This is a genomic window from Streptomyces sp. JH14, from assembly GCF_029428675.1.
In the GTDB taxonomy this organism is placed as follows: domain Bacteria; phylum Actinomycetota; class Actinomycetes; order Streptomycetales; family Streptomycetaceae; genus Streptomyces.
This window is the reverse complement of sequence record NZ_JAJNEL010000001.1, coordinates 2,526,353-2,641,695: the sequence shown is the minus strand read 5'-3', so window position 1 is coordinate 2,641,695 and position 115,343 is coordinate 2,526,353. Positions and strand designations below refer to the sequence as shown.

Here is a 115,343-nt window from a genome sequence, read left to right as displayed (position 1 = left end):
TGCGCGGGCTGTTCCCGCCGCCCGGCGCGACCGTCCGCGCCACCTTCGAACAGGTTGCCGGGAACTTCGGCAGCGGATCCGATGCCGACTCGGGCGGTTCGCGGCACGGCGCCGTCGAGTCCGGACCGGGCGGTGACGATGCCGACTTCCTGGAGATCGAACAGTTCGCACGGCTGAAACGGATCGGCCGCAAGCCGGGCCCGGTGCTCTTCGCCGTCCTGCTCCTCGTCTCGCTCGTCGCCTGCCGCGGCCTCCTCGGCGGCGGTGCGCTGGCGGGCGGCGCCCTGCTGCCCGCGCCGGCGGACGTCTCCGACCTGTGGGGGCGGTACGCGGACGGCTGGCACCCGATCGGCACCGGCGGCACCCAGACCGCACCGCCCTATCTCGCCGTGCTCTCCGCCCTGTCCGCGCTGTTCCTCGGCTCGACCGGCTTCGCCCTCACGCTGCTGCTGGTCTGCTCGGTCCCGCTCGCCGGACTCACCGCGTACTTCGTCTCCCGCCCGCTGCTCGAATCGCGGCTGCTGCGGGCCTGGGCGAGCATCGCGTACGCCTTCCTGCCCGCCGCGACCGGTGCCCTCGCGACCGGCCGCCTCGGCACCGCCGTACTGGCGATCCTGCTTCCGCTGATCGCCCGCGCCGCCGTCGCCGCGTACGGGATGCGCCACGGCGGGTACGCCCGTGGCAGCTGGCGCGCCACCTGGGCGTACACCCTGCTGCTGACCCTCGCGATGGCCTTCACACCCGTCGTCTGGCCGCTCGCCGTGGTCCTCGGCATCGGCGCCCTCGCACTGCGCCGCGACGACATCACCGCGTACGGGCTCCGCTTCCTCACCACGATCGGCACACCGCTGCTCGTCCTCGCGCCGTGGTCGGTGTCGCTGCTCGGCAGCCCCTCGTCGTTCCTGAAGGAGGCGGGCCTGGACTTCGGTACGGGCACGGCCTCCGCGCTCGATCTGCTCGGCATCAGCCCCGGTGGCCCGAAGGCCGTGGGCGGTGTGCTGCTGCTCGGCATCGTGCTCGCCGCACTCGCCGCGCTGATGCGTGGAGAGCGCCAGTTCGCGGTCCGCACCGCGTGGGTCGTCGCGCTCGTTGCCCTGGTCTTCGCCGGGCTCACCAACGGCTCCGGCTGGGCCGGACCCGCCACCCTCGTCTACGGCATCGCGCTGATCACCGCCGCACTCGTCGGCGCGGACGGCGCCCGGGTGCGCGTCGCGGAGCTCAGCTTCGGCTGGCGCCAGCCCGTCGCCGCGCTGATCGCCCTTGCCGCGGTGCTGGCCCCCGCGCTGGCCGCGGCCGGCTGGATGATCGGCGGCGCCACCGGCCCGCTGGAGCGCCGGGATCCGGTGCAGGTGCCCGCGTTCGTCGCGGAGGAGAGCAGCACCCGCGACCAGCCCCGGACCCTGGTGCTCGGCGGCAGCTCGCCCGCCTCCGTCTCGTACGCCCTGGTCCGCGGTTCCGGCGCGCGCCTCGGCGACGCCGAGCTGGCCGGGTCGGGCGGCTCCAACAGCCACCTGGACAAGGTCGTCGCCAATCTGGTCGCGGGCTCCGGCGCCGACCAGGGCAGCCAGCTCAGCGGGTTCGCGATCCGTTACGTACTCGTACGGGACGGCGCACCGCGCGAGATGAGCCGGGTGCTCGACGCGACCCCGGGGCTGAGCCGGCTCAGCCAGCTGGACGGCAGCGCGCTGTGGCGGGTGGACCGCCAGATCGCCCGGATCATGATCGTCCCGCCCGGCGACGGCAGCGAGCAGCTGCCCGTCGGCTCCCAGACGGTCGAGGCACACACCAAGATCCCTGCGGGCGGTTCCGGCCGGGTGCTGCGGATCGCCGACGCGGCCGACTCCGGCTGGCAGGCCACGCTCGACGGCCGGGCGCTGACCCGTAAGACGGTCGACGGCTGGGCGCAGGGCTTCGAGCTGCCCGCCGAGGGCGGCAGGCTGGACCTCACGTACGAGACGCCGATCACGCACACCGCGTGGATCTGGGCCCAGGCGGCGCTCGGTGTGGTCCTGCTGGTCCTGGCCCTGCCGGGCCGTCGCCGGGAGATCGACGACGACCTGCCCGAGGAGTCCGTGACGGTTCCGGCGGAGCCGGTCGCGGGAGAGGGACGCCGGGCCCGCAGGCTGCGCGCGGCCGCGCAGGCGGAAGCGGCGGCCGAGGGTGACGACGGGGAGCAGCTTCCGGAGGAAGAGGGGGAGTACGACCCCGCCCGGCAGACGACCGATCCGTATGCGCAGCAGCCGGACGAGGGGGACCCGTACGCGCCTCAGGGCGAGACACAGGATCCCTACGCGCCGCAGGGTGACGACGGCCGGTACGCGTCCGTACCGCAGCAACAGCAGTACGGCGAATGGGACGCGCAGCAGTACCAGGGCGCCGACTACGCGCAGTACCAGGGCGAGCAGCAGCCCACCGCGGCCGACCCGTACCCGCAGGGCGCAGCCCCGGTGTACGACCCGTACGGCTACCCGCAGCAGCAGTACGACCAGGGCCAGGGTCAGTACGACCAGGGCCAGGGCCAGTACGACCAGAATCAGGGCCAGTACGAACAGGGCCTGTACGACCCGTACGAGCAGGGCGCCTACGACCCGCAGGCGCAGTACGACCAGCAGGCCCCGTACGACCCGCAGCACCCCGACGAGAACCCCGCCCCGGCCCAGAGCCCGTGGCCGAACGGCAACGCATCGCGAGGCGAGTCCGAGTGAAGTCCACCAACCTGTCCCTCATCGCGGGCACCGTAGCCCTCGCCGCCGTCACCGGATTCGCCGCGCTCACCGCACCGGGTGACGCGGACGCCACGGGGGCGACGGCCGCCGCGCGGCTGCCCGTGGAGCGGTCCAGCCTGCTCTGCCCGGCGCCCGGCCTCTCGGAGCTCGCCGAGACGACGTACACGTCCTTCACCCCGGCGAGTGAGGGCGGCGGAGAGGCGGGCACCGCGGAACTGAAGCCGTCCGTTCCCACCACGGGGGGCGCGGGCGACGACACCACCGCCAAGAAGGACACGAAGGAAGAGAAGAAGGTGGACTCCGGCAAGCCGGTCGTCTCCCTCAAGGAGCCCGGCAAACCGGTCACCGCCGACGCCTCCGGCGGGGACGCCCCCGCCCTGGTCGGGACCGCCACCGGCAGGCTGGCCCCCGGCTGGACCACCCAGCAGACCACCACGGTCGTCGCGGGCGCATCCCGCGGCCTGCTCGGGCTGAGCTGCACCGGCCCCGACACGGACTTCTGGTTCCCGGCAGCCAGCACCGCGAAGTCCCGTGAGGACTACGTGCACCTGACCAATCCGGACGACACCGCCGCCGTCGCGGACATCGAGCTGTACGGGCCGGACGGCTCGCTCAAATCCGATGTGGGCGAGGGCATCACGGTTCCGGCCAGGTCCAGCGTCCCGGTTCTGATCTCCACCCTGACCAACGTGGCCGCCGACGACGTGACGGTCCACGTCACCACCCGTACCGGACGGGTCGGCGCGGTCGTCAGGGCGGCGGGCGACGACATGGGCGGCGACTGGCTCACCGCCTCCGTCGACCCGACGGGCACCCTGGTCCTCCCCGGCATCCCGGCGGACGCCACCTCCGTGCGGCTGGTCGCCTTCGCCCCCGGTGAGGACGACGCCGACCTGAAGGTGAAGCTCCTGGGCAAGACCGGCGCGATCTCGCCGGCCGGGCACGAGGACCTCCACGTCAAGTCCAACATGACCGCGGGCGTCGACCTGAAGGACATCACCAGGGGTGAAGCGGGCTCCCTGCTGCTGACTCCGGCACAGAGCGGAAAGGCCACCCCGGTGGTGGCCGCGCTGCGTGTGGTCCGCGGCACCGGCGACAAGCAGGAGGTCGCGTACATCCCGGCGACCGGGCCGGTGGGCGCGCAGGCCACCGTGGCCGACAACCGGGCCAAGGGCTCGACCCTCTTGCTCACCGCGCCGGGCGCCACCGGCACGGTGAAGGTCACGGCGTCCGCAGGCAGCGGCGGCGGGGAGCGGACCGTCAAGTCGTACACCGTCAAGGGCGGCACGACGCTCGCGGTCATCCCGCAGGTACCGGCCGGGCTCAAGGGAAGCTACGCGCTGACCGTCGAGACGGAGTCGGGCGGCCCGGTGCACGCCGCCCGCACGCTCGCTCTTCCGGAGGACGGCATCCCGATGTTCACGGTGCAGACCCTGCCGGACGACGGCGGAACGGTCGAGGTGCCCGCTGCCGAGCAGGACCTCTCGGTCCTGGACGACTGAGCGATCGGTACGGGGCGGCGCCGGACGAGGCGCCGCCCCGTATCCCGCTCACGGACAGCCCTTGTCAGTCCTGTCCGTACCGCGGATCCACCGACTCCGGCGACAGCCCGAGCAGCTCCGCGACCTGCTCCACCACGACTTCGTGCACCAGCAGCGCACGCTCGTCGCGGTTCTTGGTCCGGATCTCGACGGGGCGCCGGTAGACGACGATCTGCGCGGGCCGGTCCTTCTCCGCGGACTTCGCGCGTCCCAGCGGCACGGTCTCCTCCTGCGTCCCCGGCACATCGAGGACCATGAAGTCGACATCGGCCAGCTGCGGCCAGCGCCGCTCCAGCCGCTCCACCGAATCCTGTACGAGATCGCGGAAGGTTTCCGCCCTGCTGACCGAGAGCGGCACCTGGGGCGGGGCCACGGGTCCGCGCATGCCGCGGCCATGGCGGTCCCGGCGCCGCGGACGCGGCTCGGGTCGCGGCTCGGACGGGTGGGGCGGCGGTACAGGACTGTCCATCACCGACGCAGCGTAACTCCCGGCGGGGCAGGCGGATCGCCGCTCACCGTCAGGGCAGTCGCATGTCTGCTGTTGAACATTCCAGCCAAGCTTGAGCCCGTTTCAGGCCCTGCCTGTGACCACTGATCTCTTGCGTAATGACAGCTTATGTACCAAGTGGTGACCGAAATCGTTGCCGTTGCGACCTGCGCTTCTCTCCTCCGGCGCAGGTCAGGATAGTTACCCGAAAGGCGGTTGTGCCGGACGTCACAGTACGACACGGTGGGGTGACCTGAGGGAGAGTCGTCGCAGCCCGCTCAAGAGTGCGGTACCGTCCAACATCGTGAGCCCTGTACGTCGCTGTTCGCGCACCGCGTGCGGCCGCCCTGCCGTCGCGACACTGACGTACGTCTATGCCGACTCGACTGCGGTCCTCGGCCCGCTCGCCACCTACGCAGAACCCCACTGCTACGACCTCTGTGCCGAGCACGGTGAGCGGCTGACCGCGCCGCGAGGCTGGGAAGTGGTCCGACTCTCGGACCCCTCCGTGCCCGCGCGTCCCAGTGGTGACGATCTCGAAGCGCTCGCCAATGCCGTACGGGAAGCGGCGCGTCCGCACGACCGGGCGGCCGAGGCCCGGGGTGGCGGCCCGCACGCCGCGGACCCGATGGAGGTCGCGCGCCGTGGCCATCTTCGGGTGCTGCGCTCGCCGGATTCCTGACCGCGGAGTACCGCTCGGCGTCCCCCGCCCATGATTTCCCGTTACAAGTTTTCGCGTACGGGCCATTGACCGGAACTTGTCGTGGACACGACTATTCCCTCACTCGTGAGAAACAACTTTCCGCATCGCGGAATCGGGGGAGGTTCGTGTGTTCATCCAGCAACTCCAACCCATGGCCGATTCGCTCGCCCTGTCCGCTCTGGTCGCAGCGCTTCCCCTGGTCACCGTGCTGGTCCTGCTCGGAGCGGTCCGGATGCAGGCGCATCGCGCCGGACTCATCGGCCTCGCCGTCGCGGTGGCCGTCGCCTCGCTCGCCTACGGCATGCCTCTCGGGCAGACCCTCTCCGCAGGCGCTCAGGGCGTGCTCTTCGGCCTCTTCCCCATCATGTGGATCGTCGTCAACGCCCTCTGGGTGTACCGGATGACCGTGCGTACTCAGCACTTCGACATCCTCCGCCGCTCCTTCGGGCGGCTCTCGGACGACCCTCGCATCCAGGCGCTGGTCATCGCCTTCTGCTTCGGCGCGCTCCTCGAAGCCCTCGCCGGATTCGGCGCGCCCGTCGCGATCTCCTCCGTGATGCTGGTGGCGCTCGGCTTCGACCCGGTGAAGGCCGCCGTCGTCTCGCTCGTGGCCAACACCGCACCGGTGGCGTTCGGCGCCATGGGCACCCCCGTGGTGACGCTCGCCCAGATCACCGGGCTGCCGCTGGACGACGTGGCCTCCGTCGTGGGCCGCCAGACCCCGCTGCTGGCCCTACTCGTCCCCCTGATCCTGGTCTTCCTGGTGGACGGAAGGCGCGGGCTGCGCGAGACCTGGCTGCCCGCACTCGTCTGCGGAATCGCCTTCGCAGGGGCGCAGTTCGCCGCATCCAACTACGTCTCCGCCCAGCTCGCGGACATCGCCGCCGCGCTCGTGGGCGCGGCAGCGCTGATGGCCGTCCCCGGGGCACGCAGGCCGGCCGAGGAACCGGTGCGTGCGGCAGTCCTGACGGGCGTACGGAGCGGAGACCTCGATCACGAGGACCCGCACCGCGAAGTGCTGCGCGCCTACGTCCCGTACGGCCTGATCGTCGCCGTCTTCTCCGTCGCCCAGATACCGCCGGTCAAGGAGGTGCTGGCCGAGGCGACCCGGATCTTCGACTGGCCCTTCCTCGACGTCGCGAACCCGGCGGGCAAGCCGGTCGGCGCCAACCTCTTCACGCTCCCGGTCATCGCCACGGGCGGCACCCTCGTCCTGCTGGCCGGCCTGGTCGCCACCGTCGTGCTCGGCGTACGGCCCGGGGCCGCGGCGCGCGAATGGGCGGCCACGGTGTACGAACTGCGGTACGCGATCCTCACCGTGACCTCCGTACTGGCACTTGCGTACGTCATGAACCTCTCCGGGCAGGCGGCCACGATCGGCCAGTTCGTGGCCGCGGCGGGCGCCGGGCTGGCCTTCTTCTCGCCGGTGCTCGGCTGGTTCGGCGTCGCGGTCTCTGGCTCCGACACCTCCGCGAACGCACTCTTCGGCGCACTCCAGGTCTCGGCGGCACGCGAATCGGGTCTCTCACCGGAGTTGCTTGCCGCGGCGAACAGCTCCGGCGGGGTGCTCGGCAAGATGATCTCCCCGCAGAATCTGACGATCGCGTGCGCGGCGGTCGGTCTGGCCGGGCGCGAGGGAGACCTGCTGCGCAAGGTGCTGCCGTGGAGCCTGGGCCTGCTGTTGGTGATGTGCCTGATCGTGCTGGCGCAGAGCACGACGGTGCTGGGCTGGATGCTGCCCTGAGCCCAGGATCAGGACCGACCTCCGATTGACGGCTGTGCGACTGCCCGGCCGTGCCCCGGTCACCGTGGGCACGGCCGGGCAGTCGCACAGCCGCGCCTCTGCACCATCGCTCAGCCGGAAGACCCCACGGCCTGCCCGAACGGCCGCCGGGTAGTTTGGGCGGTCCGCAGAGATCTCAGGAGGACCGGCCCGTGGCTGCTGATCTGTCGCAGATCGTCAAGGCGTACGACGTGCGCGGAGTCGTGCCCGACCAGTGGGACCAATCGCTGGCCGAGCAGTTCGGCGCGGCGTTCGTCGAGGTGACGGACGCCGCAGCGATCGTGATCGGCCACGACATGCGGCCTTCGTCGCCCGGCCTCTCGGCGGCGTTTGCGCGCGGCGCGGCGGCGCGCGGCGCGGACGTCACCCTCATCGGCCTCTGCTCGACCGACCAGCTGTACTTCGCCTCCGGCAGCCTCGGCCTGCCCGGCGCGATGTTCACCGCCTCGCACAATCCGGCGCAGTACAACGGCATCAAGCTGTGCCGGGCGGGCGCCGCACCGGTCGGACAGGACACCGGGCTCTCCGAGATCCGCGCCCTGATCGAGAAGTGGGCCGAGGAGGGCGTACCGCAGCCGGTCTCCGCCCCCGGCACCGTCGCCGAGCGCGACACGCTCGCCGACTACGCGGCCCACCTGCTGTCCCTGGTCGACCTGACGTCCATCCGGCCGCTGAAGGTCGTGGTCGACGCGGGCAATGGCATGGGCGGCCACACCGTCCCCACGGTCTTCGCGGGCCTCCCGGTCGAGCTCGTACCGATGTACTTCGAACTCGACGGAACGTTCCCCAACCACGAGGCCAACCCCCTCGACCCGAAGAACCTCGTCGATCTCCAGGCCCGCGTGCTGGCCGAGGGCGCCGACCTGGGCCTCGCGTTCGACGGTGACGCGGACCGCTGCTTCGTCGTCGACGAACGGGGCGCGGGTGTCTCCCCGTCCGCGATCACCGCCCTGGTCGCGGCCCGCGAACTGGAGCGGAACGGCGGCAAGGGCACCGTCATCCACAACCTGATCACGTCCTGGTCGGTCCCCGAGGTCGTCCGCGAACACGGCGGCACCCCGGTCCGTACCCGTGTCGGCCACTCCTTCATCAAGGCGGAGATGGCCGCGCACGGCGCGATCTTCGGTGGCGAACACTCCGCGCACTACTACTTCCGCGACTTCTGGAACGCCGACACGGGCATGCTCGCCGCCCTCCACGTCCTGGCCGCCCTCGGCGGCCAGCCGGGCACGCTGTCGGAGCTGGTCGCCCAGTACGACCGTTACAGGGGCTCCGGCGAGATCAACTCCACGGTCGACGACCAGCCGGCCCGCACGGCGGCGGTACGCGCCTCGTTCGCGACCCGCGACGACGTCACGTTCGACGAACTGGACGGCCTGACGGTGACGGCACCGGACTGGTGGTTCAACCTCCGCGCCTCCAACACGGAACCGCTGCTGCGCCTGAACGTGGAAGCCCGCGACGAGGCCACGATGACGTCGGTACGGGACGAGGTCCTGACCTTGATCCGACGTACCGGCCAGGGCGCCGGGACGTCCGGGAACCCGAGCTAGAAGATTGGTGAAAATCTTGGGTTCTGGCCCGGCCGCGTATGCGGCCGGGCCAGACTCGTTGGTGTGGTGATGGGGGAATGGGTCGGGGAGACGGTCGGGCCGGATGTGTGGGAGACCTGCCGGGAGTTGATCCCGTCGGGGAGTGTGTTCGCGTTTTTGGCCGAGCATCGTGGTGCGTTGTTCCCGGCGGGGATGTTCGCGGACATGTACCCCTCGGCGAACGGGCGGCCGAGCATGCCGCCGCAGATCCTGGCCGCTGCGATCACGCTGCAGGCCCTGCACGGGCTGTCCGACTTCGAGACGGTCCAGGAATTGCGGTGTGACCTGCGGTGGAAGGCCGCGTGCGGGCTGGGCTTGCACGACATGGCGTTCGATCCGTCGCTGCCGGCCTACTTCCGCCGCCGGCTGGCCCGGTCTGTCCAGCCGAACCGGGTGTTCGAGGCGGTGCGCGAGGTCGTCAAGGCCACCGGCGTGCTCAAGGGCAAGCATCGGCGGGCGCTGGATTCGACCGTGCTGGACGACGCGGTCGCCACGCAGGACACCGTCACCCAGCTGATCGCCGCCGTCCGCGTGGTGATCCGCGAGGTCCCCGGCGCCGCCCATGTCGCGGCCAGGCAGTGCACCGCCCACGACTACACCGATCCTGGCAAACCCCGCATCGCCTGGAACGACGAACAGGCCCGCGCCGACCTCGTCGACGCGCTCGTCACCGACGCCCTCAGGCTGCTCGGGCACCTGCCCGACCAGCAACTCGGGGAGAAGGCCACGAACGCGGTCGGCCTGCTGGCCCTGGTCGCCGGCCAGGACGTCGAACCGGCCGAGGACTCCGACGGCCGCGACGGACGCTGGCGCATCACCCGCGGCACCGCGCAGGACCGGATGATCTCCACCGTCGATCCAGAATCCCGCCATGTGCACAAGACCCGCACCCACCAGCAGGACGGATACAAGGCCCACCTCGCCATCGAGCCGGAGACCGGGTTATACACCGCCCTCGCCCTCACGCCCGGCGCCGGAGCCGAGCACCACGAAGCAGCCGTCGGCCTCGAACTGCTTGCCGACGAGCACGAACCCGTGGACGCTTTCGGCGACACCGCCTACTCCACCGGCGACGCCCGCCACAGCCTTCAGCGGCAGGGCCACCGGCTGTTCCTCAAACCCGCCCCACTGCGGGCGGCCGTCCCCGGCGGCTTCACCCTCGACGACTTCGCCATCGACACCACCGCCGCCACCGTGACCTGCCCGGCCAAACACACCGTCCCTCTCTCCGACCCCGGCGGACAGCACCACCAGCGCAAGGCCGCCTTCAAGGACTTGTGCACCGGATGCCCTCTGCGTGAGCGGTGCACCAAGGCAAAGGCCGGACGCATCCCGACCATCCGCCCCCACCACGATCTCCTCACCGCCGCCCGCCGCCAGGCCGCCAACGACCCCGCATGGCAGGCCGACTACCGACGCTGGAGACCACCGGTCGAACGCGCCGTCGCCTGGCTCGTCCACCACGGCAACCGCAAACTCCGCTACCGCGGCACCATCGCCAACGACACCTGGCTCCACACCCGAGCCGCCGCCCTCAACCTCCGCCGACTGATCAACCTCGGACTCACCCGCACAAGCGGCAGCTGGACGATCAACCCAGCCACCACATAGGCCGAGGGGCTACCCGGCCTACGGCCGGACAACCCCTCACCAAGATCTTCACCAGTCTTCTAGGGCCTGTCCGGCGGATCATGTCGGAGACGCGGGTCTGGCGCGCCCATCTGCGGCGTTGTCGTCGGTTGCCGACGCTCCGCGTCGACGCCCTCCTCTGCCTTGCAGCTGAGCGCGCCAGACCCGCTCACCTGCGCTTTGCAGATGCCGCGCCTGCCCTCCGACCTGATCCGCCGGACAGGCCTTAGTCCAGCAGTCCCGGCCTGTCCGCAGGGTTCGAGCCCGTCCGCAGTCCCGGCCCGGCCGCGCGTCCCACCCCTGCCCGCAGCCCCGTACCGGGCGGAAGCACGGCCCTTCCGGCGTTCGACCGTGGTCCGGGGAAGGGGCCCCGGCTCGGGAAGGACGGGCAGGGGAACAGGCACGCCGCAGGCCCCGGACCCGTACTCCACCCGAACCACCGCACCCGAACCGTTCCGCAACCACCGCACCCCCCGGCCGGGCCGCGCCCCCGCCACCCCGGCGGTAGGCTGACGTCGCCCGATCCGCGAGAACCCGAACCCCCTGTTCACATGCTTGAAGGGACTCACCTCATGCCGCTCGAAGCCGGCCTCCTGGAGATCCTCGCCTGCCCGGCCTGCCACTCCCCGCTCGACGACCGGTCGGCAGCCGAAAGCCCCGAGCTGGTCTGCACCGGCACGGACTGCGGCCTGGCCTACCCGGTACGGGACGGTATCCCCGTCCTCCTCGTCGACGAGGCCCGCCGCCCCGCGTGACGCGAGGCGCGGGAACGCCGGCGCACACCGGCACAGCGCCCCACCCCCGTACACCCGCAGCACTGCCGCCCCGCACCCCGCACGGTGATCCGCACGTGATCGGAGGCCCGTCCCCATGCTCGACGAGTCGTTGCTCGACGCCCCGGAAGCCCTGGCCCGAGCCGACCGCCGCGGTCTGCTCCGTGGCGCCGCCGAGGCCGGGGCCCGCGTCCGTACCGCCGCCCGGCACGCGGCGGAGGCCGGGATCGCGGAGCTGACCCCGGAAGGCCGCCCCCGCGCCGTCCTGGTCGCTGGCTCCGGCACCGCCGCATCCGGCGTCGCCGACCTGATCACCGCGCTGGCAGGCGCCTCCGCGCCCGTCGCCCGTATCCAGCCCACGGGTGTCGCACCCGCCGCGGGTGCGATGCGCTGGACGCTCCCCGGCTGGGCCGGCTCCGTCGACCTGCTGCTCATTGTCACGGCCGACGGCTCCGAACCGGGGCTCGCCCTGCTCGCCGAGCAGGCCTACCGGCGCGGCTGCACGGTCGTCGCCGTCGCCCCCCGGCAGTCCCCGCTGCGCGAGGCGGTCGACGGGGCACACGGTCTCGTCGTGCCGATGGCGTCCGCCCCGCACGGCGAGTACGACGCCGAGACGTCGGCCGCGGGCCCCGGAACGCTCTGGGCCCTGTTCACACCGCTGCTCGCACTGCTCGACCGGGTCGGCCTGATCACCGCATCCGCCGAGGCGCTGCAGAGCGTCGCCGACCGCCTCGATCGCACCGCGGAACGCTGTGGTCCGGCCATTGCCACGTACAGCAACCCGGCCAAGACACTTGCCGCCGAGCTGGCCGGCAGCCTGCCCCTGGTGTGGACGGAAGGCGACGCGGCGGGACCGGTCGGGCGCCGGTTCGCCGCCGTACTGGCCGAGCTGTCGGGCCGCCCCGCTCTCGCCGCCGAGCTCCCCGAGGCCCTCCCCGCCCATGGGGCGCTGCTGGCGGGCAGCTTCGCCGCCGGGGCCGACCCCGACGACTTCTTCCGCGACCGGGTCGACGAGTCGGAGCCCCTGCACGCCCGCGTCGTCCTGCTCCGCGACCGGCCCACGGGCGGACTGAGCGCGGCCCCCGCCGCCCGCGAACTCGCCCTCGGCCACGACACGGCGATCAGCGAACTCGAACCGGAAGAGGGCAGCGAACTCGAAACCCTCGCGGAACTCCTCGCGGTCACCGACTTTGCCGCGGTCTACCTGGCCCTGGCCTCGACGGCCCACGCCTGACCGCACCTGCCCGCCCGCCGCCCCCGCCCCCGCACGGCCACCGCGCCGCGCCACCCCACCACCGCATTTCACGAGGACGAACTCGCCATGGACCGGCTCTCCAACACCGTGCGCCCTTACGCCTGGGGCTCCACCACCGCCATTCCCGAGCTGCTCGGCATCGACCCCACCGGTGAGCCCCAGGCCGAGATGTGGATGGGCGCCCACCCCGGCGCCCCCTCCCGACTCACCCGCATAGCCGCCGAGCAGCCCCTCACCGACATCATCGCCGCCGACCCGGAGCGCGAACTGGGCCCGGCCACCGTCGCGAAATTCGGCCCCCGCCTCCCCTTCCTCCTCAAGCTGCTCGCCGCCGGCGCCCCTCTCTCGCTGCAGGTCCATCCCGACCTCGCGCAGGCCAAGCGGGGTTACGAGGACGAGGAGCGCCGGTCCGTCCCCATCGACGCGCCCCACCGCACGTACAAGGACGCCAACCACAAGCCCGAACTGATCTGCGCACTCACCCCCTTCGACGGCCTCTGCGGCTTTCGCAGGCCCTCCGAGGCGGCAGAGGCGATGGCGGCACTCGGGGTCGACTCCCTCAAGCCGTACGTCGATCTGCTCGGCGCCCACCCCGAAGAGGCGGCCCTGCGCGAGGTACTCACGGCGATCCTCACCGCGGACCCCGCCGAGATGGCCGAGACGGTGACCGCCGCGGCCACCGCCGCCGAACGCCTCGGTGGCGCCCACGCCCCGTACGCCCGGATCGCACACCACTTCCCGGGCGACCCCGGCGTCATCGCGGCGATGCTGCTGAACTACGTACAACTCCAGCCCGGCGAAGCCCTGTTCCTCGGTGCCGGCGTACCGCACGCCTACCTCGGCGGCCTCGGCGTCGAAATCATGGCGAACTCGGACAACGTGCTGCGCTGCGGACTGACGCCCAAGCACATCGACGTCCCCGAACTGCTGAGCATCGTCCGCTTCGAGGCGACCGACCCCGGCATCCTGCGTCCCGAGGCGTCCCCTTCCGGCGAGGAGCTGTACGAGACCCCGGTCGACGAGTTCCGGCTGTCGCGCTTCGACCTGTCACCCGGCGCCGCCCCCGTCGACCTGACCAGGTCCACCCCTCAGATCCTGCTCTGCACCGCGGGCGCACCCCGCGTCGGCACCCTCGATCTCGCCCCCGGTGCCTCTGTCTTCGTGCCGTCGGGCGAAACGGTCGAAGCGTCCGGTACCGGGACACTGTTCCGGGCCACAGTGGTGGCCTGACGTACCGTCCGCAACAGCGGCTGCAACAATGTCCGGCCGTACCGCGGCGCCAGGGCCGCAGCACCGAAGAAGGGACACCAGGCACCCATGAGTGCGTCAGGCGGAACCAAGGCGATCGTGGCGGCACTCGCCGCGAACCTCGCAATCGCAGTGGCCAAATTCGTGGCGTTCCTGTTCAGTGGCTCGTCGTCGATGCTCGCGGAGAGCGTCCACTCGGTCGCCGACTCGGGCAACCAGGGGCTGCTGCTGCTCGGCGGCAAGAAGGCCCAGCGCGAAGCCACCCCCCAGCACCCCTTCGGCTACGGCCGTGAGCGGTACATCTACGCCTTCCTCGTCTCCATCGTCCTGTTCTCGGTCGGTGGCATGTTCGCGGTCTACGAGGGATACGAGAAGATCCTGCACCCGCACCCGCTCGAGGCCTGGTACTGGCCGGTCGGCGTCCTGGTCTTCGCGATCATCGCCGAGGGCTTCTCCTTCCGGACGGCCATCAAGGAGTCCAACGAGAGCCGCGGCAAGCTCACCTGGACCCAGTTCGTCCGCCGGGCCAAGGCCCCTGAGCTGCCGGTCGTCCTGCTGGAGGACCTCGGCGCGCTGATCGGTCTGGTGCTCGCCCTGTTCGGTGTGGGCCTGACCCTCGCGACCGGCGACGGCGTCTGGGACGGCATCGGCACCCTCTGCATCGGCATCCTGCTGATCACCATCGCGATCGTCCTCGCTGCAGAGACGAAGTCCCTGCTGCTCGGCGAGGCCGCCGACACCGACCAGGTCGACAAGATCAAGGCTGCGGTCGTCGACGGCGAAACCGTCACCCGCATCATCCACATGCGTACGCTCCACCTCGGCCCGGAAGAACTGTTGGTTGCCGCCAAGATCGCGGTCCAGCACGACGACACGGCCGCCGAGGTCGCCCGCGCCATCGACGCCGCCGAGTCGCGCATCCGCGAAGCCGTCCCGATCGCCCGGGTCATCTACCTGGAGCCGGACATCTTCAACGAGGCGGCCGCCGCGGCGGGCACCAACCCGGCCAGGACCCCGGACGCCCCCGGCCCCGCGCCGACACAACCCGAGCACTGACCCTACGGACCCGAACCCCCTCCGATCGCTTCTCCGACCGCTCCCGGCCCCGGGTGGGCTGGGAGCGGTCGGGCCGTTCGGTGTAGATTCGGTGACAGTGCCAGACGTCGCTGCTGATGGCGGTCGGCCGCTCCGCGCATGCGGACCGGGCGAGGGAGAGAGGGCCTCCGACGGATGCGCTGCGAGCGCCCGGGCATTCGTATGCCCGCCGCCGCAGAGCCAACCGTGCCCACCCCTCGACCCCATTACGAGGAGCAGCCCGTTATGACGACGGTCGCCAATCGACAGGACTTCAAGGTCGCCGACCTCTCCCTCGCGGAGTTCGGACGCAAGGAGATCACGCTCGCCGAGCACGAGATGCCCGGCCTGATGTCGATCCGCAAGGAGTACGCCGCCACGCAGCCGCTGGCCGGCGCCCGCATCACCGGCTCGCTGCACATGACCGTGCAGACCGCCGTGCTCATCGAGACCCTGGTCGCCCTCGGCGCCGAGGTCCGCTGGGCCTCCTGCAACATCTTCTCCACGCAGGACCACGCCGCCGCGGCCATCGCCGTCGGCCCGAACGGTACCCCGGACGCCCCCGCCGGCGTCCCGGTCTTCGCCTGGAAGGGCGAGACGCTCGAAGAGTACTGGTGGTGCACGGAGCAGGCGCTGACCTGGCCGAACACCCCCACCGGCGGCCCGAACATGATCCTCGACGACGGTGGTGACGCCACCCTCCTCGTCCACAAGGGCGTCGAGTTCGAGAAGGCCGGTGCGGCCCCGGACCCGTCGACCGCGGACAGCGAGGAGTACGGCCACATCCTCACCCTGCTGAACCGCACCCTCGGCGAGTCCCCGCAGAAGTGGACCCAGCTGGCGTCCGAGATCCGCGGCGTCACCGAGGAGACCACGACCGGTGTGCACCGGCTGTACGAGATGCACCGCGACGGCACCCTCCTCTTCCCGGCGATCAACGTCAATGACGCCGTCACCAAGTCCAAGTTCGACAACAAGTACGGCTGCCGCCACTCCCTGATCGACGGCATCAACCGCGCCACCGACGTCCTCATCGGCGGCAAGACCGCCGTCGTCTGCGGCTACGGCGACGTGGGCAAGGGCTGCGCGGAGTCCCTGCGCGGCCAGGGCGCCCGCGTGATCATCACCGAGATCGACCCGATCTGCGCCCTGCAGGCGGCGATGGACGGCTACCAGGTCGCCACGCTCGACGACGTCGTCGAGCAGGCCGACATCTTCGTCACCACGACGGGCAACAAGGACATCATCATGGCCGCGGACATGGCCAAGATGAAGCACCAGGCGATCGTCGGGAACATCGGCCACTTCGACAACGAGATCGACATGGCCGGCCTCGCCAAGATCGAGGGCATCGTCAAGGACGAGGTCAAGCCGCAGGTCCACACCTGGACGTTCCCCGACGGCAAGGTCATCATCGTGCTGTCCGAGGGCCGCCTGCTGAACCTGGGCAACGCCACGGGCCACCCCTCGTTCGTGATGTCCAACTCGTTCGCGGACCAGACCCTGGCCCAGATCGAGCTGTTCACCAAGCCCGAGGACTACCCGACCGACGTCTATGTGCTGCCCAAGCACCTCGACGAGAAGGTCGCCCGCCTGCACCTCGCCGCGCTCGGCGTGAAGCTCACGACGCTCCGTCCCGAGCAGGCCGCGTACATCGGCGTCGAGGTCGAGGGTCCTTACAAGCCCGACCACTACCGTTACTGATCCGGCACCCGTCCCGCCCGTCGGTGACCACACGGCCCACCCCCGGCCGGTGAGCAGCCACTGACGGACGGAACAGCCGCAGTCTCAGCAGCAGATACGCGCGCAGGCCCCCGCACCCCCGTGTCGGGGGCCTGCGCCGTACTGCACCCGCACAGCCCGAGGAACCCGAAGGACCCCATGCCACGCGGCCGTTATTCGCTCCACGATCCCCACGACCACACCCCCCTCGGCGAAGAACACTTCCACTGCGCCCCCGGCCCCTCCGGCTGGCGTTACGTCTCCCAGACCATCGCCCCCTCCGGCGACCACCTCGGCTCCGTTGACCTGGCCCTCGACGAACTCGGCCGCCCCATCCGCCTCGAACTCCACGCCGCGAGCTGGCAGATCCGCGGCGCCGCCCTCGAAGGCGTCACCTGGGTCCGCACCGACCCGACCGGCACTCACGCCACCGAAGGCAACGTTCGCGCCCACGGCTTCACCGGCACATCCCCCGCGTTCCTCATCGCGACCTCACGCCTGCTGCGCCTCACCCCCGGTCCCCCCGCGACCCGCGTCCGCCTCGTCGCTTTCACGGACCCGGTCCTCGCCCCCCGTACCGTCGACCAGTCCTGGGCCCTGGTGAACAGTGAAACGCACGCCACTGACAACGGCCCCCTGACCGTGGACGAATACCAGGTCAACGCCCTGGACACTGGTGAACAGCACACCATCCACATCGCCGGCGACGTAGTCCTCTCGGCCCCCGGCATCGAGCTCGAGGACCTGGAAACCCCGCCCTCGCCGCGCTGAGGGCCGCCCCGTAGTCCCCGGCGGGCGCACGATGACAGCCGAGGCACCTCGCCGCGTCGCCGAACGCCCGAATGCGCCCAGGCTGAGGACGTCCCTGCGTCTGGTGATGCACCGCATCCGACGCCGCGCGCTGATCCGTCAGGGACGGCGGCACAGCTCTCAGGCAGGCGGCGCGAATCCGGTGCCGGGCCGGCTGCCCCCCGACTCCTCCACCCCAAAATCCCCGGGACTCCTGGAGCCGGCAGATTCCACACGGGTCGCGGGCGCATCGCCCACAACACTGACCGCCGGGGCGGCCGAACCGGCCGCCGCCGCAGATGCCACGGCTCCGATCGCCGTTGCCGGCCCCGAACCGGCGCCCACGGGCCCGTGCCCCGTGGCAGCGCCCTGAGCAGTGGCGAACACCCGTCGCGCATCCCGTGCCTGCCGTTCGTTCACCACCCCGGCCAGGTACGCCGCGGCCGGCACCCCCGGCGGCGCAGGAACCCCCGTACGCGCCACCAGCTCACCGGCCAGCCGCTCGGCCATCGACCGCCCCACCTCCGCATCGAGCTGGTGCATCCGCGTCAGGTACTGCCGTATCGCCAGCCACAGCTCGTCCGGCACCGCCGACAGGTCCAGCCCGGCGAACCGCCCCACCAGCCACGGCGGCGGAGGGGGCACGGCAACCCCTCGCCCCGCGGGCACCCGCTCCCGCACGACGAGCGTCCCTGCGAAGACATCCCCGAGCCGCCGCCCCCGGGCCGACACCAGCGACGCGGTACACGCGACCACGCCGAGCGTCATCAGAATCTCGACGACCCCCATCGCCCCGCGCACCAGCGCGTGCCGGAACCGGATCGGCCCGCCGTCGTCCCGCACCACCCGCAGCCCGCACGCGATCTTCCCCAGTGAACGCCCGTGGCTGAGTGTCTCGACCGCGATCGGCGCGCCCACGAGAACCAGCAGAAAGGTCGCGACGGCGATGGCGGCACTCGCCGCCTCGTCCAGTGCCGCCGTCGCAATGGCCAGCCCGATCGACACCAGGATGAACGCGATCCACACCACGACCAGATCGATCGCCAGAGCCAATGCCCGGCTCGGCAGTTTCGCGGGCCGCAGCCCCAGTACGACCGCGTCCCCGGTCACCAGCTCACTCATCGCCCCGCCCACCCTTCGCCGACCTTCCCTGCCCCTCGGGCGCCCAGTCTGCCAAGCTGACCCGCAGCGCGCCGCAGTTGTACGGACCCGTACGCACCCATGCCTGGAGCAGCAGCCGACCATGGACCTCGACGTCTTCGTGAACGCCCACCGCACCGAGTGGGACCGCCTGGACCACCTTCTGCACCGCGGGCGCCGGCTCACGGGCACGGAAGCCGACGAGCTCGTCGCCCTGTACCAGCGCACGGCCACGCACCTCTCGCTGATCCAGTCCAGTGCCCCGGACCCGCTGCTCACCGCGCGCCTCACTCAACTGGTGGCCCGTGCCCGGTCCACCGTGACGGGGACCCGCCGGTCCTCATGGCGCGACGCCACCCGCTTTCTGACAGCGGGTTTCCCCGCCGCCGTCTACCGCTCCCGGCACTGGTGGCTACCCACGGCCGTGCTCTCGACGTTGCTGGCCGCACTCATGGGCTGGTGGATCGGCACGCACCCGGAAGTCCAGTCGGCCATCGCCGCCCCGGACGACCTCCGTCGCCTGACCAGCCCCGGCGGGGAGTACGAGACGTATTACTCCAGCCATCCGGCAGCCTCGTTCGCGGCCCAGGTCTGGACGAACAACGCCCAGGCCGCCGCGATGTGCCTGGTCCTGGGGGCGTTTCTCTGCCTCCCGGTGATCTGGATCTTGTTCGTCAACGTGCTCAACCTCGCGGTCGGCATCGGCCTGATGTCGTCGGCCGGCCGTCTCGACACCTTCCTCGGCCTCGTTCTCCCGCACGGCCTGCTCGAGCTCACCGCGGTATTCGTCGCAGCCGGTGCTGGTCTCCGCCTCGGCTGGACGGTCATCGACCCCGGACCACAGACCCGCCGATCGGCCCTCGCCCAGCAGGGCCGGGCCGCGATCGGCATGGCGATAGGCCTGGCCCTGGTCCTGTTCGTCTCGGGCGTCATCGAAGGCTTCGTCACCCCATCGGGCCTGCCGACCTGGACCCGTATAGCCATCGGCATCGCGGCCGAGCTGGCCTTCCTCACGTACGTCTACGTCCTGGGCGGCCGAGCGGCCCGAGCCGGCGACACGGGAGATCTGGACGCCACCGAGCGAAGCGCCGAGCTCCCCGCTGCAGCCTGATGTGCGTACGACCCCGCTGACCTGCTAGTCTGCTCCTCGCCCCGAAACGCTGTTGACATGGCGGACGGGTGGAGGTAGATTCAAACGGTTGAGTCGGACTGGACAAGTTGGGACTCGGCGATTAGCATCTATCTCGCTCTCACTGGAAATTGAATTCCTGAAGAGCCGTCGATTCCCTTATCTGGACGATGAAGCCGATTAGCTCGGCCGAAATGCTTCTGATAATGTCGAATCCGCCGAAAGGCAAGGCCACTCCAAAGGCCGCCGGAATCAAATTCGAACCGGAAACGGCAGCGAAAAAGAGTCTGGTAACGTTGGAAGCGCCGGAAAGGGAAACGCGAAAGCGGGAACCTGGAAAGCGGAACCCGCTTCGACCGGGAATCGGACACGAAAGAGTCTGATAGAGTCGGAAACGCAAGACCGAAGGGAAAAGCCCGGAGGAAAGCCCGCGAGGGTGAGTACGAAGGAAGCGTCCGTTCCTTGAGAACTCAACAGCGTGCCAAAAGTCAACGCCAGATATGTTGATACCCCGGCCTGTTTCGGCAGGTTGGTGGTTCCTTTGAAAGTCCTGCCGGGCCCTGTGGTTCCGGTGGGCAATTTTACACAGCGAGGACGCTGTGGACGACCGGTCCTATTCCGACCGGTTGTTCCGCTCTCGTGTGTGTCGTCCCGATTACGGGAAAACATTCACGGAGAGTTTGATCCTGGCTCAGGACGAACGCTGGCGGCGTGCTTAACACATGCAAGTCGAACGATGAAGCCCTTCGGGGTGGATTAGTGGCGAACGGGTGAGTAACACGTGGGCAATCTGCCCTTCACTCTGGGACAAGCCCTGGAAACGGGGTCTAATACCGGATAACACTCTGTCCCGCATGGGACGGGGTTGAAAGCTCCGGCGGTGAAGGATGAGCCCGCGGCCTATCAGCTTGTTGGTGGGGTGATGGCCTACCAAGGCGACGACGGGTAGCCGGCCTGAGAGGGCGACCGGCCACACTGGGACTGAGACACGGCCCAGACTCCTACGGGAGGCAGCAGTGGGGAATATTGCACAATGGGCGAAAGCCTGATGCAGCGACGCCGCGTGAGGGATGACGGCCTTCGGGTTGTAAACCTCTTTCAGCAGGGAAGAAGCGAGAGTGACGGTACCTGCAGAAGAAGCGCCGGCTAACTACGTGCCAGCAGCCGCGGTAATACGTAGGGCGCAAGCGTTGTCCGGAATTATTGGGCGTAAAGAGCTCGTAGGCGGCTTGTTGCGTCGGTTGTGAAAGCCCGGGGCTTAACCCCGGGTCTGCAGTCGATACGGGCAGGCTAGAGTGTGGTAGGGGAGATCGGAATTCCTGGTGTAGCGGTGAAATGCGCAGATATCAGGAGGAACACCGGTGGCGAAGGCGGATCTCTGGGCCATTACTGACGCTGAGGAGCGAAAGCGTGGGGAGCGAACAGGATTAGATACCCTGGTAGTCCACGCCGTAAACGTTGGGAACTAGGTGTTGGCGACATTCCACGTCGTCGGTGCCGCAGCTAACGCATTAAGTTCCCCGCCTGGGGAGTACGGCCGCAAGGCTAAAACTCAAAGGAATTGACGGGGGCCCGCACAAGCAGCGGAGCATGTGGCTTAATTCGACGCAACGCGAAGAACCTTACCAAGGCTTGACATATACCGGAAAGCATCAGAGATGGTGCCCCCCTTGTGGTCGGTATACAGGTGGTGCATGGCTGTCGTCAGCTCGTGTCGTGAGATGTTGGGTTAAGTCCCGCAACGAGCGCAACCCTTGTTCTGTGTTGCCAGCATGCCCTTCGGGGTGATGGGGACTCACAGGAGACTGCCGGGGTCAACTCGGAGGAAGGTGGGGACGACGTCAAGTCATCATGCCCCTTATGTCTTGGGCTGCACACGTGCTACAATGGCCGGTACAATGAGCTGCGATGCCGCGAGGCGGAGCGAATCTCAAAAAGCCGGTCTCAGTTCGGATTGGGGTCTGCAACTCGACCCCATGAAGTCGGAGTTGCTAGTAATCGCAGATCAGCATTGCTGCGGTGAATACGTTCCCGGGCCTTGTACACACCGCCCGTCACGTCACGAAAGTCGGTAACACCCGAAGCCGGTGGCCCAACCCCTTGTGGGAGGGAGCTGTCGAAGGTGGGACTGGCGATTGGGACGAAGTCGTAACAAGGTAGCCGTACCGGAAGGTGCGGCTGGATCACCTCCTTTCTAAGGAGCATCTAGATTCCGCAAGGAATCCAGAGCCACTACGTCGGCAAATGTTCGACGGTGGTTAGCTCATGGGTGGAACGTTGACTATTCGGCACGACAGGTTGTTGTTCACCAGTACTGCTTCGGCGTGGAACGTGGAGAATGGTCGGTCGTGTCGGGCACGTTGTTGGGTATCTGAGGGTACGGGCTCGTTTGAGTCTGTCCTTCGGTTGCCGGCCCCAGTGAACTCGCCCTTATGGGTGGGGTGATGGGTGGCTGGTCGTTGTTTGAGAACTGCACAGTGGACGCGAGCATCTGTGGCCAAGTTTTTAAGGGCGCACGGTGGATGCCTTGGCACCAGGAACCGATGAAGGACGTGGGAGGCCACGATAGGCCCCGGGGAGCTGTCAACCGAGCTTTGATCCGGGGGTGTCCGAATGGGGAAACCCGGCAGTCGTCATGGGCTGTCACCCGCTGCTGAACACATAGGCAGTGTGGAGGGAACGAGGGGAAGTGAAACATCTCAGTACCCTCAGGAAGAGAAAACAACCGTGATTCCGGGAGTAGTGGCGAGCGAAACCGGATGAGGCCAAACCGTATGCGTGTGATACCCGGCAGGGGTTGCGCATGCGGGGTTGTGGGATCTCTCTTTTGCGGTCTGCCGGCCGTGAGACGAGTCAGAAACCGTTGATGTAGGCGAAGGACATGCGAAAGGTCCGGCGTAGAGGGTAAGACCCCCGTAGCTGAAACATTGACGGCTCGTTTGAGAGACACCCAAGTAGCACGGGGCCCGAGAAATCCCGTGTGAATCTGGCGGGACCACCCGCTAAGCCTAAATATTCCCTGGTGACCGATAGCGGATAGTACCGTGAGGGAATGGTGAAAAGTACCGCGGGAGCGGAGTGAAATAGTACCTGAAACCGTGTGCCTACAAGCCGTGGGAGCGTCGCTCACATCTTCGGATGTGGGTCGTGACTGCGTGCCTTTTGAAGAATGAGCCTGCGAGTTTGCGGTGTGTTGCGAGGTTAACCCGTGTGGGGAAGCCGTAGCGAAAGCGAGTCCGAATAGGGCGTTTTAGTAGCACGCTCAAGACCCGAAGCGGAGTGATCTAGCCATGGGCAGGTTGAAGCGGAGGTAAGACTTCGTGGAGGACCGAACCCACCAGGGTTGAAAACCTGGGGGATGACCTGTGGTTAGGGGTGAAAGGCCAATCAAACTCCGTGATAGCTGGTTCTCCCCGAAATGCATTTAGGTGCAGCGTCGTGTGTTTCTTGCCGGAGGTAGAGCACTGGATAGGCGATGGGCCCTACCGGGTTACTGACCTTAGCCAAACTCCGAATGCCGGTAAGTGAGAGCACGGCAGTGAGACTGTGGGGGATAAGCTCCATGGTCGAGAGGGAAACAGCCCAGAGCATCGACTAAGGCCCCTAAGCGTACGCTAAGTGGGAAAGGATGTGGAGTCGCAGAGACAACCAGGAGGTTGGCTTAGAAGCAGCCACCCTTGAAAGAGTGCGTAATAGCTCACTGGTCAAGTGATTCCGCGCCGACAATGTAGCGGGGCTCAAGCGTACCGCCGAAGTCGTGTCATTCCAGCATTGAGGGCCAACGCCTGCTGGGATGGGTAGGGGAGCGTCGTGTGCCGGGTGAAGCAGCCGCGGAAGCGAGTTGTGGACGGTTCACGAGTGAGAATGCAGGCATGAGTAGCGATACACACGTGAGAAACGTGTGCGCCGATTGACTAAGGGTTCCTGGGTCAAGCTGATCTGCCCAGGGTAAGTCGGGACCTAAGGCGAGGCCGACAGGCGTAGTCGATGGACAACCGGTTGATATTCCGGTACCCGCTTTGAAACGCCCAATACTGAATCAGGCGATGCTAAGTCCGTGAAGCCGGCCCGATCTCTTCGGAGTTGAGGGTAGTGGTGGAGCCGACGAACCAGACTTGTACTAGGTAAGCGATGGGGTGACGCAGGAAGGTAGTCCAGCCCGGGCGGTGGTTGTCCCGGGGTAAGGGTGTAGGGCGTGTGATAGGCAAATCCGTCACACATTAAGTCTGAGACCTGATGCCGAGCCGATTGTGGCGAAGTGGATGATCCTATGCTGTCGAGAAAAGCCTCTAGCGAGTTTCATGGCGGCCCGTACCCTAAACCGACTCAGGTGGTCAGGTAGAGAATACCGAGGCGTTCGGGTGAACTATGGTTAAGGAACTCGGCAAAATGCCCCCGTAACTTCGGGAGAAGGGGGGCCATCACTGGTGATTGGATTTACTCCATGAGCTGGGGGTGGCCGCAGAGACCAGCGAGAAGCGACTGTTTACTAAAAACACAGGTCCGTGCGAAGCCGTAAGGCGATGTATACGGACTGACGCCTGCCCGGTGCTGGAACGTTAAGGGGACCGGTTAGCTGACTTTCGGGTCGGCGAAGCTGAGAACTTAAGCGCCAGTAAACGGCGGTGGTAACTATAACCATCCTAAGGTAGCGAAATTCCTTGTCGGGTAAGTTCCGACCTGCACGAATGGCGTAACGACTTCTCGACTGTCTCAACCATAGGCCCGGTGAAATTGCACTACGAGTAAAGATGCTCGTTTCGCGCAGCAGGACGGAAAGACCCCGGGACCTTTACTACAGTTTGATATTGGTGTTCGGTTCGGCTTGTGTAGGATAGGTGGGAGACTTTGAAGCAGCCACGCCAGTGGTTGTGGAGTCGCCGTTGAAATACCACTCTGGTCGTGCTGGATGTCTAACCTGGGTCCGTGATCCGGATCAGGGACAGTGTCTGATGGGTAGTTTAACTGGGGCGGTTGCCTCCTAAAGAGTAACGGAGGCGCCCAAAGGTTCCCTCAGCCTGGTTGGCAATCAGGTGTTGAGTGTAAGTGCACAAGGGAGCTTGACTGTGAGACCGACGGGTCGAGCAGGGACGAAAGTCGGGACTAGTGATCCGGCAGTGGCTTGTGGAAGCGCTGTCGCTCAACGGATAAAAGGTACCCCGGGGATAACAGGCTGATCTTCCCCAAGAGTCCATATCGACGGGATGGTTTGGCACCTCGATGTCGGCTCGTCGCATCCTGGGGCTGGAGTCGGTCCCAAGGGTTGGGCTGTTCGCCCATTAAAGCGGTACGCGAGCTGGGTTTAGAACGTCGTGAGACAGTTCGGTCCCTATCCGCTGCGCGCGTAGGAATATTGAGAAGGGCTGTCCCTAGTACGAGAGGACCGGGACGGACGAACCTCTGGTGTGCCAGTTGTTCTGCCAAGGGCATGGCTGGTTGGCTACGTTCGGAAAGGATAACCGCTGAAAGCATCTAAGCGGGAAGCCTGCTTCGAGATGAGTATTCCCACCCCCTTGAGGGGTTAAGGCTCCCAGTAGACGACTGGGTTGATAGGCCAGATGTGGAAGCCCGGTAACGGGTGGAGCTGACTGGTACTAATAGGCCGAGGGCTTGTCCTCAGTTGCTCGCGTCCACTGTGTTAGTTCTGAAATAACGAACGGCCGTGTTGTTGTCCGGTGTTGGTTAATTTCATAGTGTTTCGGTGGTCATTGCGTTAGGGAAACGCCCGGTTACATTCCGAACCCGGAAGCTAAGCCTTTCAGCGCCGATGGTACTGCAGGGGGGACCCTGTGGGAGAGTAGGACGCCGCCGAACAATTATTCCGGGAAAGCCCCGCACCTCTGGTGCGGGGCTTTTCTGCGTTCACGACCCGGCAGATGCGGCTCCTGGCTGTGCGGACCCGCTTGCCGGGGTGGATCAGAGCCGGCCTGCTGCTTTCAGGGCGAGATAGGCATCAGCGAGAGCTGGGGCGAGATTGTCCGGGGTGGCATCGACGACCACCACGCCACGGCGCTGGAGCTGTGCTGCGGTGCGGCGTCGTTGGGCTTGGGCCTGAGTCGCCGCTGCTGCTTCGTAGACCGCGTCCACTGTGCCTCGGGCACCGGCCATCTCCTCCACATGCGGGTCGGCCACCGCAGCGACCAGCACCGTGTGGCGCTGGGTCAGCTGAGGGAGGACGGGGAGCAGGCCCTCTTCGACGGGGGCTGCGTCCAGGCCGGTGAGGAGCACGATCAGAGAGCGACGCGGGGCGCTTGCCAGGGCAGTGGCGCTGAGGCTCCGGGCGTCCGTTTCCACGAGCTCCGGTTCGAGCGGAGCCAGTGCCGTGACCATGACCGACAGGACTTCAGCTGCGGAGCGTCCGTGGACCCGGGCACGGGTGCGGCGATCGTGGGCCAGCAGGTCCACCCGGTCGCCGGCGCGTGTCGCGAGAGCGGTGAGGAGCAGGGCCGCGTCCATAGCCGCATCGAGACGGGGAACATCACCGACTCGGCCTGCCGATGTACGGCCCGTGTCGAGGACGATGAGGATATGACGGTCCCGCTCAGGGCGCCATGTACGGACTGCGACAGCCGAGTGCCGTGCTGTTGCCCGCCAGTCGATGGAGCGGGTGTCGTCACCGGGGACGTAGGCGCGCAGACTGTCGAATTCCGTACCTTCGCCGCGGGTGAGGACGCTGGTCCGGCCGTCGAGTTCGCGGAGTCTGGCGAGACGGGATGGCAGATGTTTGCGGCTGGTGAACGGCGGCAGCACGCGTACCGTCCACGGGACGTGGTGATTCCCTTGTCGAGCAGCCAGCCCCAGCGGTCCGTACGAGCGGACGGTGACGCGTTCGGCACGGCGGTCGCCGCGGCGCGTGGGGCGCAGGAATGTGGTGATGCGGCGGCGTTCGCCGGCCGGGACATCCAGGGTGTGACGTGACGCGGCCTGCTCCGTACCGGCAAGCCAGCTGCTGGGGGGCCAGGCATCGCGGAGGTGTGCGCGCAAGCGACGACGCGACGGATTGGTTACAGTCAGTTGCACTGCAGCACCGTCGCCGAGTCGAACGGTTGTGTCACCGGATCGGGTGAACTGGAGCGTTCGCACTGGCGCTGCCAGGGCGTAGTCGCACAGAATTGCCAGAGAGAGCGGGGCATTGACCGCGAGCATGCCTGTCCAACTCGGGGCCAGGATGCCTACGGGGAGTGACCCCAGGGCGGCGAGCAGCGCGGTTCGTCCGGTGAGAGCCACGGTCACCGCCTCATCGGGGTACGGGGACGTGTGCGAGGACAGCGGTGATGACGGAGTCGGGGGTGACTCCTTCCATCTCCGCTTCGGGCCTCAGTTGGATGCGGTGGCGAAGCGTGGGGAGTGCCAGGGCTTTCACGTCATCCGGAATGACGTAGTCGCGGCCGGTGAGCCAGGCCCATGCGCGTGCCGTGGTGAGCAGCGCGGTTGCGCCTCGGGGGGAGACGCCGAGGGAGAGCGAGGGGGATTCGCGCGTGGCACGACAGATATCGACGACATAGCCGGCGATCTCGGGGGAGACCGTGGTTTTGGCGACCGCGGCGCGGGCGGCCTCCAGGTCGGCGGGGCCTGCGACAGGGCGTACGCCTGCTGACGCCAGGTCACGGGGGTTGAAGCCGTCGGCGTGACGGGTGAGGACGTTGATCTCCTCGTCGCGAGACGGCAGTGGCACCGTCAGTTTGAGGAGGAAGCGGTCCAGTTGGGCCTCGGGGAGCGGGTAGGTGCCCTCGTACTCGACGGGATTCTGGGTGGCGGCGACCAGGAAGGGGTCCGGCAGGAGGCGAGGGGTTCCGTCGACGGTGACCTGACGCTCCTCCATTGCTTCCAGGAGAGAGGACTGCGTTTTCGGAGGGGTGCGGTTGATCTCGTCGGCGAGGAGGAGATTGGTGAAGACCGGGCCGGGCTGGAAGGAGAACTCGGCGGTGCGGGCGTCGTAGACGAGGGATCCGGTGACGTCACTCGGCATCAGGTCGGGGGTGAACTGGACACGTTTGGTGTCGAGTTCGAGTGACGCGGCGAGGGCGCGGACCAGGAGGGTCTTGGCGACGCCGGGGACGCCTTCGAGGAGGACATGGCCTCGGCAGAGCAGCGCGACGACAAGTCCGGTGACGGCCGGGTCCTGGCCGACCACGGCCTTGGCGATCTCGGAGCGCAGAGCTTCCAGGGATGCGCGGGCTGTGTCGTCGTCTCCGACGGTCTCGGTGGTCCCGGCGGGCACTGGGGGCGGGGCGCTCATGAAGTGCGTACCTCTCTTTCGAGGTTGTCGAGTTGGTCTGCCAGACGGACAAGGGCGGCGTCATCGGCCGGAGCCGGGCCGAAGAGCAGGGAGCTGAGGTCGCCTTCGGTCGTGCTGAGGCAGGCGGAGACGGCAGGAAGGAGCACGGCGGCGGAGTGGGCGCCGTGTGGGGGGACCCCGATGAGGGGGGCGATACGAGTGCGGGTGGCGGAGCGCAGTGAGGAGGCGGCCCGGTCGCGGGCGTTCGCCTTGCGGTAGAGGCGGGCGCGGCCCTCGGTGGATTCCGAGGCGCGAATGACAACGGGCAGCAGCTCGGTGACGAGAGGGCCCAGTCGGCGGGCCCGCCAGATGGCGGCGAGCACGGCGGCGATTGCGAGCTGCAGCGTGCCCCACAGCCAGCCCGGCGGAATCAGGTCGAAGAAGCTGCGTTCGGTGTTTGTGCCGTCACTGGTTCCGTCGCCTGTGCCGACGCCGTCGCCGTTGCGGGTCGCGGTGGGATCAGCGAGCGAGGGGAGGTACCAGGCCAGATGCGGACGCGAGCCGAGGAGCTGCAGGGCCAGGGAAGCGTTGCCCTGGTTGTCGAGCCGGTTGTTGTAGAGAAGGTCGGCGGAGCCGAGGAGAACGGTGTCGCCGGCGTCCTTCTCCTGCACGAGGAGCAGCGTGGGGAGACCGGCGCTGGGGTAGCAGCCGGTGGCGAGGCTGCCCGCTGTGTAGTGGAAGCCTCCCGTATCGGCGTTGCCTGCGGTGCGGGCGGCGGGCAGGGAGCATCGCGGTGCGCGGGTGGCTACCGGGCCGGAGGAGTTCGCCCGGACGCCGGGGGCCAGTGTGGACACGGACGGGGGGCCTGCTCCGAGGAGCACGGTGCGGCCGGCCGAGGCGGCAGTCGCGGTGCGGAGTTCGTTCTGTTGGTACGGCGTGAGCAGGTTGGGGGCGGTGACGAGCAGGGTGGTGTCGGGACCGACCGCAGCGATGGCCTCGTCGAGCGCGGTGACCACGTGGACGGAGACGCCGCGGTCCTTGAGGAGTTCGGCGACGGCCCGGCTGCCGTGCTGGTCGGCGGAGCGGGGGTCGAGTCGGCCGTGCTGGTCGCCGGAGCGTGTGGTGGCCAGGACGATTCCGGCTGCCACGAGCAGGAGGACGGCGCACAGCAGACCGCGGGTGCGGGTCCAGACCTGGCGGGGTGTGGGGGAGGCCGATGTCGGGGACGCGGAGACGGGGGCGGCGGTGACGGCGGTCATTCGGCTGCTCCCCGGGCCGCGGTGGTCAGCAGGGGTTTGGCGTTCTCGATGTCGAGGTCGAGGGCCTGCATGGCCAGATACGCGTGCCGGTCGGCGGTCCGGCCGCCGTATGTGACGTCGTCGAAGTCGCGGGCGGCGCCGCGGAGCGGTATCTCGTGCGCGGGCAGCGAGCGGCCTGCTTCGGCGGCGGCCTCGTCGGCCGTGCGTCCGGGGCGGGGGTCGAGGAGGGCGCGTTCTTCGAGGGAGCGGACGATGGCGCGCATCCGTTCCTGGACGGCTTCGTTCCAGCGTTCGGCGACAGCGTGGGCCTCGGCGGCGGTCCGGTGTTCTGCCGCGCTGCATGGGCTGTCGTCGAAGAGAGCCTCGGGGGGACGGGTGGTGCGCTGCGGAGTGCCCAGCCGCCACCAGAGCACGGCGGCCAGGCCAGCGATCACCACTACGAGGACGATCAGCCCGAGTGGTCCACCCGGCGCTGCGTTCGAGGCCGTGGCGAAGAGATCGCCGAGCCACCCCCAGACGCGGTCCAGGCCGCGCTGGAGGAGGTTCGGGTCGTTCTCGTGGTACATCGGCTTGGACAGCTCGTGCTCGGCCGCCTCGCGGGCGGGGACGCGCGGGGTGTCCACCGGTACGTCGCGGCTCGCGTGGATCAGAAGCCGTGCTGCTGCTGTTGTGCCCCCCGCCCCCGACACGGCATCAGCTCCCGGCGTCGTAGCCGGGCAGGCCCGCGGCCCGGGCGAGTTCGAGGTCGAGTGCCTCGCGGCGGATGCGCTGGTCGACGTAGAGCAGAGCCATCACACCGGCGGAGAGCGGGTAGGTGATCGCCGAGACGATGACGTCGCCGATGCCGGAGATGATCAGGAACGGCCAGCCGAATTCGACGGATTCACCGGTGAGGAAGGCGCTCAGCGCGTGGCCGTCCACGACCGTCGCGATGATCGCGAACGGGATCGCGATGATCAGGGTCACGATGAGCGTCAGCAGCCAGGTGAGGAGCAGGATGCCGAAGGTCCGCCACCAGGCGCCCCGGACCAGCTTTGCCGAACGGCGCATCGAGACGGTGATCGACTGACGCTCGAGCATCAGCGCCGGCGATGCGAGGCAGAACCGGACCAGCAGCCAGATGATGACGACGAGGGCGGCCAGGAATCCGATGACGGCCAGGCCGACGCCTGCGACGGATCCCATCAGCGCGCCGGGCAGTACACCCACCGCCATGATGCCGCCGGCCATCAGGGTCAGCAGGAGCGTCAGGCCGAGAAGCCGAAGGAGGCGGGGCCGGGCCTCACCCCATGCTTCGGAGAGCGTCACGGAGCGACCCAGCACCGAGCGGCTGATCACCACGGTGAGCATCGACGTGGTGAAGAGTGTCGCGATCAGGGTGATGAGCGTCGAGGGTGCGGTGTAGATGACGCTGGACCGCATGGAGTCGGCGGCCTGGCGGAGCGCCTCGGAGCCGGTCGCGTTCGGGTCGACCACCGCGGGCTCCGGCAGCAGGTAGCGCTGCACAAGGATGATCGCGATCTGGGCGATCACGGAGACGGTGAGCGTGACGCCGAGGACCGTGCGCCAGTGTGCCCGCATGGTGGACACCGCACCGTCGAGGATCTCGCCGACGCCGAGCGGGCGGAGCGGGATGACACCGGGCTTGGCCGCGGGCGGCTGCTGACCCCAGGCGGATCCCTGCGGCCTGCTGCCCCAGCCGGGGGCGGGCGGCGGTGCGCCGTGGCCGGTGCCGGGGGTGCTCGGTGGGGACCACTGCCCTGGGGGCGGCTGTGTGGGAGACCAGTTCCCGGCGGGGCCGCCGCCGTCGATGCGCGCGGAAGGCCGGGGGGCGCCCGCCTCCTGGCCGTCGGAGGGGGCAGATCCGGGCGAGGCCCAGCCCGGAGTGTCGTTCATTCTCGCTCCTTCACGGTCCTGTCCGCTCATCGGGGCGGCAGGTTGGCAGCCATCGTGCCACGCGTTGCTCCGATCTGGGCGGGGTGCTTCATCTCCTTCGCACCTTCATTTGTGGGCGGCTCACCGGGCAGACTGGGCGGATGGCTGATCAGGACGCGCAATCGCCGGTGGGCACCGAGCCTTCCGCGCCTCCCTCCATCCGTTGGGGCGAGTCTCCGGAAGGCCCTGTGCTGGTGCTCCTCGACCAGACGCGGCTGCCCGCCGAGGAGGTCGGGCTGGTGTGCACGGATGTGCCCGCGCTGGTGCGGGCGATCCGGACGCTGGCCGTGCGCGGAGCGCCGTTGCTGGGTATCGCCGGGGCCTACGGGGTGGCGCTGGCCGCCGTCCGTGGCGACGACGTCGCGGAGGCCGCCGGGCTGCTGGAAGGGGCGCGGCCGACCGCCGTGAACCTCGGGTACGGGGTGCGCCGCGCGGCGGCGGTCTACGGGGCGGCGCTCGACGAGGGCGCGGAGCCGCAGCAGGCGGCCGCCGTGGCGCTGGCGGAGGCCAGGGCGCTGCACCGGGAGGATGCCGAGGCCAGTCGGCGTATGGCGCAGTACGGCCTGGCCCTCCTCGACGAACTACTGCCCGGCGGTGGACACCAGCTCCTGACGCACTGCAACTCGGGGGCGCTCGTTTCGGGCGGTGAGGGTACGGCGTTCGCGGTGGCGCTCGGGGCGCACCGGGCCGGACGGTTGCGAAGGCTCTGGGTGGACGAGACGCGTCCCTTGCTGCAGGGTTCCCGGCTGACCGCTTATGAGGCGGCGCGCAACGGGATGGCGTACAGCTTGCTCACGGACAACGCCGCGGGTTCGCTGTTCGCCGCGGGGGAGGTCGACGCGGTACTCATCGGGGCCGATCGCATCGCGGCGGACGGATCCGTGGCGAACAAGGTCGGGAGTTATCCGCTGGCAGTACTTGCGAAATACCACCATGTGCCGTTCATTGTGGTGGCACCGACCACCACCGTGGATCTGGAGACCGCGGACGGGGCGTCGATCGTTGTGGAGCAGCGCTCCGGCCGGGAAGTGACAGAGCTCACACCTCTGCGGGCCGGGTCTGCCGGGGAGACGGCGCGGCTGCTTGTGGCACCGCCGGGAACCCAGTCCTACAACCCCGCATTCGACATCACCCCGCCGGAACTGATCACGGCGATCGTCACGGAGGAGGGCGTAGTTTCCCCGGTCACAGGGGTCGGACTGGCAGAGCTGTGTGCCAGGTCATCGCAGATAACGATTAGCTAATGGGATGATGTCGATTATGAAGGGACGCGTCCTTGTCGTCGACGACGACACCGCACTGGCCGAGATGCTCGGGATTGTGCTGCGTGGTGAAGGGTTCGAGCCGTCGTTCGTAGCGGACGGCGACAAGGCACTTGCTGCGTTTCGTGAGGCAAAACCGGACCTGGTTCTGCTGGATCTCATGCTGCCCGGACGGGACGGCATCGAGGTCTGCAGGCTGATCAGGGCCGAGTCGGGTGTGCCGATCGTCATGCTCACGGCCAAGAGCGACACGGTGGATGTGGTGGTGGGCCTGGAATCCGGGGCCGACGACTACATCGTCAAGCCGTTCAAACCTAAGGAGTTGGTTGCCCGGATCAGGGCACGTCTGCGCAGGTCCGAGGAGCCGGCGCCGGAGCAGCTGGCCATCGGGGACCTGGTCATCGATGTGGCCGGTCACTCGGTGAAGCGGGACGGGCAGTCGATCGCCCTGACCCCGCTGGAGTTCGATCTGCTGGTTGCGCTCGCCCGCAAGCCGTGGCAGGTCTTCACCCGGGAGGTGCTGCTCGAGCAGGTGTGGGGATATCGCCACGCCGCCGACACCCGCCTGGTGAATGTGCACGTTCAGCGGCTGCGTTCCAAGGTCGAGAAGGACCCGGAGCGCCCGGAGATCGTGGTGACCGTCCGAGGCGTCGGTTACAAGGCCGGACCGAGCTGACATGGCCCTGGGTAGCGCTGCTCCGAAGCCCGGGGAGCCGGGAGTCCGTACGGGGCGGGCTGCCGGTTCGGGACGCGGGCCCTCGTCGTTCGGGATGTTTCTGCAGGGCGCCCGGTTGTTCCACGACCGGGCGCCCGGCGGTCCCGTGCTGCGACTGCTGATGCGCTGGGTGCGGCGTCCGCTGCTGCCCGCCGTGCGGCTGTGGCGGCGCAACCTCCAGTTGAGAGTCGTCGCGGGCACACTGCTCATGTCGCTCGGCGTGGTGCTGCTGCTGGGTCTGGTCGTCATCGGACAGGTCCGCAACGGGCTGCTCGACGCGAAGGGGCAGGCTGCCCAGACCCAGGCCGCCGGTGGTTTCGCGGCGGCCCAGGACAAGGCCAACGCTCCGCTCACCCCCCGTGGCCAGGGCGGCGACGCCGGTGACGGAGCGACCGCCAACAACTCGTGGCGGACCGAGCTCGTCGATCAGCTCGCCAGTGGCGGCAAGAACGCCTTCAACGTCGTGGCGCTCAGCGCCGACGAAGGAACCCGTGCGCCGCGCGGCTCCGGCAGTGTGGAAGCGGCCAGCATCCCGCAGAGTCTGCGGGAGGCGGTGGACAAGGGGCCGGGTGCGTTCCAGACGTACTCCCTGATCCGGTACGCGAACGGCCAGGACTCGCAGCCCGGGCTCGTCGTGGGCAAGCGCCTGTACGACATCGACCACAATCCGTACCAGCTCTACTACCTCTTCCCGCTGACGCAGGAGGAGAAGTCACTGACCCTGGTCAAGGGCACGCTGGCGACCGCGGGGCTGTTCGTGGTCGTGCTGCTCGGGGCCATCGCCTGGTTCGTGGTGAGGCAGGTCGTCACACCCGTCCGGATGGCGGCGGGGATCGCCGAGCGGCTGTCCGCCGGCCGCCTCCAGGAGCGGATGAAGGTCACCGGTGAGGACGACATCGCCCGGCTCGGTGAAGCCTTCAACAAGATGGCGCAGAACCTCCAGCTGAAGATTCAGCAGCTGGAGGAGCTCTCGCGGATGCAGCGGCGCTTCGTCTCGGATGTCTCGCACGAGCTGCGTACACCGCTGACGACCGTACGGATGGCAGCCGATGTCATCCATGAGGCGCGCGCCGACTTCGACCCCGTCACGGCCCGCTCCGCGGAGCTGCTCGGGGACCAGCTCGACCGGTTCGAGTCGCTGCTCTCCGATCTGCTGGAGATCAGCCGGTTCGACGCGGGCGCCGCGGCGCTGGAGGCCGAGCCGATAGACCTGCGGCAGGTCGTGCGGCGGGTGATCGGCGGCGCCGAGCCGCTCGCCGAGCGCAAGGGCACCCGGATCCGCGTGGTCGGCGACGAACAGCCGGTGATAGCGGAGGTCGACGCTCGGCGGGTCGAGCGTGTGCTGCGCAACCTGGTCGTCAACGCCGTCGAGCACGGTGAGGGCCGGGACGTCGTGGTGCGGATGGGGGTGGCCGGTGGAGCGGTCGCCGTCGCCGTCCGGGACTACGGAGTGGGGCTCAAGCCCGGGGAGGCGACCAGGGTCTTCAACCGGTTCTGGCGCGCCGACCCGGCACGGGCCAGGACGACCGGCGGCACCGGGCTCGGACTGTCGATCGCCGTCGAGGACGCCCGGCTGCACGGCGGCTGGCTGCAGGCGTGGGGTGAGCCGGGCGGCGGCTCGCAGTTCCGGTTGACCCTGCCGCGTACGGCGGACGAGCCGCTGCGCGGATCGCCGATACCGCTGGAGCCCGAGGACTCGCGCCGCAACCGGGAGAACCGGGAGCGGACCGCGGACGGCGTCACCACCGGGAGTGAGCACCGGCTGACGGCGGTTCCTGCCCAGCAGGCCGGCCCGGAACGGTCGCCGCTGGCCGTACCGACGCGTGCCCCCGTGGCTCCCAGGACGGGACCTGCTTCGGTGCACCCGGCGGCCTTGCCGGGCAATGGTGCGCGGGTGGTCGCCCGCCCCGCCGACGACCCGCAGGGTGCAGACATCGAATCCGCTGTGCAGACCCCGGAGCGGGAGGACACGACTCGTGGGCGCTGACCGTCGTCGGGACGGCCGTGGACGTGTGGTGGCGCTGACCGCATTGCTGGGATGCGGCGTCGTGCTGCTGTCCGCGTGCGGATCGATGCCCGTCACCGGGGATGTCAAGGCGGTCGACGCCTCGCAGCCCGGTGACTCCCAGGTGCAGGTGTACGCGGTGGCGCCGCGCGACGACGCCACTCCGAACGAGGTGGTCGACGGCTTCCTGGAGTCCATGACCAGCGATGACCCCGGCTTCCGGACCACCCGCAAGTACCTGACGAAGAAGGCGGCCGGAACCTGGAAACCGAGCGCGCTCACCACGGTGCTCTCCAAGGCGCCGAGCCGCAGCGACCGCTCGGTCCACGACAGCGGTAACAGCAGTTCGGAGCTCAGCTACACCCTGACCGGTGAGAAGGTGGCGACGGTCGACGCACAGAGCGCCTACCAGCCGGTCGCGCCCTCGGAATTCAGCCGGACCCTTCATCTGGTGAAGGAGAACGGGCCGGACGGCAAGGAGTGGCGTATCGACCTCGTGCCGGACGGTCTGCTGCTGGGTCAGTCCGACTTCAAGCGTCTCTACCGCTCCGTCAACAAGTACTACTTCGCCGCCGGACAGGTGGCAGAGCAGTCCACGCTGGTCGCCGACCCCGTCTACGTGCGCAACAGGACGGATCCCGTCACCGGGATGGACACCGTGACGCAGACGGTCCGCAGTCTCATCGAGGGCCCGACCAACTGGCTGCGGCCGGTGGTCGATTCCCGCTTCCCCACCAGTACCGCGCTGCGCCGGGGCATCACCTCGCTGGCCCCCGACGACCGCAGCATCCTGAAGGTTCCGCTGAACAAGAAGGCGGACAACGTCGGGCAGCGCTCCTGTCGCATGATGGCCTCTCAGGTGCTGTACACCGTGCGGGACCTGACGTCGGCGCGGGTCGGGCAGGTGGAGCTCCAGCGGTCCGACGGTTCGCCGTTGTGCGTGCTGGGCGCCGATCAGGCGGAGGAGTTCGCTCCGGACGGTTCGTCGGGCGGGCCCGACAGCCAGTACTTCGTCGACGCCAAGGGGCACGTCCAGCGCATTCCCGGGTCCACCAGGGGCAGCGGCGACCCGGAGCCGGTGACCGGCCCGCTGGGCGACGGACCGGTGCGGATGAGCGCGGTCGGTGTGTCCCGTGACGAGCAGGTCGCGGCGGCGGTCTCGCAGAACCATGCGGCCCTGTACGTGTCCTCCGTCGCGTCGGAGGGCGAGCTGCCCGCGCCCGCAGTGACCAGCCAGGGCAAGAAGCCCGACGACCGGCTGTCGGCGCCCAGCTGGGACGGCCGGGGCGATCTCTGGGTGGCCGACCGGGATCCGGACCACTCCCGGCTGCTGCGGCTGGCCGGTGGTGCCGGCAAGCCGTCCGAAGTGACGGTGCCGGGCCTGGACGGAGCGCGGCTGGAGGCGTTGCGGCTGTCTGCCGACGGGGTACGGATCGCGCTGCTGCTGACCGAGGACGGGCACACGACGCTGAAGATCGGCCGGATCGAGCGCCAGGGAACGGCCTCGAAGCAGGAGGTCTCCGTCGTGGAGCTGCGGCAGGCCGCGCCCCAGCTGACGGATGTGACCGCGATGTCCTGGTCGGGCCGGAGCCGTCTCGTGGTGGTCGGCAAGGAGCAGGGCGGCGTGCAGCAGGTCCGTTACGTGCAGGCGGACGGTTCGGCGCCGGCCTCGGGCGTGCTGCCCGGGGTCAACCAGGTGTCGGCGGTCGCGGCGGCGGACGACGAGCAGCTGCCGCTGATGGCGGACACCGAGGGCGACGGGATAGTGAAGCTGTCGCCGGGCGACAACTGGCAGACGGTGGTCAAGAAGGGCTCGTCGCTGGTCTACCCGGGCTGAGGGCTGTCCCGTAGGAGGTGTCCGGCCATGATGCGCCGGACATCTCCTGGAGCCGTGATCCGCCCGACGGCACCCGTCATTCTGCTCGTTCCGTGTGGGTGCCGAGTGGGTCACGGGCGAGGGCGCAGGCGTTTTCCACAGGGGTGGCCGGGCTCGTGGGCCGGGGGCACAGTGGAGATATGCGGGGGTGGTGGCGGGAGATCGCCGGACTGGTACTGCCGGTGGCCTGCGGTGGCTGCGGCAGGCCGCGGACGGAGGTGTGCGAGGACTGCCGGGCGGCGCTGTGCGGGGCGTTGCCGCGGCGGGTGCGGCCCACGCCGGAGCCGGCCGGACTGCCGGTGGTGCATGCGGCCGCAGCGTACGAGAACGCGGTACGGGCGGTGCTCCTGGCACACAAGGAACGTGGCGCACTTCCCCTCTCCAGAGTGCTCGGCAGGGCGCTGGCAGGTGCCGTACGGGCCGGGACGGGGCAGATGGACGGTCCTGGACCCCTGCTGCTCGTGCCCGTGCCTTCCGCGCGCCGGGCGGTGGCCGCGCGTGGGCATGATCCGGCGCGCCGGATCGCGCTGGCCGCGGCTGGGGAGTTGCGGCGCGGCGGAATGCCGGCCCGGGTGGTGACGGTGCTGCGGCAAAGGCGCCCGGTGGCCGATCAGTCGGGACTCGGCGCCCGGCAGCGCCGGGCGAATCTGGCGGGCGCGCTGGAGGTGGTGGCCGGCGGTGAGCGGCTGCTTGCGGCCGAACGGGTAGTGCTTGTGGACGACCTCCTGACGACCGGGGCGACGCTGACCGAGGCGGCACGGGCGGTCGATGCCGCGGGCGGGCGCGGAGGATCGCTTTCCGGAGTGCGGCAGGCGGCCGTTGTGGCAGCGTCCCCGTCCGCCTTCGAAATAAACCGGAACCGCAGGTGAACTTGCATCATTGCAGGTAGTGAGTAGGTAAAAGACCCTGAACGGAGGTACGTGCGAGTAGCGGGTGCCGACATCAGGCCGAGCAGGCTATGTTCGGTTGTGAGGAATGGTGAATGCCACACCTCGACGAGTGCACCACCAGCTTTCGGGCAGGTAACTCACCGGTAGTCCAGACGTTCAGAAGTTCGGTGGGGTGGAGTCCTCCCCAACGGGGGAGGAGGAGGTGGAAGTCACCGAGTCCGCGGCTCCGGCGACCACCGGGGCCTGGTGCAAAAGGGAGATGCTCCGCCGCTGAGCGGAGCGATCCGGGAACGGAGTTCTGCGTGGACATCGTCGTCAAGGGCCGCAAGACCGAGGTGCCCGAGCGGTTCCGCAAGCACGTGGCCGAAAAGCTGAAGCTGGACAAGATCCAGAAGTTCGACGGCAAGGTGATCAGCCTCGACGTCGAGGTGTCCAAGGAGCCAAACCCCCGTCAGGCAGACCGTTCCGACCGGGTGGAGATCACGCTCCGCTCGCGTGGACCGGTCATCCGTGCCGAAGCAGCCGCCGGTGATCCGTACGCAGCGCTGGACCTGGCCACCGGCAAGCTGGAGGCGCGGCTGCGCAAGCAGCACGACAAGCGCTACAGCCGCCGTGGCAACGGCAGGATTCCCGCTGCCGAAGTCGCCGAGACCGTGCCGGGCACCGCGGCCTTCAACAGCGAAGGCGCCCTGGCCGGCGAAGGCGCCGGCCCGTCCGTACCCACCACCAGGATCGGCTCGCTCGAGGTACAGGGCGAAGGGCCGCTGGTGATGCGCGAGAAGACGCACGTGGCGGCACCGATGACGCTCGACCAGGCGCTCTACGAGATGGAGCTGGTCGGGCACGACTTCTATCTGTTCGTCGACTCCGAGACGAAGGAACCCAGTGTCGTCTACCGACGCCACGCCTACGACTACGGTGTCATTCACCTGAGGACCGACCCGCTGGCCGCTGACGAGGCGGGTGGCGCGGGCGGTGCGCTCGGCGGCTGACGCCCCGCACGGTGGTGCCCCTGGGGTGTAATTCGCGCCAGGGGCACCACCGTGCGACCACAGGACCACCGCTGCGACGTCCGGGCATGAAAGCATGGCGTCCCAAGCCAATCGGTGCTCTGTGAAATGCCGTTGGCGGAGAGTTTGCGAACTTCAGGCCATGGCCTTCAGGGGGAGGAACGATGGCGGACACCTTCGGGCCCGTATGCGGTGCGAGCAACGGAGACGAAGCGGCCGGTGCCGATACCGGCACGGACGCGGACAGTGGTTCCCGCAAGGAGCCGATCCGCGTTCTGGTGGTGGACGACCACGCGCTCTTCCGCAGAGGCCTGGAGATCGTCCTCGCCCAGGAGGAGGACATCCAGGTCGTCGGTGAGGCGGGTGACGGGGCCGAGGCGGTCGACAAGGCGGCCGACCTGCTGCCCGACATCGTGCTGATGGATGTGCGCATGCCCAAGCGGGGCGGCATCGAGGCCTGCACGTCCATCAAGGAGGTGGCCCCCAGCGCGAAGATCATCATGCTGACGATCAGCGACGAGGAGGCCGACCTCTACGACGCGATCAAGGCGGGCGCCACCGGCTATCTCCTCAAGGAGATCTCCACGGACGAGGTGGCCACGGCGATCCGGGCGGTCGCCGACGGGCAGTCCCAGATCAGCCCGTCCATGGCATCCAAATTGCTCACCGAGTTCAAGTCGATGATCCAGCGGACCGACGAGCGCCGACTGGTGCCGGCGCCGCGGCTCACCGACCGGGAGCTGGAAGTCCTCAAACTGGTTGCCACAGGCATGAACAATCGCGATATCGCGAAGGAACTGTTCATTTCCGAGAACACCGTGAAGAACCACGTCCGCAACATTCTGGAGAAGCTGCAGTTGCACTCCCGGATGGAAGCGGTGGTCTATGCCATGCGGGAGAAGATCCTCGAGATCAGGTAGAGCCACGGCAGGTAAAGAGATGGCATGGTCAACGGAGCGCCCGGGCGATTTCCCGGGTGAGTGGCTCGCGCAGCTCCGGTGCGTCGACCCGTTCCAGCCGTACGTCCGTGCAGCCGACCCAGGACGCCGCCTCCACCAGGGCCTCGGCCATCGGCTCCACGGCCTTGTGGCCCGCCAGGGACACCTGCCGGGCGACCAGCGTGGTGCCCTCGCGCGCCGGGTCGACCCGGCCCTGCAGCTTGCCGCCCGCCAGCAGGGGCATCGCGAAATAGCCGTGGATCCGCTTGGGCTTGGGGACGTACGCCTCCAGGCGGTGCGTGAAGCCGAAGATCCGCTCCGTCCGCGCCCGCTCCCAGATCAGCGAGTCGAACGGCGACAGCAGCGTCGTGCGGTGCCGTCCGCGAGGTTCCGAGGCCAGCGCCGCCGGGTCGGCCCAGGCCGGCTTGGCCCAGCCCTCCACCGTCACCGGCACCAGACCTGAATCCGCCACCACCGCGTCGAACTGCTCGCCCTTCAGCCGGTGGTAGTCCGCGATGTCCGCGCGGGTTCCGACCCCCAGGGACTGTCCCGCGAGTGCGACCAGCCGGCGCAGGCACTCGGTGTCGTCCAGATCGTCGTGCAGTACGGCGTCGGGCAGGGCGCGCTCCGCGAGGTCGTACACCCGCTTCCAGCCGCGTCGCTCCGTGCACACCACCTCGCCGTACATCAGGGCCCGCTCGACGGCGACCTTCGACGCCGACCAGTCCCACCACTCCCCACCGTTCTTCGCGCCGCCCAGCTCCGTCGCCGTCAGCGGGCCCTCGGCGCGCAGCTGCTTGATCACCGCGTCGTAGGCCCCGTCCGGCAGGTCGTGGTACCAGTGCGGGCGCGAGCGGTAGGCGCGGCGGCGGAACGCGAAGTGCGGCCACTCCTCGACCGGCAGGATGCATGCCGCATGCGACCAGTACTCGAAGCTGCGGCCCGCCGACCAGTACGCGTCCTCGACCGTGCGCCGGCCGACGGCGCCGAGGCGCGCGTACGGAATCAGTTCGTGCGAGCGGGCCAGCACCGAGATGGTGTCGAGCTGTACGGCGCCGAGGTGCCGCAGCACGCCCGGCACCCCGGCCCGGCGGTCCGGCGCGCCGAGGAAACCCTGGGCGCGCAGAGCCATCCTGCGGGCCTGATCGGCGGAGAGTTCGGCGGCGGGGGGCGGCACTGGCGTCATGTTCTGCACCCTAGAGGGCGGCACTGACAACCGTTCACGGAGCGGTGGACGCCCCGTGGAGCCCCGTGGGGAGACCGGTGGACGGGCTGGTTGCGGGGGCGGACGGTGCCGCGACCGGGAGATACGGATGGGCGCCCGGCAGGCCCAGGTCGGACGGAAGCAGTGCGCCGATCCAGGTGTCCCGTCGCACCCCCTTGTTCAGCAGCCCCGACCGCTGGTCGCCCTCCATGTGGAAGCCCGTCCGCAGCGCCACGGCCCGGGAGGGTTCGTTGCCCGCCTCGGCCCGCCACTCCAGTCTGTCCGCCCCGAGCGAGGTGAAGGTCCAGTGGGCCGCGGCCAGCACCGCCTCCGTCATGTAGCCGAGACCGCGGTGTTCCTTCGCGGTCCAGAACCCCACCTCGTACGTGCCCGGCAGGTTGCGGCGGTTGATGCCGAGCGCGCCTGTGACAGCTCCGTCCTCGCGCCGGACGACCGCGAAGTTGTACATCGAGTCGTCCTGCCAGCCGCCGGGACACAGCTTCCGGGTGAAGAGTTCCGCGTCGGCATGGGTTTACGGGGAGGGGACGACCGTCCAGCGTTGGATGTCCGGGTCCTGACAGGCGGCGTACACCTCGTCCGCGTCGCCCTCGTGAAAGGGCCGCAGCAGGAGACGCTCGGTGGTGAGAGTGATCGGTTCCATGTACGGATTCTGGTGAGGCACCGACGACGATGCGAACACTTTTCGGGGTTTCCGGCACCTTCGGAGCCCTTCGGCCGTTGACTCTGCAGGGCACAGCGGGGGCAACGCGGCGGCAGCCCTCCCGGCGCGGCGGGGTCCTCGCTTACGATGACCGTTGCGGTGGGGCCTACCTGCCGTGCCCGCGCCAGCGTCCATAACACGACCCAGTGCCAGGCCCGACCGGCAAGGAGACCAGCCTCAGTGTCCGTCTTCAACAAGCTCATGCGTGCAGGCGAAGGCAAGATCCTGCGCAAACTGCACCGCATCGCGGACCAGGTCAGCTCCATCGAAGAGGACTTCGTCAACCTCTCCGACGCCGAGCTGCGGGCGCTCACCGACGAGTACAAGGAACGGTACGCGGACGGCGAGAGCCTGGATGACCTGCTCCCCGAGGCATTCGCAACGGTCCGAGAAGCCGCGAAGCGTGTCCTCGGACAGCGCCACTACGACGTCCAGATGATGGGCGGTGCGGCTCTGCACCTCGGCTATGTGGCCGAGATGAAGACCGGTGAGGGCAAGACCCTCGTCGGCACCCTGCCCGCCTATCTCAACGCGCTCTCCGGCAAGGGCGTGCACCTGATCACGGTCAACGACTATCTGGCCGAGCGCGACTCCGAAATGATGGGCCGGGTTCACAAGTTCCTGGGCCTGACCGTCGGCTGCATCCTCGCGAACATGACGCCGGCACAACGCCGTGAGCAGTACGCCTGCGACATCACGTACGGCACGAACAACGAGTTCGGCTTCGACTACCTCCGCGACAACATGGCGTGGTCCGCGGACGAGCTCGTCCAGCGCGGCCACAACTTCGCCGTGGTCGACGAGGTCGACTCGATCCTCGTCGACGAGGCCCGTACGCCGCTGATCATCTCCGGCCCGGCCGACCAGGCCACCAAGTGGTACGGCGACTTCGCCAAGCTGGTCACCCGCCTGACCAAGGGCGAGGCGGGCAACCCGCTCAAGGGCATCGAGGAGACCGGCGACTACGAGGTCGACGAGAAGAAGCGGACCGTGGCCATCCATGAGCCCGGTGTCGCGAAGGTGGAGGACTGGCTCGGCATCGAGAACCTCTACGAGTCGGTGAACACCCCCCTCGTCGGGTACCTCAACAACGCCATCAAGGCCAAGGAACTCTTCAAGAAGGACAAGGACTACGTCGTCATCGACGGCGAAGTCATGATCGTCGACGAGCACACCGGCCGTATCCTCGCCGGCCGCCGCTACAACGAGGGCATGCACCAGGCCATCGAGGCGAAGGAAGGGGTGGACATCAAGGACGAGAACCAGACCCTCGCCACGATCACCCTGCAGAACTTCTTCCGCCTCTACGGCAAGCTGTCCGGCATGACCGGTACGGCGATGACCGAGGCCGCCGAGTTCCACCAGATCTACAAGCTGGGCGTCGTGCCGATCCCGACGAACCGGCCGATGGTCCGCGTCGACCAGTCCGACCTGATCTACCGCACCGAGGTCGCGAAGTTCGCCGCGGTCGTCGACGACATCGCCGAGAAGCACGAGAAGGGCCAGCCGATCCTGGTCGGCACCACCTCGGTCGAGAAGTCCGAGTACCTCTCGCAGCAGCTCTCCAAGCGCGGTGTCCAGCACGAGGTCCTCAACGCCAAGCAGCACGACCGTGAGGCGACGATCGTCGCCCAGGCCGGCCGCAAGGGCGCGGTCACGGTCGCGACGAACATGGCCGGCCGCGGTACGGACATCAAGCTCGGCGGCAACCCCGACGACCTCGCCGAGGCGGAGCTGCGCCAGCGCGGTCTCGACCCGGTCGAGCACGTCGAGGAGTGGGCGGCCGCGCTGCCCGCCGCGCTGGCGAAGGCCGAACAGGCCGTGAAGGCGGAGTTCGAAGAGGTCAAGGACCTCGGCGGGCTGTACGTGCTCGGTACCGAACGGCACGAGTCGCGGCGCATCGACAACCAGCTGCGCGGTCGTTCCGGCCGCCAAGGCGACCCGGGCGAGTCCCGCTTCTACCTGTCACTCGGCGACGACCTGATGCGGCTGTTCAAGGCGCAGATGGTCGAGCGCGTCATGTCGATGGCGAACGTGCCGGACGATGTGCCGATCGAGAACAAGATGGTGACGCGGGCGATCGCGTCCGCGCAGTCGCAGGTCGAGCAGCAGAACTTCGAGACGCGCAAGAACGTCCTGAAGTACGACGAGGTGCTCAACCGGCAGCGCGAGGTCATCTACGGCGAGCGCCGTCGCGTCCTGGAGGGCGAGGACCTGCAGGAGCAGATCCGCCACTTCATGGACGACACCATCGACGACTACATCCGGCAGGAGACCTCCGAGGGCTTCGCCGAGGAGTGGGACCTCGACCGGCTGTGGGGCGCGTTCAAGCAGCTCTACCCGGTGAAGGTCACCGTCGACGAGCTGGAGGACGCGGCCGGGGACCGGGCGGGCATCACCGCCGAGTTCATCGGTGAGTCCATCAAGGACGACATCCACGAGCAGTACGACGAGCGCGAGAAGCAGCTCGGCTCGGACATCATGCGTGAGCTGGAGCGGCGTGTGGTGCTGTCCGTCCTGGACCGCAAGTGGCGTGAGCACCTCTACGAGATGGACTACCTCCAGGAGGGCATCGGCCTGCGGGCCATGGCGCAGAAGGACCCGCTGGTCGAGTACCAGCGCGAGGGCTTCGACATGTTCAACGCCATGATGGAGGGCATCAAGGAGGAGTCCGTCGGCTACCTGTTCAACCTGGAGGTCCAGGTCGAGCAGCAGGTCGAGGAGGTTCCGGTGCAGGACGCGGCCGAGCGGACGTCGCTGTCCAAGGAGGACGCCGCGGTGCCGGCCGGGGCGCGTCCGGAGATCCGCGCCAAGGGGCTGGACGCTCCGCAGCGTCCCGACCGTCTGCACTTCTCCGCTCCCACCGTGGACGGGGAGGGCGGCGTCGTCGAGGGCGACTTCTCCAACGGTGACGGTGGAGTGACGTCCGAGTCGGACGGGCTCACCCGGGCGGAGCGGCGCAGGGCGCAGAAGAGCGGGGGCGGTGGCCGCCGCCGCAAGAAGTAGGCGCGGTCGGCGGTCTGCGCCCCGGAACTTCTGGGCGTGGATCCGTGTTGAGTGCGGCTGGGGCCGGGCACCGAGGGGTGCTCGGCCCCAGCCGCGTCTGTACGGGGCGGGGCGGGTGCCGGTGCGCCTGGTCGGCGCCGTCGTCGATCTCCCCTGCGGGCCTCACGGCGTGGGGCCCCTCGCACGGGCTTGATCCGATGGCCCGTGCGGGTCTGCCGCGGGTGGCGGAGGGCGGTGGCCTGTCGTCAATCGCCGGACGGGCTCGGGGCGACGGACCGGTGCGACCCGGCGGACGGGGTCGTGCGGGGCGGGGTGGGGATGCCCAGTTCCACTGCGGCACAGCGCCAGCGGAGGTCGGGGCCCTGTTCCAGGCGGAAGGCCATCGCTCGCACCTGCTCGCCAGCCGCGATGCTCGCGCAGGCCTCCACCACGCCCGGGGCCGGCTGCGCGCCGTGGCACTGGCGTACCACCGGTCGGGCGCCACGGGCCCTCAGGGGGGTGGCCGGGGCCAGTTCGGCGAGCTGGTCGTACGCCTCGCCGATCGTGTGGCCGAGCATCCAGTGCACCGGGCGCTGCCCGCTGAGGACCGCGAGGAGACGTTCCGCGAACCAGTGGTGGGGCCGCAGCATCCGCTGGGGTGTCCCGCGGCGCTGCGGTGGTGGTACGGCGTCCGGCCTGCGCTGGTCGTGGCGTCCTGCGGGCCGGGTCCTGTTCATGCTCATCGTTGATCGCCCCCGTGATCGAGCCCGGACGTATACCGGGCGGTAACTTCTGTTGGGGATCTTCTACGGCGGCGGTGGCCGTGCCTGCAAGCGCCGACAGGCCGCCGGACGTGGTGCGGGAAGTTCACCTATCCGGGTGACGGACCCGGTGCGGCACGGGCGCGGGGCAGGCGTGGGGAGGGTGAAGGACGGTTGCCGGGTGGACGGGCCGGGCGTCGTATCCGTAACCCCGAAGGGGGACGGCGCACGTATCCTGAGGGCGTCTCCGACTATGAAAGCGGCCAGCCATGCGCGTGTACGTCCCCCTGACCCTCTCCGGTCTCGCAGCGGCGCACCGTGCGGGCGAAGTCGGCCCCGGTCCGCTGACCGCGTACGCGGTGACGCCCGCGCTGCGTGAGTGGTACGTCTCCGACGACATCGAGGAGCTGGAGTACGCGGCGCTCAACCGGGCCGCGTCCGCCTCGCTGCGCCTGATCGCCGGGGACCCCGGGGTGGTGCGCAGGCGGGTCGTCGTGGCCGTCGACGTACCGGACGGGCAGGCGGTCGCCGACCCCGACCACAGCCTGGACCCCTCGTCGCTCGGCGAGGTGCGTATTGCTTCCGCGGTGCCGCTGGTGAAGGCGGCCGCGGTGCACGTCGATGCGGAGGACGCGGAGAAGGACGTGGCGGCGGCCGCGGCCGTGCTGGGGGCGGCGGACCTCGGGGACGACGACGCGCAGTTCACCGTGGACGGCGCCGAGGACCATGAGCTGCTCTGGTTCGGCGTGCAGGAGATCCCCAACCTGATCGGCTGACGAGCACAGACCCGGGCCGTGCGCCCGTTGTCCTGCCCGGCGGGTATTTTCTCTGCATGGGGACGAAGGGGAAGCACCGCATGCATCTGGTCTGGGACTGGAACGGCACACTGCTCGACGACAACGCCGCAGTCGTCGGCGCGACGAATGCAGCGTTCGCCGAGGTCGGCCTGGAGCCGATCACGATCGAGCAGTACCGCGAGATGTACTGCGTCCCGATCCCCCGCTTCTACGAGCGGCTGATGGGCCGGCTGCCCACCGACGCCGAGTGGGAGCGGATGGACGGGATCTTCCACCGGTACTACACCGAGCAGCGGGTCGCCTGTGGGCTCACCGAGGGGGCCGAGGAGCTGCTGGCGCAGTGGGGGCTGGCAGGCCGTAGCCAGTCACTGCTGAGCATGTACGTCCACGAGCAGCTGGTTCCGGTGGTGCGGGGGTACGGCATCGAGCAGCACTTCACCCGGGTCGACGGGCGCACCGGGCCGTCCGGCGGCAGCAAGGCGCAGCACATGGAGCGGCACCTCGCCGCGCTGGACGGGATAGCGCCGGAGCACACGGTGATCATCGGTGACGCGGTGGACGACGCGGTGGCGGCGGCGCATGTCGGTGCGGGAGCGGTGCTCTACACCGGCGGGTCGCACAGCCGGGTGAGCCTCGAGGCGGCCGGGGTGCCGGTGGTGGACAGTCTGGCCGAGGCCGTGGCGCTCGCCGCGCACATGGCCGCCTGAGGGTCTCGGAGGGGCGGGACAGGCCGCGGGGCTGCGCCGCCCTCAGCTCACCGGGGCCTCGGTGCGCAGGATCTTCAGGAATTCGCGCATCCAGGCCGAGTGGTCCGGCCATGCGCGGGACGAGACCAGGGTGCCGTCGACCACCGCTTCGTGGTCCTCGAAGGTGGCACCCGCGGCCTGCATGTCGAGTTCCAGCGCGGGGTAGGCCGTGACGCGGCGGCCGCCCAGTTCGCCGATCGCCGCCGTCAGCAGCGGGCCGTGGCAGATCTGGGCCACCGGCCTGTCCGTTTCGAAGAAGGCCTTGAGGAGCTTGCGGAGCTCGGCGTCGTTGCGCAGGTATTCGGGGGCCCGTCCGCCGGGGATGACCAGGGCGACGTAGTCGCCGGGGTCCACCTCGGAGAACGCCAGGTCGGCCGGCCAGGTGTAGCCGGGCTTCTCGGTGTACGTGTCGAAGCCGGGCTCGAAGTCGTGGACCACGAAGCGGAGCGTCTTGCGGGCGGGAGCCGCGATGTGGACGTCGTACCCCTCCTCGCGCAGCCGCTGGTACGGGTAGAGGACTTCCAGGGACTCGGCGGCGTCGCCGGTGACAATCAGGATTTTCGGTGCCATTGCTGCGGGGCTCCCCTCGCGCGGACGTCTCCGGTAAGCGTGCATCCGTCCGTTGCGCGCTGTCCAGAGTGTCAAAGTTCGGGGCCTTCTTTTGTACACATACGGCTCATGACGGTTCCGGGTGTCGGGGAGATAGCCTGGACCCCGTGATCAGCGCGATACGCCTCGGGGGCAGTGAAGCCCCCGGCCTGCGCCCGGACTGCCAACGCGCCCGGGCCATGACTGATCCCTCCGCCCCGGACCCGCTGCCAAAAATGGCCGATAAGGTCCCGGGCATCTCTCATAGCGGCATAGCGTCGTCCCAGACCGGAAACCCCGTGTCGTGGCGGTATGTCGCCTTTTTCACCTACGTCACGCAACGGCGCGCGACAGGAGCCAGAGGACATGCAGACCAAGCTGGACGAAGCCAAGGCCGAGCTGCTCGCACGGGCCGCCAAGGTAGCTGACAACAGCCCGGGCGGTGGTGTCGGCAGCCCGGGCGGTAGCACCCGGGTGCACGTTGCGGGCGCCGCGGCCGGCAGCACAGGAGCGGGCCAGGACGCGCTCCTCTCGTACCTCCAGCGCTACTACCTGCACACTGCTCCGGAGGACCTGGCCGGTCGCGACCCGGTCGACGTCTTCGGTGCCGCTTCCTCCCACTACCGCCTTGCGGAGAACCGGCCGCAGGGCACCGCGAACGTACGGGTGCACACGCCGACCGTCGAGGAGAACGGCTGGACGTCCAGTCACTCGGTCGTCGAGGTCGTCACGGACGACATGCCGTTCCTGGTCGACTCCGTCACCAATGAGCTGTCCCGGCAGGGGCGCGGCATCCATCTCGTGATCCACCCGCAGGTCGTCGTCCGCCGCGATGTCACCGGCAAGCTGATCGAGGTCCTCGCCGAGGGCAACGGCCTCTCGGTGGGCACGGTCCGCAAGGGTGCCGACGGGACCAAGGCCCCGCTGCCGCACGACGCGCTCATCGAGTCCTGGATCCACGTCGAGATCGACCGCGAGACCGACCGCGCCGACCTCAAGACGATCGCCGAGAACCTGCTCCGGGTGCTGTCCGACGTACGGGAGACCGTCGAGGACTGGGAGAAGATGCGCGAGGCCGCGCTGCGCATCGCCGACGACCTGCCCGGCGAGCCGCTCGACGCCCTCGCCGACGAGGAGGTGAACGAGGCGCGGGAGCTGCTGCGCTGGCTCGCCGCCGACCACTTCACCTTCCTCGGCTACCGCGAGTACGAGCTGAGGGAGACCGACGCGCTGGCCGCCGTCCCCGGCACCGGCCTCGGCATCCTGCGCTCCGACCCGCACCACAGCGAGGACGAGGCGCACCCGGTCAGCCCGTCCTTCGACCGGCTGCCGGCCGACGCCCGCGCCAAGGCCCGTGAGCGCAAGCTGCTCATCCTCACCAAGGCGAACAGCCGGTCGACCGTGCACCGCCCCAGCTACCTCGACTACGTCGGGGTGAAGAAGTTCGACGCCGAGGGCAACGTCATCGGTGAGCGCCGCTTCCTCGGACTGTTCTCGTCCGCCGCCTACACCGAGTCCGTGCGCCGGGTGCCCGTCATCCGCCGCAAGGTCGCAGAGGTGCTGGAGGGCGCGGGCTTCTCGCCCAACAGCCACGACGGCCGGGACCTGCTGCAGATCCTCGAGACGTACCCGCGCGACGAGCTCTTCCAGACGCCCGTCGACCAGCTGCGCTCCATCGTCACCTCGGTGCTCTACCTCCAGGAGCGGCGCCGGCTGCGGCTGTACCTGCGCCAGGATGAGTACGGGCGCTACTACTCCGCGATCGTCTACCTGCCGCGTGACCGCTACACCACCGGTGTCCGGCTCCGGCTGATCGACATCCTCAAGGAGGAGCTCGGCGGCACCAGCGTCGACTTCACCGCCTGGAACACCGAGTCGATCCTGTCCCGGCTGCACTTCGTCGTCCGCGTCGCGCCGGGCACCGAACTGCCCGACCTCACCGGCGCCGAGGTGGAGCGCATCGAGGCCCGTCTCGTCGAGGCCGCCCGCTCCTGGGCCGACGGCTTCCAGGAGGCGCTGAACGCCGAGTGCGGCGAGGAGCGAGCCGCGGAACTGCTGCGCCAGTACGGTCACTCGTTCCCCGAGGGTTACAAGGCCGACCACTCGCCGCGTTCCGCCGTCGCCGACCTGGTCCACCTCGAGGCGCTCAAGCGGAACGAGAAGGACTTCGCGCTCAGCCTGTACGAGCCGGTCGGTGCCGCCCCCGGCGAGCGACGCTTCAAGATCTACCGGACCGGCGAGCAGGTCTCCCTCTCCGCCGTCCTCCCGGCGCTCCAGCGGCTCGGTGTCGAGGTCGTGGACGAGCGCCCGTACGAGCTGCGCTGCGCGGACCGTACGCTGGCCTGGATCTACGACTTCGGTCTGCGGATGCCGCAGGTCAACGGCAGCGGCACCTACCTCGCCGACGACGCCCGGGACCGCTTCCAGGACGCGTTCGCCGCCGTGTGGACCGGTGAGGCCGAGAACGACGGCTTCAACTCCCTGGTGCTCGGCGCGGGCCTGAGCTGGCGGCAGGCGATGGTGCTGCGCGCGTACGCGAAGTACCTGCGGCAGGCCGGTTCGACCTTCAGCCAGGACTACATGGAGGACACCCTCCGTAACAACGTCCACACCACTCGGCTGCTGATCTCCCTCTTCGAGGCCAGGATGTCGCCGGGCCGGCAGAGCGCCGGCACCGAGCTGATCGACGGTCTCCTCGAAGAGCTGGACGGGGCGCTCGACCAGGTCGCCTCGCTCGACGAGGACCGGATCCTGCGGTCCTTCCTGACCGTCATCAAGGCAACCCTGCGTACGAACTTCTTCCAGCAGGCGGCGAGCGGGAAGCCGCATTCCTACGTCTCGATGAAGTTCGACCCCCAGGCCATCCCGGACCTTCCGGCGCCCCGCCCGGCGTTCGAGATCTGGGTGTACTCGCCGCGCGTCGAGGGTGTCCACCTGCGCTTCGGCAAGGTCGCCCGCGGTGGCCTGCGCTGGTCGGACCGGCGGGAGGACTTCCGTACGGAGATCCTCGGCCTGGTCAAGGCGCAGATGGTGAAGAACACCGTCATCGTGCCGGTCGGCGCCAAGGGCGGCTTCGTCGCCAAGCAGCTGCCGGACCCGGCCGTCGACCGTGATGCCTGGATGGCCGAGGGCATCGCCTCGTACCGGACGTTCATCTCGGCGCTGCTCGACATCACCGACAACCTGGTGGCCGGCGAGGTCGTGCCGCCCGTCGACGTCGTCCGCCACGACGAGGACGACACGTACCTCGTCGTCGCCGCCGACAAGGGCACCGCGAGTTTCTCCGACATCGCCAACGAGGTCGCTGTCGGATACGGCTTCTGGCTCGGCGACGCGTTCGCCTCCGGTGGCTCCGCCGGATACGACCACAAGGGCATGGGCATCACCGCCCGCGGTGCCTGGGAGTCCGTCGAGCGGCACTTCCGCGAGCTCGGCCACGACACCCAGACCGAGGACTTCACGGTCGTCGGCGTCGGCGACATGTCCGGCGACGTGTTCGGCAACGGCATGCTGCTCTCCGAGCACATCCAGCTCGTCGCCGCCTTCGACCACCGGCACATCTTCATCGACCCGACCCCGGACGCCGCCGCCTCGTACGCCGAGCGGCGCCGCCTCTTCGACCTGCCGCGCAGCTCCTGGGCCGACTACAACAAGGATCTGCTGTCCGCGGGCGGCGGCATCCACCCCCGTACCGCGAAGTCGATCCCGGTCAACGCGCACGTCCGCGAGGCGCTCGGCATCGAGTCGGGTGTCACCAAGATGACGCCCGCCGAGCTGATGAAGACCATCCTCAAGGCCCGCGTCGACCTGGTGTGGAACGGCGGCATCGGTACGTACATCAAGTCGTCGGCCGAGTCGAACGCGGACGTCGGCGACAAGGCCAATGACGCGATCCGCGTCAACGGGGAGGATCTGCGGGCCAAGGTCGTCGGCGAGGGCGGCAACCTCGGCGCGACCCAGCTCGGCCGGATCGAGTTCGCCCGGGGCGGCGGCCGGATCAACACCGACGCGATCGACAACAGCGCCGGCGTGGACACCTCCGACCACGAGGTGAACATCAAGATCCTGCTCAACGGTCTGGTCCGGGACGGTGACATGACCGTCAAGCAGCGCAACAAGCTGCTCGCGGACATGACCGACGAGATCGGGCGTCTGGTGCTGCGCAACAACTACGCGCAGAACACCGCGCTCGCCAACTCCGTCGCCCAGTCCTCCTCGCTGCTCCACGCCCAGCAGCGCTTCATGCGCCGCCTCGAGAGCGACGGGCACCTCAACCGCGCCCTGGAGTTCCTGCCGACCGACCGGCAGATCCGTGAGCTGCTGAACAGCGGCAAGGGGCTCACCCAGCCCGAGCTCGCTGTGCTGCTGGCCTACACGAAGATCACCACGTCCGACGAGCTGATCAAGACCAGCCTGCCGGACGACCCGTACCTGCAGAAGCTGCTGTACGCCTACTTCCCCGAGCAGCTGCGCGCGCAGTTCCCCGAGGCGGTCGACGGGCACGCGCTGCGTCGCGAGATCATCACGACGGTGCTTGTCAACGACACGGTGAACACGGGTGGTTCGACCTTCCTGCACCGGCTGCGGGAAGAGACCGGCGCGTCGATCGAGGAGATCGTGCGGGCCCAGGCCGCGGCCCGTGAGATCTTCGGCCTCGGCCAGGTGTGGGACGCCGTCGAGGCGCTCGACAACGAGGTCGCCGCCGATGTGCAGACCCGGATCCGGCTGCACTCGCGCCGGCTCGTCGAGCGCGGTTCGCGCTGGCTGCTCGGCAACCGGCCGCAGCCGCTGGAGATCGCCGGCACGATCGGCTTCTTCAAGGACGGCGTCGACCAGGTCTGGGCCGAGCTGCCCAAGATGCTGAAGGGCGCCGACCAGGAGTGGTACCAGTCGATCCTGGACGAGCTCAGCGAGGCCGGCGTTCCGGACGAGCTGGCGCAGCGCGTCGCCGGATTCTCGTCGGCCTTCCCGGCGCTCGACATCGTGGCGATCGCGGAGCGCATCGGCAAGGACCCGCTGGCCGTCGCCGAGATCTACTACGACGTCGCCGACCGGCTCGGTGTGACGCAGCTGATGGACCGGATCATCGAACTGCCGCGGAGCGACCGCTGGCAGTCGATGGCCCGCGCGTCCATCCGTGAGGACCTGTACGCCGCACATGCGGCGCTCACCGCGGACGTGCTGTCCGTGGGCAACGGGACCTCGACGCCGGAGGAGCGGTTTGCGGCGTGGGAGGAGAAGAACGCGGCGATCCTGACGCGGTCGCGCTCCACGCTGGAGGAGATTCGGGGGTCGGACGCGTTCGACCTGGCGAATCTGTCGGTGGCCATGCGGACGATGCGGACGCTGCTGCGTACGCACGCCTAAGGGCCGGTGGGGCGGGGCGGTTGCCGTGGAATTCGGCGGCCGCCCCGTTCTCGTTCTCGCCCTTGGCCTCGAGGGGACGGGCTCGACGAGGCCCCGGGGGCTGTCATCGAGCGCCGGACGGGCCCGGGTGCGGGCCGGGGTCCCGTCCCCCCTCCGGCAACACCGCTCGAAGGCCCGGTCACCAAGGTGACCGGGCCTTCGAGGGTTCGGAACTGCGCAGTCGAGCGGATCTCCTCGGCGCCGTCACGCGGGCAGCGGCATCCGCTCCTTCACCATTCCGTAGAGCACGACGGAGACGGCCATCACCCCGGCGGCAGTGAAGACGCCCGGTGCCCAGCTTCCCGTCGCGTCGCGCAGTACGCCGCTGACGACGGGGCTCGCCACCGCGCCGATCTCGGCGACCAGGTTGAACAGGCCGAACAGCGAGCCTCGGTGCTCGTCGGTGGCCAGGTCGCCGAGGATGCTGTGGACGATCGGCTGGAGGGCGTTGAAGAAGAGGCCCGAGCAGAACAGGATCAGGCCGAGCAGGAGCAGCGATGGCTTCCCGTCGAGCAGGCTGATGCCGAACGCGATCGCGAGGACCGTGTGCACGGCCGCGCAGGTGATGGCCAGCGGCTTGCGGCCCTTGCCCGCCCGCACCCTGCGGTCGGCGATCCAGCCGCCCACCGGGAAGCCGATGATGCCCGCGCCCGCGTTGAACGCCGCCGTCAGCGCGGCTGCCCCGAAGCTGCTGTGCGCGCTCTCCACGACGATCTGCACGGACCAGAAGGAGAAGAACCAGAGGTTCCACATCACCGCGATGAAGGCGATGTACACCAGCCAGACATTGCGGTTGAGGAGGTGGACCGAGCGCCCGGTGCGGACGATGCCCCGGATGACCACGGTGATCATGATGAGGAACAGCACTCCCGAACCGACGGCGGTGAGCCAGTCGGGCCAGCTGAACTCGTCCGCGAGCAGGAACAGGGCGACGATCGCGACAGCCGCGGGGACGGAGTAGCCGACGAGGCGCAGCGCAGGCGGACCGAGGCGCAGCGGACGGTCCCCGCGGGCGCGGAAGAAGCCCCATGTCGCCGCGGCGACGAGGAGCGAGACAGCCCCGAAAACGTACAGAGGCATGCTCCAGGCCCGGTCGCCCATGCCCCACGCAGCGCCCCAGTCGATGAGGTGGGGGGTGGCCACGATGCCGGCCGTCAGGCCGATGGAGAGGCCGGACAGGACCACACCGAGTCCTATGGTGCGGCGGGCCGGGGGCGTGTGCGCGATCACCAGAACGCGGTCGTTCGAGTAGAACACGCCCTCGCCGAGGCCGGTGAGCACACGGGCCACGACGAACCCGACCAGACCGCCGGTGAGCCCGGACACCAGGGTCAGCAGGCCTGCCCACAGCAGCGAGACGACGAGCATCTCGCGGTGGCCGTAGCGGTCGCCGAGGCGCCCGCCCGCGTACTGCGTGAGCATGTATCCGGTGAAGAACATGGAGCCGATGAGACCGCCGAGGGTGGCCGGGTTGGCGGCGTCCCCGATGAAACCCGTCTTGTTCTCGATCATCCAGGAGACGACCGGCCCGGTGACGGTGCGGTCGGCGTAGCTGATCAGCCAGCCCGCGAGCAGGAAGCCCCACAGGTGGGTGTGATGGCCGGAGAACAGCGCCCGGCCGGCGTGGCGGTCCTCGGCAGAAGTGGATGGGGCGGGTGCGGCGGAGTGTGTCATGCGTCCCCCTTGACGCCAGACGGATAGAAAGCGCTTGCCAAGATTGCAGGTGCTGCCGCACAGGTCAATGGTTGACTTTTGGGGGCCGGCGCCCATGGTTTCCGGGCTGTGATCACGAACCCGCCGGAGAGGGTCCACGCTCCGCCACCGCGCACCGGGGCGGCCCTCACGCGCCGGGTCCGGCGTCAGTACATGCGGGTCTCGCCCGCCGCGTCCGGTGGTGACGACCGGCGGCGTTGCCACTCCTGGGCCAGTTCCATGGGGAAGCGGCGTCCGCTGCGGGCCAGCACCACGGCTTCGGCCAGTTGCAGTTCGTCGCCGCCGCGGTACTGCCGTTCCTCGGCGCCCAGCTTGTGCCACGGGCCCGGGCCCGACCTGCCGGCCGTGGAGCGCCAGTGGGTTCCGTACGTGCTGCGGTCGCGGACGTGGACGATTCCGCCGGTCACCCGCAGTTCGACATGAGTGCGGCTGAGTCCGGCCGTCCGCTGTTCCGGTATGAGGCCGACCAGGGCGATGCCGCCGTCGCCCGGCTCCCGGCCCACCTTCACCGTCGAGCCGTCCTCCAGCGTGAACCTGGCCCGCAGCGCACCGTCGACCAGCAGCTTCAGCTGGACCGTCGCGGTGCGCGGGCCGTCGTCGATCAGCGGGCCGCCGTGGTTCTGGCAGCGGGGTACGCCCCCGACCACGCGCGGCAGCAGGGCGGCGGTGCCCCGGCGGGTGTCGTACAGAGTGCAACGCCGGTCCTCGCACCGCCAGTTGCGGCCGATCACTTCGATGAGAGGGGTGCCGCATCACGGAATCCGTTCTCGGCGCCGCGCCCCCGGACCCCGCCGGGACGGTGGCGGTGCTGGCCGCGACCCCCGCCCTGCTCCCGCTCCTCGCCACCCTCCCCGATCCGGCCCGGCGCCTCGCGCTCCTCGACCTGTACGCCGAAGAGCCGGCCGCCTCCCTCGATCCGCGCGCCCGTCGTGAGCTCCCGCAGATCCTGACCGCCCCCGACCCGGCCGAGGCCCTGCGCGTGTTCCTGCGGGACGGTCTCGGTGCGGTCGCCCAGCAGCTCGCCGACCGGCTCCGCCTCAGCCCCGAGCAGCGCCGCTCCCTCGCCGAACTGGCTCCGCTCGCCGAGGTGCTGCCCGCGCCCGCGCTGGAGGCGGTGCTCACCCTGGGGGTGCGGTTCGGCCCCCGGGTGGCCGTCACCGCCGCCGTCGTCGAGCAGAAGCTGCCGGGCACCGCCGACGCGGTCACCACCTGGGGTCCGCGCTGGCTGCCGCTGCTCGCGGGACAGGCGGGGGCGCGGGTGCTGCGGCTGCTGGTGGAGCAGCGGGAGCCGCACGGCGGGCAGAGCGGGCGGCTCACGCCGTGGCTGCTGGCGGCGGGGGAGGACGGGCTCGCGCTCGTGGAGCGGTTCGGTCCGGACGCGCTCACCCTGGTCCTCGCCACAGACGCCCCGCCGGCCGACGCCCGGCTGCTCGGTGAACTGCTGATGCTGCCGGGTCCGTCCGACGTGCTGCACCGCCTGATCACCGGCTACGGGCTGCCGCCCGCCCACTGGGCACGGGCGGCGGCCCTGCTGGCGCGCGGCGAACCGGAGGGGCGGGCGCTGCTGCGGCTGTGGGGGCGAACCCGGGTGAGGTGAGCGCGTCACCGGCCGCTGCCCGCCGGCGCGACCGTGGCCTGCGCCGCCCGCCGGCCTACTTCCTGGTCCTGGTGAACCTCTCGTACGCGGCGACGACGTCCTCCGCCGGACCGTCCATCCGCAGCGTCCCCGCCTCCAGCCAGATCGCCCGGTCGCACGTCTCGGTGATCGACTTGTTGTGGTGGCTGACCAGGAACACCGTGCCCGCCTCCTTGCGCAGCTCGATGATCCGCTCCTTGCTGCGCCGCTGGAACTTCGCGTCGCCCGTGGACAGCGCCTCGTCGATCAGCAGCACGTCGTGGCTCTTGGCGGCGGCGATGGAGAAACGCAGCCGGGCCCCCATGCCGGAGGAGTACGTCCGCATCGGGAGCGTGATGAAGTCGCCCTTCTCGTCGATGCCCGAGAAGTCGACGATCCCCTGGTAGCGCTCGCGGATCTCCTCGCGCGTCATGCCCATCGCGAGCCCGCCGAGGATGACGTTCCGCTCGCCGGTCAGGTCGCTCATCAGTGCCGCGTTCACCCCGAGCAGTGACGGCTGGCCCTGGGTGTGCACCCGGCCCTTCGACGCCGGGAGCAGCCCGGCGATCGCTTTCAGCAGCGTCGACTTCCCCGAGCCGTTGGAGCCGATCAGGCCGATCGCCTCGCCCTTGTACGCGGCGAAGCTGACGCCCTTCACGGCGTGCACCTCGCGCACTCCGGGGGCCTGCCGCCGGGACGCGATCCTGCTGAGCGCCGAGGTGGCGCTGCCCTTTCCGGTACGGGCACCGTTGACCCGGTACGTGATGTGGACGTCGTCCACGACGACGGTCGGCACCTGCTCGCTGTGGTCAGCCACGTCCGTACCGCTCCTCCGCCTGCCAGAAGTACACGAAGCCGCCCACCCCGCACACGAGCGCCCAGACCGTGGCGATGGCCCACACATGCGGGGGCAGCTGGGCCCTGCTGAAGCTGTCGATGAGGGCGAACCGCATCAGGTCGATGAAGACGGCGGCCGGATTGCACTCCAGAGCCAGCTTCACGAGGTGCGGAACCCTGTCGCCCGTGAGCAGCGCGTCCATGCTCCACATGACGCCCGAGGCGTACATCCAGGTCCGCAGGACGAACGGTGTCAGCTGCGCGATGTCCGGGGTCCGGGCGGCCAGCCGGGCCACCACCATCGAGACGCCCGTGTTGAACACGGCCTGCAGGAACAGCGCCGGAACCGCCAGCAGCCAGGACGGCCGGGGGAACTGCCCGAACCCGAGCAGGATCAGCACCAGCGCACCCAGGGAGAAGAGCAGCTGCTGGAGCTGCTGCAGAGCCAGCGCGATGGGCAGCGAGGCGCGCGGGAAGTGCAGGGCCCGCACGAGGCCGAGGTTGCCGCTGATCGCGCGGGTGCCCGCAGTGATCGAGTTGCTGGTGAAGGTCCAGATGAAGACGCCCGTCACGAGGAACGGCACGAAGTCCTCGACGTTCTTCTTCGTGTTCATCAGGACGCCGAAGATGAAGAAGTAGACCGTCGCGTTGAGCAGCGGGGTCATGATCTGCCAGATCTGGCCGAGCTTCGCCTGGCTGTACTGGGCGGTGAGTTTGGCGGTGGCGAACGCCGTGATGAAGTGCCGGCGGCCCCACAGCTGCCGGACGTACGCCCCCAGCGTCGGCCTGGCCCCGCTCACGGTCAGCCCGTGCCGGGCCGCGAGCGCGGCGAGCTCGCCCGGTCCGTGGAGCGGGAGGAGGAGGGCGGGGGCGGGGGCGGGGGCTGGACCGGTCGCCGCGGGCGTTGTCGGCGGGGCTGTTGTCTGGCTCACCACGATCGCTTTCGACGGGAGGACAGGAACCATCGCGGACGCCGGAACGGAACCGTATCGTCGCAACGTCGAGAGTAGGACGTGACCACGTCGCAACGCAACCGTTTCGTCGTTACGCCTATGATTGACGCCATGACCACCGACCCGGGAACCCGCCGCCGCGTCCCCGCCGGAGCCGCCGTGCTGCGCGAGGACGTCACCGATGCCATCCGCAGCGCCGTCTTCGAGGAACTGGCGGCGGTCGGCTTCGCCCGGATGTCGATCGAGGGCATCGCCCGGCGCGCCGGCGTCGGCAAGACCGCCGTCTACCGCCGCTGGAAGTCCAAGCTGGCCCTCGTCCTCGACCTGGTCTCCGCCGTGGCCGTCCAGGGCATGCCGGCTCCGGCCACCGGCTCGCTGTACGGGGACGTCCGCGCCGTGCTCCAGCTGGCCGCCTACGCGCTGCGTCACCCCGTCGCCTCGCAGGTCATCCCGGACCTGATGGTCGAGGCGGCCCGGAACCCGGAGATCGCCGACGCGATCAAGGCCGCGCTGCTGGACCCGCAGCAGGGCATCGCCGCGGTGGTCGTGCGGGACGCCGTCGCCCGCGGTGAGCTGCCCGAGAACAGCGACCCGGACCGCGCCCTGGACCTGATCGTCGGCCCGCTGTACTGGCGGCTCGCGGTCGTCCGGGGCGAACTGCCCAAGGGCTATCTGGACGACCTGGCCGCATCGGCGGTCGCCGCGCTCACGAAGAGCTGACCCCCGCGCCCTCGCCGCTCCGGTCCACGCTCCGGCGCGGCGGACCCGGTTCCGGGCGCTCCGATGCGTGTTCCGCGAGCGGTTTCCGCCCCACGGCGACGAGTGTGCCGCCGAGCGCCTGATGCAACGTTTGTTCTTGTGCGGACCCTGGTGTCACCCGTTCGAGGAGCTGATCGGTGACCCTCGGCCGTTCACACGGTTGAGCCATACGGATAACCAGGCCCCCGTATGAACGGACGTGCTCAACATGCCGCCACGGCTCAGTGTCGTCGTCCCCGTCTACAACGTAGAGCTCTATCTGACGGACTGCCTGAGGTCCCTCGCCGAGCAGACCATGGCCGACCTGGAGGTGGTGATGGTCGACGACGGGTCCACCGACGACAGTGCCGCCCTGGCCGCCGCATTCGCCGAACAGGACAGCCGCTTCCGGCTGGTGAGCCAGAAGAACGGGGGACTCGGGCACGCCCGCAACACCGGTGTCCGCAACTGCGACCCGGACAGCCGCTACGTCGCTTTCGTGGACAGCGACGACATCGTCCCGCCCCGCGCGTACGAGCGACTCGTCGGCGCACTCGAGGAGACGGGCTCGGACATGGCGTCCGGCAATGTGCTCCGGCTGCGGTCCTCCGGCAAGCTCCAGCAGTCGCCCAACTTCAGCAAGCCCATGGCGACCACCCGGCTGCGCACCCACATCTCCCGTGACTGGGACCTCGCCGCCGACCGGATCGCCTGCAACAAGATCTTCCGCCGGGCGTTCTGGGACGAGCACGCCTTCGCCTTCCCGGTCGGCGCCCTCTACGAGGACATCCCCGTCGTCCTCCCCGCCCACTTCCTGGCCCGCTCCGTCGACGTCGTCAAGGACCCCGTCTACCACTGGCGCGACCGCGACGGCTCGATCACCACCCGGCGCGCCGTGGTCCGCGGCATCCAGGACCGGGCCTCGCACGTCCTGGGCGTGTCCACCTTCCTCGACGAGCACCGCAGCGCCGACGACAAACGCCGCTACGAGGCGCACGTACTCGCCAACGACCTCTGGTACTTCATGGAGGCGCTGCCCGACGGCGACGACGAGTACCGCCGCGCCTTCCTCACGTACGCCAACGAGTTCACCGACCAGGTCGACCCGGCCGTCCTCGACGGGCTGCCGCTGCGGCTGCGGGTGATGTGGCATCTCGTACGCGAACGGCGCACCGACGAACTGCTGGCGCTGCTCGCCCACGACAAGGCCGAGCCCGGCGCCTTCGGTGTCCAGGGCGTGCGCCGCCGCAGCGCCTCGTACCCGGCCCTCACCCGGCCGGTGCCCCGTTCGGTGCTGCGGATCGACGACCGGGACCTGCCGCTCACCGCCCGGCTGCACGAGGCGCACTGGCAAGGCGGCAAGCTGCACCTCAAGGGGTACGCGTACATCCGCAACCTGCCCGCCGCCTCGCGCCGCAGCGAGTTCCGGGCCGGCTGGCTGCGGGCCGGCCGGCGGCATGTGGTGCCGCTGCGGCTGCGCAGGGTCGACGAACCGGAGGCCACCGCCCGGTCCCGGCAGAGTCTGCACGACTACGACCGGTCCGGCTTCGAGACGGTCATCGACCCGGCCCGGCTGCGGATCTCCGCCGACGGCGCCACCGAACGGCTCACCTGGCGCGTCGAAGTCGGTATCGCCGGACACGGGATGCTGCGCCGCTCCGACGTCTCCGCCGACGCGTCCGCGGCGCCGCCGCCCGTGCACCGGCCGGACGGCGACCACCGGATCGTGCCCGCCTTCGAGGGCGGCAGGCTGGTGCTGCACGCCGAGCGGATCGACGCCCGGTTCGAAACGCACCGGGCGGGCGACGCGGACGACGGGACCGGCAGCGTGGTGATCGGCGGAATGATCCGCGACCGCCTCGGCAAGGGACCCCTGCGGATCCGCCTCACCCACCGGTCCTCGGACACCGCCTTCGACTGTCCTGCCACCGTCCACGAGGGTGCCGTGCCGTCGGCGGCGGGCTGGCGGCGCTTCACCGCGGAGATCCCGCTCGGCGCGATCGCCGACGCGCGGCCGGCGACGGGGGCGGGCGCCGCCGTGTACAGCCTGCACCTGGTCGGACCGGACGGCCGCAGGACACCGATCGACGTGCCGGGGCCCGTTCTGCCGGGCCGCTACCCGGTCGGTGCGGTCGTCGACGCCGACAGCGACGAGGACGGTGCCGGCGAGCGGCGCGAGCTCGCGCTCACCACAAGCTCCCGAGGCAATCTGCTGATCAGCGAACGGACCGTGCAGCCCGACTGCGGGCTCGCGCGATGGACGGAGGACGGGCTGCTGCTCCTGGAGGGCACCTTCCCGGACGACCCCCGCCACCCCCTCGAACTGGTGGCCCGGCACAGCGGCCATCAGGAGGAGGCCGTGTTCCCGGTGGTCTTCACCGGCCCGGCGGACGCGCGGCGGTTCCGGGCCGGGCTGCGGCCGGACGCCGTCGAGGCGCCCGGTGGTCCACTGCCGCTCGGCGAGGGTCACTGGTACCTCTTCCTCCGTACGAAGGGCGCCACCGACGAGACCGGTGAGATGCCGCTGCGCATCGCGGCCGCCGCCCACCGCACCCTCCCCGCCGCCCGCACGCTCGGGGGCCGCAGCTACGTCATCGAACGGCGCTACCACGACCAACTGCTCGTCACCTGCGCATCGGTGCTGACCGCGGCGGAACGCGGCGCCCGCGGCAAGCGCCTCCTGCGCGAGGCGTACGCCGGCCTGCGCACCGCGCCCCTGCGCGACACCGTTCTGTACAGCAGCTTCGACGGCCGCCAGTACTCCGACTCGCCGCGCGCGATCTACGAGGAACTGACCACGCGCTCCACCGTGTTCGAGCATCTGTGGGTCGTGCGCGACCAGCAGGCCCGTATCCCCGCAGGCGCCTCCGTGGTCGTGCACGGCTCCGAAGCCTGGCACGAGGCGCTGGCCCGCAGCCGCCACATCGTCACCAACACCCAGCTGCCCGAGTGGTTCGAGCGGCGCGAAGGCCAGACCGTCGTCCAGACCTGGCACGGCACCCCGCTCAAGCGCATCGGCCTCGACCTCGCGGGCACCGCCCAGGCCAACGCCGGCTACATCGCCGGCATCGAACAGCGCGCACGCCAGTGGAGCGTCCTGGTCTCCCCGAACAGCTTCTCCACCCCCGTTCTGCGGCGCTCCTTCGGCTACCGGGGAGAGACGATCGAGTGCGGCTACCCCCGCAACGACCTCTTCCACGCCTCGGACCGCACCAAGGTCGCCGCGGCGGTACGGGAGCGGCTCGGGATCCCCGCAGGCAAGCGCGTGGTGCTCTACGCCCCGACGTGGCGTGAGGACAGGCCGCAGGGCGGCGGCAGGTACGCCCTCGATCTCCAGCTCGATCTGGCCGCGGCCGAACGCGAACTCGGGGCCGGCACGGTGCTGCTGGTGCGCCGCCACTATCTGGTCAGCGACCGGCTCCCGGACACCGGCAGCGGCTTCGTACGGGACATGTCGCGCTACGGGGACGTCGGCGAGCTGATGCTGATCAGCGACGCACTGGTCACCGACTACTCCTCGTTGATGTTCGATTTCGCCCAGACCGGCCGGCCGATGCTCTTCCACACCTACGACCTCGCCCACTACCGCGACACCCTGCGCGGCTTCTGCTTCGACTTCGAGACGCGTGCCCCCGGCCCCCTGATCCCCGACTCGGCCGGTCTCATCGAGGCACTGCGCGATCCGGTGGCGGCCACGGCGGGACACGCGCAGGCCTATGAGGCATTTCGGCGGGACTTCTGCGATCTCGACGACGGGCATGCGGCGCAACGGGTGGCCGACCGGATGCTGCAGCCCGCGGACCGGTAGACGACCCGGGCCGCACCGGCGTGTTCCCCGGTTCCGGTTCCCTCGCCCGCGCGGGAACCGGAACCGGACTCCCGGATGAAGCGGTGGTGAACGGGAACGGGTGAGCGGGCGCCGACGTATGCATGAACCGTTCGAGTGATTCGTGTCAGCCTGCCGACATGCAGATGCACAGGGAACCGATTCACCCGTTTGCTTAAGTATGTTGATCGGTGCGCTGAATCACTGCTGTGGGTTGCTACGTTCGTTTTCATGGGTATCCGAATGTGGTGCGACGCCTTGAACGTACGTCGCGCACGAGCCGTCGTGCTCGTCGCCGCGGCCGTCGGGCTGCTCGTCAGAATGCTGATCGCGGCAAATACGCGGGGCCCCGCCGACGTCCTTTTTTTCCAAGGGTTCGCAAAGGCTCTCACCGTCTACGGCCCCATTCGGATCTACGAGCAGCCGCTTCCGGGTCTGCCCGTGTACAACCATCCGCCGCTGGCCGGGTGGATGCTCCTCGGGCTGAATGGCCTATCCGAACTAGGAATGTCATTCAGTACGTTGATCCGATCACCTGCCTCGATCGCCGACTTCTTCTGCGCGCTCGTCGTGTTCGAAATCGTCCGGCGGCGCGGCACTCTGCGTACCGCGGTCGCCTGTGGGATCGGGGTGGCCTTCAGCCCCGTGCTGATCGCCACGTCGGGTTACCACGGCAACACCGACTCGGTCGCGATCACCTTCGCTCTCGCCGCCGCGTATCTGCTCGTCGACCGGAAGGCGCCGCTGGCCGCCGGGGCCGCCGCCGCGCTGTCGATCAGCATCAAGTTCGTCCCCGTCGTGGCGGTCCCGGTGCTGTTCGCCGTCGCGCTGCGCGGCGGCCGGCCGGTGTTCGTCCGCTTCACCGCCGGGTTCACCGCCCTGACCGCGCTCGTCTGGGGGCCCGCCCTGGTGACCGTGCCGGAGAACCTCAAGGAGAACGTCCTGGAGTACGCGGGTGGCGGCTACCGCCTCTGGGGCCTCGTCCGGTTCGCCGATGCGCTCGGCCTGCCGGAGCCGTTCATCGCCTTTCTCCGCGGCGAGGGCCACTACCTCGCGGTGCTGATCTGCGTGGCCGTCGGCGTCTGGCTGGCGCTGGTCCGGCCCGCGCAGCTGCCCGGCGCGGTCGCCGTGACGCTGGGCCTGCTGCTGCTCCTGTCCACCGCGTCCGGCCTGCAGTACCTGACCTGGGCGGCGGCCGCCATGTTCGTCATCGGGTTCTGGGAGGGGCTCGCCTACAGCTGCGTGCTCGGCTGCACGGCCGTCCTCGGCTACCAGGGACGCTCCCCGGTGCGCTGGAGCGAGACGGTGCTGCAACTGGGCGCCGCCGGCTGGTTCGTCCTCGCTGTCGGCCTGGTCTCGGGCATCCGCAAGATCCTCGCCACCCCGCCTGCCGGACCCCCGTCGTCACCCGCGGAACAGGCATCGGCCACGGCGACCCGTGGCTCGCAACCGTCCGGTTCCGCCCTCAACTGACCACACCCGAGCACGACTGGAGAACCTCCCGTGAAGGAAAGCACGAGTCCCAGGATCGGCATCCTGGTGGTCGCGTACAACGCCGAGACGACGCTGGAGAACACCCTCGACCGGATTCCGGAGGACTTCCGGTCCCGGGTCTCCGAGATCCTGATTCTCGACGACGCTAGCCACGACGCGACCTTCACCGCAGGATGTCGCTGGTCGCAGACCGAGGGAATGCCGCGGACCGTGGTGATGCGGCACACCAAGAATCTCGGGTACGGCGGAAATCAGAAGGCCGGATATGCACTGGCCGCAGCGCACGGACTGGACATCATCGTGCTGCTGCACGGCGACGGACAGTACGCACCCGAATATCTGCCCGAGATGATCGAACCCATCGAACGCGGCGAATGCGAAGCGGTGTTCGGATCGCGAATGATGAAGTCCGGCAGCGCCCTCAAGGGCGGTATGCCGATGTACAAATGGCTCGGCAACCGCATTCTCACCCGTCTGGAGAACGGACTCCTCGGCTCGAAGCTCACCGAATTCCACTCCGGATACCGCGCCTACAGCGTCGACGCGCTCAAGAAGCTGCCGATCGACCGGAACACCGACGCGTTCGACTTCGACACCCAGATCATCGTCCAGCTGCTCAACGAAGGAATGCGGATCAAGGAGATCCCCGTTCCGACGTACTACGGCGACGAGATCTGTTACGTCAACGGCATGAAGTACGCGAAGGACGTCGTCAAGGACGTCCTCGAATACCGCCTGGCCGTCAAGGGGTTCGGTACCTGCGCCTGGATCCCCAAGCCCGTCGAGTACGCCTTCAAGGAGGGCGACGGTTCCTCGCACGCCGTCATCCTGGAGAAGATGCGAGCGCTGCCGCCCGGCCGCGTCCTCGATCTCGGCTGCTCCGGCGGCCTGTTCGCACAGCGCCTCGAAGCACTCGGCCACGAAGTGACCGGTCTCGACTACGTCGAGGTCCCGGGCGTCCGCGAGAAGTGCACGCACTTCCACCTCGCCGACCTCGAGGACGGTCTGCCCGCCGAGATCGGTACCGACTTCGACTACGTGGTCGCCGGCGATGTCATCGAGCACCTCTCCCGTCCCGAGCGCGTCCTCTCCGAGGTCGCGACCGTGCTGCGACCGGGCGGCCGTGTGCTGCTGTCCGTGCCGAACTTCAGCCACTGGTACGCACGGCTGCGGGTCGCTCTCGGGGTCTTCGACTACGACCGGCGCGGCATCCTCGACGAGACGCACCTGCGCTTCTTCACCCGGGCCAGCCTGCGCCGCACCGTCCGGAACGCGGGCTACGACGTGCTCGGCATCACCCCCACCGGGGCGCCGTTCTGGTCACTGCTCGGGGGCCGCGGACCGGTCACCGCAACCCTCGGCGGGCTGTCGAAGCTGCTGACCAGGATCCGGCCGACGCTGTTCGGCTATCAGTACGTCGCACTGCTCACCCCGCATGCGGCCGAGACGATCATCGCTGGAGAGCACGTCGATGTACAGGAAATCCTCAACCGACAGTACGCCCCCGCCGACCGGATCAGGGTCTGACCATCCGACTGCCGACGTGCCCGCCCCCACGCAATCCGCCGGGCCAGGGCCCGCTGCCGCAGTCAGGAGCAAGACCTTGACCCTGCCCAGTCTGATGCTGCTCCTGTTCGCCGTGTTCGCGTCGGCGGGCGGTCAGATCATGCTCAAACACGGGATGAAGAGCGCCGCGGCAGCCGCCGGGCGCGAGGGCGGATCCCTTGCGATCCGCGCGGCGACCAGCCCGTGGGTCGTCCTGGGGCTCCTCGTCTTCGCGGTGTCCGCGCTCGCCTGGATGGCGACGCTGGCCAAGGTGCCGCTGAGCATCGCCTACCCGTTCAACGCGCTCGGCTATCTGCTGATCGTGCTGGCCGGATCCACGGTGCTGCACGAGCGGACCTCGATGTGGACCTGGACCGGCTCCCTGCTCGTGATCATCGGCCTCGCCACGGTCATGGCCGGCCAGCAACGCTGAGCGGCCCCCGCCGGACGGGCGGGCGGCCGCGGAATCAGACCCGTCCGGCGAGCGAAGGCAGACGCTCGCCGGACGACCCGATCACACGTCCTCGCCGAGCAGCACGCTGCGCACCACCCGTTCGGCCGCCCGCCCGTCGTCGTACGGGCAGAACCTCGCCCGGAAAGCCGCCCGCAGCGCCTCGTTCTCCGGACTGTTCCAGCTGCCGTCGAGGAAGATCCGGGCCAGTTCGTCCGTGCTGGTGGAGACCGCCCCGGGGGTGTCGCCCGGCTTGCCGGACAGCAGATCGAAGCAGACCCCGCGGACCGTGCGGTACGTCTCCCAGTCCGGGGCGTGCACCACGATCGGGCGGTCCAGGGCGGCGTAGTCGAACATCACCGACGAGTAGTCCGTCACCAGCGCGTCCGCCGCCAGGAACAGCTCCTCGATCCGCGGATGGTCGCAGACGTCGAGGATCGTCGGACGGTCCGGCAGCCCCGCACCCTCGTAGAAGTAGTGCGCGCGGACCATGATCACCGTGTCGGGGCCGAGCGCGTCGGCGAGCCGTTCCAGATCGATCCGGCTCGTGAACAACGCCTCGTAGTCCCGGTGCGTGGGCGCGTACAGCACGCTGCGCAGACCGGGGCGGATGCCGAGCCCGGCCCGGATCTCCGCGATCTGCCCGGCGGTCGCCGTGGTGAGGACGTCGTTGCGCGGATAGCCCGTTTCGAGCGTCCGCGCGGCGCTCGGGTAGGCGCGTGACCACACCTCCGTGGAGTGCGGATTGGCGGAGACGCTCCAGTCCCACCGGTCGACGCGCTGCAGCAGCCGGTCGAAGTTCAGCCCCTGGGCCGCTGCCGGATAGTCCTGCTGATCCAGACCCATGATCTTCAGCGGGGTGCCGTGATGGGTCATCACATGGATCTGACCGGGGCGCTTGACCAGGTGGTCGGGGAAGTTGACGTTGTTGAAGAAGTACGTGGCACGGGCCATCGTCGCCCAGTACCGGCGGGTCCCCGCCACCACATGGTCGATGCCGGGCGGTACCGAGGCCCGCTGGTTCTTCGACACCACCCAGACCCCGCGCACCTGCGGGGCCAGCTCCTGGGCCTTGCGGAAGATCGCCTCCGGGTTGCAGCTGACCCCGCGGTTCCAGTACGCGGCGTAGACGGCGAGTCCGCTGTCCAGCGGACGCCTGCGCTGCCACCAGTAGTAGCGCGCGGTCAGTGTGCGCTTCGCCTGAGCCCGCAGGGCGCCGGGCACGGACCGCATCCACCGGCGCAGGGCGAGGGCGGCGTCGAGGCTGCCGAGCGCGGCGTAGCGGCCGCCGCCGATCAGTCGCGGCCGCAGACCCCTGGCCCCGCCGGGGGACCGGTACCCCTCGGGCCGGTGCGTACGGTGGAACGCGGCCACGGAGCGCACGTACCGCCGGCGTCGGCGCTCCACCGACGGATATCCGGACAGCAGCTCCTGGGAGGCGCGTTCGAAGAGGAGGGTCCGCAGGGGGTGCAGGGCCGGCCGGTCCTGGACGAACGTCATCAGCCCCGCGTACGCCTCGACGAGGTGGAGCGGTGTCGTGCCGTCGGTCGGCTCCGACTCGTCGACGAGGTCCGGAAGATAGCGCTGCCTTCGGTGTTCGACGCAGGCCACCGGCAGGACGGCGATGGATTCGGCCGCGGCCAGCGTCTGCAGCGCGTACATCCGCTCGCCGTGCTGACCGGGCCCGAAGGCCAGCTTCTCGGACTCGTGGAGAGTGCGGCGTACGGCCCGGTTCCAGGAGACCTGGGCGAGGTCGAGGAGTTCGGGGTGGCCGGCGAGGGTGAGGCGGCCCGCGGGCAGCTCGCCCAGCAGCTCCAGCGACCGGGTCGGGCGGGGCCGGCCGCGGAACGGCCGCTTGTGGTGGCCGAACAGCAGCAGCTCCGGGTCGCCCGCTGCGTCCAGCGCCCCGGCCACGGCCTGCAGCGCGCCCGGCAGCAGGACGAAGTTCCCCTCCAGGAAGATCAGGTGGTCTCCGACGGCCCGCTCGGCCCCGGCGTTGCGCCGTCCGGCGGGACCCGCGCCCTCTCCGGGCGGCAGGTGGATCGCCTGTACCCGGTGGTCCAGGGCGGCGAACTCGTCGAGCAGCAGCCCCGAACCGTCCGGTGACCCGTCGTCGACACCGATCACCTCGAAGTCAGTGAACGACTGCGAGAGCACCGATTCCAGGCACTCGCGCAGATGTCCTCGGACGCGACGGACGGGGATGATGACACTCAGCCGGGGCATACACGCTCTTTCTCGTGGGGCAGCGGGGACAAGGGGACAGCGGGCAGCGGCACGTCGGGCGGTCGGTCAGGCGGGTGCCGGGACCGGCGCTTTCGGCGCCGGCCGCCCGTTCGCCACCGACGCGGGGGGCACCTGCACGGTCGTGTCGCGGAGGAAGCCCCGGCGCATCACCCGCGGCGCGGCGTGCCCGTCGTCGCGGGGACGGAACCGGACGCGGAAGTCCGCCCGCGGTCGCGCGGACCGGGGGCGCCGGTGGTCCGTGAGGAGGGCGCCGGTGCCACGGGCCGCCTCGTACGTCTCCCGGTCGCCGCAGTGGACGACGCCCGGCCGGCCCGGCGACGAGCGGTCGAGGGTGCCGTCACCGTCCAGGAGGATCAGGCGGTCGCCGGTGGCCTGTGCCGTCCCGGCGTCATGGGGACCGGGGCCGACGTCCCGCGGCGGCCGCGGGGCCCGCACCCGGCTGCCGCGGGCGGCGGACCCGTCGACGGTCGCGCCGCAGGAGCCGGGTGAGCAGTCGTCGACCGCAGTGATCTCGGCGTCCTCGCAGGACCGGCCGAGCATTGGGTCCGGGCTCTCGTGCGGACACGCCTGAACCCGGCATGCGGGCACGATGACACTGAACCGGGGCACAACACATCCATGGGTCGTTCGCTGGCGCGGGCGGGTGTTCCGCAAACGGTCAATGGAGTGCAGGAGTTACGCCGAAACGTGGCATTCGCGCGAAGTTCCAGGTGGGGCGAGCTCGTTAGGGTGAACGAGGCTCGCCCCACGTTGACGTACATCTGTGTGACGCGTGGCCGGCCGGGCGCGCGGACGAGCGATGCCGGCGGCGTGCGGGCGTCCCTACTTGACCGCGCCCGCCATCACCCCCGAGACGAACTGGCGCTGGAAGGCGAAGAACACCGCGAGCGGAATCACCATCGACACGAAGGCGCCGGGCGCCAGGACATCGATGTTGTTGCCGAACTGCCGTACCTGCTGCTGCAACGCCACGGTGATCGGCGGGGAGTCGGAGTCCGCGAAGATCAGCGCGACCAGCATGTCGTTCCACACCCAGAGGAACTGGAAGATCCCGAGCGAGGCGATCGCCGGACCGCCCAGCGGCATCACGACCCGGGTGAAGAGCCGGATCTCGCCCGCCCCGTCGAGCCGGGCCGCCTCCAGGAGCTCGCGCGGGATCTCCGCGAAGAAGTTCCGCAGCAGGAAGATCGCGAAGGGCAGACCGAACGCCGTGTGGAAGAGGATCACGCCCAGGGTCGTCTCGAAGATCCCGATCTCGCCGAAGAGCTTGGAGACCGGCACGAGGGCGACCTGTACCGGGACCACGAGCAGACCGACGACCAGCAGGAACCACCAGTCGCGACCCGGGAAGTCCATCCACGCGAAGGCGTACCCGGCGAGCGAGCCGATCACCACGACGAGGACCGTCGCCGGCACCGTGATCAGCACCGTGCTCAGAAGGGAGTGCGTGATGGTCGAATTGTCCAGCAGGCGGGAGTAGTTGTCGAAGGTGAGCTGGGACGGTGCGGTGAAGACCTTCCACCAGCCGGTCGCCGCGATCTCGTCACCGCTGCGCAGCGAGGAGAGCAGCAGGCCGATGGTCGGCATCAGCCAGAACAGGCCCACCAGGACGAGGAAGACCCGCATCGCACCGCCTCCGGCGCGAGCCGCGATCCGTGCGCCGAGGGACTGCTTCGCCTGCACCGCTCCGGTGGCCGTGGGCGTGCGGGTGGCCGTGGCCGTGGCGGACGGGGTGGTCATCGGCGCCCCTCCTTCCGGATTCGCCTGATGTTGAAGACCATCACCGGGATCACCAGCAGCAGCAGGAGTACGGCGATGGCGCTGCCGATGCCCAGGTCCGCGTCCGTGCCGAACGAGGACCGGTACAGCTGGAGGGCCAGGACGTTCGCGTCGTCCTGGGAGGAGCCCGGGGCGATGATGAACACCAGGTCGAAGATCTTCAGGACATTGATCATCAGTGTGACGAGGACGACCGCGAGCACGGGCGCGAGCAACGGCACCGTGATCCGGCGGAACACCTGCCACTCGTTCGCGCCGTCCACCCGTGCCGCTTCGAGGAGTTCACGCGGCAGCCCGGCGAGTCCCGCCGCGATCAGCACCATCGCGAAGCCCGCCCACATCCACACGTAGCTGCCGATGATGCCCGGCGTCACCAGCGTCGGTCCGAGCCAGTCGACGCCGTTGTACGGCTCCTTGAAGTTCGACGCGGGGAGCCGCAGCAGGGCGCCGTCGGCCGACCCCGGCAGGGTGAACGTGCCGTCCGCCGCCGCTGTCGCCGAGGCGACCGTCCTGCCGTCCCGGACCGCCTCGACCTCGAGGCCCCTCAGGCCGAGCTCCTCGGTGTCGATGACATTGGGTTTGCCGCCACCGCCCTTGGTGAAGTCCAGCCACGCGGTGCCGGTGATCTTCCCGGGCTCCGTGGGCGCGGCCTTCGCGGGCTTCGCGTCGCCCGGCATCTTCGCGGGGGCCACACCGACCAGCGGCAGGGAGACCGGTTCGCCGGCCCGGACCGGCACCTTCGTGACGAACGATCCGCCGCCACCCGCCTCGAGCGGGTGGACCGGCAGCGGGTGCGCGTTCGGATAGCCGGCCGACTCGGCGAACGTGTCGTGCACACCCACCCATACGGCGTTGGCGACCCCGCGCTCCGGCGCCTGGTCGTACACCAGCCGGAAGATGATGCCCGCGGCCAGCATCGAGATGGCCATCGGCATGAAGACGATCAGCTTGAACGCCGTACCCCAGCGGATCCGCTCGGTCAGCACCGCGAAGATCAGCCCGAGCGCGGTGGAGACCGTCGGCGCGAAGACGACCCAGATCGCGTTGTTCTTGACCGCCGTACGGATGGTGTCGTCCGTGAACAGCGCCTTGTAGTTGCCGAGACCGGCGAAGCCCGTACCCGCCTGGTCGAAGAATGACCGGTAGACGGAGTACACGATCGGATAGACCACGAGCGCGCCGAGCAGGACCAGTGCGGGCAGCAGGAACACCGTTGCGACGGCCTTCCGGGTGCCGGTCACACTCCTGCGGGGCCGCGGTGACCGTTGGCGCTCGGAGCGCCCAGGGAGACGCTTGTCGGCGGGGGGCACCGTCTCGGCGCCCCCCGCTGCCGCTGTCGTCATCCCGTCAGCTCTTGTACGCCTTGGCCGCGTCGGACTCCAGTTTCGCCTGGGTCCCCGCGATGTCCTTCGGGTTCTTCAGGAAGTCCTGGAGGGTCTTCCACTCGCCCTTCCCGGGCGTCCCGCCGAACGACTGCGGGGCCTGGTCGGACATGTCGAACCGGACGGCGTCACCGGCCGCGATCAGCGCCTTCGCCATGGTGCGCTGCACCTCGTTCGGATACGCGGCGGTGTCCAGGGCCTTGTTCGGCGAGATGAATCCGCCCTGCTCGGCCCAGATCTTCGCCGCATCCGTCGAGGACAGCCAGGTCAGCAGGGCCTGGGCGCCCTTGCCGTCCTTCAGCGCCACCGCCGCGTCGCCACCCGTCACCACGGGGGACTCGGCGCCGACCGCCGGGAACGGGAAGACCTTGGCATCCGTACCGATCTTCGCCTTGGTCTGGGCGATGTTGATGCCGACGAAGTCGCCCTCGAAGACCATGGCCGCCTTGGGCTGGTCCCCGCCGGTGAACGTCTGCGTGACCGAGGCCGGGAACTCCGTCTGCAGCGCACCGTCGGCGCCGCCCGCGATCAGGGACGGCTTGCCGAAGAGCTGCGCGAGCGTGGTCAGCGCGTCCTTGACGGACGGGTCCGTCCACTTGATCGTGTGCTGGGCCAGCTGGTCGTACTTCTCCGGGCCGGCCTGGGAGAGATAGATGTTCTCGAACCAGTCGGTGAGGGTCCAGCCGTCCGCCCCGCCGACCGAGACCGGGGTGACACCCGAGGCGGAGACCGTCTCGGCCGTCGACAGGAAGTCCTTCCAGGTCTTCGGCTCGCTCGCGCCCGCGTTCTCGAACGCCTTGGCGTTGTACCAGACCAGGGACTTGTTGGCGGCCTTGAAGTAGACGCCGTACTGGGTGCCGTCCACCGCGCCGAGGTCCTGCCAGACCTTCGAGTAGTTCTTCTGCAACTGGGCCTTGGCGTCGGCGCCGACCGGCTTGGCCCACTTCTTCTCCACGGCCTGCTTGATCGCGCCGACCTGAGGGATCATCGCGACGTCCGGCGGCTGACCGCCCGCGATCTTCGTACCGAGGAAGTTGACGATCGGGTCCTGCGCGGGAACGAAGGTGACCGTGGCGCCCGTGCGCTTCTCGAACTCCTTGAGGACCTTGACGAAGTTGGCCTGCTCGGGGCCGGTCCAGACGGCCGCGACCGAGATCTTCTCGCCGTCCAGCTTGGGCAGTGCGACGCCCGAAGGGGTCTCCCCGGACCCCCCGCCCGCCTTTTCCTTGCCGCTGCCGCCGTCGTCACCGCAGCCGGTGAGGGCCAGTGCGCCGATGGCGGTGAAGACCATGGCGGCCCTGCGAATCCGAAGCGTTGTGCGCATCCGTGCCCCGTCTCTTCCGTGCGCCTGCCCGTACGTGTGGGCTGGTGTCCGTGTCCCTGTGCCTGCGCCCGTCTCTGTATCTGCGTGTGTGCTCCTGTGCGCACACAGTCCTACGCCCGGTGCACGGGCGCCGCAATACCGCTTTCCGTGTCAACTCATTGATCGTGATGGGCTCGTGACGTGAAGTCAGGCACGCTCTGTCACCGGGCGGGCCCGGAGGATCGAGCCCGCCCGGTGAGGGACGGCGGCAGCCGGTGAGGGCCGAGGGCGCCTCAGGGGTGGTGAGGCACGAGCGGAGCTATTCGCTCGGCGTTCACCGAACGGGCCGCCCGGTCCAGCGCGCTGGCCAGCAGCGCCAGGTCCGTCGGCCCGTTGCCGAGCTCACGGACCGGGCGCCGGGTGGGCGGGTCGCCCATCCGCTCCCACTCCAGCGGGACGACGGTGGGGCGAAGCGTTGCGGTACGGGGAATGCGGCCTGTCACCCGGCCGCCCTGGAACGGTGTCACCCGCCCGTCCGGATGCCCCAGCCTTCCCCGGCCGGGTGCCGGGTCCTCCGGCGACGGCGGCATGACGGGCGCGTCGAGCACCACCCGCAGCCGTGCCCCATGGGCCAGCTCCGTGTCCTCGGTGCGGTCGGGACGGGCGGACGTCGCGACCAGATGCACGCCCAGCCGGCCGCCGTCCCGCGCGACGGCCTCCAGTGCCCGGACGACCGAGCCGGCGGCGGGCCGGCCGGGACTGCCGAGCGCGGGTGCGACCAGCGCATCGAAGTCGTCGACGAGCACGACGAGCCGGGGCAGCGGCGACGGACCGGGATCGACGGACCGCGCGGCGGCGGGCCGCAACCGGAGCGTGCCACTCATCGCCGAATCCAGATCACCGCGCTGCTCGGCGGCGCTCGGGGCCCGCTGACCGACCATCCGCTGTGCGACCTCGTGCCGGGCGTGCCAGTCGTCGAAGTCGAACCGTCCGAGCAGCTCGGCCCGCCGCTTCAGCTCGCCGCCCAGCGCCTGGGCGAACTCGCGCATCCGCAGCGGATCGGATGCCGTCAAGTGCATGAACGCATGCGGGAGTTCGGTACAGGGCCGCAGGCTCTCGCCGCGCTCGCCACCGGCGCCGTCGACGAGCAGAATGCCGAGCCGGTCGGGCCGCGCGGCGGCTGCGAGCGAGGCGGCCACGGTGCGCAGCAACTCGGTACGTCCGCTGCCGGCCGGTCCCTCGATGAGGAGATGGGGCCCCTCGTCGGCCAGATCGACACTGAGCGCACCCCGGGGCCCGGCCCCGAGCACAACGATGGGCCGCGCGGCGAGGGCCGGGGCGGCTTCACCGGCCCGGTCCGGGCTCCCGGCCGCGGCCGTCCGAACAGCGACCTGGGGCGCGTCACCGCTGCGGTCCCCGCTCACGCGGCTCACGGCTCGCCCGGGAACGGTGCGGGAGCCGGACGGATCGCCACCGGTCCACTCATCGCGCTGCGCGCCGATGCGGGGGGCGGCGGGGTACGGGGTGCGGCCCGAGCCGGAAACGTCTCCACCCGGGTACGGCGTGCGGCCGGAGTCCGGGGTGAGCGTCCCCGGGTAGGCGGTGCGTCCGGACGATGACGGTTCGGTGCCGGGGTAGGAGGTGCGGCCGGAGTCGGGGTCTGTCCGCGGGTACGGGGTGCGGCCGGACCCGGACGGGGCGCTGCCGGGGTAGGGCGTGCGTCCCGACGGTGACGAGTCGCTGCCGGGGTACGGCGTGCGTCCGCTGCCGGGGGCATCCGTCCCCGGGTACGGGGTGTCCGTGCCCGGGTAGAGGGTGCGCCCGGATCCGGTGCCCGACAGGCCGTTCTCGCCGCGTGCCGACGTATGCCTCGGCGTGCCCGCGTGCGTGTCGTTTTCCGTGCCGGGATACGGGTCGCCGCCCGGGTACGGCGTGCGCCCCGATCCGTACGCGTCGTCCGCCTCGTGGGCAGCCGGGTGCGCGGGCGGCAGCGCGCCGCCCTGTCCGCCGCTGCCGGCCGTGCGCTGTGCGCCCACGCGTGGGCCCGCACCGGCCGGGTACGGGGTGCGGCCCGAATCGTGGGCGGCTACGGGGGGTACCTGGATGCTGCCGAGCCCATGGACCGTCGCTCCCGGCTGATCGTCCGACGTCGAGGCCCAGCGGGCCATCAGCGAGGCCGGGGTGGCCCTGGCGAGGCCCAGTTCGTCCAGCAGACGGGCGGACGGCGGGAGGGCGGCCGCCACCGGGCGGCCGGGTGCCGTCGCCGTACCGTACGTGCGCAACGGGGCCAGCGCCCGCCCGAACCGTTCCGCCCAGGCCGCCGACACCGCGTCGACCGCGGCCACCGTGCCGTGCCCCGCGGCCTGCCCGCCCGCTGTGCGCAGCAGCCGTAGTGCCGTCGCCACATCGCCGCTCAGTATCGCCACCGCCCCGCACTCGCGGAACGCGATCGACGCATGGCAGGCCGCCTCGTACGTCGCCGCGACCGGCGAGGTGGGCGACGCGGCCGGGGTCTCGGCCAGACAGATCAGATGGATCCCGGCCGCGGCACCCGCGGCGGCCAGCCGGGCCGTGGTCTCGCGCAGCACCGCGGAGCCGGGGTCGCCGTCGACGATCACCACGGTGTGCGGTCCCGCGTACCGCCGGGCGGCCTCGGCGACCGTGCCCCGGTCGACGCTGGCCCACCCGGTGCCGAGCGGCCCGTCGTCCAGCCGGCGCACCAGCTCCGTCGTACGGGCGGTGGCCTGTTCCCGGTCGTACGCCAGCAGCAGCCGGCAGTCCTGGCCGTGCATCGGCCGCAGATGGGGGAGCCAGCCGAGCCACGCCCACGCGCGCCTGCGCTCGTCCGCGCTGCGGGTGCGGTCCGTACTGATGAGGACGATCTCCAGGTCGGCCGGGGAGTGCAGCACGGCAAGCTGCGCGACCGTCGAACGGGCGAGCCCGGCCAGCCGCTCCCGCGGTCCGGCGAGCCCGAGCGAACCGGCCTCCCGCAGCCCCACGGTCACCGGCACGGCGGGCAGCTCGGCCCGGTCGGTGGTGCCGAGCCTGACCACCAGCGCCTCCGGGTGCGCGGCGGAGCGCTCCCACAGCCGCGGACCGGGTCCGAGCGCGGTCAGCAGCACCGCCGCCGGATCGGGCCATGTCTCCTCGGCCGAGGAGGACGACGAGGCGCGCGAAGCCGTCACGGACGACGACGCGGCCCCGACCGGCCGGCCCGCCGGCCCCGTCTCGTCGGGCGCGGCCTCGTGCACCGGCTCGCCCTTGTTGCCCGCCAGCCTGCGTGCCCAGGCTCCTATCCCGCCGCGCCGGACATCGGGGCGTTCGCCCCGGCCACCGGCCCCGGCCGGTGCCCCGCTCCCGTACGCGGCACCCTCGCCGGGCCCGAAGCGGGGCGGGACGGCGGAGCCGTACGCATGCCCGGAGCCGTACCCGTGCCCGTCCGACCGCGGATCCGACGGCGCATCCAGGCGTACATCCGGCCCGGGCTCCTCCGGGAGAGCTCCGGCCGCCCGGGGCACCCGCAGATGGCCCTCGCCGTCCGGTGCCGTGGCCAGCGTCGGCGTACGCGCCCCCGCCGTGAGCCGGAGCGTCGACTCGCCGAGTCGCAGCAGCGCCCCCGGCTTCAGCCGGACCGGGCGGTCGCGGACCTCCGTACCGTCCAGCGAGGTGCCGTTCGTCGAGCCCAGGTCGGTGACCGAGACCTGGCCGTGCTCGGAGACCGTCACCGCGGCGTGCAGCCGGGACACATCGGGGTCGTCGAGCGGGACGTCCGCGTCGGCGGAGCGGCCGATCCGGATCTGTCCGCCGTGCAGCAGATGGACGCCGCCCGCATCGGGTCCCGCGATCACGTGCAGTTGCGCCGGAACGGCGTCGTCCACCGTCTCGTCGTCGCCCGGGGCCTGGAGCGACAGCACCGCCCCGTCGACCAGCGGCGGCTCGCCCAGCGCGCACCGCTGGGCGTCGAGCCGCTCGCGCCCGGCGAACAGCACCACCGCACCGGTGCCGAGCGAGCCGTCGGGCCCGGAGACGGCTGCGGCCAGGTTGGAGGCCACGGCGGCCAGGGCCGTCCCCGCGGGGGCGGTGACGAGCACGTCACAGGCGCGCGCCGGGGTCTGGCCGCTGCGCGGCGCGAGGACGGTCAGGCGGATCTGCATCGCCGTCAGCGGTCCCTTCTGCGCGGGGTGCCCGGCAGGGGGAAACGCCCTGTGATTCCCCCCACCCGGCACGGACGCGTCGTCCGGTACAGGTCGTCACGTACCGCGGGGCTCCCGCCCCCACGGTTCCGTGCTGGAGGCATCCTCGCACCTGCCACTGACGACACGCCCGGGGGCCACCTCGAATTGATCTTGAGACGTCGGCTGTGGGCCCAAAAGTGCCTGCTTGGGCCGTCCTCCACAGCGGTGCGCCGGAGTCGGCCGGTCGGCCGGAAGCAGCCCTGAGCACATGTGTGCGGCAACATGGCGGCAACCATCCGACCGGTGCGTGCGTCTTCCCCAGGACACGACGAACCACACGTTCCGGACACGACGGATCACCCGCCGTCGACGACCCGGGAACGACGGGCCGGTGTCCCGTTCGAAGGCCATGGAGCGGCATTAGAGTGGGCCGGAAACTCCTGGGCGGTCCCCGGGGGACCGCAAGCACCACGACCAGCAGGGAGCGCATGACGTGCGGCCGGTAGGCAGCAAGTACCTGCTCGAGGAGCCGCTGGGACGCGGCGCCACGGGCACCGTCTGGCGCGCCCGCCAGCGGGAGACCGCGGGTTCCGAAGCGGCCGTCGCGGGCCAGCCCGGCGAGACCGTGGCGATCAAGGTTCTCAAGGAGGAGCTCGCCAACGACGCGGATGTCGTGATGCGGTTCCTGCGTGAGCGCTCCGTGCTGCTGCGGCTCACCCACGAGAACATCGTGCGCACCCGCGACCTGGTCGTGGAGGGCGATCTCCTCGCCCTGGTGATGGACCTGGTCGACGGCCCCGACCTGCACCGCTACCTCCGCGAGAACGGCCCGCTCACCCCGGTCGCCGCCTCGCTCCTCACCGCGCAGATCGCGGACGCGCTGGCCGCCAGTCACGCCGACGGCGTCGTCCACCGCGACCTGAAGCCCGCCAACGTCCTGCTCTCCGAGCGTGACGGCCAGATGCATCCGATGCTCACCGACTTCGGCATCGCCCGGCTCGCCGACTCCCCGGGGCTGACCCGGACGCATGAGTTCGTCGGCACGCCCGCCTATGTGGCGCCGGAGTCCGCCGAGGGCCGCCCGCAGACGTCCGCGGTCGACATCTACGGCGCGGGCATCCTGCTGTACGAGCTGGTCACCGGACGCCCGCCGTTCGCCGGCGGCACCGCCCTCGAAGTGCTGCAGCGGCACCTCAGCGAGGAGCCGCGCCGCCCCACCACCGTCCCGGCGCCGCTGTGGACGGTCATCGAGCGCTGCCTGAGCAAGGACCCGGACCGGCGGCCCAGCGCCGAGAACCTGGCCCGCGGACTGCGTACCGTCGCGGCCGGCATCGGTGTGCACGCGAACTCGGCGCAGATCGCGGCCGCCGACGGCGTGGGCGCCCTGCTCGCCCCCGACCCGGCGCCCCCGGCGGTCCCGGGGACCCAGGGTGCGGCCGACCCGACGCAGGTGCTGCCGAGCAATGCGGGTGCGTACGACCCGAACGCGGCGACCAGCGTGATGAACCACGCCCCCGGCCAGGGCCAGGGGTACGGACAGGGACAGGGCGGGTACGCCGACCCGACCGCGGTCATGCCGCCCGTACCGCAGCGCCCCGACGGTCCGCCGCAGCCCGAGGGCCCGCACCCGTGGCAGTCCCAGCTGCAGGCGGCCCGCGACCGCAACGAGCAGACGCAGGTCCAGTACCTCGATCCGAGCCAGGACCCGCTGCGCCGCCGCCCTCAGCGCCAGCAGCCGCAGCAGCCTCCGCAGCGCCGTCAGCAGCAACAGCCGCAGTACCAGCAGCCGTATCAGCAGCAACAGCAGTACCCGCAACACCAGCAGTACCCCCAGCAACCGCAGCGCCAGCAGCCGCAGCGCCAGCAGTACGCGCCTCCGCAGACGCAGCCGCCCCAGCAGCCGGCGCCGCGCCAGCCCCGCGAGCCGCGGCAGCGCAGCGCCAACCCGACGAAGATCCCGGGCCTCGGCTGCCTCAAGGGCTGTCTGTTCACCCTGGTGCTGCTGTTCGTCGCGAGCTGGCTCATCTGGGAACTGACGCCGCTGCAGGACTGGGTGGCCCAGGGCAAGAGCTACTGGCAGGCGATCGGCGACGGGATCTCGGCCGCCACGGACTGGCTCTCGAAGCTGGGCGGCAGCGGCTCCAACTGAGCGGGCCCGGACCTCGGCCGGGGCGGCGCGGACCATCGGCCGGGCGGGCTCGCACCGCCAACTACGTGGCTTTGTCGACTTCTACGGGTCAATTCGCCCGTAGAAGTGAAGGTTGGCGCCATCCAGGGCACGCAACACCCCGATCGGCGCGTAACTTTGTCGACCGGGGGTCACGAGCGACGGTCCATCGCCAGCCGCTGAGGGAGCAGTCTTGGCACGGAATATCGGCAGCCGTTACACCGCCCACCAGATCCTGGGGCGCGGCAGCGCCGGCACGGTGTGGCTCGGCGAGGGTCCTGAGGGCCCCGTAGCCATAAAGCTCCTCCGCGAGGACCTCGCGTCCGACCAGGAGCTGGTCGGACGCTTCGTCCAGGAGCGCACAGCGCTGCTGGGGCTCGACCATCCGCACATCGTCGGCGTCCGCGACCTCGTCGTGGACGGCAACGACCTCGCGCTGGTCATGAACCTCGTACGAGGCACGGATCTGCGCACCCGCCTCGACCGTGAGCGCCGCCTCGCACCCGAGGCGGCGGTGGCGATCGTCGCGGACGTCGCCGACGGCCTCGCCGCCGCGCACGGCGCCGGAGTGGTCCACCGCGACGTCAAGCCGGAGAACATCCTGCTCGACATGGAGGGCCCGCTCGGTCCCGGCGGCTCGCACCCGGCGCTGCTCACCGACTTCGGTGTGGCGAAGCTCATCGACACCCCGCGCCGCACGAAGGCCACGAAGATCATCGGTACGCCGGACTATCTGGCCCCCGAGATCGTCGAGGGACTTCCGCCGCGCGCCGCCGTGGACATCTACGCCCTGGCGACGGTGCTGTACGAGCTCCTTGCGGGGTTCACACCCTTCGGAGGCGGCCACCCGGGCGCCGTGCTGCGCCGCCATGTCACGGAGACGGTCGTTCCGCTCCCCGGGATCCCCGACGAGCTCTGGCAGCTCCTGGTCCAGTGCCTGGCCAAGGCCCCGGCCTCCCGCCTGCGCGCCTCCGAGCTCGCCGCCCGTCTGCGCGAGCAGCTCCCGCACCTGACCGGCATCCCGCCCCTGGACGTCGACGAGCCGGACGCCGAACCGGAACCGCAGTCCTACGACGAGCAGCAGTACGGCCCCGCCTCCGAGGAGCCCCGCCGCCGCGGCGCGGTCCCCCTGGTCCCCGGTGCGTCCCCGGACTCCAACCGGGACACCCACACGAGCATGCGCGTCCCGGCCCCCGACGAGCTCTCCGGCGGGCCCCTGGGCACGGCCCGCGCCCCGCGCACTCCCGGCCGGCCCCGCCCCGGCTCGGCCCGCAACAAATCGGCCGCCATCCGCAAGCGCCGCATCACGCTCGGCGCGGCAGCGCTCGTGCTGTGCGCGGCCCTGGGGGTGGGCGGCTGGCTGGCGCTGAGCGGCAACGGCGCGGACGCGACACCGCAGGACTCGGGGAACTCCGCACCGGCGGTGCCGTAGGTCCCCGGAAAGCCGGCCACGGTGGTCCCGGACACCCTGGGTACGGGACCACCGGGCGGCCCGGCGGTCCCGTACCCGAGGATTCCGGACCCGTGATCAAGCAGCCCGGGACTGGTCCGCGCCGACAGCCGTTACGCTGGACCCGTGGCAGTCGTCGATATTTCCGAAGAGCTGAAGTCCCTCTCCTCGACCATGGGGTCGATCGAGGCCGTCCTGGACCTGGATGCGCTGAGGGCGGACATTGCCGCGCTCGAGGAGCAGGCGGCGGCGCCGTCCCTCTGGGACGACCCGGAGGCGGCGCAGAAGATCACCAGCAAGCTTTCGCACCTCCAGGCCGAGGTCCGCAAGACCGAGGCCCTCCGCGGCCGTATCGACGATCTCGAGGTTCTCTTCGAGCTCGCCGAGGACGAGGGCGACGCCGACACCCTCGCCGAGGCCGAGCGCGAGCTGGAGTCCGTCAAGAAGGCGCTCGACGAGATGGAGGTCCGCACCCTCCTCTCCGGCGAGTACGACGCCCGTGAGGCCCTGGTCAACATCCGTGCCGAGGCCGGTGGCGTCGACGCCGCCGACTTCGCCGAGAAGCTCCAGCGCATGTACATCCGCTGGGCCGAGCGGCACGGCTACAAGACCGAGGTCTACGAGACGTCGTACGCGGAAGAGGCCGGCATCAAGTCGACCACCTTCGCCGTGCAGGTTCCCTACGCCTACGGCACGCTCTCCGTCGAGCAGGGCACCCACCGGCTCGTCCGGATCTCGCCCTTCGACAACCAGGGGCGCCGCCAGACGTCCTTCGCGGGTGTCGAGGTACTGCCGGTCGTCGAGCAGACCGACCACATCGAGATCGACGAGTCCGAGCTGCGCGTCGACGTGTACCGCTCCTCCGGCCCCGGTGGTCAGGGCGTCAACACGACCGACTCCGCGGTGCGTCTGACGCACCTGCCGACCGGCATCGTCGTCTCCTGCCAGAACGAGCGCTCGCAGATCCAGAACAAGGCGTCCGCGATGAACGTCCTGCAGGCGAAGCTCCTTGAGCGCCGCCGCCAGGAGGAGCAGGCCAAGATGGACGCGCTCAAGGGCGACGGCGGCAACTCCTGGGGCAACCAGATGCGTTCGTACGTCCTGCACCCGTACCAGATGGTCAAGGACCTGCGTACGGAGTTCGAGATCGGCAACCCGGAAGCGGTCTTCAACGGCGAGATCGACGGCTTCCTGGAGGCGGGCATCCGCTGGCGCAAGCAGCGCGAGAAGTAGCAGACGGTTCGTGTGTACGGCGGTGCCGGAGCCCCACGGGGTTCCGGCACCGCCGTTTTCGGTCCCGGGTGCCGCCGTGGCGTGTGCGGAATTCCTTCGCCCCGAAGGGGAGTTGGGGCAGTGAGTTGCGTAGGCCCCGTGGTGAGTGCGTCACAGTCGTGATTCTGAATGGCGGTCAACTGCTCGCAAAACGGTGCACATTGCATGGAACGGGCTTGACGTAGTCCTTAACTCTGGACAGGGTGCTAGTGCAGCATGCGTATGTCCGGGACGGGTGTGGACGGGGGAGGGCGGCTTGGCTACGGCACGATGTGGCCCGGCAGGCCGAGAGCGCAACCCCTGGCAGAGCCGTGAGCCCGCATATGGCTGCTCCATTGACGAGAACAGCTACTGGGGGTAGCAGCAGATGACCAAGAAGACGCGAGTCCGCGTCGCGCGGATAGCCGCGGGCGCGGTTATTGCCGCGGGCGCCTCGCTGACCGCGGCCGGTGCGGCGCAGGCCGTGGGTATCGGTGTCAACATCGGCGGTATCTCCGCCAAGGCCGAGGCCAACGAGGACGGTCTTGACGTCGGCCTGGGTATCCAGGGCGAGGGCGGCGACGCGGCCAGCGGCGGCGACGTCGGTGGCAATGGTGCGACCACCACGGACGGTGGCACTGAGAACGGTGGCGCGGCCGACAACGGCGGTGCGGCCGACAACGGCGGTGCGGCCGACAACGGTGGCGCGGCTGACAACGGCGGTGCCGCGGACAACGGTGGCGCGGCTGACAACGGCGGTGCCGCGGACAACGGTGGCGCGGCTGACAACGGCGGTGCCGCGGACAACGGTGGCGCGGCCGACAACGGCGGTGCCGCGGACAACGGTGGCGCGGCCGACAACGGCGGTGCCGCGGACAACGGTGGCGCGGCCGACAACGGCGGTGCCGCGGACAACGGCGGTGCGGCCGACAACGGTGGCGCGGCCGACAACGGCGGTGCGGCCGACAACGGTGGCGCGGCCGACAACGGCGGTGCGGCCGACAACGGTGGTGGCAACGGCAACGGTGGCGCCAACGGCAACGGTGGCGGCAACGGCGGCGCCGGCACCTCCGGCAGCACCTCCACCGGTGGCGACGACGGTGGCGCCGGCACCTGCACCGTCGACCTCGACGGCGCCGAGTGCGCGGACAACACCGACACCGACTCGGTCGGCAACCAGCCGGTCGAGCAGGGCAAGGGCAAGGACGAGCTCGCCGAGACCGGTGCGGCCGAGACCTCGTTCCTGCTGCTCGGTGCCGCGACGATGATCGCGGGTGGCATCGGCTTCCGCATCCTGCCTCGCCTGGTGAACGGCGCCCGTACGGCCGCCTGAGGCCCGATGGTCGGCAGGTGTGCCTGAACGCACAGAGGGGCCCGGGACAGCCGATCGGCGTCCCGGGCCCCTCTGTGTACGCACCTGCTCACGTACTCACTCCGCCGAGCGGAGCGGCTACAGACAGCTACACGGTCATACGGTCTGGTGCGCCAGCAGTGCAAGCGCCGCCACCAGCACCACCATCAGCGCGATCAGCATCGCCGGGCTCAGGCCCGCGAAGAGTCCCTGCTGCTCTTCCTGCTGCTGCAGCCGTGCGCGGCTGGCCCGGCATACCGGGCACCGGCCCTCGTTCACGGGCGCCGCGCAGTTCGCGCACACCAATCGGTCATAGGTCATGCGCTTTCCTCCTCCCGCGCGGCGGAGCCGCATACGCGTTCTCTCCGCACAACGCTCATGGAAACGCATCCGTTCCCCCTCCACTGTGCCAGCTCGGGCGGATTTCGGCGCGGCCCGCCGGACAACACCCGGTCCGTTCCGGTTCCGGCAGTGCCCGGACGTGGTTCCGTTCCGCCATAAATCGCCCATCACTGGACGCGCGCCTGCACGGCTCAGTCCGCTTCGCGTATGGTCACGCACACCTACTCCCGGCCGACCGTGGTGCATCCGTGATCCGATTCGACAACGTCTCCAAGACCTACCCGAAGCAGAGCCGTCCCGCTCTACGGGATGTGTCTCTCGATATCGAGAAGGGCGAGTTCGTCTTCCTGGTGGGCTCCTCCGGCTCCGGCAAGTCCACCTTCATGCGACTCATCCTGCGCGAAGAGCGTGCCAGCCAGGGCATGGTCCACGTCCTCGGCAAGGACCTCGCGCGCCTGTCCAACTGGAAGGTGCCGCACATGCGCCGCCAGCTGGGCACGGTGTTCCAGGACTTCCGGCTGCTCCCCAACAAGACCGTCGCGGAGAACGTGGCGTTCGCCCAGGAAGTGATCGGCAAGCCGCGCGGCGAGATCCGCAAGGCCGTACCGCAGGTCCTCGACCTCGTCGGCCTCGGCGGCAAGGAGGACCGGATGCCCGGTGAGCTCTCCGGTGGTGAGCAGCAGCGCGTGGCGATCGCGCGGGCGTTCGTGAACCGTCCCATGCTGCTGATCGCGGACGAGCCGACCGGAAACCTGGACCCGCAGACCTCCGTGGGCATCATGAAGCTCCTGGACCGGATCAACCGGACCGGGACCACCGTCATCATGGCGACCCACGACCAGAACATCGTCGACCAGATGCGCAAGCGCGTCATCGAGCTCGAGAAGGGCCGTCTCGTACGCGACCAGGCCCGCGGCGTCTACGGTTACCAGCACTGAGCGGATCCGGCCGCGCCGGACCCGCTGAGCATCGAGTACTGAAAGGACGCCATGCGCGCCCAGTTCGTCCTGTCGGAGATCGGCGTCGGTCTCCGTCGCAATCTCACGATGACCTTCGCCGTCGTCGTCTCCGTCGCCCTCTCGCTCGCCCTGTTCGGCGGCGCACTGCTGATGCGCGAGCAGGTCAGCACGATGAAGGACTACTGGTACGACAAGGTCAACGTCTCGATCTTCCTCTGCAGCAAGAACGACGCGGAGTCGGCGGCCAACTGCGCCAAGGGTGCCGTCACCGCCGAGCAGAAGAAGGAGATCGAGGCCGATCTCGGGAAGATGGAGGCCGTCGAGAAGGTCACCTACGAGTCGGCAGACCAGGCGTACAAGCACTACCAGGAGCAGTTCGGCGACTCTCCTATGGCCGGCAACATCACGCCGGACCAGATGCAGGAGTCGTTCCGCGTCAAGCTGCACGACCCGAAGAAGTACAAGGTCGTCGCCACCGCCTTCGCGGGCCGTGCCGGGGTGCAGTCCGTCCAGGACCAGAGATCCATCCTGGACAACCTCTTCGGGCTGATGAACGGCATGAATGTGGCCGCGCTCTTCGTGATGGCGCTGATGCTGGTCATTGCGCTGATGCTGATCGTGAACACCGTCCGCGTCTCGGCGTTCAGCCGCCGCCGCGAGACAGGCATCATGCGGCTGGTCGGCGCATCCGGGTTCTACATCCAGATGCCGTTCATCATGGAGGCCGCGTTCGCCGGGCTCATCGGCGGCGTGCTCGCCTGCGTCATGCTGCTGGCCGGGCGGTACTTCCTGATCGACGGCGGTCTGGCCCTCCAGTCGAAGCTGAATCTGATCGACTTCATCGGCTGGGACGCGGTCTTCACCAAGCTGCCGCTGGTCCTTGCGATCGGGCTGCTGATGCCTGCCGTGGCTGCGCTCTTCGCGCTCCGCAAGTACCTGAAGGTGTGACAAGCGCCCCGTAGGGCGCATGGCCAACCGGCCGTGCGTCCTCGGGGCGTTGTCCTAGACTCAGCGCCATGTCGGGCCCCGTACACCGTTCCGGGCCCCGCGGCCTCGGCCGCGGGGCGGCTCTGACATTGGTCTTCGCGAGCGTCCTGGCCACCGCGGCGGCCACCGGATCGCTGCCGCAGGGGGGCGGGGCCGGCGGCGCCTCGCTCAAGACCCGTGCCGTCGCCTCCACCGCCGACCGCGACGCGGTCGCCCACGCCGCCGCCGAGGCGGTGGCCGACGGCAAGTCCGGTACGGAGGCGGCCGAGGAGGTCGTCAGCCGCAGCGGGGACCGCTGGGGCGCGGTGTACGACGAGCGGGAGTACGAGGAGTTCGAGCAGGCCCTCGACGGCTCGTACACGGGCGTCGGACTGGCCGCGAAGCGCTCCGACGACGGACTGGTCGCGGTGGCCCGGGTCCAGCCGGGCGGCCCCGCCGACCGGGCCGGTATCCGACGGGGTGACCTGCTCCGCACGGTCGACGGCCACCGGGTGGACCGGCGTCCCGTCGCCGAGGTCGTCGCCCTGCTGCGCGGGGACCGTACGGACGCTGCCGCGGGCACCACCGTCGCCCTGGGAGTCCAGCGCGGCGCCACCGGCGCGACGAGGAAGCTGACGCTGACCCGCGCGCGGCTCACCACCGAGGCCGTCACCGTCCAGCGGATCGGACCGGACCGTTCCGATTCCTCCGCAGCTGTACTGATCAAGGTGGACTCGTTCACCAAGGGCGCGGGCGCCAGGATTCGCGATGCGGTGCGGACCGCCCCCGCGGGCGCCGGGGTGCTGCTCGATCTCCGCGGCAATCCCGGCGGTCTCGTCACCGAGGCCGTGATCGCCGCCTCGGCGTTCCTCGACGGCGGGCTGGTCGCCACGTACGACGTGCACGGCGAGCAGCGCGCCCTCTACGCCGAGCCGGGCGGCGACACCGAACGTCCCCTCGTCGTCCTCGTCGACGGCGGCACCATGAGCGCGGCCGAGCTGCTCACCGGCGCGCTCCAGGACCGGGGCCGCGCCGTCACCGTCGGCTCGCGGACCTTCGGCAAGGGCTCCGTGCAGATGCCCAGCAAGCTCGCGGGCGGTTCGGTCGCCGAGCTGACCGTCGGCCACTACCGCACCCCGGCGGGCCGCAGCGTCGACGGTCACGGCATCACGCCGGACCTCACGGTCAGCTCCGGCACCCTGCAGCGGGGCGAAACAGTATTGAGTGGCCTCGGGGGTGGGTCGTAGTGCGAAAATGGCCGCACTATGGCTAAGGAAAAGGACACAGGGCGCAAGCTCATCGCGCAGAACAAGAAGGCGCGGCACGACTACCACATCCTCGACACCTACGAGTGCGGCCTCGTGCTCATGGGCACCGAGGTCAAGTCGCTGCGGCTGGGCCGGGCCTCGCTCGTGGACGGCTTCGTACAGATCGACGGGCACGAGGCGTGGCTGCACAACATCCATGTCCCGGAGTACGTGCAGGGGACCTGGACCAACCACTCAGCCAAGCGCAAGCGCAAGCTGCTGATGCACCGGGCCGAGATCGACAAGCTGGAGTCGAAGTCGCAGGAGACCGGGCACACGATCGTGCCGCTCGCGCTGTACTTCAAGGACGGCCGGGTCAAGGTCGAGATCGCGCTCGCCAAGGGCAAGAAGGAGTACGACAAGAGGCAGACGCTGCGGGAGAAGCAGGACCTGCGGGAGACGAACCGCGCCATCTCGGCGGCCCGGCGGCGTCAGCGGAGCGCCTGAGCGCGCTCCGCCGGGAATGGGCTGGCACCGTCGTGCGTTGGTCACGTACGATGGCACTGCACCTCACAGCGGGTGCGCCTTTGAAAAAACAACATGGGGATGATCGGTTTCGACAGCGGATGTCGAAGCAGGGGAAGCGTGTCGAGGAAGCGGCAATGATCTCGTAAACCATATGTCGCAACCAATAATCGCCAACACCAAGCGCGATTCCTTCGCCCTCGCTGCCTAAGTAGCGACTTGCGAAGTGTCAGCCCGGGGGTGATCCCGACCCGGATCCTGGCATCATCAAGGGATCTAAACTTCTAGACCCGGTCACGGGGCCTGGAAGGAAATCAAACAGTGGCTGAGCCCGTCGGAGACTTGTTCGCGTGATCTCCGGGGCTGAGAAAAGCGCAGCGAACTGCACACGGAGAAGCCCTGATTCTGCACCGTTGGACGCGGGTTCGATTCCCGCCATCTCCACAATTCCCATGTGAACGAGGACCCCGTTGCCCACCGGCAGCGGGGTCCTCGTTCGTGTCCGGGCCTCCCGCCCCGGGGTCATGACCGGCGGATCCCGGCCGCCGCGACGGCCAGGGCGAGGCCCGCCGCGCACACCGGGACGACGTACCCCGTCACCGGCCCCGCGTGCTCCACCATCCAGCCGCCCGTCGCCGACCCGGCTGCTATCCCGCCCAGCAACGCGGTGACCGAGAGCGTCATGCCCTCGTTCAACTGACCATCGGGCGTCAGTCGTTGGACCAGCGTCATCCCGGTGACCATCGTCGGCGCGGTCGCCGCGCCCGCGAGGAGCAGGCTGCCGGCCAGCGCGAGCAGCGAGTCGGCCGAGGAGGCGGCGAGCAGTGGCAGGGACATCAGCACCGTCATTCCCGCCAGGCAGCACAGCAGCCGGCGCCGGACGTCCGCGGCCGGGCGCAGCGATCCGTACGCGAGTCCCGCCACGCACGAGCCGGCCGCCTGGAGCGCCAGGATCGCGCCCCCCGCGTGCGCGATCGTGACGACCTCCATGGCACCGAAGACCGCCCCGGTGGCGAGGAAGACGGCGAGGAGCGCGGGCATGCCGGGGGTGCGCAGCGGGGAGCCCGCCCGGGTGCGGGGCGCCACCGGGGGTTCCGTGGCGCGCTGGGCGGCGAAGATCAGCACGCCGGTCATCAGCAGGATCGCGCCGGTCAGCGTCCCGGCCTCCGGGAAGAACGCCGCGCACAGGAACGCGGCGAGGGCGGGGCCGAGCATGAAGCACAGCTCGTCCGCGGCCTGTTCGAAGGAGTTCGCGGTGTGCAGGGCGGCCGGGTCGCCGCGGTGCAGATGGGCCCAGCGGGCGCGGGACATGCCGCCGGTGTTGGGGGTGGTGGCGGTCGCGGCGTAGGAGGCGAAGAGCGTCCAGGCCGGAGCGTCGTAGTGCACGCAGAGCAGCAGCGCGAGCGAGCCGAGCACGGCGATCGCGGTGGCGGGCACGGCGATCCTGGCCTGGCCGTACCGGTCGACGAGCCGGGCCGTCCAGGGCGCGACCAGGGCGGTCGCGGCGAGTCCGGTCGCGGTGACCGCCCCGGCCAGGGCGTACGAGCCGCGCGACCCGGCGATCATGACGACGGCGCTGACGCTGAACATGCCCATCGGCAGCCGGGCGATGAGGTTGCCCGCCGTGAAGGCGCGGGCACCGGGGGTGGCGAGCAGCCGGCGGTACGGGTTGGTGGAGGCGCGGCGTGCGGGGGCGCCGGTGCGCGGGGCGATCACCAGCATGTCTCCGCAGACGCCGTGCAGAGGAGTGGTGGGAGTGTCGTACGGCATGGTCCAACCCTCGCGGTGGCCGGCCCGCACGGTCCAACACCTGATCCGCACCCATTCACGCACCTGTGTTGTAAATTCGGGCCCGTGACCTCCTCCGATATCGATCCGCGGCTCTTGCGCGCCTTCGTCGCCGTCGCCGAGGAGCTGCACTTCACCCGTGCCGCCGCCCGGCTCTACCTCGCCCAGCAGGCGCTCAGCCGCGACATCCGCCGGCTGGAGCGCGAGCTCGGTGCGGAGCTGTTCGTACGGAGCACCCGCCAGGTCTCCCTCACCCCCGACGGGGAACGGCTGCTGCCGCACGCCCGCCGGGTGATCGCCGCCCATGACGACCTGCGTGCCGCCTGGGCGGTGCAGACGCGCCCGCTGCTGGTCGACATCAGCGCCCCGGTCGGTACGGGCCACCGGCTGCTCGGGCTGGCCCGGAGCGAGGCGCCGGGGATGGAGTTCGTGGCGCGCTTTCTGAGCGGGCTGACGGGGGCGGCGGCGGAGATCCTGGCGGGGCGGCTCGACGTCTCGTTCGGCCGGGTCGCGGGACTCGATCCGGCGGTGCGGGCGGGGCTGGCGCACCAGCCGGTGTGTTTCGAGCGGCTGACCGTGCTGCTGCGTGACGATCATCGGCTGGCGTCGCTCGACCGGGTGCCGATGGCGGAACTGGCGGGGGAGCGGCTGTACGCGGCGGCGGGCAATCCGGCCACGGCGGAGTGGACCGATCTCGCGGAGCGGCTGTTCGCGGGGCGGGGGATCGAACTGGTGGCGCCCTTCCCGGAGATCGTGGGAGAGGAGGAGTTCGTCCGGGTGGTGCGGAAGCAGGGCTGGTCGGTGCTGGCGAGCACCGAGTTCATCGCCGTGCCGGGGATGGTCGTACGGCCATTGGTCGACCCCGTACCGCTGTCACCGGTGTCGCTGGTGTGGCGGAAGGGGCTGAAGCATCCGGGGGTGGATGTGCTGCGGCGGGTCGCGGCGGGAGTGACGGCGGCGGAGCGAGGGCTCGAGCTGCCGCCCGGCAGCTGGCTTCCCGAGGGTGATCTGGAGCTGATGTCCCAGGTGTGAGGGCGCGATCGGACGGTCGTCATGGGTGCCTGGGAGTCGAACGCAATGGGAACATCTGTCCAAGGCGAGTGACGTGTTGGCTGATAATTGACCAACGTTCGCTCAACTTCAGGGTGGATAGGGGTGGATTATGCAGGAAGATGCTGATCTGCTGTCCGGCGACGGGGTGTTCGAAACTGGTGTATCTCCCCTGTGGCGCCTCGCTCGTTAGTGAGCTTTTTCGCCACCGTCGTGCGCTACATTCATCCTCCGGGTGCACTGTGCCGGGGGGCGCACGGACAGGGTGGGGGCTCGGTCCGTCGACAGGGAACTGGTCGAACGCGTGCACCCATTTTCTGAGTGGGGGATATGCCTACACCTGTGGAACATTGGCGTGAAGGTGCCCGAACCGGGCATACACACGAGCCGAACGATGTCACCGTCCAGCTCGACGGTCTCGGACGTCAGCTTTCCGAACTACCCGTACAGCCGGGAGTTCCCGAAGGCTCCGACGGTCCCGTCTTCGTCGACGAGAGCGGCCGGCGCAGCAAGACGTTCCGGCGTCTGGGCTGGATCCTGGCCGCCGTCTGCGCCGGCTACGCGGTGACGCTGGTCGTCGCCGTCCTCGGAGGAAATTCCAGCGCGCCCTGGCTGCCGCTCTCCGGCCAGGAGCAGCACAAGAAGGCGAACGAGATCCAGGCGCCGTCGCCGACCCCGTCGGGCAGCACGGACGCCGTCGTGCCGCCCGGCGCGACACCGGGCGCCACGCAGTCCGGCCAGGTGGCCGGCGGCGGCGGCCCGACGCCGTCGGGCAGCGCCGGTTCCGCGAAGGCGTCCACGCCCGCCGCGAACCCCTCGGCGTCCACCGCCGTCGTACCGCCCAAGGGCAGCGCGAGCACCGGCAGCGGCACGAAGCCCGACGCGGGAACCCCGGACCCCGATCCGCCCGCCGCCACCCCGACGCCGTCCGTCGATCCCGGTCCCACCGAGACACCGACACCGCCCGTCGAGACCCCGGATCCTCCGGTGCAAGAGCAAGAAGGCGCCCACTAAATGACAACGCCCGCCGTGCGGGGCAGGCGCAACCGGCAGAAGCAGACTCGCCGGCGCAGGCTTCCCATGCGCTATCTGCTGCCGTCCGTGTTTCTCGTCGCCCTGCTCGCCATGCTGATGCTGCGCGGTTATGTGCACAGCGAAATCCTCGCCGACCACCGGGTCCGGCCCCCGGCGCCCACCGATCAGGTACCCGACGCGATTCTCGACGGCGGTCCGGTCATCGACGCCCGCAGCGCCACCGGGCCCGCCAAGTCGCTGCGCATACCGGACCACCGGATCGTGCTGACCTTCGACGACGGGCCCGACCCGGTGTGGACCCCGCGGGTCCTGGACGCGCTGAAGAAGTACCACGCGCACGGCGTCTTCTTCGTCACCGGAACCATGGCCTCGCGCTACCCCGACCTCGTGCGGCGCATGGTCGAGGAAGGGCACGAGGTCGGGCTGCACACGTTCGACCACCCCGACCTCTCGTACCAGTCGCATGCCCGTATCGACTGGGAGCTGTCCCAGAACCAGCTGGCGCTGGCGGGCGCGGCCGGCATCCGGACGTCCCTGTTCCGGCCCCCGTACTCGTCGTTCGCCGACGCCATGGACGACAAGTCCTGGCCGGTCACCCAGTACATCGGCAGCCGCGGCTACCTCACCGTCGTCAACAACACCGACAGCGAGGACTGGAAGCGCCCCGGTGTCCCCGCGATCATCGAACAGGCCACCCCCAAGGGCGGCAAGGGCGCTGTCATCCTGATGCACGACTCCGGCGGCAACCGGTCCCAGACCGTGGCCGCGCTGGGCGAGTTCCTGCCCCGGATGCAGCAGCGGGGCTACACGTTCACCGACCTCACCACCGCCCTCGGCGCCCCCAGCGCGCACACCCCGGTGACCGGCTTCGCGCTGTGGAAGGGCAAGGCGTTCGTCTTCGCCGTCGACCTGTCGGAGAACCTCACCGACGTGCTGGTGGCCGGGCTCGCCGTCGTCGGCGTGCTCGTCCTTGTCCGCTTCGCGCTGATGCTGCTGCTCTCGTTCCTGCACGCCCGGAAGGTCCGCAGGAGGGAGTTCAGCTGGGGGTCCGCGTTCACCCGGCCGGTCTCGGTGCTCGTGCCCGCGTACAACGAACGCGAATGCATCGCCAACACCGTGCGTTCCCTGGTGGCCAGCGACCATCCGATCGAGATCATCGTCATCGACGACGGCTCCACGGACGGCACGGCGGACATCGTCGAGGCGATGCGGCTGCCGAACGTACGCGTTGTGCGCCAGCGCAACGCCGGAAAGCCCGCCGCCCTCAACAACGGCATCGCACACGCCCGTTACGACATCGTCGTGATGATGGACGGCGACACGGTCTTCGAACCGGCCACCGTCCGCGAACTGGTGCAGCCCTTCGCCGACCCGGGCGTCGGCGCCGTCGCCGGGAACGCCAAGGTCGGCAACCGCGACTCGCTGATCGGCTCCTGGCAGCACATCGAGTACGTGATGGGCTTCAACCTCGACCGCCGGATGTACGACCTGCTGCGCTGCATGCCCACCATCCCCGGCGCGGTCGGCGCCTTCCGCCGCGACGCGCTGGACGGGATCGGCGGCATGAGCGAGGACACCCTCGCGGAGGACACCGACGTCACCATGGCGCTGCACCGTGACGGCTGGCGTGTCGTCTACGCGGAGAACGCCCGCGCCTGGACCGAGGCCCCGGAGACCGTGCAGCAGCTGTGGTCGCAGCGCTACCGGTGGTCGTACGGCACCATGCAGGCGATCTGGAAGCACCGTCGCGCGGTCGTCGAACGCGGCCCGTCCGGCCGCTTCGGGCGCGTCGGACTGCCGTTCGTCTCCCTGTTCATGGTCGTCGCCCCGCTGCTCGCCCCCCTCATCGACGTCTTCCTGCTGTACGGACTGGTCTTCGGCCCCACCGCGAAGACCGTCGGCGCCTGGTTCGGCGTCCTCGCTGTGCAGGCCGTCTGTGCCGCGTACGCCTTCCGGCTCGACAAGGAACGCCTGACACACCTGCTCTCGCTGCCCCTCCAGCAGATCCTCTACCGGCAGCTCATGTACGTGGTGCTGCTCCAGTCCTGGATCACCGCGCTCACCGGCGGCCGGCTGCGCTGGCAGAAGCTGCGCCGTACGGGAGCGGTGGAGGCTCCCGGTTCGATGCCGAGCCAGCGGCTGCGCACCCAGGACCGGAGGCCGGTCGCATGACGGGCAACTACACCCCGGCGTTCCCCCCGCCCGGCGGGCGCAGGACCGTGCGGATCCCGGCGCAGCCCACCCCGGGGGCGCAGGCCACCACCGCGCCGCCCACCGCCGGCCGGCCGGGCCGCGACCGCTATCTCGATCTACTGCGGTCGATCGCCCTGGTCCGTGTCGTCGTCTACCACATCTTCGGCTGGGCCTGGCTGACCGTCCTGTTCCCCTCCATGGGCGTGATGTTCGCCCTGGCCGGCTCGCTGATGGCCCGCTCGCTGGCCCGGCCCGCCCTGGGCGTCATCCGCGGCCGGGTCCGCCGGCTGCTGCCCCCGATGTGGGTGCTCTCGCTCACCGTCCTGCCCGTGCTCTTCTGGATCGGCTGGAAGCCCGTGAAGGAGGAGGGGATCTGGTGGTTCATCAAGCTGGGCTGCTACATCCTGCCCGTCGGCGCCCCTCCGTACCCCGACACCAGCGGCTCGCCGGGCGGACTGCTCGAGCAGTCCTGGGCCGACCAGGCGGTGGGGCCGCTCTGGTACATCCGTGCGTACCTCTGGTTCGTGCTGGCCTCACCGCTGCTGCTGAAGGCGTTCCGCAAGCTGCCCTGGGCGACGATGCTCGCCCCGCTGGGGCTCACGGCCGTGTTCGGTACCGGTCTGGTGACGGTCCCCGGCGCGGCGGGGGACGGGCTCGTCGACTTCGCGGTGTTCGGCTCCTGCTGGATCCTCGGCTTCGCCCACCACGACGGAGTGCTGCGGCGGCTCCCGCGCCGCCTCGTGATCTCCTCGGCCGCGGTCCTCATGGCGTTCGGCCTGTGGTGGGCCTCAGGCCACCTCACCGAGGAGGGCTGGAACCTGGACGAGATCCCGCTCGCCCAGGCGGCCTGGTCGCTCGGTTTCTGCGTGATCCTCCTCCAGTACGCGCCGTCCTGGCAGCGGCTGCCCGGCAGACTGGCCCGCTGGGACAGCCTGGTCACCCTCGCGAACAACCGGGCGGTGACGATCTACCTCTGGCACAACCTGCTGATCATGGCGACGTCGCCGCTCATCGACGAGCTGTGGAACGTCCCCTGGGTCGGTGACCACCTCGGTACGTACATCGACTCGTCCTACGCGGTACTGATGCTGTTGATGGTCTGGCCGCTGCTGGCCCTGACGATCCTCGCGGTCGGCTGGGTCGAGGACATCGCGGCGAAGCGCTCCCCGCGGCTGTGGCCGGCCGGCGCGCCCGCGAGACGCAAGCACGCCCACTCCTCGCGGTGACCGGCCCTGCCCTCACCGGGCCGCCCCCGGCCCGGTGAGAGCAAGGTTGCCCACCGGTCACCTCACGGCACGGCATCGAAACGCGCGCTCCCTAGCGTCGGGGCGGACGACCCGACACCCGTGGAACGCAAACCGTGGAGGCGTGATGGCCGGCAGGTGGATCGAGCAGTGGGAGCCGGAGGACGAGATCTTCTGGCAGGAGAAGGGCGAGCGCATCGCCCGCCGCAATCTGTGGTTCTCGGTGCTCTGCGAGCACATCGGATTCTCCGTCTGGACCCTGTGGTCGGTGATGGTCCTGTTCATGGGACCGGAGTACGGCGTCGACCCGGCCGGGAAGTTCTTCCTCATCTCGACGGCGACCCTGGTCGGGGCCGTCGTCCGGGTCCCGTACACCTTCGCCGTGGCCAGGTTCGGCGGCCGCAACTGGACGGTGATCAGCGCGCTGTCCCTGCTGGTTCCGGCCGTCGCCGCATGCGTCGTGATGGAGCCCGGGACCTCGTACACCACCTTCCTCGTGGTGGCCGCGCTCGCCGGGATCGGCGGCGGGAACTTCGCCTCCTCGATGACGAACATCAACGCCTTCTTCCCGCTGCACAAGAAGGGCTGGGCCCTCGGACTCAACGCGGGCGGCGGCAACATCGGCGTACCCGTCGTCCAGCTCGTCGGACTGCTGGTGATCGGCACGGCGGGCGCCACCCATCCGCGGATCGTGCTCGCGGTGTACGTACCGCTGATCGTCGTGGCCGCCCTGTGCGCCGCGCACTTCATGGACAACCTGGCCCCCGTGCAGAACGACACCGGCGCGGCGAAGGACGCCGTACGCGACCCGCACACCTGGATCATGTCGGTGCTCTACATCGGTACCTTCGGCTCCTTCATCGGCTACAGCTTCGCCTTCGGTCTCGTCCTGCAGACCCAGTTCGGCCGGACCCCACTGCAGGCCGCCTCGCTCACCTTCATCGGCCCGCTGCTCGGCTCCCTGATCAGGCCCGCGGGAGGATGGCTCGCCGACCGGTACGGCGGCGCCCGGATCACCCTGTGGAACTTCGCCGCGATGGCAGCCGCGACCGGCGTCGTCGTGTACGCCTCCGGGACCGCCTCGCTCACCGTGTTCCTGGTCGGATTCATCGCCCTGTTCGTCCTGACCGGACTGGGCAACGGATCGACGTACAAGATGATCCCGGGCATCTTCCACGCCAAGGCGATCGCCCAGGGGCTGCGCGGCGAGGCGGCGGCGGCCTGCGGGCGGCGGCTGTCCGGGGCGGCCATGGGGCTCATCGGCGCCGTCGGCGCGGTCGGCGGTCTGGCCATCAACCTCGCGTTCCGGCAGTCCTTCCAGACCGCGGGCACGGGTACGGCGGCCTTCTGGTCCTTCCTCGCCTTCTACGGCGTGTGTTTCACGGTCACGTGGGCGGTATACCTTCGCCGCCCCGCCGCCGTTCCCGCGAAGCCGCAGCTCGGGTACGCGAAGGTGTGAGCGTGGGCGTCCGGCGTCGGGCGACGTAACGGATGGGAAATACGGGTGAACCCGGTCTGTCACGCGTTGTTGGCAGTCTCGGTCCTCGGCATTCATCGAGCAGCAGCGGGACGAGAGCCGGTAGACCATATGCGCCACGACGTACAGCACGGGCCCCTCGCGGGCTTCACGGTCGGTGTGACCGCCGCACGCCGTGCGGACGAACTCGGAACCCTGTTGCGGCGACGGGGCGCCACCGTCCTGCACGCGCCCGCCCTGCGGATCGTTCCGCTCGCCGACGACAGCGAACTCCTCGCCGCCACCGAGGAACTCATCGACACGGTTCCCGACGTGGTCGTCGCGACCACCGCGATCGGCTTCCGCGGCTGGATCGAGGCCGCCGACGGCTGGGGCATCGGTGACCGGCTGCTGGGCCGGCTGCGGACGGTCGAACTGCTGGCCCGCGGCCCGAAGGTGAAGGGTGCCGTCCGAGCGGCGGGGCTCACCGAGGCCTGGTCGCCCGACTCGGAGTCCATGGCCGAGGTCCTCCAACGGCTCCTCGACGAAGGCGTCGAGGGCCGCCGGATCGCCCTCCAGCTGCACGGCGAACCGCTGCCCGGCTTCGTCGAGTCGCTCCGGGCCGGCGGCGCCGATGTCGTCGTCGTACCCGTCTACCGCTGGATGGCGCCCGAGGACCCCGCGCCGCTGGACCGGCTGCTCGACATCACCGCCGCCCGCGGCCTGGACGCGCTCACCTTCACCAGCGCCCCGGCGGCCGTCTCCTTCCTGAACCGGGCCGACGAGCGCGGGCTGCTCCCGGAGATCCTGGGCGCGCTGCAGGGCGAGGTCGTCTCGGCCTGCGTCGGCCCGGTCACCGCACTGCCGCTGCAGGCCCGCGGCATCGACACCATCCAGCCGGAACGCTTCCGGCTCGGCCCGCTCGTCCAGCTGCTCTGCCGGGAACTTCCGGGCGGAGCCCGTACGCTGCCGGTCGCCGGCCACCGCGTCGAGATCCGCGGACACGCGGTCCTCGTCGACGACGAACTGCGCCCGGTGCCGCCCGCCGGCATGGCCCTGCTGCACAGCCTGGCCCGCCGGCCGGGCTGGGTCGTGGCCCGCGCCGATCTGCTGCGCGTGCTGCCCGGCAGCGGCACGGACCAGCACGCGGTGGAGACGGCCATGGCCCGGCTGCGGACGGCTCTGGGGGTGCCCCGGCTCATCCAGACGGTCGTCAAGCGCGGTTACCGGCTGGCGCTGGACCCGGCGGCGGACGCCAAGTACGCGGATTCCTGAGTGCGCCGCGGGCGGCGATCGCGCCGGGCTACCGTGAAGGGATGATCAATGACATCCACCGGCTCGACGCGGAGGTACGGCTGCGGCCCGTCGCCGCGGCCGACGCCGCCCCGCTCGCCGACGCCCTGACCCGCAGCCGTACCTACATGCAGCCGTGGGAGCCCGTGCGGCCCGACGCCTTCTACACCGAGCAGGGGCAGCGGGAGCGCCTGGCCGGGATGCTGGCGGACCGCGCGGCGGGGCGGGTGATGCCCTGGGTGATCACCGACGCCGAGGACCGTGCGATCGGCGCCTTCACGCTCTCCAACATCGTGTACGGGGCGTTCTGCAGCGCTGTGCTCGGCTACTGGGTCGATGTCGCGTACGCGGGGCGCGGTCTGGCCACCGCCGCCGTGCAGCAGATCTGCACCGTGGCCAGGGACGGGCTGCGGCTGCACCGGGTGGAGGCCGGGACGGTGCTCGACAACGCGGCGTCGCAGCGCGTCCTCGCCAAGTGCGGCTTCGAGGAGTTCGGTACGGCTCCGCGGTATCTGCACATCAACGGCGGGTGGCGGGACCACCGGCTGTTCCAGCGGATCCTGCACGACGGCCCGCCGGCCCACTGAGCCCGCAGGCCCCGCCCGGCCTTGTCCCGCCCTACGCCGCCTCCCGGACGTGCAGATGCCCGTCGAGCGGCCATGGCGGCCGGGCCGGGAGGATCTTTGCGAGCGGGTACCCCGTCTTCACGGCGACCCGGCAGGAGGCATCGTTGTTCACCTGGTGGATCAGTTCGAGGCGGCGCAGACCGTCCTCGGCGAAGGCCGTGAAAGCCCAGCCGGTGAGTGCTTCGACCGCCTGCGGGGCGATTCCGCGCCCGCGCGCCCACGCCGCCGTCCAGTAACCGACCTCGGCCGAACCGGAGCCGGGGGACGGGTACTTCAGCAGCACATTGCCGACCGGTTCGCCGCCGTGGTCCGTGTCGACGACGGCGAAGCTGATCCGGGTGCCGGACTCCCGGCCCTCGGCCTGCATGTGCAGCCAGTGTTCCGCGTCCGCCTTGTCCGTCACGAGGTGCCACAGCCGGTCGCGCATGGCCGGATCGCGGTAGGCCTCGATCAGCGCCGGCAGGTCGTCCTGGTGCCAGGGCCGCAGCAGCAAGGGTCCGGCGGTGAAGGCGAACGTTCGGAGATCTTCGCTCATGGCCTCACCGTACGCGGGGAGTTCGGCGGCGACCCGGGCTGCGGGAGGGGTTACGGGCAGGGGCCGCGACGGGCACTCTGGTGGTGGCTCCCACGGGCGATCCGAGGCGGTGACAGGCGCATGGCGGCGGGCAAGGGCTCCTACGACTGGCGGTTCGACTGCGGGCGGCTCTGCCTGGACCTGGTGGCGACGGGGAACGGCACCTCCGGCACCTGCGAACTGCTCGACGGGGCGGACCGGCTCGCCGGCTGGCTGGTGGCCGCCGGACTCGTACCGGAGGGCACCAGCCTCGACGCCGTCGACGACACCTGGCTGACGAGCTTCCGGCAGCTGCGGACCGGAGTCGACCGGCTGCTGACCGCGGAGCTCGACGGCCGCGGCGCCGACGGCGCGCTGGAGCGCGTCAACGAACTCGCCGCCGGGGCCACGCCGGGGGTGCAGGCCGTGCGTGCGAGGAACGGGCTGCTGGTACGGACGCTGAGCGCCGAGCCCGCGTGCGCCGCGCTGCTGGCCGCCGTGGCCCGCGACGCCGTGGAACTCCTGACCGACCCGGTGGCGCGGGCCGGGCTGCGCCGCTGCGAGGGTGACAACTGCAGCCGCCTCTACCTCGACACGTCACGCGGGCACCGGCGCCGCTGGTGCTCCAGCGAGGTGTGCGGGAACCGGGAGCGGGTGGCCCGGCACCGGCGCCGGGCGGCGGCGGTCGCGGTCCCGGCGGACCGGGTCACCTGAATTCCGGCCGGAAAAATCTTGGAACCGCATTGAATGGATCGCGCCACTCCTCCGTATTCGATGGCCAAGGAGCTCAACAGGGTCTCGACCGGGAGGTTCGGGTGCGCAAGGATGCGGCCGTGGCCGATGACCGTCCGCACAGGGCTCGACATCGCAGTGAACCGCCCCCGTCCCCCTCCGCCGTCCCCGACGAGGAGCTGATGCGGGCGCTCTACCGCGAACACGCCGGACCGCTGCTCGCGTACGTGCTCCGCCTCGTCGCCGGCGACCGTCAGCGTGCCGAGGACGTGGTGCAGGAAACGCTCATCCGTGCCTGGAAGAACGCCGGTCAGCTCAATCGGGCGACCGGCTCCGTCCGCCCCTGGCTGGTGACGGTCGCCCGGCGCATCGTCATCGACGGCCACCGCAGCCGGCAGGCCCGGCCGCACGAGGTCGATCCGTCGCCGCTGGAGGTCATTCCCGCGGAGGACGAGATTGACAAGGCGCTGTGGCTGATGACGCTCTCGGATGCGCTCGACGATTTGACCCCCGCCCATCGGGAAGCATTGGTCGAGACCTATTTCAAGGGACGTACGGTCAATGAGGCTGCCGAGGTGCTCGGTATACCCAGCGGCACGGTGCGGTCCCGGGTCTTCTACGCACTGCGCTCGATGAAGCTCGCACTCGAAGAGAGGGGGATCACGGCATGAGCGACCACGAGTGGGAGCCTTTCGGGCCCCGGCCGACCGGTCCCTCCAGCCCCACCGGCCCGAGCGGCCGCCCGGGTGTCCCCGGCGGATCCGGCGGTCCCGGCAGCTTCGACGCATTCGGCACCCCCCACGGCGGCCCAGCTGGCCACGGTCCCGGATCCGGTGGCACCGGGGAAGGGCCGGAACACGACGCGGCAGGCGCGTACGTCCTCGGCATCCTGGACGACACCGAGGCCTCGGCGTTCGAGGAGCATCTGGCCGGATGCGCGCTCTGCGCCGCCCATCTCGACGAGTTCGCCGGGATGGAACCCATGCTCGCGATGCTGGCCGAGGCCCCCGCCGCCGCACCCGGCGCCCGTCCCGTCCCGCACGTCCCCGTGCCGCCCGCCCCCCGGATGCTCGACCGGCTGGTCGACGAGGTCGCCGTCAAGCGGGCCCGGCGCAGACGGCGCGGCATGTATCTGGCGGCGGCGGCAGCGGCGCTGATCATCGGCGGTCCGGTCGTCGCGGTCACGGCCACCGGCGGCGACAGCGGCACGAACCAGGCGGCCGACCCGCACCCCACCAGCCCCGCCGAGGACGCGTTCTTCCACCACATGACGGAGAAGGTGCAGGCGACCGACCCCACCACCAAGGTCGCCGCCACCGTCGGCACGGAGAAGAAGGCGTGGGGCACGCATGCGGTGCTGGAGCTGTCGAACGTCAGGGGTCCGCAGAAGTGCAGCCTGATCGCCGTCTCCAAGAGCGGCCAGGAGGAGATCGTCACCTCCTGGTCCGTGCCCAAGTGGGGCTACGGCATCAAGGACTCCCCGCACGAGTCCGCGAAATATCCGCTCTACGTCCACGGCGGAGCGGCGATGGACCGCGCCGACATCGACCATTTCGAGGTGCGCACCTTCGACGGACAACGGCTGGTGGACATCGACGCGTAATCGCCCGGCCGGGGTCCGACGCGCAATCGAGACCTTCGACGTGCCACGTCGGTGCTCGTGGCAGGTGCGCGGCGGGCCCCCCTTCGCATAGGGTTGACGGCTGCCCAATGCACGTCAGAAGGGGGCCTCGGTGGCCGCGCAGGATGCCGCTGTCGATTCGATGCGGGACCGGGAAATCGGTGTCGAGCAGGAACATCTCGACCGTGTTTACCACCGCCTCGAGGAGAAGATCCACGAGGCGGAATTTCTCATGAACGACGCCGTGAAACGCGGCCAGGTCGGTACGCCGGGGGCGCTCGCCGAACGCGACGCCCAGGTGTTCCGTGCCGGAATCCACCTCAACCGGCTGAACAGCGAGTTCGAGGACTTCCTCTTCGGAAGGATCGATCTGCTGCTCGGCAAGGACGGCGAGCGCGGCCCGGACGGCGCGTACACCTCCGTCGAAGCGGCCGACGACGCCGTACGCGACGACCGCACCGCGGATATCGCGGAGACGCTGCACATCGGCCGGATCGGGGTCCTCGACTCCGACTACGCGCCGCTGGTCATCGACTGGCGCGCGCCCGCCGCCGCGCCGTTCTACCGGTCGACACCGAAGGATCCGGGCCGGGTGGTACGCCGACGGGTCATCCGCTCCAAGGGCCGCAGGGTCCTCGGGGTCGAGGACGACCTGATGCGTCCCGAGCTGACCGCGTACAAGGACGGCGACAAGCTGCCCGTCATCGGCGACGGCGCACTGATGGCGGCGCTCGGGCAGGCCCGCAGCCACACCATGCGCGACATCGTCGCCTCCATCCAGGCCGAGCAGGACCTGGTGATCCGGGCGCCCGCCGCCTCCGTCACCGAGGTCTCCGGCGGCCCCGGCACCGGCAAGACCGCCGTGGCCCTGCACCGCGCCGCGTACCTCCTCTACCAGGACCGGCGGCGGTACGCGGGTGGCATCCTCGTCGTCTCGCCGACCCCGCTGCTCGTCGCGTACACCGAAGGCGTGCTGCCCTCGCTGGGCGAGGAGGGCCAGGTCGCGATCCGCGCGGTCGGCTCGCTCTCCGACGAGGCGGCGGGCGTCGAGGGCGCCACGACGTACGACGAACCGGCGGTCGCCCGGATCAAGGGCTCCTCCCGGATGCTCCAGGTGCTGCGCAAGGCGGCCCGCGGGGCGCTGGAGCAGCCGCGGCCCGCGGGCGCCCGGGGCGGCGGGCAGGACGGTCAGCTGTCGTTCGGCGACGCGGACGGGTCCGAGGGTTCCGCGGACGGGCCGGCCGCTCCGCTCACCACCCCCACCCGGCTGCGCGTGGTCGCCTTCGGCGCCCGCGTCGAACTGAACGCCGACGAACTCCACCGCATCCGGCAGTCCGTCCTCGGCGGCACCGCCCCGGTCAACCTGCTCCGCCCGCGTGCCCGCAGGCTGCTCCTGGACGCCCTGTGGAACAAGTCCTCCGGCCGCGGCCGCTACACCGACCCCGAGCTCATCGCCGAACTGCGCTCCTCCTTCGACGAGGACGTCTCCACCGAGACGCCGTTCATCGACTTCCTGAACGCCTGGTGGCCCGAGCTCACCCCGCGGGGGGTGCTCGCCGCGATGGCCGACGAGAGGCGGCTCGGCCGCTGGGCGCGCCGGGTGCTCAACCAGGGCGAGGTGCGCCGCCTCGCCCGTTCGCTGAAGCGACTGGACGGCTCGGGCCAGGGCCCCCTGTCCGTGCACGACGTGGCGATCCTCGACGAGCTGCACACCCTGCTCGGCACCCCGCACCGGCCGAAGAGGAAGCGCGAGTTCGATCCGCTGGACCAGCTCTCCGGCCTGGAGGAGCTGATGCCGCAGCGGGAGGAGACGCAGCGCGAGCGGGCCGAGCGGCTCGCGGCGGAGCGCACCGAGTACACGCACGTCATCGTCGACGAGGCACAGGACCTGACCCCGATGCAGTGGCGGATGGTCGGGCGCCGCGGCCGGACGGCCACCTGGACGATCGTCGGCGACCCGGCGCAGTCCTCCTGGTCCGATCCGGACGAGGCGGCCGAGGCGCGCGACGAGGCCCTCGGCAAGCGCCTGCGCCGCCACTTCACCCTCACTGTGAACTACCGCAACCCCGCGGAGATCGCCGAGCTCGCGGCGAAGGTGCTGGCGCTCGCGATGCCCGGCATGGAGTCCCCGGCCGCGGTCCGCTCGACGGGGGTACGGCCCCGCTTCGAGGCCGTGCGCGACGGCGATCTGGCCGGGGTCGTGCGGGAGGAGGCGCGGCGGCTGCTCGGCGAGGTGGACGGCACGGTCGGTGTCGTCGTCGCGATGAACCGTCGCGCGCAGGCCCGCACGTGGCTCGCGGAGCTCGGCGACCGGGTGGTGGCGCTCGGCAGTCTCGAGGCGAAGGGCCTGGAGTACGACGCCACGGTCGTCGTCTCGCCCGCGGAGATCGCCGACGAGTCGCCGGCCGGTCTGCGGGTGCTGTACGTGGCACTGACACGGGCGACGCAGCAGCTCACCGTCGTGTCGGGGGAGCGGGACCTGCCCGACGAGGACGGGGTTCCGGACCTGCTGAGGGACTGATCGCAAGTCGACCCGCGATGGGGGAATCACTTATCCCGGGGACTTTGTTAGCCTGGTGTCGGCACCGGCTCGATCCAAGCCCCCGGGCCCAACCTTCGTCGCTACGAGCGACCACTTGCCGCGAGGCGAGCATGGCGGGTCGGTGCCGCTCAAGTGAAAAAGACAGACCCGTGTCACCTTCCGGTGGCCCGGGTCTGTTTTTGTTGGTGGCCCGGTCGGCGTCCGCGGTGTCGCGCCGGCAGCGGACGCCGGGGTTCCGCCACGAGGATCGATCTCGTATGGTGGAAAGCACTTTCCGAAAAACGCCGACCCGGACAGCACTCATTACCGGCTACCGGTCGGTAGGTGCGAATATCGGGAAGCGTGTCCGAGGCGAGAACCCCGGCCGCGCGCAGCAATGAAGCTAGGGAAAGCGAAGGACTCGGCCATGGCAACGGCGCCCAGCGTCTCGTACTCGATGACGGTCCGGCTGGAGGTGCCCGCGAGCGGCACAGCGGTCTCCCAGCTGACCACGGCCGTGGAGTCCTCCGGCGGTTCGGTCACCGGCCTCGACGTGACCGCCTCCGGTCACGAGAAGCTGCGGATCGACGTCACCATCGCCGCCTCCTCCACCGCGCACGCCGACGAGATCGTCGAAGGTCTGCGCGACATCGAGGGCGTCGTGCTCGGCAAGGTCTCCGACCGTACGTTCCTGATGCACCTCGGCGGCAAGATCGAGATGGCGTCCAAGCATCCCATCCGCAACCGTGACGACCTCTCGATGATCTACACCCCGGGTGTGGCCCGGGTCTGCATGGCGATCGCCGAGAATCCCGAGGACGCCCGCCGCCTCACCATCAAGCGCAATTCCGTCGCAGTTGTGACGGACGGCTCCGCGGTGCTCGGCCTCGGCAACATCGGTCCGATGGCGGCCCTGCCGGTGATGGAGGGCAAGGCGGCCCTCTTCAAGCGGTTCGCCGGCATCGACGCCTGGCCGATCTGCCTGGACACCCAGGACACCGACGCGATCGTCGAGATCGTCAAGGCGATCGCCCCCGGCTTCGCGGGCATCAACCTGGAGGACATCTCCGCACCCCGCTGCTTCGAGATCGAGGCACGGCTGCGCGAGGCCCTCGACATTCCCGTCTTCCACGACGACCAGCACGGCACCGCGATCGTCGTGCTGGCCGCCCTGACCAACGCACTGCGCGTGGTGGGCAAGGGAATTGGCGACGTACGCGTCGTCATGTCCGGCGCCGGAGCGGCCGGTACGGCCATCCTGAAGCTGCTCATCGCCGCGGGCGTCAAGCACGCCGTCGTCGCCGACATCCACGGTGTGGTGCACGCGGGCCGCGAGGACCTGGTCGCCGCCGACCCCGACTCGCCGCTGCGCTGGATCGCCGACAACACCAACCCGGAGTCGATGACCGGCAGCCTCAAGCAGGCCGTCGTCGGCGCCGACGTCTTCATCGGTGTCTCCGCACCGAACGTGCTGGACGGCAACGACGTCGCGGCGATGGCGGACGGTGCGATCGTGTTCGCGCTCGCGAACCCGGACCCCGAGGTGGACCCGGCAATCGCCCGCCAGACCGCGGCAGTTGTCGCCACCGGCCGCTCCGACTTCCCGAACCAGATCAACAACGTGCTGGTCTTCCCGGGTGTCTTCCGCGGTCTGCTGGACGCCCAGTCCCGCACCGTCAACACGGAGATGATGCTCGCCGCGGCCGGCGCCCTCGCCGAGACGGTCGCCGAGGACGAGCTGAACCCGAACTACATCATCCCGTCGGTCTTCAACGACAAGGTCGCGGGTGCGGTCGCCGGTGCCGTCCGCGCGGCCGCGAGGAGCGTCGGAGGCGCTGTGACGGGCCCCACGTTGGCCTGAACCACGGCGCGTCGCGGGTCGCGGGGCCCCAAACCCCCCTTTAGGGTGGGCGGGCAGCGAGCCCCGCAGGACCCCGCACCCGCTGTGGACCTCCGCGGGCCGCTCCAGTACCTGCTGCGGGCCGCTTCAAGGAGCCGACGGGACGTCACCACGACGAGGCAGTGGCGGCTTTCGTGTGACTCCGGAGGGGCCGGATTGGCTTTCCCGCCGCAGGTGGGGGCAGGATGCTTATTCGGGCGCGAGGGTCTGACTTCAGACCCGGGTCCGGGGACTGTCCGAGGGCCCTGGCAGCATCGGCTTCGATCTCACGCCTCACAGGCAAGAAGAACACGGGAGTAACAACATGAACCGCAGTGAGCTGGTGGCCGCCCTGGCCGACCGCGCCGAGGTGACCCGCAAGGACGCCGACGCCGTGCTGGCCGCGCTCGCCGAGACCGTCGGTGAGATCGTCGCCAAGGGCGACGAGAAGGTCACCATCCCCGGCTTTCTGACCTTCGAGCGGACCCACCGTGCCGCTCGCACCGCTCGTAACCCGCAGACCGGCGACCCGATCAACATCCCGGCCGGCTACAGCGTGAAGGTCTCCGCGGGCTCGAAGCTCAAGGAAGCCGCCAAGGGCAAGTAAGCCCCGTAGGCACGACGGAGGGCGGTCACCCCGACCAGGGTGACCGCCCTCCGGCGTTCAAGGCCGCAGAGGCCCGCTGAGAGGCCCTGCCGGGCCCGGCAGGACCATCCGCGTGCCCGGCCCCCCGCGTGCCCGGCCCCCCGCGCGTCTTTCCTCCGAGCGGGAGCCCCTCGGAGACGGAAGAGCGGGGGCCCGGGGGCAGTGCCCCCGAACCCCCGCCTCGGCCTTCACCCTTCGGGCACCCGCCTCAGACCAGTGCGCCGCCCGGAAGTTCCACCTTCGCGCCGAGCTTCTCCAGTTTGTCCATGAAGTTCTCGTAGCCGCGGTTGATCAGGTCGATGCCGTGCACCCGGGACGTGCCCTGCGCCGCCAGCGCCGCGATCAGGTACGAGAACCCGCCGCGCAGGTCCGGGATGACCAGATCCGCGCCCTGCAGCTTCGTCGGCCCGGACACGACCGCCGAGTGCAGGAAGTTCCGCTGGCCGAAGCGGCAGTCGGAGCCGCCCAGGCACTCGCGGTAGAGCTGGATGTGCGCGCCCATCTGGTTGAGCGCGGACGTGAAGCCGAGCCGGGACTCGTACACCGTCTCGTGGACGATGGACAGGCCCGCGGCCTGCGTCAGCGCCACCACCAGCGGCTGCTGCCAGTCGGTCTGGAAGCCCGGGTGCACGTCCGTCTCCAGGGCGATGGCGTTCAGCGCGCCGCCCGGGTGCCAGAAGCGGATGCCCTCGTCGTCGATCTCGAAGGCGCCGCCGACCCGGCGGAACGTGTTCAGGAACGTCATCATCGAGCGCTGCTGTGCGCCGCGCACGTAGATGTTGCCCTCGGTCGCCAGTGCCGCGGACGCCCAGGAGGCCGCCTCGAGGCGGTCCGGGATCGCCCGGTGCGTGTAGCCGTCGAGCCGGTCGACACCGGTGATCCGGATCGTCCGGTCGGTGTCCAGCGAGATGATCGCGCCCATCTTCTGCAGTACGCAGATGAGGTCCTCGATCTCCGGCTCCACGGCCGCGTTGGACAGCTCGGTGACGCCCTCGGCGAGCACCGCCGTCAGCAGCACCTGCTCGGTGGAGCCCACCGACGGGTACGGCAGCCGGATCTTCGTTCCGCGCAGTCGCTGCGGGGCCTCCAGGTACTGGCCGTCGGCTCGCTTCTCGATGGTCGCGCCGAACTGCCGCAGCACGTCGAAGTGGAAGTCGATCGGCCGTCCGCCGATGTCACAGCCGCCGAGCCCCGGGATGAAGGCGTGGCCCAGCCGGTGCAGCAGCGGGCCGCAGAAGAGGATCGGAATGCGCGACGAGCCCGCGTGGGCATCGATGTCGGCGACGTTCGCGCTCTCGACGTGGGTGGGGTCCAGGATCAGCTCGCCCGGCTCGTCACCGGGGCGGACCGTCACACCGTGCAGCTGCAGCAGCCCGCGCACCACCCGCACATCCCGGATGTCGGGCACGTTGCGCAGCCGGCTGGGCCCGCTGCCGAGCAGCGCGGCGACCATTGCCTTCGGCACCAGGTTCTTGGCGCCTCGGACGCGGATCTCGCCCTCCAGCGGGGTTCCGCCGTGGACAAGCAGGACATCGTCTGTGCCGGTCATGAATCTCGCGTTCCGGAGTGGTCGGGCAGGGGGCCAACCGAAAGGGTAATGGGCATGTACCCCCCTTCCATAAGGCTATGGGGGGTGTGCGAACGTCAGGAATCCGCCACAACACGCTCTGCTCGCCGGGCCTTGCGGAGGGTCACCGTCCGCAAACGCTTTCCGGTCGTGCGCTCCCCGCGCACCGGTGCGCCCTGAGCTGCGCTCGGGCTCCGTCGGGTGCCTTGCCCGCTCCTTGGTTCCCGCGGAGGGCGAAGATGCGGGATCATTTCTGCCATGACCGAGGTGTCCTCGCTCACAGGGCGACTGCTCGTGGCCACACCCGCCCTCGCGGACCCGAATTTCGACCGCGCGGTGGTGCTGCTCCTCGACCATGACGAGGAGGGCTCGCTCGGTGTGGTCCTGAACCGTCCGACGCCGGTCGGCGTCGGTGACATCCTCGCGTCCTGGGCCGGCCTGACCGGCGAACCGGATGTCGTCTTCCAGGGCGGTCCGGTCTCGCTCGACTCGGCGCTCGGCGTCGCGGTGATCCCCGGCGACGAGGGGCCGCTCGGCTGGCGGCGGGTGTACGGGGCGATCGGCCTCGTGGACCTGGAGGCGCCGCCGGAGCTGCTGGCCGCGGCACTCGGCTCGCTGCGGATCTTCGCCGGCTACGCGGGCTGGGGTCCCGGACAGCTGGAGACGGAGCTGACCGAGGGAGCCTGGTACGTGGTGGAGTCGGAGCCCGGGGACGTCTCCTCGCCGCGTCCGGAACAGCTGTGGCGGGCGGTCCTGCGCCGCCAGCGCAGTGAGCTTGCCATGATCGCCACCTATCCGGACGACCCTTCGCTCAACTGAAGCCGGGAGCTTTCAGTACCCTGGCTTTTATGAGCACTCTTGAGCCCGAGCGCGGGGCAGGTACGGGGACCCTCGTAGAGCCGACACCGCAGGTGTCGAACGGCGACGGCGACCACGAGCGCTACGCCCATTACGTCCAGAAGGACAAGATCATGGCGAGTGCCCTGGAGGGCACCCCCGTGGTCGCACTGTGCGGGAAGGTCTGGGTACCGGGGCGCGACCCCAAGAAGTATCCGGTCTGTCCCATGTGCAAGGAGATCTACGAGTCCATGGGCGCCGGTGGCGACAAGGACAAGGGCAAGGGCGGCAAGGACAAGAAGTAGTCCGTCCCCGCACCGTTCGGGCCGAGGCCCCCGGGAGCCGCGCTGATGCGCGCACCCGGGGGCCTTTTCGCAGGTCCTCCCGGCCGCGGCCTTCGTGCGGGCAGGTCCGACCGCCGGCGCTTGCGCGCCGCGGGCCTCCGGCACGCACGGCAGCGATGTGCCGAACCTCCGCCCACCCCGCGTGGTTCTCCGCCGCGCACCGCTCACCCCGCCGCCGCTGCGGCCCGGCGAACCCCATGACGTCCGGGATCCCCGGTGCGGTCGACGCACTGCGAAATACCCTCGACGATGATGGCCATCCCCCTTGCTGGTCTTCTTCGTACTCGAACAGCGACGCGTGGTCTCGGGGCCGGGCGGAGCGGTTAAGGACTGACGTCATGGACATGGAACTGATCCCGGCACCGGTGCGTGTCGGCGACCAGGCGCGGTGCGGCTTCCTGATGGACCGGGCCACGACCGTCACCGCGCAGGCCGGCACGGAGTCCACCGAACGCTGGCTCCGCGCCACGATCGGTGCCGCCTTCGGCCTGTCGCTCGCACCCGGTGCCGAGGGCGGGGACAACACCATCCGGCTGTGCATCGATCCGGCCCTGGAACCCGAGGGCTACCGGCTGTCCACCGGGGACGGCCGGAGCATCGAGATCACCGGCGGAAGCGCCGCCGGAGTGTTCTGGGGTGCCCAGACCCTCCGCCAGCTCCTCGGCCCGGAGGCCTTCCGCCGGGCGCCCGTCTCCGGCGGCGCTGCCGTGCGCCTCGAGTTCACGGACATCGAGGACCGTCCCCGCTTCTCCTGGCGAGGCATGATGCTCGACGTCTCCCGGCACTTCCTGCCCAAGGACGACGTCCTGCGCTACCTCGACCTCATCGCCGCCCACAAGCTGAACGTCTTCCACTTCCATCTCACCGACGACCAGGGCTGGCGCATCGAGATCAAGCGCTACCCGAAGCTCACCGAGGTCGGCTCCTGGCGCACCCGCACCAAGATCGGACACCGGGCGTCCGAGGTGTGGGACGAGACCCCGTACGGCGGTTACTACACGCAGGACGACATCCGCGAGATCGTCGCCTACGCCGCAGAGCGCCACATCCGTGTCGTCCCCGAGATCGACATACCGGGCCACTCGCAGGCCGCCATCAGCGCATACCCGGAACTGGGCAACACCGACGTCATCGACACGACCACCCTCTCCGTCTGGGACACCTGGGGCGTCAGTCCGAACGTACTGGCCCCCACCGACAGCACCCTGCGCTTCTACGAGGGCGTCTTCGAGGAGCTCCTCGACCTCTTCCCGGCCGCCACCTCGCCGTTCATCCACATCGGCGGCGACGAGTGCCTCAAGGACCAGTGGAAGGAGTCGGCGACCGCCCAGGCCCGGATCGCCGAACTCGGCCTGGCCGACGAGGACGAGCTGCAGTCCTGGTTCATCCGGCACTTCGACACCTGGCTCACCGCCCGCGGCCGCCGCCTGATCGGCTGGGACGAGATCCTCGAAGGCGGGCTCGCCGACGGTGCCGCCGTCTCCTCCTGGCGGGGCTACGCGGGGGGCATCGCCGCGGCGGAGGCCGGGCACGACGTCGTGATGTGCCCGGAGCAGCATGTGTATCTGGACTACCGCCAGGGCGGCGGCCCGGACGAACCGATGCCCATCGCGTACGTCCGCACCCTGGAGGACGTCTTCCGCTTCGAGCCCATACCGCCGGGCCTGACGGAGGAGGCGGCCCGTCACATCCTCGGCACCCAGGCCAACGTGTGGACCGAGGTCATGCAGAACCGGTCCCGCGTCGACTACCAGGTCTTCCCGAGGCTCGCGGCCTTCGCGGAAGTCGCCTGGTCCGCCCTGCCCGCCCCCGACGACCGTGACTTCGCCGACTTCGAGCGGCGGATGACCGCGCACTACGCCCGGCTCGACGCACTCGGCGTCGAGTACCGGCCGCAGGGCGGTCCCCTGCCGTGGCAGCGTCGCCCCGGGATCCTCGGACGCCCGATCGAGGGGGCGCCCCCGAACGTGTGAGCCCGGCCGCAGTGGGAGGCCGGCCGCCGCGGTTCCTGGGACCGTGGTGGCCGGTGAGCGCTCACCGCACGAACGGAACAAGTCGTACAGGCATCGCTGAAGCGTGGTAATGCGTACTTCGCGCCGAAGAGGTGCGAAAACGGGAGCATCCCCCAGAACAGGGACGGATGCACCCTTCGCGGACCCTCGCCTCGGTCCGATCGGAAGATGTGCCAGAGTTGCCACGTCCGGGCTTTGAGCACGTACCGTACGGCGAAACAAGCGGGACGCCGGGACACCGGGAAGGGGCAGCTGGGTTGACCACGCACGCACCGCAGGCGACGCAGTACGTGACGCTGCCCGCCTCGCTCGACGAGGCCGTGGCGGCACTCGGCGCCATGCCCGCCGCCGTCCCCGTGGCCGGTGGCACGGACCTGATGTCGGCCGTCAACAAGGGTCAGCTGCGCCCCTCCGGACTGGTCGGCCTCGGCCGGATCAGCGAGCTCCGCGGCTGGCACTACCAGGACGGCCACGCCCTGCTCGGCACCGGACTCACCCATGCACGCATGGGCAGGCCCGACTTCGCCGCCCTGATCCCCGCCCTGGCCGCGTCCGCACGCGCCGCCGGCCCGCCCCAGATCCGCAACGCCGGAACGCTCGGCGGCAACATCGTGACCGCCGCCCCGACCGGCGACTGCCTGCCGGTGCTCGCCGCCCTGGAGGCCGAGCTCGTCATCGCGGGTCCTGGCGGCGCCCGCCGGGAGATCCCCGTCTCGCACCTGCTGGCCGGCCGCGAGATGCTCGAACCCGCGGAGCTGATCGGCTTCGTCCGCGTACCGCTGCTGCACGCCCCCCAGGTCTTCCTGAAGGCGACCGGCCGCACCGGCCCCGGCCGCGCCACCGCGTCCGTCGCGATCGTTCTCGACCCGGCCCGGCGCGGGGTGCGCTGCGCGGTCGGCGCCATCGCGCCCATGCCGCTGCGCCCGCTGGAGGCCGAGCGCTGGATCGCCTCGCTGATCGACTGGGACGGCGAGCGGGGCCTGGCGCCCGACGCACTGGCGGCATTCGGCGAGTACGTCGCCGCGGCGTGCATTCCGGACCAGGCGCCGCCCGCCGACGGGGGCGAGGCGCCACCGCTGCCCGCCGCCGTACTCCATCTGCGGCGCACGGTCGCCGCGCTCGCCCGACGCGCGCTGGGGAGGGCACTGTCGTGAGCAACCGCAACCGCAACCGCAACACCAACAGCAACGAAGGCAACGAGGACCACACCGGGCAGCACGGGGGCTGGCAGCCGACCCCGCAGGGCGGCGAGTACGACGCCGAGGCGACCGCCTTCGTCCAGCTGCCGCCGGAGGATCTGGCGAACATTCCGCTGGCCGCCCCCGGCCAGGGCTACGTACCGCCGATGATCCTGCCGCTGACCCCTGCGGCCGGACTCGACCCGGCGGCGACGGGCAGCTGGATCGTCCAGACGCCGAGCCGCCAGGAGCCGGCCGCGGAGCAGCAGGCGCCGGACGCCGTGCACTGGCCGGAGCCGAACCAGCAGCACACGTACCCGCAGCAGGGTGAGACGAGTGCCGCCACGGGCCAGTGGCACTTCCCCGAGGCGACGGCCGCCGAGACCCCGGGCCACACCGGTCAGTGGACGATCCCGGTCGCGGAAGGCGACCTTCCGGAAGAGTCCGGCGAGTTCGCGACGTCGGCCCTGGCCGCCGAGTGGTACGGAGACCGGACGCCGCCGGCCACGCTGCCGGGCGGCGCGCCCGCGCCGTGGGCCACGCAGCCGGAGGCTCAGCCGGTCGCCGAGCCGGCTGCGGAGACTCCGGCGTCCGGTACGGACATCACCCAGGGCTCGGCCGCCGAGTCCACGCGCGTCGACGTGCAGCAGGACGCGGCCGCGGACCCCGCACCGGTCACCGCCCCCGACGCCGGGACGCACGCCGACGTCCCCGCCGCCATGACCACGTCCGCGGACACGACCCCGGACGGAGCGTCGGCCGACCCGGCGTCCCAGGACGCCGCCCCGCTGGACATCTCCGGTCCCGACACGCCGCCCCTGGCCCCGCCCCTCGACACGGCCAGCGACCATCCCGCCGCTTCCTACGTCCTGCATGTGAACGGCGCCGACCGCCCCGTCACCGACGCCTGGATCGGCGAGTCGCTGCTCTACGTGCTCCGTGAGCGCCTCGGCCTCGCCGGCGCCAAGGACGGCTGCTCGCAGGGCGAGTGCGGCGCCTGCAACGTCCAGGTCGACGGCCGGCTCGTCGCCTCCTGTCTGGTCCCCGCGGCCACGGCGGCGGGCAGCGAGGTCCGTACGGTCGAGGGCCTGGCCGTCGACGGCGAGCCGTCCGACGTCCAGCGGGCCCTGGCCAAGTGCGGCGCCGTCCAGTGCGGTTTCTGCATCCCGGGCATGGCCATGACGGTCCATGACCTGCTGGAGGGCAACCACGCCCCGAGCGAGCTGGAGACCCGCCAGGCGCTCTGCGGCAACCTCTGCCGCTGCTCCGGCTACCGGGGCGTGCTCGACGCCGTCAACGAGGTCGTCGCGAGCCGCGAGGCCGCCGCCGAAGCGGCCGCGGTGCCGGGCCCCGCTTCCCCGTCCGGGGAGGCGCATGCCGAGGAGGCCCGCATCCCGCACCAGGCAGCGCCGGGTGCCGGTAGTGTCCAGCCACATCTGCAGGACGGAGGCACGGCGTGAGCAACGACGCAGCCACCGCGGCCAACGCGACCCGCACGGCACTCACCACCCCGCCGGCCGACGGCCCCGACACCGAGCCGCCCGTGTTCGGCCTCGGCGCATCGCTGCCGCCCGCCGACGCCCGCGCCAAGACCGAGGGCACCTTCCCGTACGCGGCCGACCTCTGGGCCGAGGGACTGCTGTGGGCGGCCGTGCTGCGTTCCCCGCACCCGCACGCCCGCATCCGGTCCATCGACACCACCGCCGCGGCCGTGATGTCGGGCGTACGCGCGGTCGTCACGCACGAGGACGTCCCCGGGGACGGTGCGTACGGCCGCCGCGTCGTCGACCGCCCGGTCTTCGCGTCCGACCTGGTCCGCCACCACGGCGAACCGATCGCCGCAGTCGCCGCCGACCACCCCGACACGGCCCGCCTCGCCGCGGCGGCCATCGTCGTCGAGTACGAGGTCCTCGAACCGGTCACCGACCCGGAGAAGGCCTTCGAGGCCGAGCCCCTGCACCCGGACGGCAACCTGATCCGCCACATCCCGCTGCGCTACGGCGACCCGGACATCACCGGTGAGGTCATCGTCGACGGGCTGTACCGGATCGGCCGCCAGGACCCGGCCCCGATCGGAGCCGAGGCCGGACTCGCCGTCCCCCGTCCCGACGGCGGCGTGGAGATCTACACCGCCTCCACCGACCCGCACACCGACCGCGACCTCGCCGCGGCCTGCTTCGGCCTGGAACCCGACCGGGTGAAGATCGTCGTCACCGGCGTCCCCGGCGCGACCGGGGACCGCGAGGACCCCGGCTTCCAGCTGCCGCTCGGCCTGCTCGCCCTGCGCACCGGCTGCCCGGTCAAACTGGCCGCCACCCGCGAGGAGTCCTTCCTCGGCCACGCCCACCGCCACCCGACGCTGCTCCGCTACCGCCACCACGCGGACGCGGAGGGCCGGCTGGTCAAGGTCGAGGCCCAGATCCTGCTCGACGCCGGCGCGTACGCCGACGCCTCGTCGGAGTCCCTGGCCGCCGCGGTGGCCTTCGCCTGCGGCCCGTACGTGGTCCCGCACGCCTTCATCGAGGGCTGGGCGGTCCGTACGAACAACCCGCCGTCCGGCCATGTGCGCGGCGAGGGCGCGATGCAGGTCTGCGCCGCGTACGAGGGCCAGATGGACAAACTGGCGACGAAGCTGGGCATCGACCCGGCCGAACTGCGCCTGCGCAACTCCCTCTCCACCGGCGACATCCTCCCCACCGGCCAGACGGTGACGTGTCCCGCCCCGGTCGCGGAACTCCTGCGCGAAGTACGGGACTTCCCGCTTCCCGCTCTTCCCAAGGACTCCCCGGAGGACGACTGGCTGCTGCCCGGCGGCCCGGAGGGCGCGGGCGAACCGGGCGCGGTGCGCCGCGGCGTCGGCTATGCGCTGGGCATGGTCCACATGCTCGGCGCCGAGGGCGCGGACGAGGTCTCCACGGCCACGGTCCGGGTCCACGACGGCGTCGCCACGGTCATCTGCGCGGCGGTCGAAACCGGCCAGGGGTTCTCGACGCTGGCCCGCCAGGTGGTCCAGGAGACGCTGGGTATCGAAGAGGTCCACGTGGCCGCGGTCGACACCGACCAGCCACCGGCCGGCCCCGCGACACACGGCCGCCACACCTGGGTCTCCGCAGGCGCAGTCGAACGGGCCGCCAAGATGGTCCGTACGCAGCTCCTCCAGCCGCTGGCCCACAAGTTCGGCATGTCCACGGAGCTGCTCCAGATCGCCAACGGCAAGATCACCTCGTACGACGGGGTGCTGTCCACCACGGTCACCGAAGCGATGGACGGCAAGGAACTCTGGGCCACCGCTCAGTGCCGCCCCCACCCCACCGAGCCGCTCGACGGGTCCGGCCAGGGCGACGCATTCGTCGGCCTCGCCTTCTGCGCGGTCCGCGCGGTCGTGGACGTCGACATCGAACTCGGCTCCGTCCGCGTGGTGGAGATGGCCGTCGCCCAGGACGTCGGCCGGGTGCTGAACCCGTCCCAGCTGGCGGCCCGTATCGAAGCGGGCGTCACCCAGGGCATCGGCACCGCCCTGACCGAGAACCTCCGCACGGCCCGCG

82 protein-coding genes, 3 rRNA genes, 1 other RNA gene and 1 pseudogene (2 of these 87 running past the window's edge) are annotated in these 115,343 nt (G+C 70.2%); 61 read left to right on the top strand and 26 right to left on the bottom strand.

What is annotated here, in order from left to right; all coding sequences use genetic code 11:
* Together LRD69_RS11775 and LRD69_RS11770 are read left to right on the top strand one after the other, a co-directional pair.
* On the top strand, positions 1-2,705 hold the 3' portion of the coding sequence (locus LRD69_RS11775) for a glycosyltransferase (RefSeq protein ID WP_277326525.1). Its footprint begins 1,123 nt before the window's first position; the window shows 2,705 of its 3,828 coding nt (coding positions 1,124-3,828); the start codon falls outside the window, past its left edge; its stop codon occupies positions 2,703-2,705.
* Positions 2,702-4,228, top strand: a complete 1,527-nt coding sequence (locus tag LRD69_RS11770) for a DUF5719 family protein (protein ID WP_277326524.1) — start codon at positions 2,702-2,704, stop codon at positions 4,226-4,228. The genes LRD69_RS11775 and LRD69_RS11770 overlap by 4 nt, the downstream gene beginning before the upstream one ends.
* Before the next feature lie 64 nt (positions 4,229-4,292).
* On the opposite strand, the gene LRD69_RS11765 is transcribed toward LRD69_RS11770, so the two are convergent.
* Positions 4,293-4,736, bottom strand: a complete 444-nt coding sequence (locus LRD69_RS11765; protein ID WP_277329695.1) for a metallopeptidase family protein — start codon at positions 4,734-4,736, stop codon at positions 4,293-4,295.
* 322 nt (positions 4,737-5,058) lie between these two features.
* Between LRD69_RS11765 and LRD69_RS11760 the strand changes: the two genes are divergently transcribed.
* The 10 genes from LRD69_RS11760 to LRD69_RS11715 all read left to right on the top strand — a co-directional run bounded on the left by LRD69_RS11760 (position 5,059) and on the right by LRD69_RS11715 (position 17,304).
* Entirely contained in the window at positions 5,059-5,436 is a 378-nt protein-coding gene (locus LRD69_RS11760; protein ID WP_277326523.1) for a DUF3499 domain-containing protein, read from the top strand.
* A gap of 148 nt (positions 5,437-5,584) precedes the next feature.
* On the top strand, positions 5,585-7,201 hold the full coding sequence (locus LRD69_RS11755) for an L-lactate permease (protein WP_277326522.1): 1,617 nt from the start codon (positions 5,585-5,587) through the stop codon (positions 7,199-7,201).
* Between the two features lie 191 nt (positions 7,202-7,392).
* Positions 7,393-8,793 carry a phosphomannomutase/phosphoglucomutase gene (locus LRD69_RS11750; RefSeq protein ID WP_277326521.1) on the top strand — a complete coding sequence of 467 codons (1,401 nt, stop codon included), beginning with the start codon at positions 7,393-7,395 and terminating at the stop codon, positions 8,791-8,793.
* A gap of 69 nt (positions 8,794-8,862) precedes the next feature.
* Positions 8,863-10,443 carry an IS1182 family transposase gene (locus tag LRD69_RS11745; protein WP_277329694.1) on the top strand — a complete coding sequence of 527 codons (1,581 nt, stop codon included), beginning with the start codon at positions 8,863-8,865 and terminating at the stop codon, positions 10,441-10,443.
* A gap of 590 nt (positions 10,444-11,033) precedes the next feature.
* On the top strand, positions 11,034-11,216 hold the full coding sequence (locus tag LRD69_RS11740; RefSeq protein ID WP_277326520.1) for a Trm112 family protein: 183 nt from the start codon (positions 11,034-11,036) through the stop codon (positions 11,214-11,216).
* A 115-nt stretch (positions 11,217-11,331) separates the two neighbouring features.
* Positions 11,332-12,468 (top strand): SIS domain-containing protein, encoded by a 1,137-nt coding sequence (locus LRD69_RS11735; RefSeq protein ID WP_277326519.1) that lies wholly within the window; start codon positions 11,332-11,334, stop codon positions 12,466-12,468.
* Positions 12,469-12,555: 87 nt separating this feature from the next.
* On the top strand, positions 12,556-13,719 hold the full coding sequence (manA, locus tag LRD69_RS11730) for a mannose-6-phosphate isomerase, class I (protein ID WP_277326518.1): 1,164 nt from the start codon (positions 12,556-12,558) through the stop codon (positions 13,717-13,719).
* Between the two features lie 87 nt (positions 13,720-13,806).
* Positions 13,807-14,793, top strand: coding sequence for a cation diffusion facilitator family transporter (locus tag LRD69_RS11725; RefSeq protein ID WP_277326517.1), 987 nt, complete (start codon positions 13,807-13,809; stop codon positions 14,791-14,793).
* Between the two features lie 264 nt (positions 14,794-15,057).
* Entirely contained in the window at positions 15,058-16,515 is a 1,458-nt protein-coding gene (ahcY, locus tag LRD69_RS11720; protein ID WP_277326516.1) for an adenosylhomocysteinase, read from the top strand.
* Positions 16,516-16,692: 177 nt separating this feature from the next.
* Complete coding sequence (locus LRD69_RS11715) at positions 16,693-17,304, top strand: hypothetical protein (RefSeq protein WP_277326515.1); 612 nt, start codon at positions 16,693-16,695, stop codon at positions 17,302-17,304.
* A 159-nt stretch (positions 17,305-17,463) separates the two neighbouring features.
* Here LRD69_RS11715 and LRD69_RS11710 read toward each other — a convergent pair whose 3' ends face one another.
* Complete coding sequence (locus LRD69_RS11710; RefSeq protein ID WP_277326514.1) at positions 17,464-18,444, bottom strand: RDD family protein; 981 nt, start codon at positions 18,442-18,444, stop codon at positions 17,464-17,466.
* Positions 18,445-18,565: 121 nt separating this feature from the next.
* Between LRD69_RS11710 and LRD69_RS11705 the strand changes: the two genes are divergently transcribed.
* Entirely contained in the window at positions 18,566-19,573 is a 1,008-nt protein-coding gene (locus tag LRD69_RS11705) for a stage II sporulation protein M (protein WP_277326513.1), read from the top strand.
* A 139-nt stretch (positions 19,574-19,712) separates the two neighbouring features.
* On the opposite strand, the gene LRD69_RS11700 is transcribed toward LRD69_RS11705, so the two are convergent.
* A complete protein-coding gene (locus LRD69_RS11700; protein ID WP_277326512.1) occupies positions 19,713-19,991 on the bottom strand; it encodes a hypothetical protein in 279 nt (92 codons plus the stop codon).
* 268 nt (positions 19,992-20,259) lie between these two features.
* Here LRD69_RS11700 and LRD69_RS11695 point away from each other — a divergent pair.
* The 3 genes from LRD69_RS11695 to rrf all read left to right on the top strand — a co-directional run bounded on the left by LRD69_RS11695 (position 20,260) and on the right by rrf (position 25,405).
* A 16S ribosomal RNA gene (locus tag LRD69_RS11695) occupies positions 20,260-21,785 on the top strand.
* A gap of 301 nt (positions 21,786-22,086) precedes the next feature.
* Positions 22,087-25,209, top strand: a 23S ribosomal RNA gene (locus LRD69_RS11690).
* Between the two features lie 79 nt (positions 25,210-25,288).
* Positions 25,289-25,405 (top strand): 5S ribosomal RNA (rrf, locus tag LRD69_RS11685).
* The 16S, 23S and 5S rRNA genes sit together here, the layout of an rRNA operon.
* 102 nt (positions 25,406-25,507) lie before the next feature.
* Here the strand turns inward: rrf and LRD69_RS11680 are convergent.
* The 5 genes from LRD69_RS11680 to LRD69_RS11660 are packed head-to-tail and all read right to left on the bottom strand — an operon-like array spanning position 25,508 to position 30,964.
* A complete protein-coding gene (locus LRD69_RS11680; protein ID WP_277326511.1) occupies positions 25,508-26,818 on the bottom strand; it encodes a DUF58 domain-containing protein in 1,311 nt (436 codons plus the stop codon).
* A gap of 10 nt (positions 26,819-26,828) precedes the next feature.
* Positions 26,829-27,830 (bottom strand): MoxR family ATPase, encoded by a 1,002-nt coding sequence (locus tag LRD69_RS11675; protein WP_277326510.1) that lies wholly within the window; start codon positions 27,828-27,830, stop codon positions 26,829-26,831.
* Entirely contained in the window at positions 27,827-29,068 is a 1,242-nt protein-coding gene (locus LRD69_RS11670; RefSeq protein WP_277326509.1) for a DUF4350 domain-containing protein, read from the bottom strand. The genes LRD69_RS11675 and LRD69_RS11670 overlap by 4 nt, the downstream gene beginning before the upstream one ends.
* Positions 29,065-29,757, bottom strand: coding sequence for a DUF4129 domain-containing protein (locus LRD69_RS11665; RefSeq protein ID WP_277326508.1), 693 nt, complete (start codon positions 29,755-29,757; stop codon positions 29,065-29,067). The genes LRD69_RS11670 and LRD69_RS11665 overlap by 4 nt, the downstream gene beginning before the upstream one ends.
* 4 nt (positions 29,758-29,761) lie before the next feature.
* Positions 29,762-30,964: a glycerophosphoryl diester phosphodiesterase membrane domain-containing protein gene (locus LRD69_RS11660; RefSeq protein WP_277326507.1), complete on the bottom strand. Its 1,203-nt coding sequence runs from the start codon at positions 30,962-30,964 to the stop codon at positions 29,762-29,764.
* Positions 30,965-31,104: 140 nt separating this feature from the next.
* On the opposite strand from LRD69_RS11660, the gene mtnA reads away from it, so the two are divergent.
* The 7 genes from mtnA to LRD69_RS11625 all read left to right on the top strand — a co-directional run bounded on the left by mtnA (position 31,105) and on the right by LRD69_RS11625 (position 39,681).
* Positions 31,105-32,247, top strand: a complete 1,143-nt coding sequence (gene mtnA / locus LRD69_RS11655; RefSeq protein WP_277326505.1) for an S-methyl-5-thioribose-1-phosphate isomerase — start codon at positions 31,105-31,107, stop codon at positions 32,245-32,247.
* 4 nt (positions 32,248-32,251) lie between these two features.
* Entirely contained in the window at positions 32,252-32,941 is a 690-nt protein-coding gene (mtrA, locus tag LRD69_RS11650) for an MtrAB system response regulator MtrA (RefSeq protein WP_205375139.1), read from the top strand.
* A gap of 1 nt (position 32,942) precedes the next feature.
* A complete protein-coding gene (gene mtrB / locus LRD69_RS11645) occupies positions 32,943-34,967 on the top strand; it encodes an MtrAB system histidine kinase MtrB (RefSeq protein ID WP_277326504.1) in 2,025 nt (674 codons plus the stop codon).
* A complete protein-coding gene (locus tag LRD69_RS11640) occupies positions 34,957-36,822 on the top strand; it encodes an LpqB family beta-propeller domain-containing protein (protein ID WP_277326503.1) in 1,866 nt (621 codons plus the stop codon). Before mtrB ends, LRD69_RS11640 begins: the two co-directional genes overlap by 11 nt.
* Before the next feature lie 179 nt (positions 36,823-37,001).
* Entirely contained in the window at positions 37,002-37,730 is a 729-nt protein-coding gene (locus LRD69_RS11635; protein WP_277326502.1) for a phosphoribosyltransferase family protein, read from the top strand.
* A gap of 323 nt (positions 37,731-38,053) precedes the next feature.
* Entirely contained in the window at positions 38,054-38,743 is a 690-nt protein-coding gene (raiA, locus tag LRD69_RS11630; protein WP_277326501.1) for a ribosome-associated translation inhibitor RaiA, read from the top strand.
* A 182-nt stretch (positions 38,744-38,925) separates the two neighbouring features.
* Positions 38,926-39,681, top strand: coding sequence for a response regulator transcription factor (locus tag LRD69_RS11625; RefSeq protein ID WP_277326500.1), 756 nt, complete (start codon positions 38,926-38,928; stop codon positions 39,679-39,681).
* 28 nt (positions 39,682-39,709) lie between these two features.
* On the opposite strand, the gene LRD69_RS11620 is transcribed toward LRD69_RS11625, so the two are convergent.
* Positions 39,710-40,885 (bottom strand): crosslink repair DNA glycosylase YcaQ family protein, encoded by a 1,176-nt coding sequence (locus LRD69_RS11620; RefSeq protein ID WP_277326499.1) that lies wholly within the window; start codon positions 40,883-40,885, stop codon positions 39,710-39,712.
* Between the two features lie 34 nt (positions 40,886-40,919).
* Positions 40,920-41,564 (bottom strand): annotated as a pseudogene (locus tag LRD69_RS11615) (GNAT family N-acetyltransferase).
* Positions 41,565-41,804: 240 nt separating this feature from the next.
* On the opposite strand from LRD69_RS11615, the gene secA reads away from it, so the two are divergent.
* Complete coding sequence (secA, locus tag LRD69_RS11610) at positions 41,805-44,630, top strand: preprotein translocase subunit SecA (RefSeq protein WP_277326498.1); 2,826 nt, start codon at positions 41,805-41,807, stop codon at positions 44,628-44,630.
* A gap of 245 nt (positions 44,631-44,875) precedes the next feature.
* On the opposite strand, the gene LRD69_RS11605 is transcribed toward secA, so the two are convergent.
* On the bottom strand, positions 44,876-45,352 hold the full coding sequence (locus tag LRD69_RS11605) for an Rv3235 family protein (protein ID WP_277326497.1): 477 nt from the start codon (positions 45,350-45,352) through the stop codon (positions 44,876-44,878).
* 287 nt (positions 45,353-45,639) lie between these two features.
* On the opposite strand from LRD69_RS11605, the gene LRD69_RS11600 reads away from it, so the two are divergent.
* Together LRD69_RS11600 and LRD69_RS11595 are read left to right on the top strand one after the other, a co-directional pair.
* Entirely contained in the window at positions 45,640-46,146 is a 507-nt protein-coding gene (locus LRD69_RS11600; protein WP_277326496.1) for a hypothetical protein, read from the top strand.
* A 56-nt stretch (positions 46,147-46,202) separates the two neighbouring features.
* Positions 46,203-46,874, top strand: a complete 672-nt coding sequence (locus LRD69_RS11595) for an HAD family hydrolase (protein ID WP_277326495.1) — start codon at positions 46,203-46,205, stop codon at positions 46,872-46,874.
* 42 nt (positions 46,875-46,916) lie between these two features.
* Here the strand turns inward: LRD69_RS11595 and LRD69_RS11590 are convergent, their stop codons facing one another.
* Positions 46,917-47,483, bottom strand: a complete 567-nt coding sequence (locus LRD69_RS11590) for a DJ-1/PfpI family protein (protein WP_277326494.1) — start codon at positions 47,481-47,483, stop codon at positions 46,917-46,919.
* 384 nt (positions 47,484-47,867) lie between these two features.
* On the opposite strand from LRD69_RS11590, the gene LRD69_RS11585 reads away from it, so the two are divergent.
* Positions 47,868-52,868, top strand: a complete 5,001-nt coding sequence (locus LRD69_RS11585) for an NAD-glutamate dehydrogenase (RefSeq protein WP_277326493.1) — start codon at positions 47,868-47,870, stop codon at positions 52,866-52,868.
* Between the two features lie 243 nt (positions 52,869-53,111).
* Here LRD69_RS11585 and LRD69_RS11580 read toward each other — a convergent pair whose 3' ends face one another.
* Both LRD69_RS11580 and LRD69_RS11575 read right to left on the bottom strand, forming a co-directional pair.
* Positions 53,112-54,581, bottom strand: coding sequence for an MFS transporter (locus LRD69_RS11580; RefSeq protein ID WP_277326492.1), 1,470 nt, complete (start codon positions 54,579-54,581; stop codon positions 53,112-53,114).
* 185 nt (positions 54,582-54,766) lie between these two features.
* Positions 54,767-55,351, bottom strand: a complete 585-nt coding sequence (locus LRD69_RS11575) for a hypothetical protein (RefSeq protein ID WP_277326491.1) — start codon at positions 55,349-55,351, stop codon at positions 54,767-54,769.
* Between the two features lie 74 nt (positions 55,352-55,425).
* Between LRD69_RS11575 and LRD69_RS11570 the strand changes: the two genes are divergently transcribed.
* The gene (locus tag LRD69_RS11570; protein WP_277326490.1) at positions 55,426-56,217 is read left to right on the top strand and encodes a hypothetical protein; all 792 of its coding nucleotides are present in this window, start codon (positions 55,426-55,428) and stop codon (positions 56,215-56,217) included.
* A gap of 55 nt (positions 56,218-56,272) precedes the next feature.
* Here LRD69_RS11570 and LRD69_RS11565 read toward each other — a convergent pair whose 3' ends face one another.
* Entirely contained in the window at positions 56,273-57,052 is a 780-nt protein-coding gene (locus tag LRD69_RS11565) for an ABC transporter ATP-binding protein (protein WP_277326489.1), read from the bottom strand.
* Positions 57,045-58,007, bottom strand: coding sequence for an ABC transporter permease (locus tag LRD69_RS11560; RefSeq protein WP_277326488.1), 963 nt, complete (start codon positions 58,005-58,007; stop codon positions 57,045-57,047). The genes LRD69_RS11565 and LRD69_RS11560 overlap by 8 nt, the downstream gene beginning before the upstream one ends.
* A 117-nt stretch (positions 58,008-58,124) precedes the next feature.
* On the opposite strand from LRD69_RS11560, the gene LRD69_RS11555 reads away from it, so the two are divergent.
* From LRD69_RS11555 to LRD69_RS11535, 5 genes are all read left to right on the top strand, one after another.
* Complete coding sequence (locus LRD69_RS11555) at positions 58,125-58,745, top strand: TetR/AcrR family transcriptional regulator (protein WP_277326487.1); 621 nt, start codon at positions 58,125-58,127, stop codon at positions 58,743-58,745.
* Between the two features lie 247 nt (positions 58,746-58,992).
* Complete coding sequence (locus LRD69_RS11550; RefSeq protein ID WP_277326486.1) at positions 58,993-62,571, top strand: bifunctional glycosyltransferase/CDP-glycerol:glycerophosphate glycerophosphotransferase; 3,579 nt, start codon at positions 58,993-58,995, stop codon at positions 62,569-62,571.
* A gap of 540 nt (positions 62,572-63,111) precedes the next feature.
* Complete coding sequence (locus LRD69_RS11545) at positions 63,112-64,062, top strand: hypothetical protein (RefSeq protein ID WP_277326485.1); 951 nt, start codon at positions 63,112-63,114, stop codon at positions 64,060-64,062.
* 30 nt (positions 64,063-64,092) lie between these two features.
* Positions 64,093-65,610, top strand: coding sequence for a bifunctional glycosyltransferase/class I SAM-dependent methyltransferase (locus LRD69_RS11540; RefSeq protein WP_277326484.1), 1,518 nt, complete (start codon positions 64,093-64,095; stop codon positions 65,608-65,610).
* A 76-nt stretch (positions 65,611-65,686) separates the two neighbouring features.
* A complete protein-coding gene (locus tag LRD69_RS11535) occupies positions 65,687-66,061 on the top strand; it encodes a hypothetical protein (protein ID WP_277326483.1) in 375 nt (124 codons plus the stop codon).
* Between the two features lie 81 nt (positions 66,062-66,142).
* On the opposite strand, the gene LRD69_RS11530 is transcribed toward LRD69_RS11535, so the two are convergent.
* The 6 genes from LRD69_RS11530 to LRD69_RS11505 form a co-directional block, all read right to left on the bottom strand.
* Positions 66,143-68,305, bottom strand: a complete 2,163-nt coding sequence (locus LRD69_RS11530; RefSeq protein WP_277326482.1) for a bifunctional glycosyltransferase family 2 protein/CDP-glycerol:glycerophosphate glycerophosphotransferase — start codon at positions 68,303-68,305, stop codon at positions 66,143-66,145.
* 66 nt (positions 68,306-68,371) lie between these two features.
* Positions 68,372-68,866, bottom strand: coding sequence for a hypothetical protein (locus LRD69_RS11525; RefSeq protein ID WP_277326481.1), 495 nt, complete (start codon positions 68,864-68,866; stop codon positions 68,372-68,374).
* A gap of 282 nt (positions 68,867-69,148) precedes the next feature.
* Positions 69,149-70,066: a carbohydrate ABC transporter permease gene (locus LRD69_RS11520; RefSeq protein WP_277326480.1), complete on the bottom strand. Its 918-nt coding sequence runs from the start codon at positions 70,064-70,066 to the stop codon at positions 69,149-69,151.
* On the bottom strand, positions 70,063-71,448 hold the full coding sequence (locus LRD69_RS11515) for a sugar ABC transporter permease (RefSeq protein WP_277326479.1): 1,386 nt from the start codon (positions 71,446-71,448) through the stop codon (positions 70,063-70,065). The genes LRD69_RS11520 and LRD69_RS11515 overlap by 4 nt, the downstream gene beginning before the upstream one ends.
* Before the next feature lie 4 nt (positions 71,449-71,452).
* A complete protein-coding gene (locus tag LRD69_RS11510) occupies positions 71,453-72,811 on the bottom strand; it encodes an extracellular solute-binding protein (protein WP_277326478.1) in 1,359 nt (452 codons plus the stop codon).
* A 272-nt stretch (positions 72,812-73,083) separates the two neighbouring features.
* The gene (locus LRD69_RS11505; RefSeq protein ID WP_277326477.1) at positions 73,084-76,944 is read right to left on the bottom strand and encodes an FHA domain-containing protein; all 3,861 of its coding nucleotides are present in this window, start codon (positions 76,942-76,944) and stop codon (positions 73,084-73,086) included.
* A 514-nt stretch (positions 76,945-77,458) separates the two neighbouring features.
* Between LRD69_RS11505 and LRD69_RS11500 the strand changes: the two genes are divergently transcribed.
* From LRD69_RS11500 to LRD69_RS11485, 4 genes are all read left to right on the top strand, one after another.
* Positions 77,459-79,114, top strand: coding sequence for a serine/threonine-protein kinase (locus LRD69_RS11500; RefSeq protein ID WP_277326476.1), 1,656 nt, complete (start codon positions 77,459-77,461; stop codon positions 79,112-79,114).
* Between the two features lie 211 nt (positions 79,115-79,325).
* On the top strand, positions 79,326-80,564 hold the full coding sequence (locus tag LRD69_RS11495) for a serine/threonine-protein kinase (protein ID WP_277326475.1): 1,239 nt from the start codon (positions 79,326-79,328) through the stop codon (positions 80,562-80,564).
* 144 nt (positions 80,565-80,708) lie between these two features.
* Positions 80,709-81,815, top strand: a complete 1,107-nt coding sequence (gene prfB / locus LRD69_RS11490) for a peptide chain release factor 2 (protein WP_277326474.1) — start codon at positions 80,709-80,711, stop codon at positions 81,813-81,815.
* A gap of 406 nt (positions 81,816-82,221) precedes the next feature.
* Positions 82,222-83,166: a hypothetical protein gene (locus LRD69_RS11485; RefSeq protein WP_277326473.1), complete on the top strand. Its 945-nt coding sequence runs from the start codon at positions 82,222-82,224 to the stop codon at positions 83,164-83,166.
* 135 nt (positions 83,167-83,301) lie between these two features.
* On the opposite strand, the gene LRD69_RS11480 is transcribed toward LRD69_RS11485, so the two are convergent.
* Complete coding sequence (locus tag LRD69_RS11480; protein ID WP_277326472.1) at positions 83,302-83,505, bottom strand: hypothetical protein; 204 nt, start codon at positions 83,503-83,505, stop codon at positions 83,302-83,304.
* A 269-nt stretch (positions 83,506-83,774) separates the two neighbouring features.
* On the opposite strand from LRD69_RS11480, the gene ftsE reads away from it, so the two are divergent.
* From ftsE to ssrA, 5 genes are all read left to right on the top strand, one after another.
* Complete coding sequence (gene ftsE, locus LRD69_RS11475; RefSeq protein WP_030922922.1) at positions 83,775-84,464, top strand: cell division ATP-binding protein FtsE; 690 nt, start codon at positions 83,775-83,777, stop codon at positions 84,462-84,464.
* Positions 84,465-84,515: 51 nt separating this feature from the next.
* Positions 84,516-85,433 carry a permease-like cell division protein FtsX gene (gene ftsX / locus LRD69_RS11470; protein ID WP_277326471.1) on the top strand — a complete coding sequence of 306 codons (918 nt, stop codon included), beginning with the start codon at positions 84,516-84,518 and terminating at the stop codon, positions 85,431-85,433.
* Between the two features lie 68 nt (positions 85,434-85,501).
* The gene (locus LRD69_RS11465) at positions 85,502-86,698 is read left to right on the top strand and encodes a S41 family peptidase (RefSeq protein WP_277326470.1); all 1,197 of its coding nucleotides are present in this window, start codon (positions 85,502-85,504) and stop codon (positions 86,696-86,698) included.
* An 18-nt stretch (positions 86,699-86,716) separates the two neighbouring features.
* Entirely contained in the window at positions 86,717-87,205 is a 489-nt protein-coding gene (gene smpB / locus LRD69_RS11460) for an SsrA-binding protein SmpB (RefSeq protein ID WP_277326469.1), read from the top strand.
* Positions 87,206-87,300: 95 nt separating this feature from the next.
* Positions 87,301-87,670, top strand: a transfer-messenger RNA (tmRNA) gene (gene ssrA, locus LRD69_RS11455).
* 75 nt (positions 87,671-87,745) lie between these two features.
* On the opposite strand, the gene LRD69_RS11450 is transcribed toward ssrA, so the two are convergent.
* Entirely contained in the window at positions 87,746-88,945 is a 1,200-nt protein-coding gene (locus tag LRD69_RS11450; RefSeq protein ID WP_277329693.1) for an MFS transporter, read from the bottom strand.
* A 132-nt stretch (positions 88,946-89,077) separates the two neighbouring features.
* Between LRD69_RS11450 and LRD69_RS11445 the strand changes: the two genes are divergently transcribed.
* The 7 genes from LRD69_RS11445 (at position 89,078) to LRD69_RS11415 (ending at position 97,869) form a co-directional block, all read left to right on the top strand.
* Positions 89,078-90,043, top strand: coding sequence for a LysR family transcriptional regulator (locus tag LRD69_RS11445; RefSeq protein ID WP_277326468.1), 966 nt, complete (start codon positions 89,078-89,080; stop codon positions 90,041-90,043).
* Positions 90,044-90,403: 360 nt separating this feature from the next.
* Positions 90,404-91,075 (top strand): hypothetical protein, encoded by a 672-nt coding sequence (locus LRD69_RS11440; protein ID WP_277326467.1) that lies wholly within the window; start codon positions 90,404-90,406, stop codon positions 91,073-91,075.
* The gene (locus LRD69_RS11435) at positions 91,076-93,268 is read left to right on the top strand and encodes a bifunctional polysaccharide deacetylase/glycosyltransferase family 2 protein (RefSeq protein ID WP_277326466.1); all 2,193 of its coding nucleotides are present in this window, start codon (positions 91,076-91,078) and stop codon (positions 93,266-93,268) included.
* A complete protein-coding gene (locus LRD69_RS11430) occupies positions 93,265-94,515 on the top strand; it encodes an acyltransferase (RefSeq protein WP_277326465.1) in 1,251 nt (416 codons plus the stop codon). Before LRD69_RS11435 ends, LRD69_RS11430 begins: the two co-directional genes overlap by 4 nt.
* A gap of 145 nt (positions 94,516-94,660) precedes the next feature.
* On the top strand, positions 94,661-95,992 hold the full coding sequence (locus LRD69_RS11425) for a nitrate/nitrite transporter (RefSeq protein WP_277326464.1): 1,332 nt from the start codon (positions 94,661-94,663) through the stop codon (positions 95,990-95,992).
* Between the two features lie 129 nt (positions 95,993-96,121).
* Entirely contained in the window at positions 96,122-97,264 is a 1,143-nt protein-coding gene (locus tag LRD69_RS11420; RefSeq protein WP_277326463.1) for a uroporphyrinogen-III synthase, read from the top strand.
* A 41-nt stretch (positions 97,265-97,305) separates the two neighbouring features.
* On the top strand, positions 97,306-97,869 hold the full coding sequence (locus LRD69_RS11415; RefSeq protein WP_277326462.1) for a GNAT family protein: 564 nt from the start codon (positions 97,306-97,308) through the stop codon (positions 97,867-97,869).
* Between the two features lie 31 nt (positions 97,870-97,900).
* On the opposite strand, the gene LRD69_RS11410 is transcribed toward LRD69_RS11415, so the two are convergent.
* The gene (locus LRD69_RS11410; RefSeq protein ID WP_346771905.1) at positions 97,901-98,443 is read right to left on the bottom strand and encodes a GNAT family N-acetyltransferase; all 543 of its coding nucleotides are present in this window, start codon (positions 98,441-98,443) and stop codon (positions 97,901-97,903) included.
* Between the two features lie 120 nt (positions 98,444-98,563).
* On the opposite strand from LRD69_RS11410, the gene LRD69_RS11405 reads away from it, so the two are divergent.
* The 6 genes from LRD69_RS11405 to LRD69_RS11380 all read left to right on the top strand — a co-directional run bounded on the left by LRD69_RS11405 (position 98,564) and on the right by LRD69_RS11380 (position 105,821).
* The gene (locus LRD69_RS11405) at positions 98,564-99,175 is read left to right on the top strand and encodes a CGNR zinc finger domain-containing protein (protein WP_277326461.1); all 612 of its coding nucleotides are present in this window, start codon (positions 98,564-98,566) and stop codon (positions 99,173-99,175) included.
* Positions 99,176-99,276: 101 nt separating this feature from the next.
* Complete coding sequence (locus LRD69_RS11400) at positions 99,277-99,864, top strand: sigma-70 family RNA polymerase sigma factor (protein ID WP_093776749.1); 588 nt, start codon at positions 99,277-99,279, stop codon at positions 99,862-99,864.
* Positions 99,861-100,796, top strand: coding sequence for a zf-HC2 domain-containing protein (locus tag LRD69_RS11395; RefSeq protein WP_277326460.1), 936 nt, complete (start codon positions 99,861-99,863; stop codon positions 100,794-100,796). Before LRD69_RS11400 ends, LRD69_RS11395 begins: the two co-directional genes overlap by 4 nt.
* A 130-nt stretch (positions 100,797-100,926) precedes the next feature.
* Positions 100,927-103,335 carry a UvrD-helicase domain-containing protein gene (locus LRD69_RS11390; protein ID WP_277326459.1) on the top strand — a complete coding sequence of 803 codons (2,409 nt, stop codon included), beginning with the start codon at positions 100,927-100,929 and terminating at the stop codon, positions 103,333-103,335.
* 427 nt (positions 103,336-103,762) lie between these two features.
* Positions 103,763-105,196, top strand: coding sequence for an NAD-dependent malic enzyme (locus LRD69_RS11385; RefSeq protein WP_277326458.1), 1,434 nt, complete (start codon positions 103,763-103,765; stop codon positions 105,194-105,196).
* Between the two features lie 343 nt (positions 105,197-105,539).
* The gene (locus LRD69_RS11380; RefSeq protein ID WP_003968811.1) at positions 105,540-105,821 is read left to right on the top strand and encodes an HU family DNA-binding protein; all 282 of its coding nucleotides are present in this window, start codon (positions 105,540-105,542) and stop codon (positions 105,819-105,821) included.
* Between the two features lie 247 nt (positions 105,822-106,068).
* Here LRD69_RS11380 and murA read toward each other — a convergent pair whose 3' ends face one another.
* A complete protein-coding gene (gene murA, locus LRD69_RS11375) occupies positions 106,069-107,409 on the bottom strand; it encodes a UDP-N-acetylglucosamine 1-carboxyvinyltransferase (protein ID WP_277326457.1) in 1,341 nt (446 codons plus the stop codon).
* 276 nt (positions 107,410-107,685) lie between these two features.
* Here murA and LRD69_RS11370 point away from each other — a divergent pair, with 276 nt between their 5' ends.
* The 6 genes from LRD69_RS11370 to LRD69_RS11345 form a co-directional block, all read left to right on the top strand.
* Entirely contained in the window at positions 107,686-108,246 is a 561-nt protein-coding gene (locus LRD69_RS11370; RefSeq protein WP_277326456.1) for a YqgE/AlgH family protein, read from the top strand.
* Between the two features lie 29 nt (positions 108,247-108,275).
* Positions 108,276-108,569, top strand: coding sequence for a DUF3039 domain-containing protein (locus LRD69_RS11365; protein WP_072484142.1), 294 nt, complete (start codon positions 108,276-108,278; stop codon positions 108,567-108,569).
* Positions 108,570-108,946: 377 nt separating this feature from the next.
* On the top strand, positions 108,947-110,581 hold the full coding sequence (locus LRD69_RS11360) for a beta-N-acetylhexosaminidase (RefSeq protein WP_277326455.1): 1,635 nt from the start codon (positions 108,947-108,949) through the stop codon (positions 110,579-110,581).
* A gap of 296 nt (positions 110,582-110,877) precedes the next feature.
* Entirely contained in the window at positions 110,878-111,774 is an 897-nt protein-coding gene (locus LRD69_RS11355; RefSeq protein WP_277326454.1) for an FAD binding domain-containing protein, read from the top strand.
* On the top strand, positions 111,771-113,258 hold the full coding sequence (locus LRD69_RS11350) for a 2Fe-2S iron-sulfur cluster-binding protein (RefSeq protein ID WP_277326453.1): 1,488 nt from the start codon (positions 111,771-111,773) through the stop codon (positions 113,256-113,258). The genes LRD69_RS11355 and LRD69_RS11350 overlap by 4 nt, the downstream gene beginning before the upstream one ends.
* Positions 113,255-115,343, top strand: the 5' portion of a protein-coding gene (locus tag LRD69_RS11345) for a molybdopterin cofactor-binding domain-containing protein (RefSeq protein WP_277326452.1). It continues 251 nt past the right edge of the window; the window shows 2,089 of its 2,340 coding nt (coding positions 1-2,089); it begins with the start codon at positions 113,255-113,257; its stop codon lies off the right edge, out of view. Before LRD69_RS11350 ends, LRD69_RS11345 begins: the two co-directional genes overlap by 4 nt.

What these genes read in the sequence shown, in the direction of transcription:
- LRD69_RS11765 (WP_277329695.1), bottom strand. Translation starts at nt 4,736, where the DNA reads ATGGACAGTCCTGTACCGCCGCCCCACCCGTCCGAGCCGCGACCCGAG.
- LRD69_RS11745 (WP_277329694.1), top strand. Translation starts at nt 8,863, where the DNA reads ATGGGGGAATGGGTCGGGGAGACGGTCGGGCCGGATGTGTGGGAGACC.
- LRD69_RS11740 (WP_277326520.1), top strand. Translation starts at nt 11,034, where the DNA reads ATGCCGCTCGAAGCCGGCCTCCTGGAGATCCTCGCCTGCCCGGCCTGC.
- LRD69_RS11735 (WP_277326519.1), top strand. Translation starts at nt 11,332, where the DNA reads ATGCTCGACGAGTCGTTGCTCGACGCCCCGGAAGCCCTGGCCCGAGCC.
- manA (WP_277326518.1), top strand. Translation starts at nt 12,556, where the DNA reads ATGGACCGGCTCTCCAACACCGTGCGCCCTTACGCCTGGGGCTCCACC.
- LRD69_RS11725 (WP_277326517.1), top strand. Translation starts at nt 13,807, where the DNA reads ATGAGTGCGTCAGGCGGAACCAAGGCGATCGTGGCGGCACTCGCCGCG.
- ahcY (WP_277326516.1), top strand. Translation starts at nt 15,058, where the DNA reads ATGACGACGGTCGCCAATCGACAGGACTTCAAGGTCGCCGACCTCTCC.
- LRD69_RS11715 (WP_277326515.1), top strand. Translation starts at nt 16,693, where the DNA reads ATGCCACGCGGCCGTTATTCGCTCCACGATCCCCACGACCACACCCCC.
- LRD69_RS11710 (WP_277326514.1), bottom strand. Translation starts at nt 18,444, where the DNA reads ATGAGTGAGCTGGTGACCGGGGACGCGGTCGTACTGGGGCTGCGGCCC.
- LRD69_RS11705 (WP_277326513.1), top strand. Translation starts at nt 18,566, where the DNA reads ATGGACCTCGACGTCTTCGTGAACGCCCACCGCACCGAGTGGGACCGC.
- LRD69_RS11675 (WP_277326510.1), bottom strand. Translation starts at nt 27,830, where the DNA reads ATGAGCGCCCCGCCCCCAGTGCCCGCCGGGACCACCGAGACCGTCGGA.
- LRD69_RS11670 (WP_277326509.1), bottom strand. Translation starts at nt 29,068, where the DNA reads ATGACCGCCGTCACCGCCGCCCCCGTCTCCGCGTCCCCGACATCGGCC.
- LRD69_RS11660 (WP_277326507.1), bottom strand. Translation starts at nt 30,964, where the DNA reads ATGAACGACACTCCGGGCTGGGCCTCGCCCGGATCTGCCCCCTCCGAC.
- mtnA (WP_277326505.1), top strand. Translation starts at nt 31,105, where the DNA reads ATGGCTGATCAGGACGCGCAATCGCCGGTGGGCACCGAGCCTTCCGCG.
- mtrA (WP_205375139.1), top strand. Translation starts at nt 32,252, where the DNA reads ATGATGTCGATTATGAAGGGACGCGTCCTTGTCGTCGACGACGACACC.
- mtrB (WP_277326504.1), top strand. Translation starts at nt 32,943, where the DNA reads ATGGCCCTGGGTAGCGCTGCTCCGAAGCCCGGGGAGCCGGGAGTCCGT.
- LRD69_RS11635 (WP_277326502.1), top strand. Translation starts at nt 37,002, where the DNA reads ATGCGGGGGTGGTGGCGGGAGATCGCCGGACTGGTACTGCCGGTGGCC.
- LRD69_RS11625 (WP_277326500.1), top strand. Translation starts at nt 38,926, where the DNA reads ATGGCGGACACCTTCGGGCCCGTATGCGGTGCGAGCAACGGAGACGAA.
- LRD69_RS11620 (WP_277326499.1), bottom strand. Translation starts at nt 40,885, where the DNA reads ATGACGCCAGTGCCGCCCCCCGCCGCCGAACTCTCCGCCGATCAGGCC.
- LRD69_RS11605 (WP_277326497.1), bottom strand. Translation starts at nt 45,352, where the DNA reads ATGAGCATGAACAGGACCCGGCCCGCAGGACGCCACGACCAGCGCAGG.
- LRD69_RS11600 (WP_277326496.1), top strand. Translation starts at nt 45,640, where the DNA reads ATGCGCGTGTACGTCCCCCTGACCCTCTCCGGTCTCGCAGCGGCGCAC.
- LRD69_RS11595 (WP_277326495.1), top strand. Translation starts at nt 46,203, where the DNA reads ATGGGGACGAAGGGGAAGCACCGCATGCATCTGGTCTGGGACTGGAAC.
- LRD69_RS11590 (WP_277326494.1), bottom strand. Translation starts at nt 47,483, where the DNA reads ATGGCACCGAAAATCCTGATTGTCACCGGCGACGCCGCCGAGTCCCTG.
- LRD69_RS11585 (WP_277326493.1), top strand. Translation starts at nt 47,868, where the DNA reads ATGCAGACCAAGCTGGACGAAGCCAAGGCCGAGCTGCTCGCACGGGCC.
- LRD69_RS11580 (WP_277326492.1), bottom strand. Translation starts at nt 54,581, where the DNA reads ATGACACACTCCGCCGCACCCGCCCCATCCACTTCTGCCGAGGACCGC.
- LRD69_RS11555 (WP_277326487.1), top strand. Translation starts at nt 58,125, where the DNA reads ATGATTGACGCCATGACCACCGACCCGGGAACCCGCCGCCGCGTCCCC.
- LRD69_RS11550 (WP_277326486.1), top strand. Translation starts at nt 58,993, where the DNA reads ATGCCGCCACGGCTCAGTGTCGTCGTCCCCGTCTACAACGTAGAGCTC.
- LRD69_RS11530 (WP_277326482.1), bottom strand. Translation starts at nt 68,305, where the DNA reads ATGCCCCGGCTGAGTGTCATCATCCCCGTCCGTCGCGTCCGAGGACAT.
- LRD69_RS11525 (WP_277326481.1), bottom strand. Translation starts at nt 68,866, where the DNA reads ATGCTCGGCCGGTCCTGCGAGGACGCCGAGATCACTGCGGTCGACGAC.
- LRD69_RS11520 (WP_277326480.1), bottom strand. Translation starts at nt 70,066, where the DNA reads ATGACCACCCCGTCCGCCACGGCCACGGCCACCCGCACGCCCACGGCC.
- LRD69_RS11515 (WP_277326479.1), bottom strand. Translation starts at nt 71,448, where the DNA reads ATGACGACAGCGGCAGCGGGGGGCGCCGAGACGGTGCCCCCCGCCGAC.
- LRD69_RS11510 (WP_277326478.1), bottom strand. Translation starts at nt 72,811, where the DNA reads ATGCGCACAACGCTTCGGATTCGCAGGGCCGCCATGGTCTTCACCGCC.
- LRD69_RS11505 (WP_277326477.1), bottom strand. Translation starts at nt 76,944, where the DNA reads ATGCAGATCCGCCTGACCGTCCTCGCGCCGCGCAGCGGCCAGACCCCG.
- LRD69_RS11485 (WP_277326473.1), top strand. Translation starts at nt 82,222, where the DNA reads ATGACCAAGAAGACGCGAGTCCGCGTCGCGCGGATAGCCGCGGGCGCG.
- LRD69_RS11480 (WP_277326472.1), bottom strand. Translation starts at nt 83,505, where the DNA reads ATGACCTATGACCGATTGGTGTGCGCGAACTGCGCGGCGCCCGTGAAC.
- ftsX (WP_277326471.1), top strand. Translation starts at nt 84,516, where the DNA reads ATGCGCGCCCAGTTCGTCCTGTCGGAGATCGGCGTCGGTCTCCGTCGC.
- LRD69_RS11465 (WP_277326470.1), top strand. Translation starts at nt 85,502, where the DNA reads ATGTCGGGCCCCGTACACCGTTCCGGGCCCCGCGGCCTCGGCCGCGGG.
- smpB (WP_277326469.1), top strand. Translation starts at nt 86,717, where the DNA reads ATGGCTAAGGAAAAGGACACAGGGCGCAAGCTCATCGCGCAGAACAAG.
- LRD69_RS11450 (WP_277329693.1), bottom strand. Translation starts at nt 88,945, where the DNA reads ATGCTGGTGATCGCCCCGCGCACCGGCGCCCCCGCACGCCGCGCCTCC.
- LRD69_RS11435 (WP_277326466.1), top strand. Translation starts at nt 91,076, where the DNA reads ATGACAACGCCCGCCGTGCGGGGCAGGCGCAACCGGCAGAAGCAGACT.
- LRD69_RS11430 (WP_277326465.1), top strand. Translation starts at nt 93,265, where the DNA reads ATGACGGGCAACTACACCCCGGCGTTCCCCCCGCCCGGCGGGCGCAGG.
- LRD69_RS11425 (WP_277326464.1), top strand. Translation starts at nt 94,661, where the DNA reads ATGGCCGGCAGGTGGATCGAGCAGTGGGAGCCGGAGGACGAGATCTTC.
- LRD69_RS11420 (WP_277326463.1), top strand. Translation starts at nt 96,122, where the DNA reads ATGCGCCACGACGTACAGCACGGGCCCCTCGCGGGCTTCACGGTCGGT.
- LRD69_RS11415 (WP_277326462.1), top strand. Translation starts at nt 97,306, where the DNA reads ATGATCAATGACATCCACCGGCTCGACGCGGAGGTACGGCTGCGGCCC.
- LRD69_RS11410 (WP_346771905.1), bottom strand. Translation starts at nt 98,443, where the DNA reads ATGAGCGAAGATCTCCGAACGTTCGCCTTCACCGCCGGACCCTTGCTG.
- LRD69_RS11405 (WP_277326461.1), top strand. Translation starts at nt 98,564, where the DNA reads ATGGCGGCGGGCAAGGGCTCCTACGACTGGCGGTTCGACTGCGGGCGG.
- LRD69_RS11395 (WP_277326460.1), top strand. Translation starts at nt 99,861, where the DNA reads ATGAGCGACCACGAGTGGGAGCCTTTCGGGCCCCGGCCGACCGGTCCC.
- LRD69_RS11385 (WP_277326458.1), top strand. Translation starts at nt 103,763, where the DNA reads ATGGCAACGGCGCCCAGCGTCTCGTACTCGATGACGGTCCGGCTGGAG.
- LRD69_RS11380 (WP_003968811.1), top strand. Translation starts at nt 105,540, where the DNA reads ATGAACCGCAGTGAGCTGGTGGCCGCCCTGGCCGACCGCGCCGAGGTG.
- murA (WP_277326457.1), bottom strand. Translation starts at nt 107,409, where the DNA reads ATGACCGGCACAGACGATGTCCTGCTTGTCCACGGCGGAACCCCGCTG.
- LRD69_RS11370 (WP_277326456.1), top strand. Translation starts at nt 107,686, where the DNA reads ATGACCGAGGTGTCCTCGCTCACAGGGCGACTGCTCGTGGCCACACCC.
- LRD69_RS11365 (WP_072484142.1), top strand. Translation starts at nt 108,276, where the DNA reads ATGAGCACTCTTGAGCCCGAGCGCGGGGCAGGTACGGGGACCCTCGTA.
- LRD69_RS11360 (WP_277326455.1), top strand. Translation starts at nt 108,947, where the DNA reads ATGGACATGGAACTGATCCCGGCACCGGTGCGTGTCGGCGACCAGGCG.